This window comes from Fructilactobacillus sp. X2R5C3, from assembly GCF_059901325.1.
Genome location: NZ_JBWXUY010000001.1, coordinates 346,028 through 460,597, shown reverse-complemented (window position 1 = coordinate 460,597; position 114,570 = coordinate 346,028). Strand labels below are relative to the sequence as shown.

Sequence of the window (114,570 nt, the reverse complement as noted above, 5' to 3'; positions counted from 1 at the left end):
CACGCTAATGCTTTTACTCAAAGTGTTAGTGACGTCCACTCCTCAGTTGGTGGTTTTGGAGTTGCCATGTTAGCCACTCTATTTGCCTTTGACGGGTGGATCCTAGTTGCTAACCTTGGTGGAGAAATCAAAAACCCTAAAAAGATGCTACCACGTGCTATCACCTTCGGAATTTTAATTGTCATTGCCATTTATATGCTAGTTTCATACGGTGTTTTAAAAAGCATTGGGCCTCAGAAAATTCATGATCTTGGAACAAATGCCATTCCATACATGGCTAACAAAGATTTTGGAATGATCGGTGGGAAGATTTTAAGTATTGGTATCATTATCTCAATCATCGGTTGCATGAACGGAAAAATCATGACCTTTCCTCGTATCATGTATGCCATGGCGAAAGAAAATCAACTTCCGTTCTCTAAGCAGTTAGCTTACCTCAATCCAAAGACCAGAACGCCAGTGGTATCAATTGCTGCTGTTCTAGTAATCGTAATCATCATGATCTGTTTCTTTGATGCCGACCGACTCTCAGAACTATGTATCTTTACTGTCTATTGTTTTTACGTGATGGCGTTCTTCGGGGTTTTCATCCTTAGAAAACGTCACCCCGACCGAAAGCGAGTCTTCTCAGTTCCACTATATCCATTCACACCAATCGTAGCTATTTTGGCATCCCTTTTCGTAATCTGTTCAGAAATTGGATCAGACTTCATTGGGGTCGTTTGCTCACTGGGAATCGTTGCACTCGGGATTCCAATCTATTACTTTGAAGTTATTCTCAAAAGAAATAAGGTTAAAAAATAAGAGATCTCAAATGAGATCTCTTATTTTTTCTGATATGCAATTTTAATCTGAACCGCATAGTCGTCAGCTCCATCAATTAAGCCGGCTCGACCAGAAGTCTTGTATTTTCCTCCAACCAAAAAAGCTTCAGCTAGATACAACTTGACTTTATTCTTATCGATTTTTTGAATATCTTCAAAACCAGCCTTAACAATGTGGCCAACGGGTTCACAATTAACCTGATTCATTCCGGCATAGACTTCATACTTTCCGTTTTCTTCTCTTAAATCAAAGTAAGGGATTAACACTCCATCACCCAAAGCGTAGACGCGATGCTTAGGATTAGCTTTAATTTCGGAAAGAAGCGCCCGATCGCCTAATCCATTGTAGTCATCACTCGCAACTTTTTTGGTAATCATGGTATCGGCTAACTGATGAACGTTATGGCGCTCACTAATTGTCGATTCCAATTTAGCTGGCATCGTTTTTCTTTCATCAAATAAACCGTTGGCGGGAATATTACGATAACGACGACTTCCACTACGAGCCTCGGTTTGCTGATCAGTTTCCTTGGGCTGAATGTGCAAGACCTTATTAATGACCGGGGTAACATCAAACTTCGCCCGTTTTTTAGTAAAGTAATACATGATGTTTAGGTACAAGAAGTACGCTAAAATCAAGACAACTAAGAAGACCAGAACCCCCCTAATCATAAAGCCATTTACAACAAAACGGTAGGCAACGTACAAAAGGTAAAAGTCGCCTAGAATCCCTAAAATTACGTAAATTCGGCTTTTAGTGTTTGTTTCAATCGTTATATATCCAAGATAATGATTAATAATATCTAGAAAACTAAACATTAATGTTCACCCCCAGGATTAGTCGTATTGGCTTGGGTATTATTCTGAGTATTGTTAGAAGTAGTCCCCGTACCATTATTAGAATTGCCGTTATTTCCGGTATTCTGACTTGATTTTTCGGCATTTCCACCGTTATTATCAGTTGTCTTTTGATTGTTATTACCAGTCTCCGAATTATTTCCATTCGTGCTGGTCGAATTATTTTGCTCCTGTCCACCAGAAGTTGTTTTCCCTTGTTCATTATTTGGTGACTTACTATTACCATCGTTATTGTTATTATTCATATTATCTTGTTTAGCCCCAGAACTATTGGATTCATTTTTACTATTATCGTCATTAGAATTCGAGTTCTGGTTCTTAGTACCCTTATTATTATCATCATTCTTCTTAAAGTCAAAAATAGAACGTTTCTGGCTTTGATGGGTAGTGACTTTAGCACCCTCGTGGGTATTGGTTGCTTTATTGACAACAATATTAGTGGCTCCTAACGCTAAACAAATTGAAATAATGGCAAATGGAGTAAGAAATGGTGGCACTCGATTTGGCATTTAATCATCCTCTCAACGTATATTCTCTTTTGTGAAGCTTAATTATTGCACTTAAAAGTAAAGAATTTATTCCAGTCGATAAAAGATTTCTTTAAAGTTGTCTTTTTAAATTTAGTACAATTTGATCAATCTGATTCTTAGTTTGACTCCACTTCTCATTATCAATCACAATGGACCGATTTTTTAAAGCAGCTGGAAGCTTTAAATCACGCGCGTCTTCTTTACTTTCCATGCGAACTTGAATCTGAGCCAGAGTATCCCCGCGATCAATCATGCGCTTTTTAAGCTCAGCCGGATCTTTAACTTTCAAAAAAATGACAACCGCTTCTACTCCTAATCGATCCTTGTACGTAATGGCACCTTTCGTGTCTAACACAATTGAAACAATGGGAGACTTTAAAAAAGCACGATCTAACCCTTCGTATGATGATCCATAACAGTGCCCCGAATATCTTACTGATTCTAAAAGATGAAGTTTTTTAAAACTTGTCGGTGATTCAAAATAATAATCTACTCCATCTTGCTCTTGATCCCGTGGTGCTCTGGTCGTATGGGTAATCACCTTAGGAATTCCATACTTTTTCATTAAATAATCCGAGATGGTGGTCTTACCGGTGCCAGCGGCTCCAGTAATCACAATTACAAATCGTTTATTTGACATAGTGGTCCTCAATGTATTCATTGGCCTTTTTAAGTGGTGGAAGTAAGTTATCGTATGTGACTAACTTCAAAGCTTCTTCGTAGGTGCACCAACGATCCTCACTAATTTCTTCCTTCTGTCTGGTAACCGAAGTGCCAACCGGAACCTCCGTCACAAAGAAAGTTACTACTTTGTGGTGGCCATTCTTCATGTCATACTCGACCTTTACATCAAAACCATCATCAATCTCACCATGAATTCCCGTTTCTTCTCTTAATTCACGTTTAGCGGCCTGTTGTAATGTCTCGTTTCCCTCGACGTGCCCCTTGGGATATCCCCAAAAATCACTAGTTGCACTTTTTAAAAGTAAATATAGTGGTTGATTTTCCTTAAGTTGAAAAACAATCGTTCCACCGTCAATTTCATTAATCATAAAAATGCCCCATTTATTTGTTTCTTTCATTGTACCAAAAAATCAAAAACTACACTGATTTAATACTGAACTTAAGCATAATTGGTGAAAGAATCGTCGAAAGTACAATTACCATAATAATTTCGGAGTACAGTTCAGAAGCAAGCAGATGACTAGCTAGTCCAATCTGAGCGACAATGAGAGCCATTTCACCTCTTGATACCATTCCGGCACCCACTACGTTGGCATCTTTTAGGGTCAATCCAGTTAATTTCGCTCCAATTCCACACCCAATCCATTTGGTAAGAACCGCTAAGATCGTCATTACTACAACAATCAACCACGTGCTAGAGAGCCCCTTAAAACTCATCTCCATCCCAATTGCGGCAAAAAAGATTGGAATAAAGAAGGAATAACCAATTCGATTAGCACTTTGAATCACCTGATCATGAAGCGGCGTACGTCCAATTGCAATTCCAGCGAAGAAAGCCCCTAACACCGTGCTCAGATTGGCCGCTTCTGCCAGATATGCCATGATCAAACAAATGCTAATCCCCATAATCGACACGGCTGAATTGGCAGGAAGAAGGTCGGCTAACCGCATGAGCCAAGGTGCAATCCATTTGATGACAACAAAAATCAATCCAAAAAACAAGACCTGAAACGTAAACAGAACAAACAGGTTTTTAGATCCTGATCCCGTCCCAAACACACTTGAAAAAACACTCAACAAAATAATTGAAATCACATCGTCAACCACTGCAGCCCCTAAAATGGTTGCTCCCGCGACCGATTTCAGCTTACCAAACTCCTGAAGCACTTCGACACTAATGGATACTGAAGTAGCCGAAAAGATCACTCCCCAAAAGAGCGCTCTTTCAATTCCTTGGCCTAGTAGTTGACCATAAAGGGTAAAAGCAACCACCGGTAAAATGACCCCACAGATAGCAACGCTAACGGCCGGCTTTAAGTACTTCTTGACCAACTCGAAATCACATTCTAATCCCGCAATAAACATCAAAAAGATGACCCCAATTTCGGATCCAACCGAAACCAGGTGATTTAAACTGACTAGGTGCAAAACCGCGGGTCCAATTAATAAGCCGGCCATAATCTCTCCTACCACCGCTGGCATCCCAATCCTTTGACTTAAAACTCCTAAAATCAACGTTGAAAGTAAAATCAATCCAATTGTTGCTAAATATTCCATATAACCTCCGTTATCCCTCAAAAAAAGCAGAGTTTGCCAATTTGACAAACTCCACTAATTTAATAAAACTTATGTTCTTTTATCATTTTCTTTGCATTGGGGTTAGGCTTGGACCTAGCTTCAAACAAGTAATAGGTAGCTCGTCTTTCCTCAAACATTTGGGCATGACTACTACGCAATTTGTAATTCTTAATTAGCGCATCACGTCCGCCCTTTCTAGAGCCACTACTCATGTACTTGTACAACTCAGCATTACTCTTGTTACTTGTATTATCAACCCTAATTACCAACCATTGAACTTGTTTCTTTCGAACCACCTTGTTAGCTGATCTCATCATTTTAGGATAAGCGCGGCTAGGAATATTATTACGTTCGAAGAAGTAATGAGTTGGATATGCACCAGAACTGGTGTAAAAACCATTTTCTAAACGACTGTAAGTTAAAAGGGTCGGTGTTCCCTTACTTTCGTCTCTAATAATCTTTCCAAACGAAACTTGAGCAGGCTGTTGGTACTCACCTTTCTTAGGATTAAGAGTAACGTATAAGTTTTGGGGATGCAACTTCGAGTAAATAAAGTTATTGTTTGATCCAAGGACAAAGGTTAAGGCCATACATAGCGTTACGAAAACAAACGTCCAAGGGAGAGCGAGCTTTCTGTTAGATTCAAAGTGTCTGATAAAAAACACCAGTACAAAGATCGTTGTCACCATGATAAATGGGAAATAAGCTAATTGATAGTACTGATAGATTTTACCAAAGGTGTGACCGTAAACGGCTACAATCGCATTTACAATCATCATGAACAAGAAAAGCGACTTTGAAATTCCATCTTTAAAGATTTCATGGTCAAATAAAACATAGATTAAGCCCAAGAGACCAAAGACCACCGTGATCGGATACTGCGTCAGAAACTTCATAAAGAATCCAGTTGCCATTAGAATCTTAGTTGGTACAATTCCCGATGAACCGTAAACGGTCATGTTAATGGTAAAGTAAACGTGGATAAAGGACTTAAAACTCCCTGTTACTAAGAAATAAATCAACCATGGAATAAGTGCGATTAAGAAGCTGAGTCCACTAAAGAAAATCAATCGCCACATTTCTTTAAAGCGACGATGGTAAACGTAGAAGATAAACATAAAGACATAAAATCCAATCCATGGACCAAGTAAAGTGTACTTCGAAAAGAAGACCACTCCGACCATGAATCCCTGAATCATCCATTCCCACCATTTGATATCAAAATCATTTTGACAAGCCTTTAAAGCAACATAAATCAAATATAAAACGGCCGGGAACACGAAGAATTCAACCGAACCACCATAGTCATAAAATGGCTGAAGCACGGAAAAAACTGGCATGAACAATGAAATTACAAATGACCAATTTTGTGACAAGTATAATCTAGCAATCTTGTAAGCCATGGTCATAATAATAATCATCGCAATAATCTCAAACGGTACCATCCCAACAAGCGATCGTTTTGTAATCAGTGAGGCTAGTCCGTAAAGCAAATAAACAAATGGCCCTTTTTGCTCAAAAACATCCTTATATGGAATGATTCCGTGAAACATTGCTTTACCGACAGTGAAAAAATTATTACTGTCGGGTGAGGTATCAAAATAATAGAACGGTGAAGCAAATGACAAAAGTAGAATTATGATAATACTCATTACTACAAACGTTAAACCAAATAAATAAGGTTTAGTTTTTAGTTTTTTTAACATACATTGTTCTTCCAATCATTAAGAATTTAAGCTCACACTCAATAATAAAAGCAATTATACCACATTCCTCCCCTCAAACGCGGAGACGCCAGACTTCATAACCTTATTTTAAGATTATACTTTTCTTTTTAGTAACCAATATACTGACTTCCGATTATTGGGAGCCTTTTGTTCATGAGTGGATACGACCCGATAATTCTCTAACAGGGTTTTGGATGCTGGCCTAGTAGAATCGTGTCTGCCAAAGTATGTTTTGATTGAATCAGCTTGATTGGTCTTTACGACAATCCATTCAACCGCCTTCTTTTTAACAACTTTATTTTGTGACTCGACCATTTTAGGGTTCTTATCATACGAGATATTGTTGATCTGGAAATAATACTGCGTGGGAAGTGCTCCTGAAACCGTGTACATGCCAAGATCAAGATATCCGTAGTTGAGAAGGGTTGGAGTTCCCTTACTCTCTTTTCTAATAATTTTGCCAAACTTCTTTTGCGCGGTCTGCGGATCACTAGGATCCAGCGTTTCCTGATTGTTATTCGGAAATAATTTTGATTTTTGAAAATTGCCGTTAACCCCCATGGTAAAGAACAGGACTAAAAGCGTCATCAAAACAAATGTCGAAATAAGTCGCTTATTAGGCAATGTAATTTGCTTATAATTTAGTCCTTTAGCAATTAAAACGACCAACGTTACAAGAACATACGGCATAAACGCTAATTGGTAATAGACGTATAGGGTGTCTGGGGTATAGCTGTAAACAGCAAAAAAAGCACTCACAAACATCATACACAAAAAAATATTCTTTTCCGCCCCATGGCTAAAGACGACAAAAAGAATTAACGGAATTGCACCCAAAACAAAGAGTTGCGGTTTATCAATTAAAAATTCACTAAAAATGGCCAGTGAGCCAGCAATCTTCGTGAAAATTCCACCATTAGCTGAGGTGCTATAAACCGTCATGTTGGAAACAAAATAAACATCGTAAAAGGCTTTAAACGAGTTAGTAACGAGAAAATAAATTCCCCAGGGTACTATCGCGGCCAAAAAACCAACGCCACTTGAAAGAATCATCTTAAAAAGACTACTAAACTTTTTATGGTACAAATAAACCAGCGCAAAAATAATGTAAAAAGCAATCCAAGTGCCCAACAGCGTGTATTTAGATAAAAAAACCACCCCAACTAGGAATCCCTGAACTAACCAGTTCACGTTACTAATCGCAAAATGATTGTGGCATGCTTTAAAAGTTAAATAAATGGCCGATAAAATCATCGGAAAGACGAATTCTTCCGCCAGGCCACCATAGGTAAAATACTCTTGAAACATTAAGAAAAAGGGCGTTATAAGTGCCAAAATTGAAGCAGTTGGTTTACTAACGTATAAATGAGCGGTTTTAAAAACCAAAAATAACGAGGTTGCTAACGCAATTATTTCTGCTATGGTAATTCCAATAATCGAATAGTGACTGATTAAATAAGCGAGCCCATAAAGCAGATAAACGTATGGCCCCTTTTGCTCAAAAACATCCTTGTACGGAACTAGTCCGTGCATCATACCCTTGCCTACCGTAAAGAAACAGTTAACGTCGGGCGAATAATCAAAATAATAAAGTGGGGATGCGTAACTAAACATCCCAATAAAGATTAAGGCTACGACCACAAAAGCCAAAAAATAACAAACGTTTACATTTTTAATGAAACGTTTTATACGGAACTCCATTTCCGATCCTACTCCTTTTTAAACCGTTCCCATTATATCCTAGAATAATTGTTATGTACACGTTTGAACGTGTATCACACGGGTACGTTGATTCTTCCACACTTTTTTTACCATTTTAAAGTGTTATCATAATAATTAAACTAATTAGGTAGGTGAATGTTATGAAACAAGGAACTAAAATCATTACATTAGATAATGGTTACCACCTATGGACTAACACTCAAGGGACCGGAGACATTCATCTTCTCGCCCTTCATGGTGGCCCGGGTGGAACACATGAATACTGGGAAAACACTGCGAAACAACTGAAAAAACAAGGACTAAACGTCCAAGTTCACATGTACGATCAATTAGGTTCGTGGTACTCCGACACTCCCGATTTTGATGATCCGAAGGTAGCTAACAAGGTTTTAACCTACGACTACTTCCTTGACGAGGTTGAAGAGGTTAGACAAAAACTCGGAATCGATAAATTTTATTTGATTGGTCAATCTTGGGGTGGTGCTTTAGTTCAGATGTACGCCGCTAAATATGGTGATCACCTGAAAGGTGCCATTATTTCTTCAATGGTTGATCGGATCGGGGACTATACTGACCATTTAGCTCAAATTAGAGAAAAAGCGCTCACCCCCGAACAATTAGCGTACATGAAAAAATGCGAAGCAAATAACGATTACGATAACGATAAGTATCAGGAACTGGTCGAACTCTTAAATCGGGAATATGTGGATCGAAAGCAACCCCCTGCAATTGCCCACGTCATTGATACCATGAGCAAACCTATCTATAACGCCTTTCAGGGTGATAACGAATTTGTCATCACTGGAAAGTTAAAAGACTGGAACTTTACTGATCATTTAAAGGACATCAAAGTTCCAACACTGGTCACTTTTGGTGAACACGAAACCATGCCAATGGAAACCGGAAAACGAATGGCTAAAATGATTCCAAACGCTCAATTCGTTTCAACCCCAAACGGTGGTCATCACCACATGATTGATAATGCCCCCGTCTACTACGACCATTTGGCCAACTTCATTAGACAAGTTGAAAATGGAACTTTCAACCAAAAATAAGCAAACGAAAAGACACTTCAAAATGAAGTGCCTTTTTATTTTTGGTTTAAACTTAATTTTTCAACGTCAATGGTCTTGTCAACCAATCCATCATAAAAACTGGCTTCATGACTAACAATGATAGCATTCCCAGGAAATTTAATAATTGCCCGTTTTAAAGCATTTTTAGTCTCATCGTCCAGGTGATTAGTCGGTTCATCCATGATTAAGAAATTGCTTTTTACAAATTCCATCAAAGCCAATTTGACCTTAGTTTGTTCTCCCCCAGAAAGCTCACCAATTGGTTTCATGGCGTTAGCAGCGTCGAGTCCACAGCGACCCAGCTGGGAACGAATCTCCTTCTGTGTCAACTTGGGATATTTGTCCTGAATGATTTGTAAGGGTGTCATCTTACTATTCGGCCAGATCAAGTCTTGACTGAAATAGTTAACCTTCGCGGATGGAGAAAAGTTAGCCTTTCCCCCCTTTGCCGGAATTTGTCCGAGGATTGATTTAATTAAGGTTGACTTTCCAACCCCATTAAAACCCTGAAGCCCAACTTTCTGATCAGTATTAACGGAAAAGGTAACTGGCTTAAGTAACGGTTGATCGTAACCAACTGACAGTTGGTCAACCACTAGTGCGTTCTGGGATCCAGTATCAGCATACGGAAAGTCAAAAGAAGCCTGGATGTTACTTGAAGGTGGCTCAATCACATCCATTCGTTTTAACATCTTTTCCCGTGATTTAGCCATATTGGAATGACTTCCGGCCTTGTTTTTTTGAATAAAAGTTTTGGCCTTGGAGATCTCTTCTTGTTGTTTCTCGTACTCCCGCTGCTGGGTCATTTCTTTTTCGTCTTTTTGTTTCATGGCGGACTTGAAATCACCACGGTACTTAGTGACCTTCCCAAACGCAACGTTTACGATACAATTCGTTACTTTTTCTAGAAAGTCGTAGTCATGGGAAATGATCATCGCTGCCCCATCAAAACTATTTAAATAATCTTCCAACCAATTAATGTGAGCGGTATCCAGATAGTTAGTCGGTTCATCAAGCAAAATTACATCGGGATGCTCCAGAATTAATTTCGCTAAAATAATCTTAGAGCGTTGTCCCCCGCTCATTTCAGAAATGGTTTGATCTCTTCCAATGTCGTCAAGACCCAATCCATTAATCACCTGCTCAACTTCAGTATCAATATCATAAAAATTACGAGATTCAAGTTGTTCTTGGATTCTTCCCGCTTGTTCAAGTAACTTTTCGTCCATATTGTCGGCATATTTTACGTACAAATCGCTCATATGCTGATTCATGTTGTAGAGGTCTGAAAAGGCAGTATGCAAAAAATCAATCAGTGTCATTCCCTTTGGAATATTAACGTACTGATCTAGGTAACCAACTTTGGTCCCCTTTTGCCATTTGATGTCACCAGATAAGGGTAATTGCTTATTGGTCAAAATCTTAATCAAAGTTGATTTTCCAACCCCATTTTGGCCCACAATTCCCATGTGCTCACCTTTATTTAGCTGAAATGTAGCATCCGAGTACAGGTCTTTGTCGGCAAAACTCATACTTAGATTAGATACACTTAATAACGCCATTATATAATTCCCTCCATTATTTCATAACTTATACCGTAACACCGAATCGCAATCAACGTCAATCAGGTGAATTTGAGTGGTATAATTGTATGTACATTTTTAAAAAAGAGGAGTGCCTATGAAAATCAAAGATATTGATCACATCACCCTATTGGTAAATGACATCGAGAAATCGATGCGGTTTTACCATGAGGTTTTAGATTTACCAGTTGTGATCGAAACTGATTCTAGAATTGAATTTCAGCTGGGTCACCAACGACTCGTTTGTGTCACAAACAAGGAAGATAACGTTAAACCAGAAAATCCAACTCCTGGTTCTACCAGTTTCAGCGTGGTTGCAAGGGATCCACTTGACTCAATCCAGTCACATTTAGCCAACTACTTTATTGAAGTAGTTGCAGGACCGATCGAAAGTCAGGGACATAACGGTAAAATGAATTCACTATTTATCAATGATCCAGATAAAAATTTGATTGAAATTAGAGAGTATCAACGATAGGAATGAAAGGGAATACAACCCGGCTAAAATCCCCATCAAATAGTGTTTTTCAATTTTACAACCATAATCATTTTTGTTATATTCGTCGAATACGCAAAAAGAAGGGATACTTATGAAAAAAGAAAATTCGAAGGACAATTCAAATCAAAATGTTACTAAACCAAAAATGAGCCTTTTCAGTGTCACGATGCTGGCACTAAGCTCAATCATTGGTTCAGGATGGTTATTCGGTGCCTGGGAGGGTGCTAAAACCGCTGGTCCAGCTGCCATTATTTCGTGGATCATCGGTGCCGTTGTGATTGGTGCAATTGCGTTTAATTACATTGAATTAGGAACCATGTTCCCAGAAAGTGGCGGGATGAGTAAGTATGCCCAGTATACCCACGGCCCTCTTCTAGGATTCATCTCATCATGGTCCAACTGGGTCTCACTTGTAACGCTGCTTCCAATTGAAGCGGTCGCTGCCGTTCAATACATGAGTTCATGGCCCTGGTCATGGGCCAACTGGACTCACGGGTTTTACGCCAATGGCACGGTTACTACCGAAGGGTTATTCGTCGTTTTTCTCTTCATCTTAGTGTTCACCTTGTTAAACTACTGGTCAGTCAACTTACTGACTCGTTTCACTACTTTGACTTCAATTTTTAAAATTGTAGTTCCAGTTCTTACCATTATTATGCTACTTGCTTCTGGTTTTCATCCCGGAAACTTTAACAACGTTCAAACTGGTGGATTTTTCCCATACGGAACGGCTCCAATCTTTGCGGCTACCACCGTATCTGGAATCATCTTCTCTTATAATGCTTTTCAAACGGTTATAAACGTTGGTGATGAGATTACCAATCCTAAGAAAAACATCTGGCGGGGAATCGTTATTTCACTTTTAATCAGTATCATCATTTACGTCATGTTACAGTTCACTTTCGTTGGTGTTATTGACCCGTCAACCTTAGCCAAATACGGTTGGCATGGTCTTAATTTCAGTTCACCATTTGCTGATTTAGCCATTATGTTGAACTTGAACTGGCTAGTAATTCTACTCTATTTAGATGCCTTTGTTTCACCCTTTGGGACCGGAGTATCATTTGTTGCTTCAACTAGTCGGACACTAGCAGCAATGACCGAAAATGGTCATATGCCAAAGTTTTTAGGTAAGATTAACCAAAAATGGGGAACTCCTAGAATCGCAATGATCGTGAACTGGATTGTCAGTTGTATCTTGGTATCAGTGTTTAGAAACTGGGCTGTTTTAGCCAGTGTTATCTCAACTTCAACCTTAATTGCATATTTGACTGGTCCAGTTACCCTTGGATCATTACGTCTCCACGCTCCTCACTTCAAACGTCCAGTCAAAATTAGTTTTGCTGGAATCATGGCACCACTTGCCTTTGTTCTTGCTAGTTTGGCAATCTATTGGGCAATGTGGCCTACTACTATTGAAGTCATCCTTGTTATTATGCTGGGGCTGCCGTTTTACTTCTTCTACGAAAACAAGAACGGCTGGAAAAATACCCTGACCAAGTTTCGTGGAGGAGCTTGGATGGTCGCCTATTTAATCTTTATGTCAGCATTTTCGTATATCGGATCCGCACCATTCGGTGGTCAAAACTGGATTCATTACCCATATGATTTTATCGTAATTATTGTAGTTGCACTACTGTTCTTCTACTGGGGTGTCTTTAGTTATCAGCGCACTGGTAACATGCTTAACGCTAAAAGCGTCAATGAACAGGTCGATGATGGTCAGGTCAACCATTAGTTAAGTTAATGCAAAATCATAAGGATTTTGTTATAATACGTATGCATCTTGTTTTTCTTGAAATGGATGGAGGGATTCTTATGAATAGTCAAGATCCAGATTCGAGATACGAACGTTATGACTTTAATGCCGCAAATGGTCCAAAGCACCAAAAGAAAAACTTTAAGGCTTGGCCATGGGTTTTAGGACTAGTAGTAATCGTGATCCTGCTAGTCTTTGGAATTCACTTTCTGACAAGCGGCAGTGGGAATCGGATGAATGGATCCTCCACAAGTCAACAGAGTAGCAGAGCTATTCAATCAGAAAAGAAAGCAAAACACTTTAATAAGGCGGAACAAGCCACGACCAACAAGGAAGCGTCAGTAAACAGGGACCAACAAGCACCAACAAATCAAAGTGGGTCACAATCATCAAACGGAAATAATTCCAATGGAAACAACTCAACGAGTGATTCTAGTTCGATGTTTGCTACACCAAAATCATTTGACTCGGTTCAAGACGCTAAAAACTATGCACATGCTACTCAAAGCAGTTGGTTAGCAGCTGGTTACTCTAACTTTACAATTGAGCGGAATGGTCAGGGCTTTTACACCTTGCAATTTGTTAAATAAGGAACTATTTATAGTTCCTTATTTTTTTATATTCAAATGAATTTGGTATAATGAAGTGTATAGGAGGTACTATTATGAAAATTAATACTCCACTTCAAAATGGACTTTTACCTGATAAGTATACTAAACACGCTGACCCAGATGAAATGTTAGATGGTAATCCAATCATTTCATTCCCGATCAAAATCTCTGATGTCCCAAAAAACGCAAAGTCACTAGTAGTTATCCTACTGGACGACGATTCAATCCCAGTTTGTGGTTTTACTTACATTCATTGGGTGGTTGCTAACATTGATCCAAATATATCTGAAATACCAGAAAATGCTAGCCAAGATCAATCAATTAATATGACTTTGGGGAAAAATAGTTTAGCTGGTGGACTAGTACACGTTACTGATTCAAAATTAAATCAACACTACATTGGTCCTACTCCTCCCGATAAACCACACGATTATCAGTTGCATGTTTACGCCTTGGATCAAAAACTAGATTTAACCAACGGCTTTTGGCTTAATGAACTAAAGAAAAAAATGGCAGGACACGTCCTTGCCAGTGCCGAACAAATTTTACCAGTGAGAAACTAAAACGGAGGCTTTCATAATGCTAAATGGATACAAACACATTCTAGTACCAGTTGATGGATCAAAAGAAGCAGAGGCTGCTTTATACAAGGCGGCAGCGGTAGCACAAAGAAATAAAGGCCGAATTGACGTCTTAAACGTGATTAACACCACTAATTATGGATACAGCCTAGGAGTTGTTGATGGCAGTGTTATCACCCAAATCGTTAATGAAGAACTTAACTATTTAAAGGATTTAGTTAAGAAAGTCAAGGACCAAACTGGCATTGACGATATTCATATCCATGCTCGGTTTGGAAGTCCTAGAGAAGTAATTACTTACGAATTTCCCAAGGACCATCAAACCGATCTAATTATGATGGGAGCGACTGGTAAGGGTCGCTTGTACCGCATGCTTGAGGGTTCAGTTGCCGGATACGTTAACTCACATGCCGCCTGTGATGTGATTATTGTTAGAACCAACATGGAGAATACCCCAATCAAATAGTTAAGACTTATTTAAACAAAATAGCTAAGCCCTTGCGCTTGGCTATTTTTTATTGCCTTTTAAAGATCAATTCATTTCAACCATCTAGCTGAATCACGTTAATTGTTATATGATGTTAGATGTTAGTGTACAAATTTAAAATAATTAAAAGGAATGTTTGCAATGCACATCAAAAAAAGAAAACACACCAAATCATTCATTGCCCTCTTTATCGTCATCGTGATCGCCATCTTCGCCGGTGGCGGTTATTATTATTGGCATAACCATGGTAGTTTTCTCAGTAAATTAGACGTTAATCAAAGCGATACCGCTACTGTGTTCATTCCCGGACTAGGTGGAAATAACATCACGACTGGTTACATGGTTGACACCCTAAATCGTTACCACCTAGCAACCAAAACCTTACAACTGTATGTGAAAAAGGATGGTACCGTTAAAACCACTAAACAGTTCCATAAGTTTGGTGCTGATAATCCGACCGTTCAAATTGTCTTTCAGGACAATCATCATCCTTATTTTCAATCAACCCAAATGCCAAACGTAATGCGCTATCTGTACAAGAAGTACAACATTCGTTCAGTTAACATGATTGGGCATTCGTCTGGTGGAAACATTATTTACTATTACCTAGCTCATTATCCCAATCTTAAAAACGTTCCAAAGGTTAAAAAGTTCATCTCACTTGCAACGAACTATGCTCCAAACGATCCTGATGTAAAAAACCTACCAAAAGACCTTCAGATCCTTAATCTAGTTGGCGATATGAACCATTCTGGAACAGATGGCGAAGTTACAATGAAGAGTGAGATCCCAATGAAGAATCTTGTGACTGGCTACGTCAAAAGTTACAAGCTCTACGTATATCACGGAAACAGTTCTCAAGCTCAGCACACAATGCTTCACGAGAACCCATCCATCGTTAAGATCATCGCAGAATACTTCTTCACCGATAAAATGACCCAATAATTGGAGAATTTAATTAATGGCTTTAACCAATAAAAATCATTTATATCAACTCGTGTACGTGCTGAGTTACGTTATTTTTCTGGCATCATCAGTAATCCTTTTGAACAGTCAATTTAATAACGTATATTCCGCTAAAAGTTTCTTGCAATGGCAAATCGCAGGGGTAATCACGTTAATTGTCATCGGAATCCAAATCGTACTATTACTTACCAGGAGACATAACCCTAAACAGTGGACAATTATCATAATCATGGCAGTCATCTTTATCTTGTCATATCTTTTTCATTTAAATGTGATTACCAGTACCCTATTTTTATTGTTCTTATTCATGGCCAACGCTGACTTATTAAATCAAGATGCGTTTGCGACCATCGACCTTGCAACTAAACTCGTTGTTCTAGTCGTAATTTTGGCCTTTTTGATTTTACACGTCTTTCCACCACAAAATGCCATTTCATTTACAAGAGGCTCATCCACTAGATATGCAATTGGATTCACTCATCCAAACGTCTTAAGTGGTTTCATCTTAAGTATTTGCTGTTCGGCCCTTTTGTTAATACAAAACAGTCGAAAAAAACTGATGTACTTCGTATATGCCTTTATTTTCGTTAGTTACTTAGTCATTGCCTACCTGACTGGTTCACGCGGATTTATGGTTGCTGGAGCTATCCTAGTACTCGGATTCGCTTTGAGCTTTGCTCCCAAAATCACTCACCTACTACCAAAAATCACTTGGATCCTGGTTTCATTGACTTTCGTAGTAGGAATCGGCATGGTCGCTTGGGGTTCATCACTGCCATTATTCAACGTGTTGAATCGTGCCCTTTCTGGTCGTCCCGGACAACAGTTAACCGTCATTCAATATTTCTATTCGCCAAAGCTAATTGGACAAAATATGCCCCTGTTGGGTGCCCGATCAAACTTGTGGGTCGATAACACGTTCTTGTTCATCTTATTAAGTACCGGTTTCATTGGTTTAATGTTGCTACTGGCATTGTTTCTTGCTAGTGCTTACAAGGCTAAACAGGACGATAACTATTTCCTTTGTGTGATTTTAATTGCCCTTGCTGTTCAAGGCATCATTGAAACGCAACTTACTAATGCTTACATGTTTGCACCATTTATTTACGCTTTTGCCCGAGTAATCCAGCCAGATCATCTTCATCAGCAGGCAATTGGGAGACACGTTAAAACCACATAATCAAAACCCATCATTAATGATGGGTTTTTTAATTGATATTAGTTTCACAAAAATATAACATGAAATAGAAAGAATTAATTAATTTCAAAGGAGGTCATAAATTTGCGTTATCTAGCATTTTTAGGCTCACAAAGTAAGGATGGCTTGACTGCTAAGTACCTTAACGCAGTTATTTCAGGTCTTCCAAAGGATGCGCAGGTTGAGACATTATTTCTGCAAGATTATGACATCAAACCAGATAATCTCAAAAACCCCAATCCAACGCTTGACATGATTGAAAAGAAAATGGAAGAAGCGGACGTCTGGATCATCGCATCCCCGACGTACTTTGCTGATTTATCAGGAGTTACCAAAAATCTATTCGATTGCATGCGTCACCGAATGGTTAAAATGAACAGTATTGGTGATACCTTGCCCGGTAAGTTTAAAAACAAACACTACCTAAGTCTGACTACTTGCTTTCTCTCCTCATTTCAAAACTTCTTTACTGGCATTACCGATCAAACCTTTCGGACCATTGATAAGATCATGACCGCAGCTGGTCTAATCAAACTTGGGGAGGTCATCGGAACGCACACCTGGGGAAGTAAGGGAATTCCTAATCCTAAAAAAATTGAACTGTGTAAACGATGGGGACAAAAGATTGCCAACAAGCCACGAAAGGATGATAGTACTTTGAAACGTTATATCGAATTATTTTGTATGATTGCAGTAATGTCACTAGTGACAATGTTAATTGAAGGATTAGCTTTTGGACTGAAATTTAACGGAGAATTTTGGCTCTTCTACGTAGCATTTGTGGTTATTTTCTATGTTCTTCTAGCAATCTTGCTTCACTTCTTTACGTTCTTAAGACATCGTCGTCGTTAAACTTAAAACTAAATAAAAGCGACCAATTGTTAACAATTGGTCGCTTTTATTCTAATCATCGCTTTTTTCAATTTTAATTGTATCGGAAAGATGATGGTCATCCAGTCGGTACAAATTATTGAAGAATTCGACTTCAAATGATGCCGGCTCATCCGGATATTTTTGCTCCGCCAGTTCACCAGCAATGCCAACCATAGCCGTCCCTAGTGCAATTTCATGAACACTTTGATGGTGAGCGGCAACCACACCGATGACACCATCTAACACATCTCCAGATCCAACGTTGATTGCTAGTTCATGACTGCCATTGTGGACCACATATGTTTCCCTTCCATTCGAAATTACGTCGTCAACTCCTGAAATGACAACCGTGGAATGAAATTGTTTAGCAGCCATTTTAGCAACCTGAACGCGATCACCATTACCGTCAGCAGCATCAATTCCACGACTGCCCCAGTCAATCCCTGCAATAAAGGCAATCTCACCAACGTTGCCACGCAAGACATCAATATTAATTTCACTACTAATCTTCTTAAAAACTTCCGTTCTTAATTCTGAGGCACTCACAGCGACCGGATCAACCACCACTGGTAAACGACGATTATTAGCCGCTTGACCAGCAATCACATCTAGTTTAATACTATCGTCGTCCATCGTCCCCAGGTTTAAGACCAAACTGTTAGCAATTGCCACCAAATCATGACCTTCATTTGAAGAGTCACACATAATTGGTGAGCCACCAACATAACTAATTGCATCCGCTACTTTCTGTGGGGTCACCATGTTAGGAATGTCCAAAACAACGGGATTTTCCCTTCTAATTTCTTCTAAAATCGACGTCATACTATCATTTCCTCTCTAGTTTGCTAATTGTCTTTTCAACGTTAGTGCTGTCCATAATTGCTGATATTACCGCAATTCCAGCGTTTGAAACCTGATAAATTGACTGACAGTTACCTGCATTAATTCCACCAATCGCAACTGCCGGTAAATTTACCTGTCTTTGCAGCTGAACTAAACCGGAAACGCCAATTGGTGATTCAGCATCTGCTTTACTAGTAGTCGGAAAAATCGGTCCAATTCCCAAATAATCGATGCCAATGAGGGGGTTACTACGCTCTAATTCTTCTTTGGTACTGATCGACAATCCAACTATCATTTCTGGATTATCATGAATCACCTTTTGCACGCTTTCATCACTTTGACCAACGTGAATTCCGTCCGCATTAATCTGATTAGCCAAATCTACGTCATCGTCCACAATTAATGGAATATGATATTCAGTGGTTAAATGACGAAGTTTCTTTCCCATCTCAATCCTTTTCAAACCCGTAAGTGAACCTAGACCCTTTTCACGGTACTGAAAAGCTGTAACACCAGCATCTAAAGCTTGGTCAATGTGATCCAAAAATTCAGTTTCAGAACCAGCAAAATTTTGGGTACCCGCCACCAGGTATATTTGCAGCATTTTTTTATTAAATTGCATATTTATTACTCCCACATTCCATGATTTAAGGGCCCGTGTCCATGACCAATAACCAGCGGTTTCCTAATAATTTTATCCAGATAATCTTTCCCAAAGCGAATGGCAGTTTCCATACTTTCACCACGCGCTAAAGCCGCGACAATTGCTGAAGAAAGCGTGTCCCCCGTGCCATGAGTCCGAACCGTATTCACTCGCTTCGTAGTCAACCAAAAATCAGATCCATCTTGTAAAAGAACATAGTCTTTTACGATCTTATCGGTACCATGTCCGCCTTTAATCATGACGTTTTTAGCACCAGCAATTTGAATTTTTCGTGCTGCCCTTTTGATTGCTTCATCGGAAGTAATGGATTGATTCGTAATTTTTTCCGCTTCGGGTAAGTTTGGTGTTACTAAATCGGCCAATGGGATCAGTTCGTTAATCAAGGTTTTAATGGCGCCGGCTTCAAGTAGCACTGACCCTCCCTTGGCTACCATAACAGGATCAACAACAATTTGACCTAACTTGTACTTTTTAATGTTATCTGCCACTAAATGAACGTGTTCTTCGTCAAACAAAGCTCCGGTCTTAGTTGCTTTAATATCAAAATCATCGCAAACGGAAGCAAACTGCTCATCAATAATCTTTTTCGGAAGTGGATACGTATCTTGAACACCAATGGTGTTTTGTGCCGTCACTCCCACTACCACGTTGGTGCTAAACACCTGACAGGCCTGCATCGTTTTAATATCAGCTTCCATCCCTGCTCCACCACCAGAATCAGTCCCAGCAATTGTTAGTGCTTCTGGATATTGATTTATTTCACTACTCATAGTTCCCTCCTAAAAAGTTCTAAGCGTTATACATTTTGTTCCAAAAATCCAATTCATAATGACAACTATTCTGAAAAACTTGATTTGCGGTGGCCCTTTCGTTTGGATGAATTTCTGCCTGGAGATCAATAAAAGCAAAAATTTGTTTTACCTCATCTGCCTCAGCATAAAACTTGATCCAATCGCTAAATGGATTGTTAATAAGACTGGTTTCATTTAGTTGAGTAGCAACTACATAGTAAGTCCAAATACACGGTGCGAGCACGCTCAATCCAACTAGAATGGACTTAGTGCTAACGGCTTCACGCATACTTTCAACATAATCCTTGGTAACGTTGAACATGCGGGCGTCTTGAAGCTCATCATCAGTCACTTTTGCAACTTTTAACATGACCTCGTGCGGTGTGCTTTCGTTTTTAATTCCATCAACGCAACCTGCCAAAAATCTTTTCAAATTCATATCACTTGTTTCAGTCTGAATTTGTTGAAACTGTTTAGCGTAACCGTCTAGATACATTTCGTCTTGTTGAACGTAGTTAATTAGCGCCTTTTCTGGCACTTTCCCGTTTTGAATTCCCCTAACATAATCACAATTCATGATTTGATTCATTATTGTTGTCGCATTACTTATCAATTCATCGGTGAATTTATTTGTCATCAACTACTAACATCTCCTACACAAAAAGGCTCCTCATAATAATGAGGAGCCTTCAATTATATTCTTAATTAAAGATCGCACGATTCCTTTCGCAGGTATTAACCAGTTCAAGTTCAATGGGTATAGTCTCAGCCACTTGGCACCCCCTCATACAGCTATTCAATTAATATTATTATATTCCTTAAAATTTGGCATGACAATTCTAATCAACTACTTTGGCACCCAAGACGGTCTTAAAGTGATTCATCGCAAACTTTTGGCCCAAATCAGAAAAGGTTGCCACCCCACTTTTATGAATAACCAAGTTATAAGCAAGGTTATATCCGGCAATTGCGGTGTGCAAGACACAAATGTCGGTGCAGACACCCACGAGATGAAGAGTCTTAACGTTTCTTTCACGAAGTCTAAGATCCAGATCAGTGCCAGCAAACGCACTGTACCTGGTTTTATCCATTTGCCAAACGTTATCTAACTTTTGGTTCTTATCAAACCACTTTCCGACGTTTCCATACAACTGACGACCCCAAGTTCCCCGTACGTTGTGAGTTGGATACAACTTTGTTTCAGGACTATATGGATCATCCTTTTTATGAACATCGGTGGGGAAAATAACAAATTGACCATCATTTTTGAATTTTTCAGCTAAGTCGCTAATTGACTGGTCGAGATCTTGAGCTGGCTTCCCGGCGGTCAAAGACCCCTGATCATCAACAAAGTCATTGGTGTAATCAATGATTAAAAGCGCACTTCTTTCTTTATCAGCCATTTTTAATCTTCTTTCTTAAAAATCTGACGGCTTCTCGGGATATTTAATTTCTTTTTCAGAGCGATCTTCAGCGGCTTTCACGTATACTTTGGCAACATTATCAGGCTGCATCTCTTCACTACTACCAGATAGTCCCTGAATGGTAATCAAACCGACGTAGATATTATCATCTTGAACCGCATCATGAAGTGAAAAGGCGTAATCACTTAAAGCTGCTTTAGTAGCTGCTAAAGTGACATTGCCTTTGGTAGGATGAAAGGCAGCTCCACCACCAGTAATCAGAATGTTCCGGTTTTCCTTTTGATCGTCTGAAAGACCAACGAACTGACGAGTGATGGTAACGGCACCAAAGACGTTGGTATTGTACATTTCTTTAACTTGGTCTAGTGGTAATGAGAATGGTGTATCTAAAGTCTTGTCACCCACGTTATAAACCATGGTTTGAGGAATCCCGTATGCCATTTTAATCTTACTAAACACGTTTGTTACCTGCGCTGGATCGGTAACATCAGCAGCAATAAAATCAGCTTTAATCCCTTCTTGATTCAAATCTTTAACAAATTGCTTTAACTGAGCAGCATCTCTAGCCACCATAATCGGTGTCTTGCCAGCTTCACCAAACTTTTTGGCAATTGAAAAGCCAAATCCTTTTCCAACTCCAAAAATTACTACACTTTCACTCATAAAATTCCCTCCTAAAGTTGATTCAAGAAAAGTTTACCACCATTCTGACAGACGAGCATTTTTTATGTTTTGTTATTTAAGCACAAAAGGAGCCCCACTACCAAAAGTAGTGAGGCTCCTTTGCGACTTAATCTCCGTTAACTAAGTATACCAGTTTTAATAATTTTGTCAGCCCTTACATTTGCTTTCTATAAGTGTTTTGAAAATACCTGATAAGCAATATATGCGCCCCCCGAGAGTCGAACTCGGATCATGAGGACCGAAATCTCATGTGCTATCCATTACACTAAGGGCGCTTAACAAATACTATGCTATCGATAAACACAGTAAATTGCAAGTAAATTATTCATTTGCGACCTTATTTGCGCTTGCTTCAAGGTCCAACTCTAACTTTAGCGAATTATCCTTAAAGTCGTCAATTAAACTTTGTCCTTTAGAAACGTATTTTCCAACCGTTCTCCCAGTGATACTAACAAATTCAATTGTCTTATCATCAACCACTTTTACAGAGTCATAATGGCCTTCTTCCGCTGCGTCCAGATAGGCTTGAGCTAATTCCCCGATGTTATCAAGGATCAGCTCATCCAGTGTAATCGTTTTACCATCTTTTTTTAGTTCGTTTAACAAATTTTTAATTTCATCCATTGTCTCTGGAATTTTTTCACTCATATTAAACACCTCAATTTAAACAAAACCACCGATACGTACTTATCGGTGGTCAATTAATTATTTTTCTTTTTGCACAAACGTCTTATTTGGAACTCTGATTAAAATGAATTGGTTAGCATCCTTACCAGCATGCATCCCCAAACCGTTCCAAAAGTTTCCTTTGTATCTCAGGGTAACCACCTTGGCCCATGCATTTTGAAAATGCTCGTCATTTAACTTGATGCTCTTATGCTTCAACTTGTAACTACGGCCAGTGACTTCAGCGTTTCCACGCGTAGTAACTACCTGAGCATTCGTACTTGGCAGTTGATACTTAATGTTCTTTAGCCAGAACGAATACTGCTGGATCGGTCCTCTATTACCTTCAACCTTTACGTAGTAGGAGCCATTCTTATCACTTTGAATAATTAATGGTTCAACTTGGGACGTCGTAATCACGTTGCGATTATTGGTTTTAGTAATATTTCTGAAGAAAGTCGTATAAACCATTAAGGTAAGCAACAACACAAAAACAACAATTTCGCCAATTGATATCAAAAAATTACGCCATTCAAAAGTTTTTTTATCCTCGATAATCATCTTAATTCGTCGTGACCGAATATTTTTAATCATAAAGATCAACACGATTAACACAACTATCCATGCAACTACACCTATAAGATTCCACCATGAATTCATGAAAGTATCCTCCGCTTCATTTTCCTATCTTCCCTATTCTAATTGAAAATTGATTTTTATGCCATCTTTGATATACTAAGTTTAATTAAACATAGGGGTGCCGAGTGGCTGAGATTATACCCGTTGAACCTGACTTGGACAATGCCAGCGCAGGGAATATAAGATTAAGCTTGTTGATACATCAGCTGGACGTTCTCGCACTCGCGCTTGAAACGTCTTTTTTTATGGAGAATAACCAATGATAACAATTAAAAATCTATCATTTTCATATCCCGAACAGGATAAAATTCTAAATCAAGTCAATTTAAATTTTGAACCAAATAGCATCAATCTCCTGTTTGGTCCAACTGGGAGTGGAAAAACCACCCTCTTAAAACTAATTGCTCAATTGTATCCAAAATATAGCAAAGGCCAACTAACCGGAAAGATTGACATGGATGAAAAACCAGCCATGTTATTTCAGGATCCAAACCATCAGTTTGCGATGAAGACCGTCAAAGAAGAACTCATTTTTGCCCTTGGCAACCTTCACGTTGACCCTGTTAAAATGCCCAACCGGATTGACTCTGCTTTAAAGTTTTGTGGTATTAATGAACTTAAAAATCGGGCCATTACCACTTTGTCGGGTGGCGAAAAGCAAAAAGTTGCCTTAGCCGTGACAGTTGCGATGAAACGTCCAGTCCTTTTATTGGACGAACCATTTAGTAACGTTGATGTTGATAGCAAAAAAGACATCATCGAACGTCTAATCCAGTTAAAGAAAAAAAGTAATCGGACCATCATTATCTCCGATCACAACCTTTCTGACTATCTCGACGTGGCTGATCATTTCTTTAACGTCCAAGCTGGCTCCGTTCATGCGGTTCCAGTTGACCAGATTAAAAATGAACTTGCAAACGACCCTAAAGAAGAGATTCACTACAAGATTATGTCAGACAACGATCCCGTGATTAATTTATTAAATTTTTCCATGACGAACGGTAATCAAAATCTGATTGAACCAGAAAACATTGACCTGTATCCTGGAATCACTTACCTAAATGGGAAGAATGGAAGCGGAAAGTCCACCTTCTTTAAGGCGCTGTCTCGCCTCCATTCGTACAACGGGGTCGTCAAAATTATGAATCATAACATTAAAAAGTCTTCACTTCCCTCTCTCATGAAGTCCGAAAATTTGATTTTCCAAAATTCAGAAGACCAATTTTTAACCATCACGCTTAAAGATGAACTGACTCTAGCCAAGAAAAATGCCATCACCAAACAATGGACTGATGACCGAATTAACGACCTCTTAAAAGCCCTGCACCTTGATCATCTTTTGGATCGGGTTGTCTACTCACTAAGTGGTGGGCAAAAGAAAAAGCTCCAGATTGTGATTATGTTGATTCGGGATGCACCCATCCTCATGCTTGACGAACCATTCGCTGGTCTTGACCAAAAATCAGCCGTCATTATTTCGCGGATCCTTGAGAACGAGGCTAAGAACGGGAAAACCATTATTTTTGCTTCCCATCAACGGACCGACCTCGTCGAAAATGCTGATTTCTTTATTGAACTTGCCAATCATCGATTAACTTACAAGGAGGATGTTCATGAATCCTAGTCTAAAATTCGTTTTGGTATTGATCATTGCCCTAGAAGTTTCTTTCACTACCAGTATCGTTGGTAATAGTGTGCTGATCGTCTGTGGACTCGCCTATCTCATAGTGAAACACGTAAACTTCAAGCATCTTTTGTGGATCCTTCTGATTGCCTTCATTCCTGCGGTCGGGTTACTGATCTCCCAGATTTTATACGCTAAAAGCACGCACGCGGGAATCCTATTATTTACTCGGATCTACGTTTACATCGTCTATGGAGCGGCCTTCACGTTAACCACTAAATTATACGAACTGGTTAATTCGCTAGAGCAAAATCTCCGCCTCCCAAGTAAATTTGTTTATGGGGCAATGGCGGCTTTCAACCTTCTACCAGAAATTCAAACCGAAGTTAACAAGATTAAAACTGCTAGTTTGATGCGGGGAGTTAAATTACACTGGTGGTCACCGACCCTATACTTTAAAGCCATTTTATCAGCAATTCGCTGGTCGGAAAACTTAGCACAAGGAATGGAATCACATGGTTTTGTCGAAGGTCAGCCACGAACTTTTTATCAGACCATTAAAATCACAAAGGTGGACTGGCTCGTCTTTGTTTTTAACGTCATCTTACTTCAAGTAGTTCTGCTTCTGCTCTAGTATTCTTTGTCTCAAATAAATAAATTAATGTATAATAGAGTCAAGTAAGCGAAGTAGAGGAGGAAGCAAAATGAAAATTGGAGAAGAATTTAGTCAGGTAGCAACCGATCTAATTAAATTCCAAGAAAAACATGACATCCCTGACAACCAAATGGCCGTTGACCTACACATGACGGTGGAGAGATTTCATGCCATCAAGAGTATGCAAATTCAGCCTACTCAGGATGAAGTAAAAATAATTAAGCAGTTTATTGTTCATAACAAATAAAAACGATGACTTTTATAAGAGCCATCGTTTTTTTATCCGATTTGTTGCTCAATTAGATATGAGTCAAGGTAACCAAAAGCAATTTCGTCAATATCTCCAAGATTAATGAGTTGATTATTCACAACGAATAATTTCGCTTTGTCAACGATTTGAACTGTTATCTGACCCCGCTCGTACTTCACGGGAAATCCGAGGTAAGATTGGCCGTCATTCATTTTTATTCTAACCACCCGTTGAAATTTGATGGCCATTTGAATCGTGGCTTCAAATAGATTAATCGTCGAATCAAAACTTCGATCATTATTTAACACGGGTTGAACGAAGACCCCGTTAGCCGAGTTGATGGACACGAAGTGATTAATTAGCCGCAAATAATCACTTTTAATCACTAATTTATCAATCTCATCAATCTTAATGAGTTCATATCCACCAAATCGTCCCATCATATCAACCAACGAAAACATAACGGAATCAGAATTAACCGCTTTCACCTGACCAATGAAAAACAAATCAGAATGAATCTTCGGTATCATCACAATTCTTCTCCCTGTTTCCATGGCCGAGTACAAGTTGGCTTCAATGGCTAATTGTCCGTCGATGACTTTCGGGGCAATGTGTTTGGCAAATAAAACTGACTTAGAATCCGTTAATAACTTTAACTCGGTTCCAAGAAACTCAACCGAACGAACCAACGGTTTAATGATGGTCTTATGGGTCACATTTTCGTTGTCAAATTTATCAACAACGGAAAGTGAAAATTCAAAGTCCGACAGTGAATTAATGAACCCTTCAACGGAATTGCCGTCTTGAGTTACCACCATCACCGCTTGTTGGTCGACAAATGAATTGCCCAAAATCTGGGTCAATAGATCATTTTTGGAATTAAGCTTCATTACTTCCTGCTTAGTTCCGTTCAGTTTTAATTGACGAGACATTCGGATACGTCCCTCCATCTTGGTGAGGTCCTCACTTTGAAAGTCAATATCATCGATATCTCCGTAAACAACGTAGACCAGTCCGTTAGCAAGTCCGTAATCATCGTATGTGATCAAAATCGCACCGGCAGCATCAAGGGCAACGACCACTCCAGTATAGAAGACCGTTGTATTTTGCTGGGTCAAATTTACCAATAAATTGTTATTCATTGAATACTTCAAGTCCTTAACAACTTGATTAACTGAATTATCCAAACAATCACCCGCTTCTCTAATAACATCAGTTTAATCTTATCACATGTATGGATTCGACCAAGTTTAGTGCGCTTATCATAACATAAATTTTGCGTTCTTTTTAAGCTTTCACTTTCTATTTTCATTTATTGAGCGAATGCTTTAAACTAATAGTGAGGTGAAAATATGTCGAAGAAGAAAATAGAACGTAAACAACGCCAAAACATCATCATTGATATGAATGATTTTATCATTAAGTATGCCGCAACAATGTTAGGTGAAAACAAAACTAATTTAGCTCAGCAAGTCTATGAAGCCGGTAAAAACGACGTCAAAGGATTAGATAAATTATTTAACGATGCTGGCTACGGACGAAGAGAACAATACGAAGACATTGCTGAAGGATATGTTTGTAATTTCTATCACGTAATGCCAGATCAAACAAAAACTGAGGTTGATCGGCTAACCAAAGAGGCAATGAATTACTTAGGGTCTCATGCAAACGAGTTCAATCGTTGGCGTGAAGAATAAAACAACTTCGTTTGAAGTTGTTTTTTTATTGAAAAAAGGAGGTGGAAATAGTGAACAAAGTTGGAGTCAGAGATCTCGTTGAATTTTTACTTCGAAGCGGAGATCTAAATAGTAGTCTTAGTAGTCTGAACACGGCTCAAGCTGGCACTAAAATCCACCGGAAAATTCAAAAGAAACGTCCTAGTAACTATGAAAAAGAATACTATCTAGAAAAGAAAGTCCAAGTTAATCAGACTGATTTTCTGGTTCACGGTCGTGCCGATGGTGTCATCATGAGTGATAAATCAGCCACCATCGAAGAAATCAAAACCTCCGACATCGAGTTTAATGATATTCCAGAGAACAAGATGATTCTTTACTGGGGGCAAGTAAAGGCGTATGCCTACTTGCTGATGACAAAAGACCCCTCCATTAAATCAGTCACCATGCAGCTGACGTACGTCCAAACTCCCGAAGAAGAAATTACGCAAAAGGAACGTTCAATTACATACGAAGATTCCAAACGTTTCTTTGACAACTTAATTCACGAATTTGGAGAATGGCTCGAACTTAAAGACCAGTTAAATGAACAAAAAAGAACTACCGCCAAAAAAGTTCAATTTCCCTTCCCAGCGTATCGAACGGGTCAACGTGAACTGGCAGCTGCAGTATACAAGACCATCGCTTCCAACCGCCACCTGTTTGCAGAAGCTCCAACTGGAACCGGTAAAACCATTTCAACCCTCTTTCCCACCATCAAAGCCATGGGAAATGATCTCATTTCAAAGGTGTTCTACTTAACGGCTAAACAAAGTACTAGACGAGTTGCTGAAGACGCCATTAATCTCATGAGTAATCATGGATTACGACTTCGAAGCATTACCCTTACCGCTAAGGACAAGATTACGTTTGATGATGAACGTGACAAATCACCAGAGGATAATCCCTATATGCTGGGCTACTATGATCGCTTAAAACCAGCCCTAAAGGATATTTTAAAAAATAATCACCAGATCACGCGTGACGTGGTGGAAAAGTACGCAAAAAAATACACACTTGATCCCTTTGAATTCTCGCTTGATATCAGCCTTTTTTGTGACGTTATCATTGGTGACTACAATTACTTATTTGATCCACAGGTCCACCTTCAACGCTTCTTTGAGGTGCAAGACTATCAGAATTTTTACCTGATTGATGAGGCCCATAACCTAGTCGATCGTTCCCGTGACATGTACTCAACCGAACTATCATCTGAACCATTAGAAAAAGTTATCAAGCTTCTATCAAAGAACAAGGAACAAAACGCAAAGGTCTTAACCAAGTTACGATCACTCAAACGTCAATTTAATATGATTGCCAAACCATTAAGAAAAGACCATAAATTCGAGGTCGCACTCGATGATCCACTGGATAAATTTACAAAAGCAGTCACTAACGTAGTCAAGGTCCTCCGGAAATGGATCGCAAAACAAGACGACGGTGATGACCTGGACTTGGTGCTTGATTTTTTCTTTCAGTGTACGGGATACCTCAAAATCAACGAGTACTATGGTCCAAATTACAAAACGAGAATCCTCATCAATGGTAAGAATACGACTGTTCGTCTCTTCTGTATGGATCCAAGTCACAATCTAGCCGAGACCCTTAATCTTGGTGGCGGAGCAGTGTTGTTTTCGGCCACCCTCTCACCGATGAACTACTATGCCAAGGTTCTCGGTGACGAAGACAATAGTTTGAAGTATCAACTGCCCTCCCCGTTTCCAAAAGCAAACCAGAATATCATCATCACCTCTTACATCAATACTACGTTTCAAAAACGTGACCAAAGCATCTCTAAGATTGTTGATACCATCAACAAAATGATCAGCGGGAAAGCCGGCAACTACCTGATCTTTGTTCCATCAGGAGTGTACCTAGAAAAAATCTACGATGAATTTAACAGACAACACCCCACGGTTAAAACAATCAAGCAAGAAGCCGGCATGAACGAAGCAGCGCGTTCCAGCTTTATCAATCAATTCAATCAACCAAACGACCATCCTGTTGTCGGATTTGCCCTTCTTGGTGGCATCTTTTCGGAGGGAATTGACCTGGTTGGTGATAAATTAATTGGGGTTGGAATTGTTGGGGTTGGACTTCCAGGACTTAACCCAGAAACCAACCTGATTCGGGACTACTTTGATGCAGAAAATGGTCACGGATTTGAATATGCCTATCAGCTACCGGGCTTAAACAACGTTTTTCAGGCTGCCGGACGTCTCATCCGTGGTAAGCATGATCAGGGAATCGTTGTATTAATGGATCAAAGATTTACCCAGAAAAGGTACACAAACCTTTATCCTCAACAATGGAAAAATTATCAGATTACTCACAACCCTCATGAACTCGAGCATGACATCAAACAATTTTGGAATAATATAAAGGAGAAAAACCATGACGAAACTTGAAAGTTACCACCCAATTTTTACCGCTCACCTTGAAATGGATTGGCTGACTACCATGAATCTTGGCGAAATAACCTCACTCTTAAATGGTCGCACAATTGCCAATGTTTGCCTGGATGGTGAGTATAACCCCACTAGAACAGCCGATCTAGTTAATCTTGACATGCGTAAAATCATGAAATCTCAGGCTCTGATTTGGGGAGTGTTGGACAAAAACACTCATACTCTACTCGGAATCTTTGCCATCAGTAATTTAGACAATAACCAACCCCAGTTTTACTTTATCTTTGAGGTCGGAATTGCTCCGGATCTAATTTCCGAATTATTAAATCACATGATCAAGTTTACTTTTCAAGAATTAAAACAGCCAAACATCTCTATTCTATTAAATAATAATCAGCATAATCTTATAGGTATAATAAAAAGATTAGGTTTCTCTCAAGTAGCCCGATCCCCGAAATCCGCTAGATTTCAATTATTTCAGTGATTTCAGTTGAATTGTGTTCCATAAGCTACTAGAATGATTATTGAAATAAAAGAGTAACATTATAATGTATGGGAGTGCATATTTATGAATGAAAAAGAGAAGAAAGAAGCGTATGGGAAAGCCATGAACATTCTTAAAAGTAACAATGTCCGAATTACCCCGCAACGACAAATTATTTTAAAGTACCTTATCGATCACAATAACCATCCTTCGGTTGAGACCATCTTCCATTTTTTGGAAGAAACCTTTCCCAACCTAAGTATGGCAACTGTTTACAATAACTTACGTTTATTTAAAAAGCTTAGAATCGTGATTGAATTGCCAAATCCAGATGGTGGATATCGCTATGACTTTTACAGTCATCCCCATTTTCACGCCATTTGTGATACCTGTGGAAAAATTATTGATATTGATGATCCAAAGTTCAAGCAAATTGATAAAGACTTACAGGACGCAACCAAACAGGTTGGATTTGATCCATCAGTTTCAAACGTTGAAGTTCATGGAATTTGTAAAGAATGTCAAGCAAAGGAAAAGGACCAACAGAGTCAAAACAAGAGCAACAACCAAAAAGTTGTTGAAATGTCTAAAACTTCATCAAAGGACTAATTAAAAAACTAATTTTATTTCAAAAATCGATCACCATGACATTTGTTCATGGTGCTTTTTTTATGCCTAATTTCTCTTTCGTGTTTACTATGTCAAGTTATTGCGGTAAAATAGTAGTTGAGCTAGATTATAATCATTATAAACTGGAGGAGTCAGTTATGTCAAAAATGAAAACATCACTTGCCCAGAAAATCAACGTTTTGCGGGCTAGTGTTATGGGTGCCAATGATGGGATCCTATCGGTTGCTGGAATTGTCCTCGGGGTCGCTGGTGCATCAACTAGTAATTGGGCAATTCTAATTTCAGGTTTAGCGGGAATGCTTGCTGGAACGGTATCCATGACGATGGGAGAATACGTCTCGGTTAACACCCAGAAAGATTCACAACGTCAGGCAATTGATCTTGTTAAACAAGGCCTTAAAAATCATTATGATGACGAGTTTAACTACGTTAAAAATAAGTACCTTAAAACCGGAATGGCAAACGCCCTGGCTGAAAGAGCTACTTCCGAAATGATGCAAAAGGATCCCCTCACTACCGTAGTTCGTGAAAAATATTCATTTGATCGAAATGATTTCACTAATCCTTATGCCGCTGCCATCGCATCAATGATCTCGTTTCCAACTGGATCAATTCTTCCCCTGGTAACCATTTTCGTTGCACCAGCGCAATATCGCGTGCTTGGGACCTACATTGCCATCGTCTTGGCACTTTCAATCACCGGATACGTTGCTGCCATTCTTGGAAACGCTAACCGGACTAAATCACTAATACGAAACGTCATTTCGGGGTTAGTAACCATGACCGTTGCCTATCTTGTTGGTCGTTTAGTCGGATTAGCATTTTAGGAGGTAAGCAGATGCGTCTTCATTTAAAGAAACAACTAAAAGATAATAACGACAATACCATGGATGAGAAATTGAACAATCTCCGTGCTGGCGTTCTCGGATCAAATGATGGAATTCTCACCGTCGTTGGAGTCCTTTTTTCAGTTGCCGTAGCTACTACGAATCCCCTCACCATTTTCATTGCCGGACTATCGGATCTACTTGCCTGTGCCTTTTCAATGGCAGGAGGAGAATATGCTTCGGTAAGTTCACAACGTGACACTGAGGAAGCGGCCGTTAAAACCGAAAGCAAGCTTTTAAAAACCAATTTCGATGATGAAATGGCAAGTGTCGTTCAATTTTACATGAGCCGTGGGGTTAGTAAAGAAACGGCAACTAAAATTGCAAAGGATTTATTATCAAAAAAACCGCTTGAAACGGTAGTGAGCGTCAAATATGACCTTCAGTTAGGGAAATATCTAAGTCCGTGGAGTGCCGCTTTCTCGTCGCTGTGTTCTGCTGCACTTGGTGGAATTCTCCCACTACTTGCCATGACGCTGCTTCCCGTCGGACTTCAGTGGCCTGGAACTATCATCGCTGTCATCATTGCTGTAGCTATCACCGGATTCTTAAGTGCCGAACTTGGGAATGGTCTGGTGAAGATTGCGGTAATTAGAAACGTCATCGTGGGAATCATTACCATGATCATTCACTATGGGATCGGACAATTCTTCTAACACATTTCTCATCTTTTAACATTAATTTTAAAATAAAATTACATTACGAGAACCTACATCAGAGTAAGGACATAGAACCCGTAAAAACCGGTGTGCCGCGCTTTATAAATGGTAGAAAAGTTGACATATACGGTTGTACTTGTTAAGTTGGTTAATGTAGATATTTTTACTTTAATTGTCAGTGTTAATCGAAAGGAGGAGTTCTGTGGCTCAAAATAATAATGAAAAAATCAAAGTTGATCACATCACTAAAATCTTTGGTCCTCATATTAAAAAAGCACAAGAACTTTTATCTAAGGGAGAAGATAAGGCTCAAATTCTTGAAGAAACTGGTAGTACAGTTGGAGTTGATAATGCTAACTTCTCAATTAAAAACAACGAAATTTTCGTTATCATGGGACTATCTGGTTCGGGTAAGTCAACCATGTTAAGAATGTTTAATCGCTTGATTGACCCTACTTCTGGATCCATCTACTTAGATGGAGAAGACATCATGAAGTTTGATAAGAAACAATTACTTAACCTTCGTCGTAAAAAAATGAGTATGGTATTTCAAGGTTTTGGCTTACTTCCTAACCGTACCATCCTTGAAAATGCTGCTTTTGGACTTGAAGTTCAAGACGTTGACAAAGAAGAACGTGAAAAAAAGGCCCACGAATCACTAGAGATGGTGGGTCTTCACGGATACGACGATAGTTATCCAACTGAACTATCTGGTGGAATGCAACAACGAGTTGGTTTAGCACGTGCCATCACTAATGATCCTGATATTCTTTTGATGGACGAAGCTTTCTCAGCTCTTGACCCATTGAATCGGCGGGAAATGCAGAATGAATTATTGGAACTACAACGGAAGTTGCATAAAACCATTATCTTTATCAGTCATGACCTAAATGAAGCACTAAGAGTTGGTGATCGGATCATGATGATGCACGATGGCGACGTCATTCAAGTTGATACACCAGAAGACTTACTTGATCATCCTAAAAATGATTACGTTAAGAAATTCATCGAAAACGTTGATCGTTCTAAGATTCTTACCGCATACAACGTCATGGTTAAGCCAAATACCGTTAATATCGAAAAAGACGGTCCTAAGTTAGCCCTTCGTCGGATGAAGGAAGACCAAATCTCAAGTATCTTTGTTGTTGATTCACAAGACCACTTCGTTGGAATTGTCGACGCTGATGACGTCAACGAAATGATTGATAAACACGAAAAAGATCTTCACATCGCATTAAAAACAAATGTTCCAACTACTGCTCCAAGTACACCAATCGGTGACTTGTTCAATGCCATCTCTAAATCACCAATCCCATACGCGGTGGTTGATGACGAAAAACATCTGAAGGGTATTATTTTAAGAAGTGCCGTTCTTGATGCCATGGCTACGAAGAAAGGAGGAGATAACTAATGAATAGTTTGTTATCTATCGCTAGCATTGGTGCAATTCCCATTGCCAAGTGGGTCAATGACTTTTTTGCTTGGTTAACTGGATTTGCTGGTTTCTTTAATGCAATTACGCTTTTCTTAAATACCGTTATGAACGGAATCCAATGGGTTTTTGACATTATCCCAATTTGGTTGTTTATTGTCATTATCCTACTTGGAACATGGTTCTTATTTCGCAAAACAAAGCACTGGGGCTTCATGCTCTTTGAACTTCTTGGCTTCCTTTTAATCTGGAACCAAGGATACTGGCGTGACATGACTCAAACTTTGGACTTGGTTCTGACAACTTGTCTTTTAATCGTCATCATTGGAGTTCCACTTGGAACCTGGATGGCTAAAAGTAAAATTGTGGAAACCATTGTGAGTCCAATCATGTCATTTCTTCAAACCATGCCAGCCTTTGTTTACTTGATCCCTGCCGTTGCTTTATTCGGAATCGGTCAAGTTCCTGGTGTATTTGCTTCCGTAATCTTCTCAATTCCACCAATCGTCAACATGACCAACCTTGGAATTAGACAAGTCCCAAGTGAATACCTTGAAGTATCAGAATCATTTGGTTGTACCGCATGGCAAAAACTCTTCAAAGTCCAGTTCCCACTAGCAAAACCAACCGTTATGTCGGGGATTAATCAAGGAATCATGCTTGCCCTCTCAATGGTAGTTATTGCTTCAATGATCGGGACAATGGGGCTTGGAGAAGCCGTTTACTTTGCCGTTGGTAGAAATGATGTGGGTACTGGTTTTGCAGCTGGTATCGCAATCGTTATTCTTGCCATTGTTCTTGATAAAATCAGTAAAGGCCTTGGTGGTGCCAATAAAGCTGATGCAAGAGCAAATAAATAATGAATAAAAAATTTACAAAATGGATTCTAGGAATCACTTCCGCGTTACTCTTAGCGGTAACTCTAACCGCATGTAGTGTAAATCCACCAAAGTACAATCCCAACGCTAAAGTTGGACCACAAGTTAACTACACAATAACCGGAATTGATTCCGGAGCCGGAATCATGTCATCAACCACCAAGGCGTTAAACACCTATGGACTTAAGAAGGAAAAATGGCAACTTCAGGCTAGTTCTACTGCTGCCATGCTTTCATCTCTTGATAAAGCGCTCAAGTACAAACAACCAATCGTAATTACTGGTTGGACCCCGCACTGGATGTTTCAAAAGTATCCCATCAAGTTCTTAAAAGATCCAAAGAACGCTTATGGTAAGGGTGAACACATTCAAACTATCATCCACAAGGGATTTGAAAAGAAAAATCCTGGAGCAACAAAACTTCTCAGACAATTCCACTGGAACGACGAATTAATGAGTGAAGTCATGTTTAAGATTGATAAGGGTGAAAATGCTGAAAAAGCATCAAAAGAATTCATCAATAAACACCCCGAACTAGTTAAACAGTGGCTTAACGGTGTTCCTGAGGGACACGGTCAACCCGTTAAACTGGTCCTCGTTTCCTGGGATTCTGAATTGTCATCATCCAACGTGGTTGCTCAACTGCTACGGATGAAGGGTTATAAACCAACCCTTTCAGCAATGGAAGCTCAACCAATGTGGACGGCCCTTTCAACTGGATCGGCCGATGCTTCAACTGCTGGTTGGTTGCCAACAACGATGGCACCGATGTACAAGAAGTACAAAAACAACGTTGAAATCGTTGGTACCAGTATTGACAAGGCTAAAGTTGGCTTAGCTGTTCCGAAGTACATGAAGAACGTTAACTCAATTGAAGACCTAAAAAAATAAATAATCGAAAAAAATGAGTCTCATGAACAACATTCATGGGACTTTTTTGATACCATTTAATTATGAGAAAAAATTCGAAAGGACAATGACTATGACTAACAAAGAATTTCCAATTGATAAGTCGGAACTAAAAACCGACTTCTATGACGCCATTAATGGAGCATGGATTAAACAAGCAACCATCCCGTCTGATCACTCGTCAACCGGTGGTTTCATGGATCTAGTTGATGATATCGACAAGACCTTAATGAAGGATTCAGCCGACCTATCAAGTGGAAAGTTACCTGCTAAAACCCCTGAACTCGAGGAATACAAAAAGTTCTATAACATGACTAATAATTTCAAAAAGCGTGATGAAGATGGTGTTAAGCCTTTAAAGCCAGTCCTTGACCGAATCAGTAATCTGGAAAATTACAATGATTTAAACGATCAGCTCCCCGATTGGATCCTTTCTGGACTCCCAACCCCATTTTCATTGGGACTTGATCCTGACATGAAGAATGCGAAAGTGAACGCCCTCTTTGCGAGTGGACCTTCCCTTTTTATGCCAGATAAAACTTACTACGAAAAAGATAATGAAGCGGCCAAAACCTTAATGCCAATCTTCATTAAAATGACCACCAAGTTATTTGAAATGGCTGGATATAGTGAGAACGACAGTCAAAAGATCGTTGAAAATGCGGTTGAATTTGATCGCTTAATCGCCCCAAACGTCAAGTCAGCTGAAGAAGCTGCTGACTACAGTAAAATGTACAACCCAGAAAGTACCGACGAATTAGCTCGGTCAACCAATGCCTTGAACCTAAAGGAAGCCATTAACCAATTAGTTGGTACCCTTCCTGAAAAGATCATCGTCACCGAACCCCAATTCTTTAGTAATCTTTCCGAACTTTTAACTTCATCTCACTTCCAGCTTATGAAGGACTGGATGCTTGTAAAGACACTTAATGGGTACAGTGGTGCTCTCTCAGACGAATTCCGGGTAGTTGGTGGGACCTATAGTAGATCGCTCTCAGGCAAGAAGGAAGCCACTAATAAAAAGAAGGCCGCTTACTACCTTGCATCAGGAACTTTTGATCAAGTGGTTGGTGACTACTACGGTAAAAAATACTTTGGTGAAAAAGCCAAAGCTGACGTTCATCAAATGGTTGATAGTATGATCGACGTATATAAAAACCGACTTTCAAACAACCAATGGTTAAGCGACGACACTAAGAAGATGGCAACTAAAAAGCTTTCTACCCTTGGAGTTCAAGTCGGATATCCTGATGAACTAGATCCGCTTTACAAGAAATTTCACGTTACCGAGGAAAAAGATGGTGGCACGGTTTTAAGTAACCTACTTAACTTTGAAAAAATTGCCAACCAAGACGAATTCTCAAAGTGGAACAAACCAGTGGAACGAGAACGTTGGGAAATGAGTGCCAACACCGTGAATGCTTACTATCACCCCTTTAAAAACATCATTGTCTTCCCGGCTGCCATCCTACAAGCACCATTTTACAGTTTAGATCAACCCGAAAGCGCTAATTATGGCGGAATCGGAGCGGTTATGGCTCATGAAATTTCACACGCCTTTGACAATAATGGTTCTTTATTCGACCAGTATGGTAACCTGAATAATTGGTGGACCAAGTCCGATCACGAACACTTCTCCAAGTTAGCCCAGAAAATGATTGACGAATTCAATGGCATTCCATTTGCGGGTGGTAAAGTTAACGGTAAATTGACCGTTTCAGAGAATATCGCTGATGCGGGTGGTCTTAGCTGTGCTGAAGAAGCCGCTAAAAATGGTGATAATACTGACTTATACCAGTTCTTTACCAACTGGGGTCGGATTTGGCGGATGAAAGCCACCCCAGAATACCAAAATCTATTACTATCAATTGACGTGCATGCACCTGCCCCACTTCGGGCATCTGTTCAAGTTAAGAATCTTGATGACTTTTACACAACTTTTGACGTAACCGCCAAAGATCAGATGTACTTAAAACCTGATAAACGAGTTCAAATCTGGTAGGATGTAAGTGAAAAATAGAACAGATGGGAGTGCATAATATGAAACTTACTGATTATATCGATAAACAAATTCAATTCTTAGACCAACAATTACAAGATGCTAAAGACAAGAGTGAAGTTAAGGGTCAATACCTCATTGAATCAAAGATTAACGAACTTCAAGCATTAAGCCGTGCCGTTGAAAAAGGTGTCGTTAACCAACTCTAATTAAAACAAAAGCGAGATCACATTAATTTGTGATCTCGCTTTTGTTTGATTATTCAGCGAACAGGAATCTTTCAATAATTCTTGAAGCCATCTGATTGTTTAATAACTTACTGTGTTGACCTGATCTGCCGCTTACTTTAATTTCCTGATAGTCAGAGCCCGGGACAAGCTTTCTTAATTCACGAGCAGACGAAGTAGTAACTCGTCCGTCAGATTTATTTGTCTTGCTCAATTGTCCGTAAACGTTGAGGACACTCACACCTTTCGGAAAACTCTTAGAGGCATCCTTTAATTCACTAACTTTCGGATAGCGATGGTTCATAACATCAGTTACAGGCATGATGCCCTTGTATGGTCCACCAATTGATATGAACTTGGTCAGTCGCATATGATTCGATTCTTGACCATATGCCACGGCGTTCTGATAAATCGTTAGACTCCCAGAACCAAATCCTAAAGCATTATATTGTTGATAATGGTACTTATGATTTAAATGAACGAGAATCTCATTCAGCCACTTCGCCTGAATTACCGTGGAAGCAGTATTGTCGGTAAAGTTGACCTTGATAATCGGATACTTAGCGTGTACATTTCCGTTAGGATGGTAATAAATCTTACCGTCCGGATAAACATTAATCTTCATGGCATACTCGCCGCCCTCACGACTAGAAGTAACCGTCAGGTGGTTAGCAGCCTTGGAAGTTTTATTTAGGTCTGATACAAATAAAATGGGGGTGTGTTCGCCACGCTTTACACCATCAACGTTGATCCCAAATTCAATAAAAAGAAAACCAGCCACAACAATGGCAATTCCAATCGCAAATAAAAAAATGTTTTTCTTTGCTGCTTTTTCCAAAAAATCACTCTTCCTTTGTTCATAAATTAAGAATCCCAGTGACACAAAAATCCCGCACAAAAAATCCGGAACACGCAAGCACCGGTTTCCAAATAATAATACACAATTGTGTATGAAACATAGTCTTATTAGATTTATAGCTCATCTTGTTTTCTTCCGGCAAAAAAGAAATAAAGACAGATACCAATGATACCCAACAACAATATTAACATAACCAACCAGAAGATGCTCTTTGAAACCGCTTTATTTATTGAATGAGTCGCTGAAATTGGGTTATTGACAGTAAACCCACGCGTAAAGTTCCAGACCTTAGTTCCCTTAAATTGAGGATCATTAGAAATAATTTTTAAGTGAAGCAAATAGCGTCCGTTCGGTAATTGGTTAGCGGACTTAGGAACCAGGTAATTAAACGAACTATTAGGCGCGATTACGGCATCAAAAGTTGTATGTGAGTCTAAAGCATTCATACTGTTAATCGGTGTAACGTCAGTCTTAATCTTGGTTTTTCCAAGCACCGCCGCCCTGTCATTTGATAACTTGACTTCCATCAAATTAGGATTACTAGCATTCAGCATCTTAATCCCATTCATTTTGATGTTAGCAGGTTGTTTTCCGTGTTTTAACTGAATTCCAACCGAATATGAATACAGTGAATTGACTGGTGATGACGACTGGTTGCCATTATCTTCGACAACGTAAAGGCCACCAAGAATGGTTCCCTTGAAGTCTTGAAATCGCCTGTCATTCGGAACATTTAGATTTAAAACAACGGTTTGCTTTTGTTGCGGTTGAAGTGAAACCGACTGATCGGAAGTTTTAGCAAAAGTTACCAACTTCTCAATCGGAAATTGACGGTTATTAGTTTTCTCTTTATTAGCGTAACTAATCGTAGGAGCTCCAGAAGTAGTAGCGGGATTAACTCCCAATTTAACCTTTAATGGCATGTTAGTGCTTCGGTTAATCAATTTGATTTTTAGCTGTTGTTTCATCCCAGGAGTTGCCTTAATATCGAAATAATCAGCCCTTTTTTGTTGGCCTTTCACATCTTTAATCTGAGGAAGAACTTCCAGTGGGACCTGATTTTGTGTATCGGCCTGGGTAAAAACACTTCCAAGTAAGAAGAAAAGAACAAAAGCACCGAGTGCAACCATCATCACCATTAATCTTTGAACTACTTTCATTATAACGCCACTCCAATTTCCAAGTTTAATCATTCATTACGCACAAAAGACGACAACAATTCTTAAATTATCATCGTCTTAATCATTAGTCGCCCTCAGAAGGCCCGTGAGACAAGTTCCAAGTCAGCGTTCCACTAGAGTTCTGTGAATTGCCACCAAGGCCCGCTTTATTATCCCTTAAAACTTCTTCATCTAGGTTCAATTTAATGTTATCCAAATTCCAAAATGTCTGATAGGTTGAATTATCTAAACTCACATCATTACTTGAGACAATCGGGGTTTCCTGTCCATTAAAGTTAATGAGGTCGGAAAGATTGTTTCCCGTTTTATTCCACTGCGTAAGTCCCATGCCACTTGGGGTACTTAATTCTTGGAGAAAACCATCACCAAGTGGGGACCCACCCAAAAGTAACGATGCATCATTTAACAGGTTTCCTTGATTATCATTTGCTGTAGCCGTAACCGATAAGTTCCAACCGTCATCATTTATTTCGCTACCAACAGAATTAGTAAACTGGGTAAAGATCCCCGGCTTCGAACTATTTGGATTGTAAGCTAACGAAGTTCCCTGCTCAGAAATTGGAACCGCCAAATGACCATTAATCGGTGACGCATTCCCACCGTTCATGTTAAATTGCATGCTTTGAGGAACTGCGTCGAGTCTTAACATTGCCGGATCATTATTGTCAGCAGGGTTGTTAGCTCCCGCGACTTGGTCACCCGGATCGACATTTTGTGGAAAGCCATTGTCATCCTGTGTTTGCGGTTGATATGGATTAATCACCCCTGGGCTATTAACACCGTCAACTGGTTCTGGGGTCTCCTTCGTGTAAAACCAACTGGAATCATTATATCCAGCGGCAAAAGCCGTAATGGTTTCGTTCGCAGTCAGGTAGGTTTGCTGTCCGTTCTTTTTAGGCAACGTATAATTGAAGTGCCCGTTAGAATCAGTCTTAGCGACGTACTCCCTTTTGGAAATATTATCAGGAGCTTTGGGTTGAAACATTGGATATCCAAAGGCGTAACCATCATTTGGGATACTATCGTTGTTACCAACATTGGGTTGGATATTCGGATCACCAGTTAAACTAACATACGCATCTGCATAGGGAGCACCGTTGTCATCCGTGACGGTTCCGTCAATCTGGTACGAGTACTTCGAATCCCTTGCATCATTTAATGAATGGTCAAACTGCAGGTTACCTTCGGACTGGGAAGTCCCCACCTTTAAACGAGAGTATTGATATGGATCAAACGAAGTGGGTTGAAAGGTATCATTTGGATACGACCAGCCACTAGCCGGTGATTGTTCCCAGCTCCACTGAGGCGAACCGTCATTATCAGAATTAATTAAGTTCCAAGCTGAGAATGGTTGATTAGCACCAAACTCAATTTGTCCGCTCCCGGTTGTACGACCGCGATTAACCGAAATAATTGGTTCATTAACCGGATGACTATAATTACTCATCCGCAGATCGCCATACCCCAGTTTACGTAAATCAACGTTCCCAGTTAGCGACTGAATTGCCATTCTTGAATCATTATTTTGAACATTTTTATCAATGTTTAAGGTTGGCTGTTGATCAGAACCTGGGTCAAGTCCAGCAACCTGATTAGGAGCAAAGGTAATGTCCCCGTTAGCAAATATGCCCGGACGATTAGTTGCTGGACTCCCGTAACCATGATTACTATTGACCGTTAAAGTTGAACTCCCAATGTTAATGCCAGACTGAGCACTATTATTGGACCGATTATAGGAAGTGATGGCCGTATGACCAGGCGTCATATCAATATTAACCTTGGAATAATTGCCAATACTAAAGTCATTTTGATTATTGCCACGTCCCAGATCAAATCCAGAAGTTTGACCTGAGTTACCACTATTACCACCACCAACCGAGTTTTTAGCGGTCGCATCCATATTGACATTGACATTATTACCAATCGCAATTTGTCCCAGACTAAACGGTTGACCAGTATTAGGATTAGTGGGAACATTTTGAATCCGCTGATCCCATCGCTCGTCTCCCCAGTCACCAATTTCAAAATTAGGAAGCGAAGCATTGTTATTACTGGTGGTTTTAACGTTAGTTGGATTGGAACTGTCATTACTATCGGCAATCCACAATGCACATGCTTCCATTAGTTGTTGACCACCAAAGGAAATATTAGTATTAGTTCGCCCCATCGCTGAATACCGATTAACCTGGTTCAACCGGATTTGGCCCTTTAAAACGTCTAATCCACCATAGTTAACAAACGGTTGAGAACCAGTATACGAATAATTGGTGTAAGTTTGTACATCACCATGAATTCCACCGTTGCTATCACAAAACATCCCATAATAATTACCACCATACACGTTCAAGTTGTTAACCTGAACGTCTGAAAACTGGGATGTCCCATTCGAATTGCTTCCATTATTTCCATGCCAATCAAAACTATTACCGCCTAAATCAACCGTTGGACCATTAACGTGTTGATCGTCCGGATTACTATTAGAAGTGGTAACTTGTCCGTCGACCACCAGATTGCCACTTAGACGAGAAGCAGCCTGGACCTGTCGCATTCCGGTATCAGGAGCGGCAAAATCATTTGCAATTAAAATATGATCGACGTTTGAATTCTGGATGGCCGCAACAAAACTACTCCAGTCGCCCACCGAGACAGTCGATAAATTAGCCGTTTTAATTTGCGTAGCCGACAACTTAGTGGCTGGCACGTACTTACCAGCCTTAAAATCACTTTCGTCATTCTGACTTTCTTGCATCAATTGTGTGTACTTAACGCTCTTTTGGTCCATATCATGGTTACTTGAGGTTTTTGTTTTCTGGTCGTTTACAGATGACGCCTGATCTGGATTATTACTAGTTGAACTTGTCTTTTTAAACGAACTACTTTGACTAGCAGAATGAGCATGACTAGCTGATGAACTAGCTGTTTGAGGATTACTTTCGGCCTTTACTGAAGCAGAACGATTTGAACTCGTTGTATATAAGAATAGGATCGTACAAGCCACTATAAATAATATGGTCACTCCACCGAGAATTACTCGTTGGATCCATTTATCCTTTTTCACCGTTCATTCCTCCCTGATTTAAGACTTACACCTTGTGTTTTCGATGATTAAATATTACTAGAGATGCCAAAATTGTGACAATCAGGCCTAACGCAGTTATAATTCCGATCATAATCAAGAGTGTTCGATCTGAAAATGTCCTGATGTAGTCAACCGGACTAACGATAAATTCTCTTTGTAATTTAACGTGACTAGGTGATTCATTAACTGAATTCTTACCACTGAGATTAACGGTGGCAACGTACTTGCCGGGCAATAATTGTTTATTTAGTGATTGTTTGATCGCAAATTCACTGTTGGGGGCTATCTGACCCCTTTTAATCTCGTCGGTACTCGTCATAAGTTGATTGAACGTCACGTTCTTCAACGTTGCATTAGCCTTCACGTCATCTAACATGGCCGATTTTTTATTTACTAGTCCAAAAGTAAACATTGCATGCTTGACGGCATCCTTCTTGAGATCGTTTTTGGTTTCCTCAATCTCACTACCTTGCGGTTTCCCTTTTCTAACTTCAATCGGGATGGTGTAAGAAAATTGATTATTAATCTCACCTTTAACTGCCGGCGCATCTTGTGTAAAAGTCACTGCGCCAAGAATTTCGCCATTAAAGTCGCGAAACTTATCATTATTTAAGTTGAGGGACATCTTCACGATCCGAGTTTGCCTGGGAGCTAACTGAAAATCACGATCACTTAACTCATTAAATGAGACCACTTGGCGCATGTTAACGGGTAATCCACGAAACTGACTTTGATTATTATTAAAAAATAACGCCAACTTAGATGATGTGGACGCAGAATCAACTCGGGTGCTAATCTGACAAGCGTTGGTTTTACTTAAATTAGTTATCGAGATGGCGATGGGATAATCACGTGCTTGGTTAGTTATAATCTGGTAGTATGAATTATCATGTGACACATGATAACTGTCATCAATCTTGACCTGGATTGGGGTCGTACTGCTCATACTAGCAGCCGAAGTCGTCAAAGTGGCCAAGACTACCACCATAAATAAAGCAATCAGCGTGATTAATAGTGATTTAACGAACTTTTTCATAATTAGGGTCCTAACTTTTTAGTGAACCTGAGGAGCATAATTCCAATCAATTGTGCCGTTGTATTCATTATCTTGACTAGGGACTTTATCATAGCCAGTAAAACTATTACTATTAAACGGAACTTCCAGACGGAAATCTCCTAACGTCCACGCTAATTCATACACGCCAAACGAACCAACCGGAGTCATTGACTGATCAGCGGGGCCATTATTAGTATTCGACAACATTACCGGAGCATCTGCATCAGTCGTAATGGTGGTCGTTCCAATGTTGTCTGGTGACGCTGGTTGTGAGAGATTATTGTACACAGCATCCCCAATGTCATATTGAAACAGTTGGGTATTCTTTAATTCAATGTACGCTCCGGGAAGGGCATCTCCATCACCGTTAACAAACCCGTTTCCATTCCCATCGGCTTCAAGCGTGGCCTTTAACTCCATTGGTCCGGTATCACCAAAGTCATGAACTTGGACAAACACAAAGTTATTCTGACTTCCATCTTTAGACGTGCTAGAGCCACTTGAAGTTAACGGACTATCCGCAAAATGTGGGTCACTGAGAGCCTGAAAGGTTAAATCTTTGGGGACATAATCGACGGCATCTTGATCATTATTCTCACCAGCCGCTCCATTAGCACCAATGTTGGAATTTTCACTTGGGGTAAAGGGATTGATGATTGGAACATTAAATCTTCCCTGCACGTTTAGGCCCACGTTGGTATCATTATTTTGGGAGTAATCAACTAACCCATCGGCTCTTACAACTCTGGAAAATAGGCACACTAACAAAACCATGCTGCATAGAAAAAGCCCTACATATTTAACTTTTGCTACCAAACTCGTCGCCTCTTTTATCTTAAAGAATAAAAAGTAATCTTCTTTAACAACAACTTGTTAACTAAACCAGATATCTTGCTTCATATTTTAGAATAATTATTAATTTATCACTTAATTAATTGATATTGTAACACGATCCCCATCAATCTTTAAATTTTATAAAAATAAATGTGATGTTCTTTCACAAAGACGTCGGTTAATTTATGATTAGAAATAATAGGCCCAGTAGTGATATATTAGAGGTGTGAGATTTTAACTAAACTTGGTAATTAAAAATCATTTTTATGCTTTATTTAATTTTAATTATGGAAGAAAAAACAATTTATCCAACTAATAAAAGGAGATATTCACTTGATTACTTTAAAATCGGATCGTGAAATTAAAAAAATGGCCGAGTCTGGTGCAGTGCTAGCCGGTGTCCACAATGGTTTGAAAAAAATCATTAAGCCGGGTGTCGATACTTGGGAAATTGAAGAATTCGCTGACAAGTACATTACCGACCACGGGGCTACTCCATCAGAGAAGGGCTTTGACGGATATAACTACGGGACTTGCATCTCAATCAACAATGAAGTTGCCCATGGAATCCCGCGTCGGGGCTTAAAATTAAAGGAAGGCGACATTGTCAAAGTTGACATGTGTGTCAATAAAGACGGTTTTGAAAGTGACTCCTGCTGGTCATACGCGGTTGGTGAAGTCTCACCTAAGATCAAGAAACTCATGGAAGTTACTAAAAAGGGACTTTACCTTGGCATTGACCAAGCTCAAGTTGGTAATCGAATTGGAGACATTGGTGCTGCCATTCAACACTACGTTGAAGACGAAAACCATATGGGTGATGTCCGAGAATTAATTGGACATGGCATCCAGCCTTCCATTCATGAGGATCCAGCTGTTCCAGCTTATGGGGTTGCCGGTCATGGAATGCGTCTCAGACCGGGCATGACCATTACCATTGAACCAATGGTTAACCTCGGTACTTGGAAAATCAAAGATGACTATGATAAAAAAGACGATTGGACCTATTACGTTAGCCAAGATGGTTCATACTCAGCTCAATACGAACACACCTTAGCAATCACCGAAGATGGTCCTAAAATTCTCACTTCTCAGGATCACGTTGCTGACGCTAAATACATGTTCAAAAAATAAAGGTAATGAAAATGGGTACGAAATCATTAAGAGTTTCGGACCCATTTCTTTTTGTTCTCCATTCTTTTTCACTATGCTAAGATGGATTTGTTTCAGACTAAATCAGGGATGAAAGGTGGACCAAAAATGAAAAAATCAATCAAAATTGTGGGAACCCTAATGGTATTATTAGTTTCAATGATTGCCTTTAGTTCTCTCACGAGCTCGACCACTGAAGCTGATCAGAAAGTTGACCCTAACATTGGTTTTCGTTATGAACACCCCACCGCCAAATATTATATTCGGAGAGAAACTCCCCAATCGTACCAAACTATCATTGAACAAGCTGCCAGAAACTGGAATAAAACGCACGCTTTTACCTGGATTCGTTCCAAAACCAAAGTTCCGACAACCATTGGTACTACCAATAGTAATAATGGCTTCTGGAAGGGCAATCGGTACGCTGGAGTTACTTTGAATCTTACTAAAACCGTCAACGTTAAAAATCACACTTATCAGTCAGGTGCCAAAATCACGCTCAATCCGCGGGTAATGAGCAACATGGAATACACTTACAAGCAGCAATTGCTAACAACCGAACACGAATTTGGTCATGCAATGGGACTTAAGCACAATCACGCTCAAGAAAGTATCATGTTCCCAAATGACACCTACTATAATTCACTTGATCCTAATCAGATTGGTCTTAGTGACATTCATGGTTTAAAAAACCTGTACAATGAAAAATAAAACAATTTTAAAGGGATGCTACTTTATGAAAGTAGCATCCCTTCCTTATTTCCATCCGTATGTTTTTAAATCCATATCACGCTTAGGTATCTTAGACACATAAGGGTTCCCTTTAACGTAGAAACGATACGGCTTGTCCGTCCAAGTTCCTCGGTCACTAACCCCAATTCGTCCCGATTCGACCACTTCTTTTGGGACTTTCACATGATCAATGTCTAAGTCAAGGGCGGTGTTACCAAGCTCAATCAAGTTCATATCCTTGTCATAAATCCCCAAGGCATCCATTAATTTTCCCGGGCCATTAGTCAATTCAAAACCATTTTTCTTACGATTTTGTTTCATCAAGTCAATCCCTTGATAAGGTTCGATTCCACGAATCAAAATTCCCTCTGGTACGTCCTTAGCCTGAGCAGCAACGTCCAAACAAAGTCGACCATGAATGGAGTAGATATAAATCGTGCCAGGAACACCATACAAGGCTTCGTTCGATGGGGTCCTTTTCCCCTGATAGGCATGCGCTGCTGAATCTCTTTGTCCCAGGTAGGCTTCCGCTTCGGTAACGTATCCGCTCATCAACCCCTTTGGAGAATGATAAACCAGTAACGTTCCAAGCATCTTTTTAGTAATCTCATCGGTGGTACCTTCATTAAAAAAATCTCTTAACTTATCTGACAAAACCCTTACCTACCCTACCTATTATTAAAAACTTTAGACTAACGAATGATAATCGTTGAAATTTTAGACTGCTTAACCAGTTTAACACTAATACTACGATTACCGTGTTCACCGGTCGCATCAGCTCCACAAATTAAGAGATCTGCCTTAAACTTGGGAGCAATAGCATCCAAGATTTCATCGTCAATGTTCCCACCAACTGAAATAATGGGAGTTACGTCTTCCACGCCAGCGTCACTTGCTCGATCGGTGTAATTACCAACCACTTCTCGTAAGTGATCCCGTTTTGCTTCGATTTTACTTGGTGTTAAAGAATCATAAATATTAATATCATTATTTTCTAACACCGAGCAAATTCCAAGTGCCGCATGAAACTTAATGGCAATAGTAACTGCGTAACGAAAAGCCCGTTGCGTTGACTTACTATCGTCGGGATCAACTGTCAATAAAATTCTTTCAAATGTCAATGGTTTAAATTTTTCCATTGTCTCCATCCCCTTTCAATAACATCATATCATTAATTTTATGATTTTTAATAAAAAAATAATCAGTAGCAACCCACTGATTATTATTAACTCATTATTCTTTATTAGGATCAGGTAGCGACGCTTCACCAGCACCATTTTGAGCGTCTTCAATACTTTTTACCATTTTTTTAGCATGAATACGACGCATCTTTTCCTTTTTTTGTTTAATTCTTAAATTGTCCATTGCTTTATTTTTAAGCACGATTCCTTCATCATTTTTAACCATGTGGTAAATCGATATCAATATCATGATACATACGAACATTAATGGAAATCCAGCAATCGCACAGAAGGTCTGGATGGTACTAAATCCTCCGACAACTACTAGTCCAAACGAGAATAAGACAAAGACAACAACCCATGTCATTCGGTTAAACTGGGTTGGTTCCTGTCCCTCCTTTAACCCTAAACTTGTAAATGAGGAAACAATGAAAGCTGAGGACGAGATGGTCGTCGCCAGAAAGATAAAACACGAAATACAGTAAACGACAAAAACAATTACCTTAAAGGGCAAACTGGATAATACAGCAGTAATGACAGCAGCCTGACCCTGCGTATTCAAAATATGAACCAAGTTAATCTGGCCGGTCCTTTGTAACCATAACGAATAGCCACCAAGAATTGCATAAAAACTTAAACATCCTACTGAACCGTAACCAAGCATTCCAATCAAAGTGGAACGAATGGTTCGTCCTTTAGAAATACGAGCAATAAAGAGTCCCATGACCGGCATGTATGACAGCCACCAGCCCCAGTAGAAAATCGTTTCCAGTTTGGCAACGTCCGCAGTTCCATTGGGAATGGTATTAGTCGACATGGAAACAAACTTATCAGCCAAGAGTCCCAAACTGTTGGTCTCTGAACTTAAGATATAAATAGTTGGACCAACTAACAGGACAAAGGCTAAGAAAATAATGGCTGTCCAAATATGGGCATCACTCAAACGATCAATTCCACCATTTAATCCCTTATAAACGGTCCAGGCAAAGATCACAAATAGCACCGCAAAGAGCGCAGTTTTAAGTTCCAAATTATCTGGAATCCCTAATAAACGACTTAAAACATTAGAAATAATGGGAATTTCCATTCCAACCGATGATCCAACACCACCCATAATTCCAAAGACAACCAGAAAATCAACTAGCTGTCTGGTGTAATACTTCCACCTAGCCTCACCTTGAATAAAATCAATGGCAGAACTAAGGCGTTGTACCTTGCCGTGTTTAACAAATAGAATATAAGCAATGGCAATCGTAGCCGGGGCAAACATCATCCATGCCATTGGTCCCCAGTTAAACTGACCAAACATGTGCGCATAATTATAAGCACTCTGTGAAAATGGTTTAGCCCCAAAGGGAGGATGCTGCAAGTATCGAAGCGGATCCACCATACTCAACATTAAAATGCTGGCATCAATTGCGGTCGCAAAGACCATGCTGCCCCATTGCAAATCACTATACTCTGGTTTGGAGTGGGGCTCTCCCAAGCGGATAGCACCATACTTTGAAAAGATTAACCACATAAAAAATAAGAAGTTAATTATGTAAACCACCATATAGGCCCATCCCATTTGATTAGTGATCCAATTTAAGGCTACCGCTAGTACTCCTTGCAACTTGGAACCACCAATAATCAGAATGATTGAACCAATTCCAAAAATTAATAAGGTTGGAATAAAGACGAATTTATCAATATTAAATTTTTTAAAAATAAAGAAATCCCTCCAAACGCTTTTTTCACAACAAAAAACGCTATGTATGGTGCTCATAGAGCCACTTGCATAGCGTTGTAAAGGTCACACAAATGATAATTACTTATCTTTCACTATCATTATACACAACTAAGATAATAAGTAAAATTCACTAATTATTGTCAATCTTTTTTAATACTTGAGCTGGATTTCCGACTAAAACTACATCGTCTCCAAACGATTTGGTAACAACAGCTCCAGCACCAACCACCACATTGTTTCCAAGGGTCACGCCGGGAACAATGGTGACATGACCACCAAACCAGGCATTATCACCAATTGTAATTGGGGCCGCCATTTCAACATCTGCAACCCGTTCCTTAGCATTCAAAGGATGGACGTTTGTATAAAGTCCACAATTAGGACCTATGTAACAATTTTTACCAAATGTGATTGGAGCCGTATCAAGCAGCGTTAATCCGTAGTTAGCGTAAAAGTTGTCCCCGATGTAAATATTAAAGCCATAATCAAACTCCATCCCAGTCTCAACAAAGAATCTTGGTCCGCTCTTTTTTAACAATGATTGAATCAGTTGGTTCCGCCTCTCATTATTAGGGGTATTATTAGCCTCCTGCAACTGCTTTCGACAAAGGATCCTTCGACTAATCAGTTCTTTATCAAATTGATTATAAGATTCTCCCTTAGTCATTTTTTCTCTTTCACTCGTCATTGAATCACTCCTTTTAGGTCTTAACCTTATTATTAGGAAAATTTACATTTTGTCCATAGTCTGATTCAATTTCTCGTCCACGAAGACGTTCCCTTTATTTGTGGCGTGACCCTTCGTCCAACCAAATTGGATGTTAGGAAACTGATTCAATAAATCATCCAATTGTTGCCAGAGTTCCTTATTTTTAAGTTCTCCGCCACTACGTTTCCATCCACGCTTTTTCCACCCGTAAATCCAGTGTTTAGTAATGGCGTTTAAAACGTATCTTGAATCGCTGACAACCCCAACACTCTGGTCGTTAAGCTGATGATCAAACAACCATTTCAAAGCTTTCACGAGTGCCATGATCTCCATTCTATTATTAGTCACCCCATACTCACCGCCTGAATCAACGTGCTGACCGGTCGGAGCGTCAATTAGGTATGCCCACGCCGCCTTATCGTTTGATTTGACGTGACCACCAGCAACATTACCGTGATTTCTGGAACCACCATCGGTAAATACAATGATGGTTGGGCGTTTACCTACTTTACTTTCCACCGGATGGTTTTCAAATTGAACCCCATATAAGTACGCACCAGCTTCTCTTTTAGTTGCAAAACTTTTATACTCAGCTCCCGAAAATCCATCAACTTGCTTTTTAGTGAGTTCCCACGTTGGATAAATTCCAGGGTGTCTCCCCTGCTTTACCGCGTAATACTTCTTATTCTTTGCCATTTTAGCTCCATTTGAATTAAAATCTTAATTAATTATTACATTTAATCATATCGTTTTGCATTTTGTAATATTTATGCGAAAATAACATACAGGAGGGGATTCATACAATGGCTGACATAGCTGCAAAATTAATTACAGTTGATCAAGCGTTAGCAATGCTCAAGGACCGTCATGCTCAAAAAAATGAACGTTTTCCCAAGTTAATGACTCCCGGTAAGTACATTCTACCAGATTACTTCTTAACTAGAAAAAGGGAAGCGTTTAAGATTAGAAAGCATACTTTCTTAAAGCGGCGCTCCCGCTCATATGTTGCTTTCGATTCAGAGAATGGTCAGACGCTTTGGTTGCACAATTTCCCTAGTCTATCAGAAGCATTATTCTGGTTAGATACCGGCCTTAAACCAGCCGATTCTGATTCAGGATCTTCATTCAAAGAATGGAAACAAGAGCATGCAAAAGAAATTGAAGGCATGAAAGACCAGCTTAGACAAATGCCAAAACCTAAAAAAAGTAAACCAAAAAAAGCTAAAAAGGGTAAAAAGCATTAATATCAAGAGTCCCGAGTTGAATTTGGGTTTTGATTAACTAATTTCACAAAAAAGCACCGCTCAATCAAATGAGGGGTGCTTTTTTGTAGCTGCTGTGGCTGGGCTCGAACCAGCGACATCTTCATTAACAGTGAAGCGTTTCTACCAACTGAACTACACAGCAATAATGAATTACTTAATTTGTTGTTCACAAGTATACACAGTTATTAATTAGCTGTCTACTGTTTTATCAAATTATTTTAAATAAAAAAAGTTCTGCGCTAAAGAAACGCAGAACTCAAGTTTAATCTATTTTCGCAGCTGCTCGTTTGGGTAAATGATAACCTTTAAAGAGTTCGATTTATCCGTTCTTGATTTTTCAAGAGCCGCTTTCGTTTCATCTAGTGGATAAAAGTTAGTTAATAGATTATCAACCTTATCAGTGTTTTTAGCTAAAATCTTTAATCCAGTCTTGTAGTTGTTACAGTATCTAAAGATCCCCATAATGGTGGTTTCATGGTCAGTCATGAACGGAACATCCAGTGGCGTTTGGTCGGTTGTTGGGACACCAATGTAGGCGACTTTACCACCCCGCTTCAGTGCGTGGAGTGAAGTTTGTTCACCTGGAACTGATCCTGAAGCGTCAATGGCGTAATCAACGCCCTTGCCATTCGTGATGGTCTTAACTTCGTCTAAAACATCTGCATTTTTAATGTTAATTGCATGAGTAGCTCCCAGCTTCTTGGCGGTATCAAGTCGGAGTTGCTCGGTATCACTGACAATGATGGTGTCAGCACCATGGGCCTTTGCGGCTAAGATCGCAAGCAATCCAACGGGACCCATGCCAGAAATGAGAATTGTTGAACCAACGTCAACTCCCAATTTTTGAGTGGCATGAACGCCAACTGATAGTGGCTCATTTAGAGTCGCCTCTTCATAAGAAACGTTTTCAGGAATGTGATAAACAAAGTCTTGTGGATAAACGATGAATTGAGTTAAATCACCATCAACTGGCGGGGTCGCCATGAATTTCATGTTAGGACAGAGGTTATAATGACCCGTTCGACAAGCCTCACAATGACCACAGGGAACGCCCGGTTCCATTGCGACTCGATCACCACGTTTAAAGTCGGTTACTTGATCACCCACTGCTACAATCACACCAGAACTTTCATGTCCTAAGATTAAGGGTTTTTTAACCACAAAATCACCAATGTGTCCCTGGTCATAGTAGTGAACATCTGAACCACAGATTCCAACTGCCACAACTTTAATCAAAACATCAGTTGGACCCATTTTCTTTAACTTAGTGTCCTTCATATCAATATCAAACATTTTTTCTAAGACCGCACTTTTAGTGGTCTTAGGCATATTATTTTTGTCATAGTCGGGAATTTTTACATCAGTCATGATTTTCAGTCTCCTTTATTAAGAACTCATTTACAAAAATCATTTTAGGTTAGAAACCTACAACTCCCATTTTTATCATCCCATTCCCATAATTTTCACCATCATTATCACACCTTGCTCAATGGTTATCAATAAAAAAGCACAAAAAAATAGACCACTAATTATCAAAATAAATCAATAATCAGACGTCTAGTAAAAGTTAATTAGTTCAATTATTTAGCAGGTTTTTGCTTCAAAAACTTTTGTAAGTCTGCTACTTCTTTTTGTTTTGCTTTACGTTTTTTAGTGTCGATCGGACGACGACCTTGGACACCATTTGGATGACAAATTCTCATGATGAAAAACTCCTTCCAATTAAGTCTAATTCCTTAAATACATCAGCTCTTAGTATTATAATACATGGAACAGGTAAAAATCAAATCAAACTAGAATGGAGACGCAAAAAATGGCTAAAGATTATCCACAAGCAGTAACGATTGCTGGAAGCGATAGCGACGGTAGTGCTGGCGTCCAAGCTGATTTAAACACTTTCTTTGCCCGTCGGGTCTATGGGGCATCGATTATCACAGCATGTGTATCGGGTAATTCATATGGGATTCACGATAGCGTTAACATGCCGACTAGTTTTATTGACCAGGAATTTAAAGACCTCGGTGATGATTTTCACATCTTGGCTGCTAAAACTGGCATGTTATCAGACGCTAACATCATTAATACAGTCGTAAAAGATTATCAGCTCTATGACTTTGGCCCCCTCGTGGTTGATCCAGTAATCACCACCAAATTTGGTACCATGCTTTTAGAAGCGGATGCTTTTGACGCCATGAAAAACCAACTGGTTCCCATGGCAACCGTCCTCACGCCGAACTTTTTTGAAGCGCAAAAGTTGACTGGTTTAGACGTTGACGATCCCAACTTTATGGCAAAATCAGCTCAAGTCATGCAGGACATGGGGGCTAGTAACGTAATTGTCAAAGGACGCCATGATGACCCTAGTCAGACCAAGGTTTCTGACTACGTTTTACTTGAAGACGGCAAACATTTTAATATCGACGGCCCTTATTTTACTACCGACCGTAAAAACGGAACTGGTGATACTCTTTCAGCTGGCATTACCGCTGAACTGGCAAAGGGACACACTGTTGCCGATTCCATTAAGATTGCCAAACAATACGTTGATGGCGCAATCGAAGACGAGATCCAAGTTGGTCATAAATATGGTCCAATCAATCATTGGGCAAGATAATTTAGGAATTAATATTTGTAAGACGCAAATTCATTACGTAAGGGATGAGTTTGCGTCTTTTTTGGATTGATCTCAATTTTCATTTGAGGCAAATTAATCATAATGTGGTATGTTCTAATTATCCAAGCTTAAATAATTTTGATTATTAATTTATTGATCAAAAAAGGAAAGGAATCTTATGTTTCATGAAAGCAAACAAACCAATAAAATTATTTTTAGACATGGATAACGTGTTAGTTAATACCATCCCTGTTCTAAACCAACGGGCGAAATCATTACCAACCGGAGCTCGTCCTGATCGGATCCCCGGCATCTTTAAGGATCTTGATCCGACCGAAAATGCGATTGAAAGTGTTAATCAATTAAAAAAATATTATGATTTGTACATCCTCACTACTGCTCCGTGGAGCAATCCAAGTGCTTGGCAGGATAAGGTAGCGTGGATTCAACGCTACTTTGGTCAAGAAAAAGGAAGCCCCTTTTACAAAAAAATCACAATGACTCACGATAAGAGTCTCGTTCACTACGTTGGTGGAATTCTGATCGATGATCGTCCGTATCATGGTGCCAGTGCTTGGAACGACACCAAAACCAACAGTGTGTGGATCCAATACGGATTTGATAAACGATTAACTTGGAAAGATGATCTAGTTCCATTCTTGATTAAAATTGCCCAATATGGCAATCAAACTAACCAGTTGATTGATGCCGTCAATCAGGCTAATGATCAAAATCCAAAATACGTCGTCCACGGAAATGTAAGTACGTTTCAAAAAGAAAATTGGGAATAAGGGAGAAAATAAAATGATTACAAACAGTACTGAAATGTTAGATAAAGCTCGAAAAGAACACTATGCCGTTCCGGCATTCAACGTTAATAATCTAGAATGGGCGAAAGCCATCTTAGAAGCATGTGAAGAAGCCAAGTCACCGGTCATTATGCAGGTTACTTCTGGTGCGGCCAACTACATGGGCAGTTTTAGATTAGCCTATGATTTGATCGTGGATATGCACAATGCACTAAACATCACCGTACCGGTCTCAATCCATCTCGATCACGGAAACTACTACGACTCCATTAAAACCCTTGGAATCAAGTTCACTTCAATCATGTTTGACGGGTCTGCCCTCCCGTTAGACGAAAACCTTGAAAAAACCAAGACCCTAATTAAGTTAGCACACGCAGAAGACGTTAGTGTCGAAGCTGAAGTCGGAACCATTGGTGGTGAAGAGGACGGAGTAATTGCTGATGGTGAAATTGCACCAGTTGATTCAGCCGTCAAAATGGCCGAGACTGGCGTAGACATGCTGGCAGTTGGTATTGGTAATATTCACGGTAAGTATCCAAAGGACTGGAAGGGTCTCAACTTTGCTCATCTAAAAAAGATCGACCAAGCCCTTTATGATAATACGGGAAAGCAAATCCCATTGGTTCTCCATGGCGGCTCTGGAATTCCTGATGACCAAATCAAAAAGGCCATTCAATTAGGAATCTCTAAGATCAACGTCAATACTGAGGGACAATTAGCTTTCCACCAAGCAATGCGTGACTACGTCCACTCTGATAAAGACCTCGAAGGAAAAAATTATGACCCCCGAATCTTCTTAAAGGCTGGAACCAACGCGCTTAAAAACATGTGCCTAGACCGGATTAGAGTCTTTGGATCAGAAAACAAAGCCTAATTCATACCCGTTATCAAAATAATTAATTCATCTGGATTCACATTTATCCAAAAATGTGAATCTTTTTTTATTCCATCAGTTCATTTATCAACTACATATAATAAAATGAATAAAGTTTAACGAACGTTAACCCACGTGATTACTCATTTTCTTACTCAAAGCCGGATATTATCCAGGATGTTTTTATTGTGAAATTTGATATTGGTAGTATACTAACCGTTAAAGAAAACGTTTTCTTTAGTTTATGAATGCTGCCATCAAGCGAATCCTAGGAAAATGGCACATTTAATAATTATGTGAAATATGGTTTATTTGTGAAAGTAAGAAGTGATAGACAAAATGAAAAAATATATTTTAGTAATTGACGAAGGAACCACCAGTGTTCGCGCTATCATTTACGATAAAAACGCAAACGTGGTATCTAGCGATCAAAAAGAATTAACCATGTATTTCCCGGAACCCGGTTGGGTAGAACAGGATGCCAACGAAATTTGGTTAACTGCCCAAGCCGTAATGGCAACTGCCATTATCAAGGGCCGGATTAATCCGAATGAGATCGCTAGTATCGGGATTACTAACCAACGAGAAACCACCGTGATCTGGGATAAAGAAAGTGGATTGCCCATTTCTAAGGCCATTGTGTGGCAATCACGTCAAACTGCCCCACTAGCCAAAACGATGATTGATGCCGGTTATAAGAGCATGGTGCAAAAGAAAACCGGCTTAATTATCGATGCGTATTTTTCTGCCACTAAAATAAGATACATTTTGGATCAAGTCTCCGGTGCCCAGCAACGAGCCGAAAATGGTGAACTTCTATTTGGCACGATTGACAGTTGGTTGCTTTGGAAACTAACTGGCGGCGAAGTCCACGCGACCGATTATTCGAACGTTTCTCGAACCATGTTATATAACATCGAAAATCTCGACTGGGATCCAGAACTATTGAACATTCTCAATATTCCTAAAGTTATGCTTCCAGAAGTTAAGGACTCATCAGGGGTCTTTGGTAAAAGTCTTCCGGAAAACTTTTTTGGTGCTGCGGTTCCCATCTCTGGAATCGCAGGTGATCAACAGGCCGCTCTGTTTGGTCACTTAGCGGTTAATTCCGGTGATGTTAAAAACACTTATGGCACCGGTTCCTTTATTGTGATGAATACGGGAAAAAAGCCCAAATACTCACACAACGGCTTATTAACCACGATTGGTTATGGAATTGGTGGTCAAATTACCTACGCTTTGGAGGGATCCGTGTTTATTGCTGGTTCCGCCATCCAGTGGCTAAGGGATCGCATGCAGTTAGTTAAAACGGCTCCCGATACCGAAAATCTAGCCAACAAGTCTAATAATCACAACGAGGTTTATGTCGTCCCAGCATTCACTGGATTAGGTGCTCCGTACTGGAATCCAGACGCGCGTGGTGCGGTCTTCGGTTTATCACGTGGAACCACCAAAAATGACTTTGTTAAGGCAACGTTACAGTCCATTGCCTATCAAAGTCGGGACGTTGTTGGTGCCATGGTAAATGATACTAATATGCCAGTCACCAACCTCCATGTTGATGGGGGAGCCTCGTTAAATAACTATTTAATGCAGTTTCAATCCGATCTCTTAGAGACCTCAGTCGTGAGATCAAAAGACATTGAAATGACAGGACGTGGTGCCGCCTATTTAGCCGGACTAGCCATTGGATTCTGGAAGAGTATTGACGAACTTAAAAAACTTCAGCCTGAGCCAACCATTTTCAATCCCAACATGGAAAAAGATGAAGCAGAAAGCTTATATTCGGGCTGGAAACAAGCAGTTAAGGCAACTGAATCATTTAAGCTTCAGGAGAATGAAAATGAATAACTTTTCGTATAAAAACCGAAATCAAGATATTGATCAACTTAAAAATGATGACTTTGACGTCACAATCATTGGCGGTGGCATCACTGGAGCAGGCATTGCCGTTCAGGCCGCTGCTTCAGGTCTCAAAACCGCTTTAATTGATATGCAGGATTTTGCTGAAGGAACCAGTAGTCGTTCGACCAAACTCGTTCATGGGGGAATTCGATACCTCAAGACTTTTGATATTGACGTCGTAAACGACACCGTCAAGGAACGGGCCATTGTGCAACATATTGCTCCACACATCCCTCGTCCTTCTAAAATGCTACTGCCACTTTACGATAATAAAGATGACACCTTCACCCCGTTAAGCGCAGAAGTCGCCATGGCCATTTACGATCGTTTAGCCAACGTTTCAAAAGACAGTCCCTTTGCACACCAAACACTGTCAAAAGCGGATGCAGAGAAAAAATTACCCAACCTAAACCACAATCATTTAGTTGGGATGGGAGTCTATCTTGATTACAAAAATAACGATGCGCGCCTCACAATCGAAAACATTAAACAAGCAGTCAGTGATGGTGCCGTTGCAGTTAGTCATGTTAAAGCAGTCAACATCGAAAACGATCACAATCAAAAGATTGTAAACGTGATTGATAGAGAAGATAACACCGAATTTCCAATTAAATCCAAAATCGTCATCAATGCGGCAGGCCCTTGGTACGATGGTATTGTTAAAATGTTTGATTACGATCATAAGCAAAAAATCAGACCTACCAAGGGAGTTCACTTAGTAGTTGATCAAAGCAAACTTAAGGTGCCCCTCCCCGTTTACTTAGACTCTGGGTTAGACGACGGTCGGATGATTTTTATCATCCCAAGATTTGGAAAAACTTACTTTGGAACGACGGACACGGATTACGATGGTGATTACAGCAACCCAACCGTTAATCAAAAAGATGTTGACTATCTCTTAAAGGCCGTTAACCAACACTTCCCAAACGCTAACTTAACGACTAACGATATAGAAGCAAGCTGGGCTGGCATTCGTCCTTTGATTGAATCCGGTGATTATAACGGGAATACCACGCACAAAAACTTAAATGACGACGATCTGCACCACTTAGACACTAAAATCAATCAATACTTTAACCAACAGATTGACCACAACGACGTTAACAATTACGTTCATTCGGTAGTTTCAAACGACCAAAGTGCTTCAAGTGTTTCACGTGGATTTGAAATCAAACTGGTCGACGGTGTCATCAACGTCTCTGGCGGTAAATTAACTGATTACCGGCTAATGGGCGAAGACACGATGAAACTCGTCAAAAAAGAACTGGAACAAAAATTTGATCAACCTGTTTCATTAATTGACTCTAAAAATTACCAAATCTCTGGTGGCCACTTCGATTCAAACGACGTTAACGGCAACATTAAAAGTTATGCTGCCACCTTAGTCAACCGCGGCTTAGGCACCAAGGAAGCCATGGCGATTGCCAACCTGTTTGGATCAAACACTCCCTTAATCGCTAACTACGTTGCCAGTGGCGTCACTGCGCCAGGTTTAACTTTGGCAGAAACAAGTGTTCTTCACTACTCAATTGATCACGAAATGATCAGTCGTCCAATCGACTTCTTACTTAGAAGAACGAACTACCTCCTATTTGATTCTGAGAAAACCGATCAAATCGAGAGGCCGGTCATCGATGAAATGAGCCGCCAATTAGGCTGGGATCGAGCAACTAAAGAAAACATGACCAGGGAATACTTTAAGATCCGCCATCAGTCTCAATTAAAGAACCTAAAGGAGACTAGTCTCAATGAGTAATCGAATTCCACTTATTTTAGCAAATTGGAAAATGAACAAAACCAGCAAAGATATTGAGGACTTCTTAAAATCATTAGAAGGTAAGTTGCCTGATAAAAACCTCGTTCAAGTTGGCATTGCGGCTCAAAACGTCTACCTTTATAAAATGGTTCAGTTCATTCAATCCCAAAAAGAGCCCATCGAAGTTTTTGCCGAAAATTTGCACTGGGCCGACGAAGGTCCGTACACCGGAGAAACGTCCCCGGTTGCATTATCAGACCTTGGAATCAATGGTTCTATAATTGGTCACTATGAACGCCGCAAGATGTTTAAAGAAACGAACGGTACAATTGGATTAAAAATCATGGGCAGCTTTCGCAATCACCTCACTCCGGTAGTGGCAATCTCAGAAGATACCTCAACCTATAATCCTGATGATCTGGAGATGTCACCCTTAACCGAAATTGCCGTTTCATTTGCTGGCATCAACAAAAAGGATGCTGAACATTTAGTCATTGCATACGAACCATCGTGGTCCATCGGTGCTGCTAAAACAGCCTCATTAGCGGAGATTGAACATGCAGCACGGGTGATTCGCACCTCCCTTAAGATTATTTTCGGAAATGACACTGCCGAAAAGATCAGGATTCAATACGGTGGAGCAGTCACCCCAGAAAATGCCAAAGCCATTTTTTCATTACCAAATATCGACGGACTGCTGATTGGAAGAGCCTCATTATCTTCAGATACCTTTCTTAAAATCATCAATGACGTGGCCGAAGTTCAAAGAGGAACCTAATAATGAAATTAAAAATCTTTGGTGAACTGGTTGGGACTGCCTTATTAATCTATTTAGGAACAGGCCTCATCATTTTCAGCGGACCGTACGCTGACCAGTTAGGTCCGTCGGTTGGGTGGGGTCTCACCTTATCCATTCTGGTTTATGCCACTGGACCACTTTCAGGAGCTCATCTAAATCCAGCCGTAACCCTTACCATGTATTTAACTAAAAGAATGCCCGGAAAAGAGGCGATTATTTATGTAATTAGTCAACTAGTCGGCGGTCTCTTAGGTGAAATTTGTGTCGTTTTAACCTACGTCTCACTGCTTAACAAGACTGGTGAAAGTTGGAACAAGGAAGTTAGCACTAATTATTTAGGTGGAACGGTCTTCCCCCACATCTCCGCTCCAATTGCTTTCTTCACCGAAGTTCTACTGACCACCACTTTGTTAATTGTGATCCTAGTCTTAAACCATTCTAAAACAAATATGTATGCCATTCAGTCACCAATTGCCGTCGGCTTTACCATCTTTGTTTTGGTAATTGTTGGTGGTAAGTTAACCGGCGCTTCAATGAATCCCGTCCGATCATTGTTCCCCGCTATTTTTGCTGGTGGATTAGCATTAAAATCACTATGGCTTTATCTAACAGCACCACTTGTCGGTTCGATTCTGGCAGCCTTAATAAACCAATACATTATTTCAGACCGAAGCGAACGAATTTAGTATTATAAATAAAAAAGCTCCCAAACCGGAGCTTTTAAATCAAACCTTACCCACAGGGGCTCGTCTTTAACGACGGGTCCCTTTTGTTGTCAATACCATCAACGTAAAGAGTCCTTACCATTTTTCGGGACTCCAACTTCTCCCATCAATTTCATTTTCAGCCTGCTCATTTCTTTTGGCCTGTTCTTTAACTAACTGTTTACATCCATATAACAGTGAACGATTAATAAATGACGTCTGGGTCTTAATTAATTCATTAATCTTATTAGTCGTCCATTCTTCGTTATCATCCATATTAGTCTTCCTCCTGATTCCGAATTAGGTTAATTTGTTCCTTTAAGTCATTTAAATTATCTTGACTGGTTTCCACTTCTTTAATAATTAAATCCAAATCCTGCTTATGTGATTTCATACTTCCAGTTGCCAATTTCTTTAGTTGAAAAGCCATCCACGTCTCACGTTCGTTAAAGTTAAAGGGATACTTAGCTGTCAAATACATCTGATAGTCAACAAGCAACTTTTTTTTCTCATCATCCGACATGTACCCGAATTGCGAAATCACAAGTGGTTTCATAAACTTCATACCCGCTTGTCTAGCAAGGGCTTCGTATGGTGTCATAATTTGAGAAATACTAAAGGATTGACTAGCACCCACCGCAAACGATGATTTAGGGTAGCCCACACTCGTCACGATTCCGAGTTTCTTGCCCTTTAAACGGCCATCTTCATTAGCGTACGTGTAGGCCCGACTTAAGACCTCATCCTCCCAAACTTTAAGCGATGAGGGGGCACTATACCAATAAAGTGGAAACTGAAAAATGATCCGATCAGCCTTATTTAAGAGGTCACGCTCAGCTTGCACATCAATTGGATTACTTCCATATATTTCATCTAAACAGTGCCATGTAACATCGGCTAAATCAGCTTGACTGGTTCTTAGAAATTCCTGGGTAATTGAGTCCTGAAATTTGGGGTGCGAAACGATTATTAATGTTTTCATGCCTTCATCTTCTTTTAATTGATTAATATAAGTCTATCATATTGACATCAGTAGAATTTATGTTATATTTAAATAGATGTGTGAATGGTTTCGAGTTTCTAAGGTTTCTTGTTTTGTATTATTATGAAATGACTTCCTTTTAAGATTCAAACTAAGCAACACTGAAAAATTTATTGCGCTATGCGCTAGGAGGTTTCATATTATGAAACAAGGTACTGTTAAATGGTTTAACGCTGACAAGGGTTATGGTTTTATTACTACTGATGATGGTGATGTATTCGTACATTACTCAGCTATCAACAAGGATGGCTTCAAGACCCTTGACGAAGGCGAAAAGGTTACTTTGGACGTTGAAGAAGGAGACCGTGGTCCCCAAGCTGCTAACGTTACTCCAATGGACTAATTTTAGCCAAACAAAAAGAGTTCTGCAATCGCAGAGCTCTTTTTTTATACATATTTTTAAATTAAAAAATTAGTTAACCTTAAAGTTCATGTACTTCGATGCAAAGATGACCAATTCTTCAACGGGCTCTTCCATCCCGTCTTCTGTCCACGTTAGTAAAACTTCAGTTAAACCACCTGAAATCAACGCAATTAGCATTTTCGATGAATTGGCGCGCAACTCTAATATATCGTCGTCAACCAAATTCGTAATGTATTTTTTTAAGATTTTAAGTAACAAATAAGACAGATCATTATCAACGATTACATCCATCATCCGCTTATTCTCTTTAATAATCGTAAAGAAAGTCGTTGCCAGGCCGTTAAAATTAGAGACCTTTTGCGCTAATAAACGATTAATAAAGGTTGAAAAGGTCTCCTGAAATTGACCAACGATGACGTCTTCCTTGGTATGGAAGTTACGATAAAACGTCATCCGGGAAACCCCAACATGTTTGGAAATGTCTTTCACCGTAATTTCTTGATAAGACTTAGTTTGGAGCATCTCAAACGTTCCTTCAATTATTCTCTTTTTGGCTGTTTCTTTTTTTGCCATATTTTCACCATTCGACCATAAACATGAGAGATTAACTTGGCAAATAAATAAGCGTGAAGAATGTTCTCCTCACACTTATTTATTTTTTAACGAGTCAAGTTGCGTTTGCAATTCATGATACTGATTTGATAATTCCATGTATTCAGTACTCATTTTATTATATTTATTTTCATACTGAGTAGCTCGATCGAGAGCATTTTTTAATTCGTCTTGAAACTGGACCACCTGTGACTTCAAATCACTAGTGCTCTTATCTGAAATGTCAGTACCACTTGTCAAAGCTTGAATTTTACTTTTAAGCTCTTTATTACGAGCCAATAAATCTTTGACCTGTTGTTTCAAATCTGAATCAACCATTATACTCACTTCCTAGACAATTGCATTTTAGTTGAAACCGCAGCACCTTGCAATTAAATTACTAAAATTTACTAAGTTAACGGTTTCAAGATGGGTGCAATCATTGCTCTGGCTGATTTACTCAATTGAAGTTTCTTATTGTGCATTAGCTGATGAACTCGAAAAAGGTTATTTTCACGCTGTTGCCAGTCTTTGACTGGTAGAGCGCCTTGCTTGTTTAATACTTTAATATTCATAAGCAATCCCTCCAAATACAAAATCAACTTAAATGATTAGTTCAAGTTAACAAGAATTATAATACATATTTCAAAATTAGTCATCTCTTGTAATTTATTGCTCGTATCAATACGTTTGTGCCGCCCAGCCCTTACAATCCTGTATGCAATAAGTTATAATACAAATATCAAATTAAGAAGGAAGTCTATTCAATGAGTAATTCTACCCAATCAGGCAATACTGCCGCACCACAAATGACTTGGTACGGTAAAACATTTAATATATTACTTAAAGTTTTAATGTCGTTTGTTGGTATCACCATGTTATCACTTGGTGCCACGTTACTTCGATCAAGCAAGATTTTAGGTCTTGATCCTTTTACTGCCGTTAATATTGGTATGTCAAACCATCTGCACATGTCACTTGGTTTGTACCAGTTACTGGCTAACCTGGTAATCTTCGTGTTTGTCTTGTTCCTTGACCGTCACATGATCGGAATTGGAACCATCATGAACATGGTGTTAGTTGGATTTGAGATTCAAATTTTCACTCAATTTTACCAACAAATCTTTCCGTCGGGGATTAACTTCTTCGTAATCGTTGCTAATGCCTTCTTGGGACTAATCCTATTTACGGCTGGTAGTTCAATCTACATGGCTCCTAATCTTGGTGTTGCCCCCTATGATGCCATTGCTCCAATTGTATCATCACGACTACACATCAAGTACAAGACGGCTCGTGTGATCCAAGATATCCTCTTCTTGATTGCCGCTGTCCTTGCTGGTGGCCCCGTTGGATTTGCATCAATCATCGTCGCCTTCTTTGCCGGTCCACTAATTTCCTACTGGAACAAACACATTAGTGACCCCATTGTTAACGGAATTGACGACTTCAGTGAACAGCCAACGGTTAAACACGCCGCTAGTACGATTTCTAAGGCGACGTTATCTGGGTACCATTATCTAACCCATGCTTATAACGCCACTTTAAACGTTCAGATGAACTTATCAGGGTACACTAATCAACAGTTAGGGACTCGTCTTCACGACGCCCAAACGAACATGGAAGACTCACAGAAGGCTTACAATGCTTACCGGACCCAGTACAGAATGTTGATGGCAGAAATGATGAAACGAAGCAAAAACGGTAACGTTAATCCACAATCAACTGGTAGTACTGCTGATAGTGCTCCTCAAAATTCAAAAAATTCTGATGCCAACAATAATAATCTCAATGATTCCAAAAAGTAATTAAATACCCAAAAGGTCCAGCAATAACGGAGACGTTAGTTGCTGGACCTTTTTTATTTACAATCTTGATCATTGTTCGCGCTTATAATTAGTCATTTTTAATGGCTCAACCCATTTATCAAAGTTATCACCAGTAACGTACCCAGAATCAATAGCCGCTTGCCTAAGATTCGTCTTTCCCTTTAAAGCGGCATTGGCAATCTCAGCTGCTCGATGATAGCCAATGTGTGGCGACAATGCCGTCACCGTCATCAAAGAATTATGGACCAACTCCTCCATGCGATCTTGGTTGACTTCAATCCCTTTGACCATCAAGTCCGTAAAATGGCTTAAGATGCCTGTCAGTGACTGAACGGAATCAAGAAAACAGGATATGATAATTGGCTTATAGACGTTCATTTCAAAATTTCCTTGAGTGTTAGCAACTTCGATGGTCGTATCATTTCCCATGATGCGCGCTACTACCATATCCATGGCTTCACCCTGAGTCGGGTTCACCTTGCCAGGCATAATCGATGACCCAGGTTCATTAGCGGGAATTTTAATCTCACCGTAACCAGCTCTAGGACCACTCGCTAGAAATTTAATGTCATTGGCAATTTTCATCAGATCAGTTGCAAGCGTCCGCACAGCCCCATGCGTCATGGTAATGGCCGAATGGGAAGCTAATCCATAAAATTTATTTTCAACTTCAAACGGCTCATGATACTTATTACCCAGGGTTTGAACCATTTCCTTATCAAAGTCTTCCGTCGTATTAAGGCCGGTTCCGACAGCGGTTCCACCAATTGGTAGACCCAGGAGTGACTTCGAATTGTCCCTCACAAAATCAAGGTCGTGTTGAATGGTGCTAGCCCATCCCGACACTTCCTGTCCAAATGTCATTGGAGTGGCGTCCTGTAAATGAGTGCGCCCAATCTTAACCACATCCCAATACTTTTTCTGTAAGTGATGCATAACATCAATTAAGTGCCCCAACTCTGGTAACAGCTGATTGATGGCAACCAGACTTGCAATGTTCATTGCCGTTGGAAACGTATCATTTGAACTCTGGGAATGATTAACATCATCATTTGGTAAAACATTAATCTTTGGATTAATCTGATTAGCAACGTGGGCAATCACCTCGTTCACGTTCATGTTAGTCTGAGTTCCCGATCCAGTTTGGTAAATGTGTAACGGGAAGTTTTGCATTAATTGATTATCGGAAAGACTCAATAGTTTTTGGGCACCCTGCTCAATCAACTCACCCTTTTTTCGATCGATGGTGTCTTGTTTGATGCTCACCTCGGCGGCACTGGCTTTAATGTTTATGAGAGCGCGAATTACCAATACTGGTAACTTGGGACCGACAGGAAAATTATGCCGGCTCCGCTCGGTTTGAGCACCCCACAAAGCATCCTTTGGCACCTTGACGTCTCCAAGCGTGTCACTTTCAATTCGATAATCAGACATTTTGTCATCCCCTAATTAAATATTGGGTACGACTTATCTGCTTAAGACCTGACTTTTTTCTAGTAAACGACTGATGAAATAAGTCAGCACTCCACTGAATAAGAAGACCGATACAAGCCGGGTTAGAAACAGTAGGAGTAAAAATCCAAAATGATAATTTGCGTATCCACTTTTGATCATATCCCAAGCAAACGTAATTACCGTGGTGGTAATCGTCGTACTTATGATTCCTAACCAATCATAATGCTTATATCCCAATACGGCAAATCCTAACTCAGACGATAGTCCTTGAATTAAGCCGGATAACAAATCAGCAATTCCCCACTGACTGCCAAGGATCATCTCGACGAAGGCTCCCAGTAACTCACCAAGGGTAGCGGAAAATGGGATGCGAATGATAAACGCTGCTAACGGTCCAGCAAGCGTCCATAATCCAAAGGTGGCTTCGTTTGCCAACGGCTGCAATCCAAAGGGTGTAAGTGCCGCAGCTAAGATATTATAGAGAAATGAAGTTCCCCAAAAAATCACTCCACAAAAAGCACCAATCAATGTAACTAAAATAATGTCCTTTAAATGCCATTCTCTCAAAATTTTCATGTGATCTCCTCCAATAAAAAAAAGTTCCTGGATCTACCCCGGGAACTTCAACACATGATTAAAAATGACACTTGTAGTGTAGTCGGATCCCTTCGCAGGTCTTAACCTGATCAGGTTCAATGGGTATTATCTCAGCCTTTCGGCACCCCAGAATTATATAATTCAATTTAATAATATACTGACTGAATGGTAAAAGCAATCAAAATGGAGATGCATTAATGCAACTCCATTTAACCTATTCTAATCCGACCCGTTTGAAAATATCATCAACGTGTCTAAGGTGATAATGATAATCAAACGCATCGTTAATTTCTTGGTTAGACAATCGTTCATTAATCTGATCGTTAGCTTTAACTAACTTTTCAAATGACTCACGGTTTTCCCATGACTGAGCCGTTAGTGGTTGAACTAAGTCGTAAGCCGCTTCCCGGCTCATCCCTTTATCAATTAGTTTTAGCATTACTCGTTGACTGTAAATTAGGCCATAAGTTAAATTCATATTTTCCTTCATCCGCTTTGGGAACACGTCTAGATTTGAAAGAATGTTGTTGAAACGATGGAGCATGTAATCTAAGAGCGTGGTACTCTCTGGTAGAATAATTCGCTCAGCCGAAGAATGGGAAATATCACGTTCATGCCACAAAGAAACGTTCTCGTAGGCAGTGGTGATTAGTCCACGCATGGTTCTGGCCAATCCACAAATGTTTTCTGATCCAATTGGGTTCCGTTTATGTGGCATTGCCGAAGAACCCTTTTGACCAGGATTAAAATGCTCTTCTACTTCATGAATCTCAGAACGTTGCAAACCACGGATCTCCGTTGCAAAATTTTCAAGACTAGTGGCAATCAACGCCAAAGTGGCGATATATTCGGCATGCAAATCACGAGGTAAGACTTGACTAGTGATTTCTTGGGCACGTAGTCCTAATTTATTACACACGTAAGCCTCTACCTGAGGATCGATGTTAGCAAATGTCCCAACGGCTCCAGAAATTTTCCCGGCTTCCACTCCGGCAGCTGCTTCGTTAAATCGTTTTAGGTTTCGTTTCATTTCTGAATACCAACGTGCCATCTTTAAGCCAAAGGTCATTGGTTCCGCCTGAACCCCATGGGTTCTTCCAATTTCAACCGTATCCTTATATTTTAAGGCTTTCTGCTTAATGGTATCCATTAAAGTTAAAATATCCTGACGAAGAATCTCGTCAGCCTGCTTTAGTCTAAGTCCCTGAGCGGTATCGACAACATCAGTACTAGTAACGCCGTAATGGATCCACTTTTTTTCGGGGCCAAGCGACTCCGAAACATCGCGGGTAAAAGCCACCACATCATGGTGAGTTTCCGATTCAATCTGTGCAATGCGGTCCACGTCAAAGGTCGCGTTTCTTTTAATGGCAATAATGTCAGCATCTGGAATCTTACCTAACTTATTCCATGCTTCATCAATCGCAATCTCAACTTCAAGCCATGTCTGATACTGATTCTGCTTACTCCAAATTCGCTTCATTGGTGCTCTTGTATAACGCTCAATCATTTCATTCACCTCATTATAATTACAGGATAATCTTACATAATGTTTTCTTTTCAGTCAAATCAACGCCACTACTACTTTATTATAATTCTAATATTCAATAAAACACGAACATTATTTTTAACAATATTTTGAACGTTCTTGATTTTTCCATATGTGATTGGTAAACTGTTCTTGGTCAAAAAATTCATTTACGAGGTGCTATTTATGTCTGTAACAGTTGTTGTTGGTAGTCAATGGGGCGATGAGGGCAAAGGAAAGATTGTCGATACCCTAAGTGCTGACGCAGATATCATTGCTAGATATCAGGGCGGTGACAATGCTGGTCACACCATTGTGTATCACAATCAAAATTTTCACGTTCAACTTGTTCCGTCCGGAATTTTCTATTCTGACAAGTTGGCAGTAATTGGAAACGGCGTTGTTTTGAACCCCAAGTCACTATTTAAAGAAGTCGACTATCTAAACGAACATGGTGTTTCTACCGACAACCTCCGTGTATCATCTCGTGCTCAAGTCATCATGCCATACCATCCTCTTTTTGATAAGCTTCAAGAGGAACACAAACATCATAAGATCGGGACGACCCAAAAGGGAATTGGCCCTGCTTACATGGACAAGGTTGCTAGGGTTGGAATTCGGGTGGCTGATTTAATTGATCCGGCAACTTTCAAGAAGCGTTTGAAAGACGTCTTGGCTGAAAAGAACGAAATTTTGGTTAAACTATACAACCATGAGCCCCTTAATTTTGAAGAAATCTATAATGAATACGTCCAGTTAGGGAAACGATTAAAACCATACGTAACCGAAACCTCCGTTCTTTTAAACGATGAAATCGATCATAACCAAAACGTCCTGTTTGAAGGTGCTCAGGGAATTATGTTAGACGTTGACCATGGGACATATCCCTACGTCACTTCTTCGAACCCCGTTGCCGGAGGCGCTGCCGTTGGTGCTGGGATTGGACCCAGCAAGATTGATCGGGTCATTGGAACTTGTAAAGCCTATACTTCACGTGTCGGTGAGGGACCATTTCCAACGGAACTACTAGACGAGACCGGTAACTACATCAGAGAAACCGCCCATGAGTACGGGGTTGTGACCAAGCGTCCCAGACGAATCGGTTGGTTTGACAGCGTTGCCTTAAGACACGCTCGTCGTGTTTCTGGTCTAACCCACCTAGCCTTAAACTGTCTGGATGTTTTAGACGGATTAAAAGAAATTAAGATTTGTACCGCATATGAACTAGACGGTAAGAAAATCACTTATTACCCCGCTAACTTGGATATCTTGGACAAGTGCAAACCGGTCTACGAAACGCTCCAAGGATGGAACGAGGATATCACTAATTGTGATACCTACGACAAGCTTCCTAAAAACGCCCAAAAGTTTCTTGACCGGGTTTCAGAACTTGTAGGTATCCCGTTAATCACTTTCTCAACTGGTCCCAAGCGAGAACAGACCCATCAAATGTAAAAAATAAGACCCTGGATAAAATCCAGGGTCTTTTTATGTCAACTCTTATACATAACGTAATTCTTTGGACGTGTGAGTAAATGGTTCATTTCCATCCTTGGTTAAGTGGATGCAATCTTCAATTCGAACCCCAGCTACGCCAGGAATGTAGATACCAGGTTCAATTGAAAAGCACATGCCTTCCTTTAAAATCATCTTATTGCCCTCCATGATTGAAGGGAATTCATGCTCACCCATCCCCATGCCGTGGCCTAAACGGTGGATGAAGTATTTACCATAACCAGCCTTGTCAATGATATCTCTTGCAACCGCATCCAGGTCTTCGGCCCGAATACCTGGTTTAGCGGCAGATTGGGCAGCTAACTGAGCTTCCAAACAAACATCATAAATCTCTTTTTGTTTGGCCGGAATTTTATCACCAACAGCGACCGTCCGGGAAGCATCAGAGATGTAGCCATTATGAACCGTTCCTAAATCAAATAATAACAGGTTATCGTTCTTAATCTTGTTCATATCAGTAGCACCATGTGGTTCCGCCGCGTGAGGTCCAGTCTGAACCAGAGTATCAAAACTCATGTTCATAACCCCTCTGACTTTTTCTTGGTACTCAATCTCAGCAGCCACTTCTGCTTCCGTTTTACCGGCTTTAGCGGTCTCAAAACCAACTTGAAAAGCAAAGTCGGCTTCTTTTCCAGCAGCGTCTAACTGTTCAATCTCATACGGCGTCTTAATTACCCGCAGTTCACTAACTTCTGGAGCCACGTTAGTGCTAAAGTCAGCCTTCGGAAATTCGGCTTGAAGTTGTTGATAGCGACTAATGACCAAGTTGTCGTCTTCAATCCCAAATCGCTTGGGATCAGGATTTACATCACGAATGTGCTTTGCGATCAGTTTAAAGGGATCTTCATGGTCTAAGTAACCATAAACGGGATACTTCCAACCTGACTCCTTTATGGCCTCCACTTCGAGTTCTGGTGCAAACAGAAATGGTTCCGCATCAGGAAAAATAAAAAGTGCCAACACCCGTTCAACGGGATCACTACCAAAACCAGTAAAGTACTTAATATCCTCAAAATTACTGATGTAAGCAACATCAAGCTTCTTTTGGTTAACGTAGTCTCTCATTTCATTTAATTTAACCATAATAAGACCTCCTGAATTTGTTGCTAATTTTAGCATACAATTAAATTTAATCAACACAAAAAGAAAAACCTAACATTAATCGTCAGCTTTCATCTTCCTAATATGTCTGGTCACATTCGGATCCAGGTTTAACGTTTGCTGGTCTCGTGTCTTTAACAAAAGGTGCCCACGTTCGTCGATTCCCGCTAATTTCCCAGTGATTTCATTATCATGATTGATCAGGGAAACTTGTTCGTTAAACCACAACAGCCGCTTAGTATATTGATTAATAATCCGATCATCGTCCCACTCGCGATAGACCTTATACAAATGGTCATAAACCGAAGCAATTAACTGGTTCCTTTTAAGTGGTGGTACCACGTTTAAACTCCCCACCATTTGGTCACCATTACGTGAAAACGGCATGATCCCAATATCGAGGCCAATGCCCATGATAAAGTTCTCGGGCTCGTTATCTTCGTTACTCTGAATTTCAGTTAAAATCCCACAGACCTTACTGTCATCGTGATACACGTCATTCACCCATTTTAATTGAGTATCGATGTTGTAGACCAGTTTAATAGCGTCCGTAACGGCAATGCCAATTCCAAGCGTTAAGATACCTGGATTATCAAGATACCTTGGTTGGGCCTGAAACACCACCGTAAAATAAACGCCGTTGTTTGCAGGAGAATAAAAATGATGGCCATTTTGGCCTTTCCCCTTCGTCTGTTCGTTAGCAATGATCATGCCAGGACGATGCCAAACCTCCACTTGAGCCTCTTCGTTAGTCGACGGCAATTGGTCATAAACCTCGATTTGATCAATGGGATTACTAATTAAGCTATGAATTACGCGTGCATTTAAAATATCGTTCATGATTTATTCACTCACCTGGGTAGCAAGTGTCCCAATGTACTTCCATCCCACGTCCAAAAAGTTAATCTGGTACAAATCATCGTTTCTTCTAGCACTTTCCATGTGAGGTAATGAAACCTCAACGGACTTGGGTTTTCCGATCAATCCGACTCCTTGAAGTTTTAAGACCGCTTCCTTGATGGTCCATAATCTTAAGGCTTGTTCACCTTGCCGTTCGCCCTTTAAATTCTTTAAGTAATCAAGTTCCGCTGGGGTGAAAGCCTTGGTAATCCTGGTGTAGTCATAAGGACGAATCTGTTCTAAGTCAACTCCAATTGGTTGATCAGAAATTACCACCAAAACCGCGTCATGAGAGTGAGCAATGTTAAAATGATAGCCATTTGGCACAAAATAGGGTTTCCCGTAATGTCCAAAATCAATGTCAACGTTTTTAATGGCGTCTTGTACTGGCATTCCCACCAATTTAGCTAACAAAACCCTTCCCACAAGCGTCTGTTGCTTTTTGGGCTTATCGGTGATTCCTAGGTCTTGGTAGTATGGTTGAAATGCTTTTGTGGTGATCGAATCACTTAAAAATTTAATCATGCTAATTCCTCATTTTCATTTTATTAGACCTGATTGGGTCCGAGAGATAAAAAATAAGAGTCTCACTATTTCAACAGATACAATAGTAACACTCTCATACGTCTTGGTCATTGACTAAAAATTACGGTACCTAGCAAACCGCTTCTTAAGCATCTCATCCTTTGGCATCGCATTTAGTTCTTTAATTTTTTTAACCAAATCACCACGAAACCGTTCAAAACCATCGGCGGTATTTACTTCAGGAATAATCCGATCAATGATTCCTTCTTTTAGTAAGTCATCTGGAGTCAACTTCATGACTGAAGCAGCTTCTTTCATCCGACTAGCATCTTTCCACAAAATGGTGGCATATCCTTCTGGGGAAAGAACCGAATAGATACTATCCTCAAAAGCCCAGACGCAGTCACCAACAGCTAATGCCAGGGCACCACCACTGCCACCTTCACCAACAATCACACTTACGTAAGGAACTTTCAGTTGCATTCCCTGTAAGATTAATTGCGCAATCGTATAGCCAATCCCGTGGTACTCGGCTTCTACACCAGGATAAGCTCCAGGAGTATTAATCAAGGTAACAATTGGACGATTGAATTTTTCGGCCTGCTTCATCAATCGCAGCGCTTTGCGGTATCCGTCAGGCTCAGCCGAACCAAAGTGCCTTTCGATGTTGGAATTTAGATCCGAGCCCTTTCTAATCCCAATCAACGTCATCGGAATTTCATCAAGGGTTCCAATCCCAGCGTATACGGCGGGATCATCACCATATGCACGATCACCATGCAATTCCATGAAATCTTCCGTAATTCCGTTGATGAGATCATCAACCCCAATCTTACTGGCAGCTCTAGCGTTTACAACTTTATCCCATGCAGTTGGTTTACTCATTATTATCACCTACCCGATGCCACTTTAGGATTTTATTAAGTGTCTCCTTTAGATCACGTCGTCTCACGACTCCATCCAAAAACCCATTTTTAAGTAATGTCTCTGACCTTTGAAAGTCTTTTGGTGGACGCTGTTGAATCGTTTTTTCAATCACACGACGTCCCGCAAAACCAATCAAAGCGTGGGGCTCTGACAAAATAATGTCGCCCTGCATTGCAAAACTGGCAGTTACACCACCAGTAGTGGGATCACAGGGAACACTGACGTACAGTAAGCCCGCTTTACTGTGTTGCGCAACCGCTTCAGACACTTTGGCCATCTGCATCAGGGAATGAATCCCCTCTTGCATCCGGGCTCCTCCAGAAGCAGTAAACACAATCACAGGAAGCTTCTTTTTCGTTGCCGTTTCAAACAGTCGTGCCAGAATCTCACCCGTTGCCGTCCCAAGGCTTGCCATTACAAAGCGCCAGTCCATCGCAGCCATCGCTACCTGATTTCCATCAATGGTACCAATCCCAGACAAAACACTTTCATTTAGACCAGTCACCGCGCGTGCCTTCTTCAATTTAGCTACGTACTTTTCGTCGTTAAACTTTTTGGAAGCCTTTAAATCAGTATTAATGGGTGTGAAGTCGTCACACATTAACTCAATTCGCTCTTTAGCACCAATCCGAAAGGCATAGTAACAATTAGGGCACTCTTTATACCTGCCAAGATCTTTCTTGTAAAAACTCTTCTGACAAATCGGACACTTAACCCAGATGTGATCGGGGATTTGGTCCATCCGCTGACTTAACTCTTTTTGACTAATACTTTCAAACCGTTTGCTTGTCATACTGCTTCATCCATTCTTTTAAGAACGTACTCTCAATGTAATTATTGTTAAAATCACCAGTCAAAAAATGCTGATCAGAAATCAAACCAATCAAGAAATCGCGATTGGTGGTGGCCCCCTTCACAACAAATTCGTTCAAAATTTGCTTCATTTCGGACACGGCTTCCCGTTTTGTCGGTTTATGCACGATAACTTTAGCAATCATCGAATCATAGTAAGGTGAAATCATGTCGCCAGCTTCCACCCCAGAATCAATTCGAATGGAATCAGATTCATGGGTAAATTTCACCTGCTGAAGTTTACCAGGTGATGGAGCAAAATTATTGCTAGGATCCTCGGCATCGATCCGACATTCAAGTGAGTAACCCTTGACCGCACAATCTTGCTGATTAAATGGCAGATTTTGACCCTCCGCCACTAAAATCTGAGCCTTAATAATCTCTACTCCAGTAACCTCTTCGGTAACGGTATATTCAACTTGAAGCCTCGTATTCATTTCCATAAAATAAAAATGTTTTTCTTTATCCATCAAAAATTCGAAGGTTCCGGTATTAGTGTAGCCAATTCCCCTAGCGGCTTTAGCCACGGTCTGTCCAAGTTCTTGGCGTTTTTCAGGCGTAATTTTTAAACACGGACTTTCTTCGATTATTTTTTGATGATTTCGTTGCATTGAGCAATCTCGCTCCGGAAAATAGACCACGTGGCCGTGTTCATCAGCAATGACCTGCATTTCAATGTGTTTGGCATCATTTAAATCTTTTTCCATGTAAAGCCGGTCATCCCCAAATGAAAGTTTAGCTTCACGCTTAGTATCACTAAAGGCTTTTTTTAATTCAGATTCACTAGTAACTTTTCGAATTCCCTTACCGCCACCACCGGCAGCAGCCTTTAACATCACGGGATAACCAGTTTTTTGGGCCACTTCTTTAGCCTGGTCGTAAGTATCAACAAACCCATCGCTACCAGGGATAGTTGGAACGCCATTCTTTTTCATTGCTTCTTTGGCATTACCCTTATTCCCCATCAGATTAATTACTGAAGCGGTGGGACCAATAAATTTAATTCCGCACTGTTCACATAATTCAGCAAAATCAGCATTTTCAGACAAAAAGCCATACCCAGGATGGAGCGCATCACATCCGCAAAGAACCGCGGAATCAATAATTGCTGCCATGTTTAGGTATGACTCATCTGGAAACGGTCCACCAATACATACGGATTCGTCAGCTAATTTTACGAATAAACTATCAGCATCAGCGGTTGAATAAACCGCCACCGCCTTGATATTCATTTCGTGAAGTGCACGGATGATCTGAACTGCGATTTCACCGCGGTTTGCAACCAGCACTTTTTTAAACATTAAATCACCTTTTTAAAATAATATGAATTGAGCTTTCTAGTCTTCCTTAATTTCAAAAATTGGTTCATTGTATTCCACCATCGAACCACTTTCAGGCATTCGTTTAACGATGGTCCCACTCACTGGACTTTTAACCTCATTAACCAACTTCATGGCTTCAATTACACAAACGGTCTCACCTTTTTTAACGTGATCACCATCTTGCTTAAAGTCGGCCTTTTCTGGGCTTGGAGCGTAATAAAGAATTCCAACCATTGGAGCTTTCAATTGATAATTATCGGAGTCGTCAGTTGCATCAATTGACGCAGATTCAAGTTGAGCCGGCTTTCTGGATTCATTAACTGACTCACTTGCATGCAAGCTGTCGTGATCAGGAATTTTGGATAAGTAAACGGCCCCTTCATTCTGATTAATCTTAATTTCTTGTAAACTCGATTGCTCAAATTTATCAATTAATTTTTCAATATCTTGTTCATTCACTAATCTTCATTCCACTTCTTCATTGCAATTACCGCATTGTGACCACCAAAGCCAAAGGCATTACTAATTGCAGTATTAACGGGTGCCTTTTTGTTATCTTCATTAACCAAATCAACGTGAATCTCAGGATCCTTATGCTTCATCCCCACGTTAACTGGCATCTGATCATTTTGAAGGGCAGCAACTAAAGCAACCGCTTCAAGTCCACCAGCAGCTCCCAATGAGTGTCCTACCATTCCTTTAATGGAACTAACCTTGACGTGATCGTTATCTTTAAACAACTTTTCAATCGCACCAGCTTCAGCCACGTCATTAGCGTGCGTACTGGTACCGTGCGCATTAACATAATCAAGTTCACTAGTTTTAATGTGACCTTCGTCAATGGCTTCCTTCATTGCTCTAATGGCACCTTTCCCAGAGGGGTTCGGAGCAGTCATGTGGTACGCATCACTAGTAGCACCGTATCCAACCACTTCGGCCAAAATATTAGCACCACGCGCTTTAGCATGGTCATAATCCTCAAGTATAAGAGTACCAGCCCCTTCTCCCATGACAAAGCCATTGCGGTCTTTATCAAATGGCATTGAGGCATCTTCTACTTTTTCAGCGGTTGAAAGAGCGGTCAATTTAGCAAATCCAGCAATTCCAATCTCGGTGATGGCAGCTTCAGTTCCACCAGCAATCATCATCTTGGCTTTCCCTTGTTTAATTAGTTCAAAGGCGTTTCCAATGGCATTATTAGCTGAAGCACAAGCCGTCACAATGGTCTGAGACGTGTTTTCCGCATCAAAGTACATGGAAACATTTCCAGCTGCCATGTTAGCAATGGCTTTCGGAACAAAAAGTGGTGAAACTCGCTTTGGTCCCTTTTCGTGCATCTTGATGATGTCACTCTCAATGGTAGTAAGACCACCAATTCCATTTCCGTACATGACACCAAGGTCCTCAGGTTCGTAATCACCCTGTTTCAGGCCAGCTTGATCCATGGCCTCTTTAGCACTGTACAAAGCGTACTGTGAAAAAAGATCAATTCGTTTGTAGGCACGTTTATCTAAACGCTTGCTTGGATCAAAGTCTTTAACTTCAGCAGCTACCGTTACACCCGTGTTACTAGCATCAAATTTGGTAATTGGTGCAATGCCCACTTTAGAGTTAAACAAATTGTTGGAAAAGGTTTCGGCATCATTTCCGATGGGGGTGACAGCTCCCATCCCTGTTACAACTACTCGATTACTCAAATGATTTCCTCCTGTTCAAATAAATAATTTTACTGATTATTTATCGTTCTCCGCAATCTTCTTTTGAATGTAGTCAACTAATTGTTGGACGGTGTTGATGTCTTCATCACTTTCAATTTCGATGTCATATTCATTTTCAAGTCCGTCAACCACTTCAAAAAAGTCAAGACTATCAATATCAACGTCTTCCTTAAGATTAGTGTCCATCTTGATGTCTGATGCTGGTACATCAGTTTGTTTTGCGATTAAGTCCTTGATTTTGTTAAAAATTTCGTTTTGATCTGCCATAATTTATCACTCCATAATATTTTTTGTATTTAGTATCTAATTACTACGGTTCCAATGGTTAATCCCCCACCAAAACCGGTTAAAACAAGGTTGTCACCACGGTTAATCTGATGCTCCTCTACTATTTCACTTAATAGCAGTGGTTCGCTTGCCGCAGCGGTATTGCCATACTTATTGATATTAACGGGAAACTTTTCCATCGATAAACCTAATTTGTTAGCAATACTTTTAATAATTCGTTCATTTGCTTGATGAACGATAAAGTACTTCACATCACTTAAGCCAATGTTTGCCTTTGAAAGCGCCAGTTTGATGGACTTGGGAACTCTTTGAGTAGCAAAACGATATACTTCATGACCATCCATCTTGAAATACGGCTGGTGTGTATCATCAGCGAAGTGCCCAGCCGTTAGCGAATTACCAAGTTCTCCAACTGTTTCTAAGTCACTAGCAAGTACTTTTGACTCACTTCCATCGTTGGTAGCTAGAATTCCCGCAGCACCATCCCCAAACAGGACCGCCGTCGAACGGTCTGACCAATCAATGTACTTGCTTAGCTTCTCACCGCCAATTAAAATTCCCTTTGCATGTGGCTTATTTGCAAGCAACGCATTCAAGACGTAAATTCCGTAAGCAAATCCGGAACAAGCGGCGTTTAGATCAAAGGCAATTGCATTGTCGGCATAAAGATTTCCTTGAACCGCTGCTGCAGTTGAGGGAGTTTGAAAGTCTGATGACATGGTGGCTACGATGATGAAATCAACGTCACTTGCAGAAATATTGGCCTTATTAATGAGCTTAGTTGCAACATCAGTACACATGGAAGTATTAGTCTCTGACTTAGAAATGTGACGGGCGTGAATACCGGTCCGTCGTTTGATCCACTCATCAGAGGTATCCATGATTTTAGTTAAATCATGATTAGTAACAACATTATTGGGCGTTGACCTTGCCGTTTCTAAGATTGAAAAACTACCCATTTGCGACTCCTATTACCTATTTTATTGTTCTCTTTCCTTGTTACTTACGATAAAGGTCAACTGAGCGTCACAAGCCTTTTTATCGCCAACGTATGCCACACACGAAACTGATCCGGCACTTCCTCTAACCTTATCAATCTTAACCTCAAAGCGTAGAACATCACCGGGCTCCACCATCTTTCTGAACTTCGCGTTGCGAATGCTACCCATATAAACCGTTTTGTTCTTAAACTGGGGCGACTTCAAAATCAAAATTGAAGCCACCTGAGCCATTGATTCAATAATCAAAACACCGGGCATAACCGGATTACCAGGAAAATGTCCTTGGAAATAATTTTCGTTAATTGTAACATTCTTGGTAGCCGTAATTGACTTACCTGGGTCCATCGCATCGACCCGATCAATAAATAAAATCGGATAACGATTAGGAATCAGATCCATAATTTCTTTTGCGTTCATTAAACTCAAATTATTCACCTCTATTAATCTAATTTGATTCAAGCATGGTATTTCGAGTAATTACCATGTGTTCATATTCAACAAGTTTTCGTTATTTAGCAATCAAAAACCATTCTAGTTAGAATGATTCTGACATAAAAGCCTATCATATCAGCATTTTAAAGCAAGTATGTATCTGGTTACACTTGTTTTAATGTGTAATCATGTTTCAAATCACGCTCTTAAGCAAAAAAAATATCCCATAGCCATTTTTAGGCCATGGGATATTTAGATTTATTTAATTGGTTTTAGGCAAGTAAGTGGACGCCTTTGTCAACGTAGATAATGTCACCAGTAACTCCGGTTGATAAATCGCTAACTAAGAAAGCAGCAACGTTACCAATCTGATCAGTTGTTACATTCTCACCATCAACGGTGAATGATTGTGACATTTTAAGAAGATCACGATGACCCTTAATCCCAGTAACAGCCAAAGTTTTAACGGCTCCAGCAGAAATTGCGTTTACTCGAATCTGGTCTTTACCAAGTTCAGAAGCAAGGTAACGCATAGCTGATTCAAGGGATGCCTTAGCAATTCCCATCATGTTGTAATCAGGAATGGCACGAGTTGAACCCATATAAGTTAACGTTAAAATGCTACCAGGTTTGTTCATAATCTTGCTGGCATAACGAGTAACTGAGATAAATGAGTACGCACTAATGTCTTCGGCTAAGTTGTAACCATCTTTTTTGGTGTTAATCACACCATTTTGAAGGGTTTCTTTGTCAGCAAAAGCAATGGCATGAATAACCCCATCGATGTTTCCAAAACGGTCATGAATTTCGGAAAAAGCCTTTTGGACGTTAGCATCTTCGGCCACGTCACATTCAACCAGTGGGAACTCTTCATCACCAATGGTCTTCTCAATACTCTTCTTTAAACGATCATTTTGGTATGTCAAAATAACTTGAGCTCCAAGTGACTTAATTGCTTGTGCACATCCCCAAGCAATACTTTTTCTATTCGCCACACCCATCACAACAACTTTTTTTCCTTTTAATAAATCAGCCATCTTCAAAATCCTCCTAGAACCAAATATCTAATTTACATCATTATATCAAAAAATTAATTCATTCATTAAAAATTTCGGTAACGGGAAAGTCGCTTAGCAACCAAATCATCCTTAGATAATGCATTTAATTCCCTAATTTTTTTAACCAGATCACCTCTGAAACGTTCGAAACCATCAACCGTATCAGCTTCGGGAATAATCCGATCGATGATTCCCTCGGACAACAAATCATCCGGCGTTAATTTCATCACTGAAGCAGCTTCTTTCATCCGACTGGGGTCTTTCCACAAAATCGTGGCGTAACCTTCGGGTGAGAGCACCGAATAAATACTATCCTCAAAGGCCCAGACACAATCACCGACAGCCAGTGCTAAAGCACCACCACTGCCACCTTCGCCAACGATCACACTAATATAAGGAACGGTTAGTTGCATTCCTTGTAAGATTAATTGAGCAATCGTATAACCAATTCCATGATACTCAGCATCAACGCCAGGATAGGCTCCCGGTGTATTGATCAAGGTGACAATCGGTCGGTTAAACTTTTCGGCTTGTTTCATCAGACGGAGCGCCTTCCGATACCCGTCTGGTTCAGCTGAACCAAAGTGCCGTTCAATGTTAGAGTTCAGGTCTGATCCCTTTCTAATCCCCACAAACGTAGTGGCAATGTTGTCCATGGTGCCAATCCCACCATAAACAGCCGGATCATCACCATAGGCCCGGTCACCATGAAGTTCCATAAAATCATCGGTAATGCCGTTGATTAAATCATCAACCCCAATTTTTTTGGCAGCTCTAGCGGCCAGCACCTTATCCCATGCCGTTTTTTTAGCCATTAAGATCACCTACCTGATGCCATTTTAGTAACTTCCCTAACGTTTCTTTCAATTCAGAACGTTTAATGACATCGTCCAAGAAGCCATTTTTAAGCAACGTTTCAGCCCGCTGAAAGTCCTTTGGCGGACGCTGTTGGATCGTTTTTTCAATCACCCGACGACCAGCAAAACCAATCAAAGCATGGGGTTCTGACAACAAAATATCACCCTGCATGGCAAAGCTGGCGGTCACACCACCAGTGGTAGGATCGCCAAGCACACTGATGTAAAGCAACCCAGCCTTACTGTGTTCAGCCACAGCCTCAGAGACCTTGGCCATCTGCATTAAGGAATGAATTCCCTCCTGCATTCGCGCACCCCCAGAAGCAGTGAAGACAATCACCGGCAGGCCCTTTTTAGTAGCCGTTTCAAATAAACGAGCCAAGATCTCTCCAGTAGCTGTCCCTAGACTGGCCATAATAAAACGCCAGTCCATCGCTGCAACCGCAACTTTGACACCGTTGATCGTTCCGATTCCCGATAGGACACTTTCGTTTATCCCAGTAATCTCTCTGGCCTTCTTTAGTTTTGCCACGTACTTATCGTCTTTAAATTTTTTGGAAGCCTTTAAATCAGTATTAATGGGTGCAAAGTCGTCGCACATCATTTGGATGCGTTCTTTGGCTCCAATCCGAAAAGCATAGCCACAATTTGGGCATTCTTTGTACTTACCAAGTTTCTTTTTGTAAAAAGTAGTCCCACAATAAGGACATTTCACCCAAATATCATCAGGAATCTGATCCATTCTTTTGGTCAGCTCATCAGAATTCAAATTCTCAAAATCACTTTTTGCCATGTTTCTTCATCCATTCTTTTAAGAACGTACTTTCAATGTAATTATTGTTAAAATCCCCAGCCAAGAAATGCTTGTCATTTAGTAAAGCAATCAAGAAATCTCGGTTGGTTTTGACCCCTTCAATGTGAAACTCATTAAGAACCCGACGCATCTTATGGACAGCCTGTTTCTTAGTGGACAAGTGAACAATGATTTTGGCAATCATTGAATCGTAGTAGGGCGAAATGACGTCGTTTTGTCCAATGCCAGAGTCCACTCGAACTCCCTTTGTACCATAAGTCTGGTGCAAACTCGTAATCTTACCCGGCGATGGGGCAAAATTATTGCTGGGATCTTCTGCATCAATTCGACACTCCAAAGCGTAGCCTTTTACGTCACAATCAGCCTGCGTGAAGGGTAATTTTTCACCTTCTGCAACTAAGATCTGAGCTTTAATGATTTCCACATCGGCAACTTCTTCGGTAATGGTGTACTCAACCTGCAATCTGGTGTTCATTTCCATAAAGTAGAAGTTGTGATCCTGATCCATTAAGAACTCGTATGTACCTGTATTTGTATACTGGATTCCCTTGGTGGCGTTAACGACGATCTGACCAAGTTCTTGGCGCTTTGCGGAAGTGATTTCAGAACATGGACTTTCTTCAATGATCTTCTGGTGATTACGTTGAAGTGAACAATCACGTTCGGGGAAATAAACAACGTTACCATGCTCATCGGCAATGACTTGCATCTCAATGTGCTTGGCGTCGTTTAGATCTTTTTCCATGTATAATCGGTCATCGCCAAAGGAAAGTTTAGCCTCCCGTTTCGTATCCTGAAAAGCCTTAGCTAGTTCATCGTCATCAGCAACTTTTCGGATGCCCTTACCACCACCGCCGGCAGCAGCCTTCAGCATTACTGGATAACCAATTTGATGAGCGACTTCTTTGGCTTGTTCCACGGAGTCAATAAAACCATCACTGCCAGGAATCGTTGGCACACCACTTTTTTTCATGGCTTCCTTGGCGTTTCCCTTGTTACCCATCAAATTTATGACCTTAGCACTTGGACCGATAAACTTAATGCCACACTGATTGCAAAGTTCCGCAAAATCAGCGTTTTCAGACAAAAAGCCATATCCCGGGTGCAAAGCATCGCAACCAGTAAGTACCGCTGCATCAACAATTGCTGCCATATTGAGATATGACTCGTCTGGAAATGGTCCACCGATACAGACTGACTCATCGGCCAATTTTACGAATAAACTATCAGCGTCAGCAGTTGAATACACTGCCACTGCCTTAATATTCATATCATGAAGCGCACGGATAATCTGGACTGCAATCTCGCCCCGATTAGCCACCAGTACCTTTTTAAACATTAAATCACCTTTCACTCACTATGATTCAACCGCAAACATCAACGTTGCATTAGCGATTTCTTGTCCGTCCCTAGTGACAACACCTTTTCCAATTCCAATATTATGTTTAACCTTTAATAAATCAACCTTTAAATGTAAAACATCGCCCGGTCGAAAATCATCTTTAAACTCAGCTTGTTTGATTCCACCAAAAAAGGCGTTTTTACCCTTGTATTCTGGCATTGATAAGAGAGCAACCACTCCAGTCTGAGCCATTGACTCAAGCACCAACGGACGTGGCAGTGTCGGATGATTACCTTGATTTGCAAAGTACCATTCGTTTCCTGCCAACATCTTAGTGGCCTCGGCTCCCGCTCCCGGGGTAATGGTGTCAATCTTATCGATCATCTGAATTGGTGGACGTTGAGGGATATAATCATTAACATTCAATGCCATAACTAATCCTCCTTAATCTCATAAACTGGTTCGTTATACTCAACCATGGAGCCATTATCCACTAGGCGTTTCACGATGGTTCCGCTCACCGGACTTTTAACTTCATTGACCATCTTCATGGCCTCAATGATACAAACCGTTTCACCCTTTTGAACGCGATCACCATCTTTTTTGAAGTCGGGCTTTTCAGGACTAGGAGCAAAATACAATATTCCCACCATCGGTGCCTTTAGTTGATAATTACCACTAGTAGGTGCATTCAACTGAAGCTTTTCCTGATTTTCATCCGATTTATCATCACTCGTTTTTTCAACGTGGGTGACTGGTTTAGAATGACTGTCAATCTTTGAGAAATAAAGTTGTTGACCGTTTTCGTCAATTTTTAATTCTTGTAAGTTGGACTTATCAAATTTAGTTATTAATTTTTCAATGTCTTTTTCATTCATTATTGATTCCACTTCTTTATCGCAATGACCGCGTTATGACCACCAAATCCAAATGAATTACTAATGGCGGTATTGACCGGTCTTTTAGCATTCTCTTTATCCACTAGCTTGATATGACTTTCTGGATCCTGGGTACTGACACCAACGTTCACTGGCATTTGACTGTGCTTCATGGCTCCAAGAATTGCCACGGCCTCAATGGCCCCGGCAGCTCCAAGGGCATGACCAGTCATCCCTTTGGTTGAACTAACCAAGACGTGGTCATTATCTTTAAACAACTTGCTAATGGCCTTTGACTCAGAAACATCATTAGATTGAGTTGCTGTGCCATGGGCATTAATGTAATCAAGATCGGAAGTCTTGATGTGAGCTTCATCCAATGCTTGTTGCATGGCCCCAATCGCCCCTTCCCCATCTGGATCCGGAGCAGTAAGGTTGTAAGCGTCACTCGTTTGGCCGTAGCCAACGATTTCACCCAAAATATGTGCATCACGCGCTTTGGCGTGATCGTAATCTTCAAGCACTAAGGTTCCAGCACCAGCGCCCATTACAAAACCGTCCCGATCTTTATCAAATGGCATGGAAGCGTGAGCTGGATCTTCACTTGAAGAAAGAGCTGTTAGGGCCGCGAAGGCTGAAATTCCAACCGGAGTAATTGCTGCCTCTGATCCACCAGCGATCATCATTTTAGCCTTGCCAGCTTTAAGGTATTCATAAGCATCGCCAATCGCGTTGGTTCCAGTTGCACAAGCTGTAACCACGGCTTTACTGGTGTTTTTAGCGCCAAAGTAGATCGAAATATTGCCAGCAGCCATATTAATAATGGTTTCTGGGATAAATAACGGGGAAAGACGTCTGGGACCCTTTTTGTACATTTTTAGAACCTGCGTCTCGATGGTACTAATACCACCAATCCCAGATCCGTAGATGACGCCAAGATCCTTTCCATCATATTCTCCTCGTTTCAACCCAGCTTGGTCCATTGCTTCTACGGCACTGTAAAGTGCGTATTGCGCAAATGGATCTACTCGATGATAGTCTCGTTTAGCTAAGCGTTTGCTTGGATCAAAGTCCTTTACGCCGGCTGCCACGTGAGCTTTAATCTCAGAGGTGTCAAAACTAGTGATTTTTTCGATTCCAACCTTTGAAGCCAACAAATTATCAATAAAAGTCTCAGCATCGTTCCCGATTGGGGTTACTGCACCCATGCCCGTAACAACAACTCTATTACCCAATTGAATCCTCCCTTAAATAAACGGAACTACATTGTGAGTCCGCCATCAACAGTGATTACCTGTCCGGTAATGTATTGATTATTAATCAAAAACTCGATTGTTTCGGCTACTTCTTCAGCACTTCCAAAACGATGAAGGGGAATGGTATCTTCCCACCTCGAAATAATTTTGTCACTCAATTTGGCCGTCATGTCGGTCTTGATCATACCAGGAGCAACGGCGTTACAACGAACCCCTCTAAGTGATCCCTCTTGTGCCGTCGTCTTTGTTAAACCAACAATCCCTGATTTGCTTGCCGAATAATTAGCCTGTCCCATATTTCCGTGAAGTCCCGAAATACTGGAAGTGTTGATGATAACACCAGCTCGTTTCTTTTGCATTGTCTTTAAGGCATACTTAGTCATATTAAACGTTCCAACGAGGTTGGTGTCTAACACAGCTTTAAAATCCTCTTCGCTCATCCGCGTTAAGAGTTTGTCCCTGGTAATCCCAGCATTATTAACCAATACATCGAGATGATCATGTTCATCTAAGATCTGGTTCACCATTGACTCAGCGTCTTCTTCTTTTGAAACGTCGCCAATCAAGATCTCAATCTCAGTGTCAAACTGTGACTTTAAATCTTTTACTTCGTCATCACTTAATTCTCGATGAGAATTCACAATCACAAAATTATGTGGATCTTTTGCTAATCGTTTGGCAGTTGCCAGACCAATTCCCTTAGTAGCACCGGTAATTAAAACCGTGCTTTTGTCATTTTTCGTTGTCATGAATTAGTCCTCCAAACCAAGTTTTGCTTGTAAATCATTTAATTTCTTTAAACTGTCAACGCTATAAGAATCGACATCTTTAAGTGTCTTTTTGGCAAATTTAGTCAGTGTGTTCCCTGGCCCGATTTCAATCAGCGTATCTACTCCGTAGTTTTTGACCATGAATTCTAGATCCGCTTTAAAGTGGGTTGGATTGACCAACTGTCGGGTTAACGTATCGGAGAGGTTATCCTTGTTAAACAGGTCAACGTCAGTATTACTAATAACTGGAACCTCCGGGGTTTTAAAGGCAACATTCTCCATTCGTTTTGAAAGCAAATCACTAGCTAGTTGCATCAGCGGAGTATGTGAAGAAACGGCAACTTTTAAGGGAACGACTCGCTTTGCTCCCCGGTTCTTAAGTTCTGCACTAGCTGTTTTGACCCCAGACTCAGTCCCACCAATCACAGTTTGTTCGCTGGTATTGAAATTAGCTGGGTATGCTCCATCAACTTCGTTAGTTACGTCAACCACCACTTGGGGCTCAACCTTTAACACAGCAGCCATTGAACCGGGATTTTGCTTTCCGGCTTCATCCATGTAGTGGCTTCGGTCACGCACTAATTTTAATCCTGATTGAAAAGATAGTGCTTTAGCAGATACTAAAGCACTATACTCGCCTAAACTAAGACCCATCATTGCCTGCGCTTTAGGAAGCTTGCCAGCTAAAATCTGGTAAATCCCATAACTCAAAGTCAAAATGGCAATCTGAGTATTTTCAGGATCGTCAAAAACCTTCGGATCGGATAGATCAAGATTTAAAGTATGCGACGCGGTATCGACCACGTTTTTATAGGTATCGTTATTTTGATACAAGTCAGATCCCATGTTAGCAAACTGTTGTCCCTGGCCACTGAATAAATAACCGATTTTCAAAATTTAAAACACTCCTAAAATAAAAAACACTTTATTATTTATCGTTCTTTTCGTCAATTTGCTTTGCAACATAATCAACTAGGTCAGAAACCGTCTCCATGCCCTCATCACTATCAATTTCGATGTCATAGGCATCTTCTAGGGCATCCACAATTTCAAAGATATCTAATGAATCTAAATCCAAGTTATCTTTGAAGTTGGCGTCCATTTTAATGTCATCGGGGTTGATATCGGTTTGGTCGGTAACAACCGCCTTAATCTTGTCAAAAATCTGATTCTTATCTGCTTTTTCAGCCATAAATAATCACTCCATTTAATAAAATTTGTTTGTCCTCAATAATTAATTATAACAGTTCCAGTAGTTAATCCGCCACCAAAACCGACAAGGGCAACTTTGTTTCCTCTTTGAATTTTACCGCTTGTAAGCAAATCTGCCAATAGCAGTGGTTCACTAGCTGCCGCTGTATTCCCATATTCATCAATATCAATTGGGAACCGACTTTTCGGCAAATCAAGCCTTCTAACAACGCTAGTAATAATTCTGGCATTAGCTTGATGCATGACAAAAACATCAATATCATCTAAAGCTAAATGAGCATCTGTTAGTGCTATTTTAATTGAACTGGGAACCCTCTTTAACGCAAAGTTAAACACTTTATGACCATCCATCTTAAAGAACCGATTTTCCTGATTGGTACTTTTCCCAAATGGTGTAACGCAGGGAAAGTGTCCAGCTGTTAAAGCTGACCCCAAATCACCATAAGTTTGAAGGGACTCTCCTAAGATCTTCGAATCAGAACTAGGATCATTTTTAACCAAGATTCCAGCGGCTCCATCACCAAAAAGCACGGCAGTTGATCGATCTGACCAGTCCAAAAACTTACTTAATACTTCCGCACCAATCAAAATCCCACAACTACCGTTCTTTTTTGCTAACAACGAATTAAGAATTGACGTTCCAAACGCAAAACCCGTACATGCGGCATCAATATCAAACGCCACCGCATTGGTAGCGTTAATCGCACCCTGAACGCTAGCAGCCGTCGATGGAGTCTGATAATCAGATGACATGGTGGCCACAATTACATAATCCAAGTCTTTAGGATCAGTCCCAGAACTTTTCAAAAGCTTTTTAGCCACTTCCACACTCATTGACGTTGTAGATTCATTAACCGCAATGTGCCGACTTGAAATGCCCGTTCGTCTCTTGATCCATTCATCAGAGGTGTCCATAATCTTAGCCAGGTCGTCATTAGTGACGACCTCTTCAGGAACACTTTTGGCGCTTGAAATAATTTTAAAAGCACTCACTACTTATCACCTACTTAATCGACCCGGTCAGCTAACGAGAATTCAAGCGTGGCCGAACAAGCTTTATCGCCATTAACTTCACTATCAGCCACCATCGTGTAGGTTCCATCGTTAACTTCTTTTAAATCAACGTGAACTTTCAAAGTGTCGCCGGGTCGAACCATGTGTCTAAACTTCACATTTTTAGTTTTGTTAAGTTTAGTAACCTTACTTTTAGGATCAACATCAAGCGATTTCAAAATGAGGATTGACGCCACCTGCGATAAGGTCTCAACAATTAAAACTCCTGGCATTAGTGGAAATCCGGGAAAATGACCCTGAAAATAATTTTCATTAGCGGTGACGTTCTTTACGGCATCAATTGACTCGCCCGGAGTTAGCTGATCCACTCGGTCCACAAATAAAGTTGGGTTACGGTTTGGAAGAATTTCCATTATTTTATCAATGCTTAACTGTTCCATATTTTCATCTCACAAAATTTAGTTTTACGTTACAAATGTGACGTTTGGTAACATCTTAACGTTTATTCAAACTGAGTGCCTCGCTACTTACTAACAGGATTTTATCCTTTGAATTATACCCAATCGCCCATCGATTTCCGTATCGATCTCCGGGAATTCCTGGGAATTTATCGGCCTCATCATTATCCATATCCTGTAGATAATCATAGGATTCTGGGATGGGAGCCGAGTAACGATCGATTCCAACACCATCAACATAATACATCCGCCAGTGATTAGTGTCATTTATGAAATGATGCTCTTGATCATAGGAACCGGGCATAACCTCAACGCTGTACTCAAGGTAATCTGGGTTGACCAGAACAGTATGCCCATTATCCATGATTGCGGAATAATAGGTGCCATAGTCCACCAAATCTGGATAACGATGACGTTCAATCTTTTGCCGTGGCGCCAGCTCAATATCTGTCCCATCAATCACTCTCTGTTTATTAGGATGTCGTTTTTCATCGATTTCAGTTTGAAATTTTTTCAAGAATTCATTGGCCGAACCGTGCAATTTGGAAATACCATCCGAAATCCGATTTTTTCTAACCATGATACTGTCCCTCCTTAATTTTTTTACACTTGATTTTACCACATTGAAGACTAAATTCTAACGTTTGGGCACCAAGGTATCGTATACTTGCTTATAGTATAAGAGATCAAATAATCAATGAAGGTAGGTAAGAAAAATGGAATTGAAGCTTGAACGAATCTATACCAAGCCCGTCGATAAGGATGGATACCGAATCCTAGTTGATCGTCTCTGGCCTCGTGGAATCTCGAAGGTTAACGCCGATCTAGATATTTGGTTCAAATCAATCGCTCCAAGTACCGAACTAAGAAAATGGTTCGGACACGACCCCGCCAAGTTTGAGGAATTCAAACAAAAGTATTTGGATGAACTAAAAAATAATCCACAAATGCCCGGATTTATATCATTAATTTCCACCCATTTAAAATCTGGTAATGTAATTTTATTGTACGGAGCAAAGGATACAAAGCATAATCAAGCGATCATTATCTATCACTATTTGCTTGCCCAACCTGAGATTAAAGCAGAACTCAATCAGTAATGGAGGAATTTAACATGAAAACAGTAGAAATTGGTAAATCAGACGTAACGACCGTCCCACTAGGTTTAGGCACTAATGCCGTTGGTGGTCACAACTTATTTCCAAACTTAAGTGACCAAACCGGAATCGAAATCGTTAAAACAGCTTTAGACTCTGGCATTACCCTGCTAGATACTGCCTTTGCGTATGGCATGGGCGAATCAGAAAAACTAATCGGTGAAGCCATCAAGGGATACGATCGTTCTAAGATTCAGATCGCTACTAAGGGTTGTCAAAAGGTTCAAAGCGATGGAAGCGTTGTTATTGATGACTCTCCGGAATACTTAAAACAATGCGTCGAAGATAGTTTGAAACGACTTCAAACCGACTACGTTGATATCTTCTACATCCATTTTCCAGATGATCACACCCCATTAAACGAATCAGTGGCTGCTTTAAACGAAATGAAAAAAGCCGGTAAGATTCGTGCCATCGGAGTTTCAAACATGTCAATGAAACAATTAAAGCAGGCCAACCTTGACGGACTGGTTGATATTGATGAAGAAGAATACAACTTGATTGATCGCTCAGCCGAAAGAGAAAGATTCCCATATCTAAAGGAACACGATATTTCATTTGTTCCATTCTTCCCACTTGCATCTGGACTCTTGACCGGCAAGTACAGCAAAGAAACTAAGTTCCCAAAGGATGATATCAGACATGACAATCCCGACTTTAAAGGCAAAGAGTTCAAAAAGATTGTTGAAAAAGTTGACCAACTAAAGCCAATTGCCGACAAGCATGACGCTACCGTTGCTCAAATCGTCATTGCTTGGTACATCAAGAATCCTGACATCACGGTTGTTATTCCGGGTGCCAAAAAGCCAGAGCAAGTCAAAAGCAATGCTAAAGCGTTAGACATTGAACTTAGCCACGCCGAGTATGATCAAATTAACACCCTATTTAAATAGAAATTAAGAAATGAAAAGCGTTCATCAAATGATGAACGCTTTTTTGACACTTATTTATTTTTAATTTCACGGTAGAAAATGATTTGAGCCGCTGAATTCCAGAAACTAATGAAAATCATTGGAACATATACAATTACAGAAACCACCGCGGCTAAAATAGAATTACCCTTCACAACGGTTGTAACGGCTGTCATCAAAATGGTTAATACGAAATACATACAGAAAAATAACAGCTGCAGATAAAAAAAGTTCCACTTGTAACCCTTCGTTGTTTGCCAAGCATCGGTAAATGCTTGAGTAATCCCAACTTCTTTTCCGGTCTCAATTTCATCTTGATACGAATACATCCAAAGACCCCATCCAACCGACAAGATGACGCCGGGAACAATCAATAGGAGGGTTGCAAAGGCCTCTGCAAGTGTCATTAATAGTCCTACCAGAATGATGACAGGCCAATTATACTTACGATTAAAAGCCACAAAAGCATTCTTAAACTTAAAACTATCATTTTGAATACTCTTGGCGTATCCCATGGCCAGAGAGGCAGAAAATAAGATCCCCACCAGACCAACGATTAATTCAAAGATTGAGAAAAGGGCTCTTTGCATGCCTTGAAGCTTGAACAACATCATTGGATCCGAAAAAGCTCCCACGACCCCAGCTGGGATGCCCATTAAAAACATCATCCACCAGTTCTTCTTAACGATTCCCCACGACTTTGTCATTGCATTTGCAATCATATGTATTCCTCCATTTTTCGTTACTAGAATTATTACACGCCGAGTTCTTTTTGACAACGTAAAAAAAGAGAAGCAACTTGCTTCTCTTTTTGTAACTAATGATTAACTATTTAATTTCTTCGTAGAATTTAATGTTAGCCATTGAGAACCACACCATGTAAAAGATTGAAATTGCGATGGCGAGCACCGTCAAAATGACTTCAAGCACAATTGCAAAGACGGTCCATGTCAACATTGAGGCAAAGATCCACCAGAGAAGTGCACCTACCAGGACAATTACCGCGTAGGTTACGATGGCAATGATTAGGTTCAAAACTTTCAAACCAATCAGCCCCCAACGATTGCCAGTCATGAGTTTCCATGAAGCTGAAAAGCCATCCATCAAGTGAACCTTTTTACCATCTCGTTGAGCATCAAAGTAGGTTAAGTAAATGAACGCTAACCCAGTGGCAACAAAGATCCAAGCAATTCCAACTAATGCTAGAATCACAATTCCAACAATGATCAAAGCGACCACTTGAGCGGTGGTGGTGTTAAAACCAAAGACTCGAGGAACAAATGAAGCACTAATAACGCCAGCGGAGGCAACAAATAATGCACCAAAAATGAAACTAATCAAATCCATAAAAGCGGCATACAGTGCTGCCACTAACCATGTATTTCCTTGTTTAAATGCCACAAAGGCATCTTCAAATTTAAACGTATTGGTCTCGTCACCAGTCAGGTACCCCATCGCTGCTGACTCAAATAATACAATCCCAATAATTCCAACGATGATCGAGATTAACCAGATACTAAAACTGGCACCCAAACTATAACTTAAACTCAAAGCCTCAGAATTTTGCAGGCTGCTAACCAATCCACCCAGAACAGCGGATATTAAGATCGCAGGAACAACCATTGCTAACAAAATCCAAAAATGCTTTTTGGTTACGTTAAGGGCACTTTTAATTGCTTTAATAATCATAATAATTCTCCCTTTGTTAATTTATTTACAATTTCATTATAACGAAATCTTAATAAAAAGGCTATCAGTCACAATCACAACCAATAAAAAAAAGAAGCACACGCTTCTCTTTTGACTAAATTAGTCATCCCATTGGTCAACAGTGTCAACTGGAGCATCAGGATTCCCATTCCAACGGAAGTCACCGTACCAAATTGAACGCTTATCAACGTTAAGGCTATTAATTAGGCGAATGTCATCATCGTCAAGTTCAAAGTCAAAGATGTCAGCATTGGCTTTAATGTATTTTTCGTGAGCTGACTTTGGAATTGAGATAATGCCTCGTTGCATGTCCCAACGAATGATGATTTGTGCGGTTGATTTACCGTACTTTTCAGCAACCTTCTTAACAAGTGGATTGTTTAAAGCGGCTCCACCACCAAGTGGTGACCATGCTTCAAGTTTAATGTCATTTAAGTCACAGTATTCTTTAATGTCAGCTTCTTGTTCTAAGGGATGAAATTCCATTTGGTTGACAGCTGGCTTTACGGAAGCATGCTTCATCAAATCTCTTAGACGACGAATATTGAAGTTTGAAACTCCAATGGCACGTGCTTTACCTTCATGGTAAATCTTTTCAAGAGCGCGCCAAGTTTCCTTGTACTTGCCATTAACTGGCCAGTGAATTAGTAACAAGTCAACGTATGGGGTTTGAAGACGCTTTAGTTGGCCTTCAAAAGCTTCAAGAGTTGAATCGTATCCTTGATCACCATTAAATACTTTAGTCGTTAGAAAAACATCTTCACGTTTTAATCCGTTGTCAGTCAGACCCTTTTTCAGACCTTCACCAACACCGGCTTCATTTCCATATTGTTTAGCGGTATCGATTGCTCGATAACCATCATTTAGTGCCCATTCAACGGATTGAGCGGCGGTTTTATTATCACTCTTCCAAACACCCATTCCTAATTGGGGCATTTCAACGCCATTATTTAAACGTACTTTTGATTCTAAATCTCTACTCATACTTAACACCTCCATGAACTAATTGTAGGATATCACGTTATTTATTTCATGAATTTTGTTTGTTATTTTTAGCGAGCGTCACGGTAAAATCAAGCGTTCCCTTGTTCACGACGTCTAAGATGTACTGAAATAACATCATAATCCAAGAAAAGGCCAACGTGAACGAAGTAATCTCAAAGGCTGTTAGTGAGAAGTAGTGCACAACTTGAAAGAGGATACTGGCCAGCACTAGTAGTAGTCCAATCAAATACGACGTTTTCAGGAAGTTTTTAGAAATTCCAGGCCAAAGCCAACGAATTCCAGCAATCAGAATAATAATAATCCAAACTAACGACCAGCCAAACTGAGTGTGCCAAAAATGCATCCACGGAATCTGAATGTCATTGGGAATAATCCCGATAGCGGCCACGTTAAACGCCATTAACGTCAAAAGGGTTCGTAAAATCCAAGTTTGAATGGTTGGTCTTTGAACTGATTTTAACGAAACAAACAAGAAATCAATCACGGCCCACATCAATAAAGCGGAAAAGATAATGGTCAAGTTAAACTGCCAACTGTCGGTTGCTCGACTCGTCCCCAAAAAGCTCAGATTATGGCGCCACCAGTAGCGATGACTGTTTGACGACATGGAGATCAGAACACCAGAAACAATGATTAGGTTCAAAAGATCGACTAATAAAGTTGGCGTTAGAGCCACTGCCACACTAATCATGACGTAGTTCACGATTCCCTCTAAAATGGCAATGATGATGGTCGCCGTATACACATCGAAAGTGGCGCCTTTAAAAGCAATTCCCAGAATCCAAAATACCCCAAGCAGTCCAACCAATAAACTGGCAGTAAAGGATAGAACAATCGTTGGAAAGTTTCGCCAGTAAATATTGCGATAAATGGTATTTTGTGGATTCTTGCGACTTTTAATGAGAAAAATCGTAAACAGTAAAGCACCAAAAAACAGTCCCAATATAATGGTGCCACTGGCAATCGAATATTTACCACTGATGGGGACGATCTGAAAGTGCCGATACTTAAAAAAGATCAGTGCGATTAACGCGGACATCATCGCCGGAATCAGCGACCACCAGATCGAAACGTTCCACGAATTCGGCGTGCCATCGTTAACTTTCTCTACCGTCATGCCCTGTCTTCGCAGTGTCAAGTTCAATTTGGCTCCCGGCTTAATATGGAGACGTTCAACGACCTGATTTGGGATTGCAATTTTATACTTTGGTTCCGTCATTATGATTCCTCGTTCGTTATGAATTTGAAAATAGTTTTATTCTTCTATTATAACGGACCCAGGACTAATTATTAAAAAAAGAAGCAGAATTCTATGAATTCTACTTCTTAAGTTAGTTGATAATTTTAATTTATTTGTCATCACCAGTGAAATCGAAAACAACACGGCCAACAATCTTACCAGCCTTCATGTCATCAATTACGTTGTTGATATTTTCTAACTTGTCAGTTCTAACGATTGGTTTAACCTTACCTTCAGCACCGAACTGGAAGGTTTCTCTAAGATCTTGTCTAGTTCCAACTAGTGAACCAGCAACTTTAATACCGTCAAGAACGGTCTTGTCGATGTTAAGTGCCATATCACCCTTTGGTAGAGCAACCGCAACTAAGGTTCCGTCAGGACGTAAAGCGTTAACTGATTGAGTGAAAGCATCCTTGTTAACGGCAGTAACGATTGAATCGTAAACCCCACCAACTTTATCTTGAACTTGTTCGGCAACGTTACCGTCATGTCTGTTAATCAAAACATCGGCACCATTTTCTTTAGCAGCTTCTAACTTCTTAGGATCTCCATCCACAACTACAACTGGAGCACCAAAGACGTTTTTGGCAAGTTGAACACCCAGGTTACCTAATCCACCGGCACCAACGATTTCAACCCACTTGCCGGGTCTCGTGTCACCAATCTTTAAAGCTTTGTAAGTGGTAACACCGGCACAGGTTAGTGAAGTTGCTTCAACGGGGTCCAAGCCTTCAGGAACCTTAACGGCGTACTTAGCATCAACGATACATTCTTCTGCCATGGCACCGTTAACGGTGAAACCAGAGTTTTTAACGTTACGACATAAGGTCTCATTACCAGTAACACAGTACTCACAAGTACCGTCAGCTGAGTAGAACCAAGCGATTGAAACTCGGTCACCAACTTTTAAGTCGGTAACGTCGTCAGCAACTTGAGTTACACGTCCGACTCCTTCATGACCAATGATCCGGCCCGGAACTTCACCGAAGTCACCCGATGCAACGTGGAGGTCGGTATGACAGAGTCCACAATACTCAACTTTAACTAAAGCTTCACCCTCGTGAATTGGACGAAGTTTGACATCTTTAACATCAACGTATCCATCTGAATTATCTCTAACAACTGCTGCTTTTACCATATTAATTCTCCTATTCCCATGATTTATAGTCGTCTATCTATCAACAATTCCTATCATATAGTTAAAATTTTCACGTGTCAACAGGGAATTGTAAGCGATAACAGATTGTAATATATCCTTAAAAAACGAAGAATTAAAAAAGTGATTTATTTCCATGCCCAGGGGTCTTGATGCCATTTATTAAGTCGCTCGTACTGATCATTTTCGATTTGACCGTTGTTAAGCATTTGCTTAATTAGTTCAGGATAAGTTAACAGCGGAACAAATCTTAAATCAGCCTTGTCAAAATTATCGTCGGCATCACTAAAACCATAGGAGAAGATGGAAACCACCCCATCAACTTGATGGCCGTCATTTTGAACTGCCTGAGCCGCTTTAATCACACTGCCGCCAGTTGAAATTAAATCATCAATGAGCACAATGTGATCATCTGGGCCTACTTTTCCTTCAATCTGTTTACTGGTTCCATGATCCTTTGGTTTGGATCTAACGTAGATCATCGGTAACTTCATTGCTTCAGCTACCCAGGCTGCATGCGGGATCCCAGCCGTTGCCACTCCGCCAATGACCGTGACGTTCGGAAAATTAGTCTGAATTAACTGATCAAGGGCCTGATAAATCTTTTTTCTTAGTTCTGGATACGAAATCGTTAAACGCAGATCGGTGTAAATTGGCGACTTAATCCCACTGGCAAACGTAAAGGGGCGTCTTGGATTCAGTTGAACGATTTGGTCGTTAACCAGGTCTTTTAAAATCTCAGTTGTACTATTCATAACTAATCTGTCCTCTTTCTTAAATTCCATTCATCATTGTATTTTTGATAAGCCCGATAGGGATGTTCATTCTGCGTAATGGGACGTCCCACCACAATGGCAGACGCACCATCACGTCTTGCTTGTTCTGGTGTTGCCACCCGTTTTTGATCTTCACTGGCGTCGTCTTTACTTCTGATTCCCGGCACAACGTAATCAAAATCAACCCCAACCTGCTTCACTAAATCGGGCAACTCCTTAGCGGAGGTAATAACTCCCTCACAACCAGAACTTTTAGCTAACTTAGCTAGAGAAACCACCTGCTCATTCATGCTCAAAGAACAATTTTGTTCGTTAGCGAGTCCTTTTTGCGAAATAGAAGTTAGTTCGGTCACCCCTAATAACTCGGGAACCTGATTATGAGACTTATTACTGCCATCCACTAAGCCGCGCTTAGCAGCCCTCATCATTTCACTTCCGCCAAGTGTGTGCACGGTCACGTAGTCAACCCCAAGTTGAGCAAGCTGAAACATGCCCGCGTATACAGTATTAGGAATGTCCATTAACTTCAGGTCTAAAAAGATTGAACACCCTTTATTTTTGATTTCTTTGACCGTCTCAGGACCGTATCGATAGAAAAGTTCCATGCCAATCTTGACCGTCAACTGACTTGGGTACGCAAATTGATCCAAAAACGTATTTACGTCCATCTGCGTCGGAAAATCCAGCGCAATCATCATTGTCTTCTTCATTTTCTTACCTCGCAAAAAAGGACCAATCACAGACGGGTGTCAGAGAATGGTCCTTTACAATTAAATTTATATTAGTTAATAAACATAATCCTGGTTTCTCTGAACCAACTTAATTAATTATTACTCTAAATATAGGGAATATCGGTGGGGCCGTCAAGGTAAAAGTTCATCTTGTCAAAACAATTTTACTATGTAATAATCACTAACAGCGTCAAATAAACAAGACCAGCGAGTCTTAATTTGGAGGAAATTATGGATAAAATAAGCAATAATACTGAGCACAGCCATGCATCAATGAGCAAGAACCAGAAACTAGTCTTACTATCGTCTAGTTCTGGCTTTGGCCTTGAAAACATGGATGTGCTTTTTCTGTCTTTTACAATGAGTTCGATCATCGCATCCTTACACATCTCAGCCGGAGCGGCCGGGTTAATTGGAACCATCACCAACTGGGGAATGTTGCTTGGTGGCGTGATCTTTGGATTTCTTGGTGACCGTTTTGGTCGAGTCAAAACGTTTACCTACACCATCTTCATCTTTGCGTTTGCGACCGCTTTGATGGGATTTGCCAACAACATCTACCTCATCTACTTTCTAAGACTGTTGACCGGGATTGGAGCTGGTGGTGAATACGGACTCGGGATTACTTTACTAGCTGAAGCATTTCCAAAGAATAAGTTAGGAAAAATGTCATCAATTGCATCTGTCGGTGGGCAAGTTGGTGCTCTACTTGCAGCCATCCTGGCCGCCTTTGTTATTCCACACCTTGGCTGGCATGCGTTGTACTTGTTCGGGCTCATTCCGATTGTCCTAATCTTCTTCGTTAGACGCCACCTACATGAGTCGGATGAGTTTCTTGAATCAAAGCAGGAACAGACCATTTCAACTGGCGAAGCCATTAAAAAATACATGTTTTCAGACTTTAAGACCGCCTATCAAAGTGTCGGTTTGATGATTATGACGACCGTTCAGATCGCTGGATACTTCGGTTTAATGAACTGGCTTCCAACCATCGTTCAAAAGCAAAGTGGCTTAAACGTCGCGGGATCCTCACTGTGGATGATTTCCACCATTATTGGGATGAGCGTTGGCATGATGGTATTTGGCACGATTCTTGATCACATCGGACCCCGGCTCTCATTTGGGATCTTCCTGATTGCCTCATCAATCATGGTTTATTTATTGGCCCTAGCGCACACCACGATTGCTCTACTAGTGATTGGTGCGGTCGTTGGTTTCTTCTCAAACGGGATGTACGGCGGCTATGGTGCGGTTGTGAGTCAACTCTATCCTACTGAAGTGAGAAGTAGCGCCAACAATATCATCGTGGGAGTTGGGCGAGCTGTTGGTGGAATGTCATCGGTCATTATCGGAATTCTAATGGACAGATATAATCTAATGATAGTAATGATTTTCCTATCCGTATTATATTTAATCAGTTTTTTAACAATGATAAGTATCCCTGGCATTAAAAAGTTAAGTAAAAACACTAAATTAAGTGCAAATAACTAACATTTTTAACCCAAAAGAACTAAAATAGACATGAATAAATGAAAAAGGGGATATATAACATGGCTGATGATTTTGAAACACCACGCGTATTAGACGAAAAGATGTCAGAAGTATTTGATTGGAGCGACGACTCTACTCCAGTACGTGATGCATTATGGGATCACTACATGGAAGATAACAGTCATGATACCATGAAGACTGAATCTGATATGGAAAAGTACTTAAACATGAGCGATGACGACGTTAAAGCTGATGCTGAAAAGTTACTTAAGAAATAGTTTTTGATTCTTAGAACTCATCATTATTGATGGGTTCTTTTTTTATACAAAAAGAGATGACTGAATTGTCATCTCTTTTATTTAGAATTAATTGTTAACGATTCGTTGATAAACATGAGTTGTTAACAGATAAATTACTATATAGAAAATAATTAAAACTAGTGTCGCACAGACACTGACGCTTAGCATAACTTTTGAATCATATACCCCGATCATTTTTAGTACACTTGATAGAGCTGGATATGCAAAGCCTAAGTTTATAACTGTTCCAACAATTGGCAACATAAAGACCATGAGCATTTGACTGTGAATTGCATGTTTACTTTCCTTAGTACTTAACCCAACTTTTTTCATTGTTTTAAAGCTATCTTTATCAGAAACTCCTTCAGAAATTTGCTTGTAATAGATAATTAGTGCAGTCATAATTACCATAATAAAAGCAATTAGAATTCCAACAAATAACAGACTACCAAAAACAGATTGAATTAAATCTTTCATCATTGGCTTAGAAGTATACTCATATTCTGGGATTTTTAATTGTTTCTGGATTTGTCTAGAAGTGGCCACCTTAGCTTTATCATTTCCATAAATATTAAAAGCAGTTACATTTTGAAAGGGAACATCTTTCTCTTCTTTCACCAATGGATTGATTTTCAAGACACTCTCTTTGTTTGGAGCAATAACATACGTCCTACGCTGCCCTAAGTTAGGTGAATCTGATGTGACAGAGAAATGATTAATTCTTTTAACATGATACTCACCACCATTTGTCTTAATCTCTTTTGGAACGATCTTAGACCTAGGTGAGAAAAATAATACCTGGTTCGGTTTCAATTTAACGTTTTGATGCTGCCAATCATTGTAATCTTTCAACGATACGGTTGATAATTCAGTTTTACCAGTTAAACTTGGGACAAATTTACCTTCCTCAGTAAAGTTTCCTGATTGTGGTTGAGTTTGTTTTAATTGTTTAAAATCAGTGATATTAGTGTGGTTCCGTCTAGCAATATTACTAATACTTTCCTTATTAGTCTGAGTAAACTTAGTACTACTCGTAACCATAACATCATATGGACTAAAATTTTTGACTAATGCTTGGGTGTTAATAAATAAAGTTACAGTAGCCACAATTACTACCAAAGTTGCTGTACATAATAAGCAAATGGAAGCTAGCCCTGCACCATTCTGTTTCATTCGATACAACATTCCCGAAATAGAAATAAAGTGATTGGGTTGGTAATAAAATCGTTTGTTTTTTTGCAGCATTTTTAAAATTAAAATGCTGCCGGTAATAAAAACTAAGTACGTTCCTATTACAACTAAAACTACCGCAATTATAAATACATATAACACGCTGTTATTGGGCTTAGTCGTTGCTGAGATGAAATAACCACTTGCTAAACAAATTAATCCCATCACTCCCCAGAGGTAATGAGACTTCGGCTCATTAGGAGTCTTGCTTGCCGCCCTAAGCAACATAATTGGATTAGTCTTGATAATGCGACATACATCAAATAAAAATATTAAGAGAAAAATACCAGCAAATATCAGTAACACCAATCCGATAGCAATAATCGAAATAGTACTCTTAATTTGGTTGTCATTTAGTAATCGTTTAAGAATTAAAAACGCTAATTTTACAAAAGTGATCCCAAATATTATCCCAATTACGCTACTAACTAAGTATAAAATGATATTTTCAATCAAAAGAATCAGATCTAAATTTGCTTTAGTCAGTCCCAAAATATTATACAGACCAAGCTCTTGATCCCGCTGTCGCATCAAAAAACTATTCGCATAGAAAATAAAAATCACAGAAATAAGTAATACAAATACTAGTCCGAGTATCATCAGAGCCTCAATCAACTTCCAATATTCACTGTTATGAAGACTACTATTATTTAATAAACTAAATAAAATGTAGTTAATTCCAATTAATAGTGACGTTGAAAGGATAAATAGGGCATATCGCGAAAGATTATGTCTCAGACTATGGAAGGATAATTTAGCTTCAATCATTATCAGAGCCTCCCCTAATAATGGAATTAACACTGTTGGAAATTTCATCAAGGTACTGGTTCTGGCTCATGTCTCCTTTTCTCAAATCATGATAAATGATCCCATCTTTGATAAAAAGAGTTCGTTTTGAATAACTTGCCGATAAGGCACTGTGAGTCACCATCACAATCGTTTGCCCGGCAACATTTACTGAATTAAGTAGTTTCATTAACCTAGCCGAATTATGAGAATCAAGTGCTCCCGTTGGTTCATCTGCTAAAACTAATTCTGGACGAGTCACTAACGCTCTAGCAGATGCAATTCTTTGTTTCTGACCACCAGAAATTTCGTATGGATATTTTTCCAAAATACTACTAATTCCTAATTCATCAGCAATTTTATTTAATTGCTTGGTCATAAATACCATACTGGTCTTAGCTAAAACTAAGGGGAGTAATATATTGTCTTTATTATTAAATGTATCTAATAAATCAAAATCTTGGAAAATAAAACCTAGATGATCACGTCGAAATCTGGCTGCTTGTTCCTCAGATAGCTCATCAATGTTTGTCACATTCAAATTGATTACACCACTTGTTGGCTTATCGAGGGTTGCCATGATGTTTAAAAGTGTGGTCTTTCCAGCACCAGATTCGCCCATGATGGCAACAAAGTCACCTTTGTTCACATTAAAAGAAATATCCTTTAGCGCAATTTTCTTTTCTAATCCTTCTCGATACACTTTCTTAACGTGTTCTAATCTTAATAAAGTCATCTAAAATTCCCCTTGTTTAAGTTATGAATCCATTATAAAAGGTTACTTAAAAAATCGATCTTACGGTTTTGAAAGTAACCTTACAGTTTGTTATTTTTCAATTGTTAAGTCAGAAAAAGTTAATTTAACGGTAGTGACGCGTTCATTAGAAGTCACCATAATTTTAATATTCAATTCATCACAGATTGTTTTAGTTAAATATAAACCCATCCCTGTCGAAGACTGCCGTGTTCTCCCGTTAGTTCCCGTAAAACCAGGTTCAAAAATTCGTGACAACTCACTTTGACGGATTGGAACTCCACTATCTTGAACACTAAGGGTAGTTCCCTTCCAATTCACATGAATTACAGTTTTTTTCGAAGCATACTTTAATCCATTATAAATTACCTGCTTTAACACAAAAGAAAGCCATTTCTTATCAGTTAAAACTTTAATGTTATCAACTTCAATTTTTGGAGTGATTTGTTTTTCGATGAAAAAGATCGAATACTCTTTTACAACCTGCTGAATCATTAAATTTAAATCATACGACTCAAACTTTAAGTCATGATTAAAACTATTTAATCGTTCATAAGTTAATAGGTTATCGAGTTCATTTTGCATTAACGACACTTGTTTGACGATGTCGTCACTATCAATCTTAGCGGATTGTTCTGCCAAAATACTAAGCCTGGCAATTGGAAGCTTCATTTCGTGACTCCACATCATCAGATAATCCTGATTATTCTTCTCACGCTGTCTAATTTTCTTTTCTAACCTAGTGACATTATCAATTTGTTTATTAAAATTCATCTGTGTCAACCTAAGTAGTGGATCAGATTTGGAGAACTCGTTAATTTTTCTACTAGAAAAATCCTTTTGGGTCTTAGAAATTTTGTGATTCATCTTAACGATTTGATACAAAATAATAAAAACGACGGGTATCCACGTAAACCTGATCAAATCTTTACAAACTTCCATTGGAAACTTGTAAAGCAAACATAACGCTAACATGAAACTAAGCGTGATCAAGTAAACTAATACAATTGGAGTTTGTTGTAAGAATAATTGAATCCAATATTTAATCTTATTCATCAGAAATTAACCTATATCCGCGTTTTCGTTCGGTTACAATTCGATCATTCAGACCAACCTTATTTAGTTTGCCTCTTAAACGACTAATATTTACTCCAAGAACGTCCAAATCAATGAACGACCCACCTTCCCACAATAAACGCATTAATTTCTTTTTCGAGACTAGACTATTGACATTTAATATAAGGATGCGTAAAACGTAGGCTTCAGTTGGGGTTAACTTAACCGCATCATTACCGTCACTGAATTCATTTGTTAGAAAGTTCAGTTTAAAGTTTTCGTATTCTAAATAGTTTTCGTTGGGTTGGTTATTCTTAGTACGACGCAACATCGCACTAATTTTAGAACTCAATACGTTAGTGGAAAACGGTTTAGTAATGTAATCATCAGCACCAGCGGAAATGGCACGAACTGCGTTTGGGTCCATTTCTGCAGACGAAAGAAAAATAATGGGGACATTTGATTTTTTGCGGATCTTTTCAGTCCAATAAAATCCATCATAAATTGGCAAGGTAATATCCATTAGAACTAAATCAGCCTTTACCGCATTGAATTCATCTAGTATGTATTCCCAATCTTTTGCCACCGTTACTATGTATTTCCATTTCTTAAGTTCACTAACAACTGCTTTCGCAATTGTCTGATCATCTTCAACTAAAAATATTCGTGTCATTTCTACCCTCCTACTATATTTTCTTAATCTTATCTTAGTTTACACTATCAATAATTAGTTTTCATCCACAAAAAAGAAGCCAGCATGACTGACTTCTCTAAAAAGTTTAGATTATTAACGATCGGCAACCAACTTATACCCCCGCATTGGCACCGTCTTAATCTTTTCTTTTAATCCAACTTGGTCTAACTTGCGTCGAAGTAAACTAATGTCATCTTCAATGGCATCCTCGTCAATAAAACTTCCATTCGCCCACAGAAACGTCATCAATTCCTTTTTGGATACTAACTTATTCTTATGTTCAATGAAAAGGACCATTAGTGAGGTCTCCGTGGGAGTTAGCTTAATCGATTGTGTATTACTACTTAGTTCTCCCACTGCCGGATTTAAAGTGAACCCATCAAAACTAAATCCATTACTTTTATCTACCAAATTCTCATCTCCGATTTTATTTATTAAAATTGTCACAAAAAAAGGAAGCTACCGAGTAGCCTCCTTTTAGAGCTTATTAATCGTTGTCGTCCAAATCGTCGACAACCTTTTTATAATCTTTCATAAATTTATCGTAAGCAGCAGAATCGAACTTGTCGAACTTACCAACTTCATGAAGGGTGCGTTTAATTTCATGAATGGCACGGTGTTCTTCTAACCAACGATGAACTTTGTGGCCCTCTTGTGATTCAGTGCCTTCCTTGTCCAAAGTTTTTTGGAGTTCGTTCATAATTTCTGAAATCTTATCTAATGCTTTTGTTTCTTTACTTTCGTCTGACATAACAATCTCTCCCCTTTATTTAAGTATGACATCATTATATCTTGAAACATCAGGGGTTCAAACCAATATGCTCAAGGGTTTAAGAAAGTTATAAGAGTTCTTCTTGATTCTTGTGTCGCTGGACGTACTGCAGGATGTAAACGGCCAAAATAACCAGAACGGCACCAAGAACTTCAATCCAACTGATGTGGGTGTGTAAAAAGATCACACTCAAGATAAAGGTTGCTACGGGTTGAATGGCGTCTAGTAAACTGATAACTTCTGAAGAAGTAAAGCGGGAAGCGTAGATCAGTGATGAGAATGTGAGTAGGGTCCCAAAGAGGATGATCCCACAAACCCCAAGGACTCCACCCATTCCTAAGTGGGGCACGTTGGTCCAAACGGGATGATTAATGTTAAAGGCTAAACTGGCAATCAGAGTTCCCCAGCCAAGAACCACGATTGGTGAGTTGTCGTGAGCCAGTGGCCTTGGAAGCACAACGTACAAAGCAGCAGTGATTCCAGAAATGATCCCCCAGAAAAACGAGTCAAAGGGAATGGATAATTGAGAAAGGTCCCCCTTAGTAATTGAAAGGAAAACTCCAGCTAGCGCCAAAATAAAGACCACGATGTCCATCTTCATAGGCTTTTTGTGCATGAACAGAAAACCACCCAGTAGGATGAATAACGGTGACAGATACTGCAAAATCGTGGTGGCAGCGGCGTTTCCAGTCTGGATACTAACGTAGAAACTTCCCATGTTGGCAGCCAAACCGAACAAACCGTATAAAACTAGCCACATGATTGATTTCCATGAACGGAAAACACTAAAAATGCCTTTTCCGTAAATAATGGCACTGACTAGTAATAATACAATGGCAGCCCCGGTAGTTCGTGCTGACAAGAACCACGCAGCTGGAATCCCAACGTTTTGTGAAACGTACTGCGTAATAACGCCAGCAACACCCCATGAAGTTGAAGCAAACGCCGCTAAACTAATTCCTTTAACGGTGTTGCTCATCTTACCCGTTTTACTTTTCATATTCTCTCCTCACAGTCTACTCTTGATCTAAATGTGACTTTGCCTCATCAATCAACTTCAAATCAACGTAATCATTTAAAAAACGTTCCATCGGTGTGTACAAATGTCGTTTTTTAAAAGATACACTAAAATCCGCCACAATGGCAACCCTTAATTTATTTTCCGTCAAAAAAACCTGACCAATGCGCTGAAAATGTCCCTTAGTATGTTTCCCGATCCGCCAAGTACGAAGTTTAAAATTACCCTGCTCATCCCTCTTAATTACGTAATTACCAGAGTCATCCAGTTTAACTGGAACCCCGGTAAAACGAATTACTTTATATTTATCTGCCATGATCTCGGCTAAAGCTTCTGTTGTTTAATATTGCGACGCTTGGAATCCTGCAAGATGTAGATGGCAAGAATTACCAAGGCGGATCCGACAATTTCCATTAAACTAATCTTGGTGTGCAAGAAGATAACACTCAAAATGAAAGTCACTACTGGCTGAACGGCGTCAACTAAACTAACGTCTTCAGAGGAAGCAAAGTGTAAACTGTGAAGCAAACATGCAAATGGGATTACGGTTCCAATGATAACAATGGCACCAATTCCAATGATCGCACCCATCGTTAAGTGAGGTACACCAACCCAAACTGGTTGATGAATGTTAAAAACTAATCCGGCAATCAAGGTTCCCCATCCAAGGACGACAATTGGTGAATTTTCTTCCATTAATGGCCGAGGGATGACAACGTAGCATGCGGCCGTAATTCCTGAAACAATTCCCCAAAGTAACGCTGGCAGCGGAATGGCTAACTGATTAATGTCACCCTTGGTAATTGCCAAAAACACCCCGACAAGTGCCAACAGGAACACGATTAAATCAATCTTATAGGGACGTTTATGAAAGAACAAAAAGCCCCCTAAAAGGATGAACAGTGGTGATAAATACTGCAAGATGGTTGCTGATGCTGCGTTTCCGTCCTGAACACTAAGGTAAAACGACATCAGGTTGGCACCTAAGCCAATGATTCCATATGCCACAATACAAATAATCGATTTCCAGTCCTTAAAAACATGGAAGATTTTTTTCCCATACATAATCGAACCAATTGCTAAAAGTAGAATCCCGGAAAAAATAGTTCTGACGGACAAGAACCATGAAGCTGGAATAGCGGCATTTTGTGAGACAAACTGCAAAACAACCCCAGAAATACCCCAAAAAGTGGATGCAAGGGTTGCCCAAGCAATGCCTTTTAATACTTTACTTTTTCCAATGCTAGTCTTTTCTTCACTCATATTTTCACCCTAACTCGGCATAAACCGATTTATTTTTTTACATATCAATTTAATAGTTTAATTTTAGGCGTAAAGAACAGGGCGGTCAATAGTCCATGTCATTTTATCTAACATAAAAAAGCGAAACCAGTTTTACCTGGTTTCGCTTTTAAATTAAAAACTAATCTTCGTTTTTATCTCGTTTAAATCTCATTGGTTGATACGTTAACCGAATGGCAGCTGGTAACAGGATTGGCAAGATGATTACTAAGATAATCAAACCAATGATTACCCCGATGGCAACCTGAATCAGTGTCAAAATTCCTGATGGAATCAGTGCGGCAAACGTACCACCTAAAATCACAGCAGCAGATAATACCACTACTCCAATATAGTTGGCCGAATTAACGATTCGTTTCGCAGGCGTTCCGTCTTTGGTTTCTCGGTACCTCATCATCAAGAAGATACTGTAATCAACCCCCAGCGCAATCAACATGATAAAGGTGAAGAACGGCGTGTTCCAGGTCAACATGCTCTGTCCGAGGAAAATATCCGAGAAGATCCGTGTCAACGTCAATGAAGTGAAGTACGTCAAAATTAATGTTCCTTCAATATAAAGTGGTTGTAGAATTGAACGGGTTACAAACATCAGTGCAATCAGGATTCCGACTAACATGATGACAGCCGTTCTGAAGAAGTCTTGTGAGGCAATATCATGGGTGTCAGACATGGTTGCTGTCTCTCCCCCAATTGCAACGGTTGCATCATTTAAACTAGTTCCCTTCAGTGACTGTTTAACTTGATTTTGAACGTCCTTAACCAAGTTCATCGACTTAGCGTTTGATGGGTTATCTTTTAAGACAAAGGTGATGCTTGTAATCTTATCATTAGAAGAAACGTAGTTGTTTAAGGCTTGCTTGAAAGTATCACTTTGAAGCACCTGATTAGGAATGTAGAACGTGTTCGCAGCCGCAGCTGAGTTCTGTAAACCGGTCAAGTATTCATTTGACTGTTGCATGCCTTTATTAATCTTACTTAGGCCATCATTTGCTTGCGACAATTGGGCTTGAACACCCTGGAGTTCTTGCCCCATCGCCTGAGCATTTGCACCAATGTTTTGAGTATCTGAGGCAATCCCGGCCAATTCATTTTGAAGACCTGACATAGAAGCGGCCTGTTGCATTTGTACCTTGGAACTAACACTTTGAAGGCCACTAGCAACAATTTGTAACTGCTGGGGACTCATTGGTGACCCCATAGCGGTGGCTTGTTGTTGCATCTGGGCGATGACTTGCTGACCCGAAGTTTGACCAGGAGCGGTACTTGCTCCACTAGCGCCTTGAATGGTCTTTAAATGATCTCCAATTGATTGTGCCGAAGCCCCAATTGCCTTTAGTTGATCGGCATTAAATGAACCACTGTTAGCCCCACTCTGAAGTTGGGTTAGACCAGCATTAGCCTGTTGCATCTTACTGTTCAAAGTCCCCAGCTGATCGTTTAAGTAGAGTTGGTTAATTGGTTCGCCACTTGGCTGGGTGACCGAAGCAACCGTCTTAATTTCCTTATTTTTCTCCAATTGACGAGTAATCCGATCAATTTCCATCATTGACTTCTCGTTATTGACCTTGTGTTTGGATTGAATATAAATCGTTGACGGTTCAGCAGTTCCCTTTGAGAAATGCTTGGATACCGTATTTAATCCTTGTTTTGAAGGCAATGAATTACTTAATTCAACCGAATTATCGTAGTTCAAGCTGCTCTTTCCTGCAAAGAAAATCAACGGCAAAGTCAAAACTAAAACCAAGGCAATCGCCATCACCGGATGTGCAACTGAATGACTGGACAAGAAGTACCAGATTCGACTACCCCGTTTCTTTGGTGACAGATTTTTAGCGGGCCAATACATGGTCTTACCAAGGAGTGCCATAAAGAACGGATTTAATGAGAGAAGTACCAGTAATAGTACCACCACTCCGATGGCAACTGCCACTCCAGATTGGTAAATTGAGAACTTGGCTAGTCCAAGGGCAAAGAAACCGATTAGGACAGAACCACCACTGTAGAGAATGGTCTTACCGGCTCGTCTTCTGGCATCGACCGTCGCCTCAACTTTGTCCATTCCTTGTCCCAGATTATCCTTAAACCGGTCGTACAGCAGGATATTGTAGTCAGTCCCGATTCCAAACAGCACTACCACCATGAAGACCTGGGTAAAGTTTGAGAGTGGAAAGCCCATATACTTCGCCAAATTCATGACGACACTCAAAGAGACAATGAAAGAAACTCCCACGGTCAAAAGTGAAATCAACGGAACGATTGGAGATTTAAAGACAATGATCAACACAATCAAAATAAAGACTGCCGCAATGATTTCGGTTTGCTTGATGCCGTCGATCATTGACTGCCGCATGTCGTCATCTAAGACATCAGATCCTGTCACGTACGACTTCAAGTTCGCCGTTTTCGCACCCTTTTTGAGTTTGTTGTTCATCGTTTCAACCGAGTCCTTTTTAGAAACATTCAGTTGAACTAATTCAGTCGTACCGTCCTTTGAAATCAGTTGTTTCTTGGCGGCGGCATTCTCGTTTGCTGAGGTAACACCCTTAATTCCATAGTAATCGGCATCATTTTTTAGCTTCGAAACGGTTCGATCAATGTTAGCCTGTTTACTAGCATTAATGCGTTTATTGCCGTTGTTATATACCAGTACAACTTGTCTGGTATCGCTAATGTGATGGCCCCAATGCTTTTGAATATTTTCAGCAACCTGACTCTGCATGTTAGCTGGAATCTTAGTCTGTCCATGTTGTGCAGTTACCTGTGAAATGCTGGGCAAAAAGAAAATGGCAGCTAAAACAGCAAGAACCCAAAATATCGCAAAAAATATGTATTTTTTGACGAACCTATTCATCAAACTCCTCCTCAATGTTTAATATTTTACTTAAAACATTAATTCATTCATAACGCTTCCAATTATACAAAATTGATCACAAACACGCAATCCGCCAAAAGCAGTTCAATCAAAAAAGCACCAACCAATTAGTCAGTGCTGAAGTGATGCTTTTCTGGGTCTGATTGCCAGGATAAAAACGGTACTCAAGACCAAAATGCCACCAATGATTTCATAGATATTGAAACTGGTATGTAAGAAAACCACGGTTCCAATCGTTGCCGACAAAGGTTCAAAAGTATCGAGTAGTCCGGCAGTCGTAGCGGACACGTACCTTAAACTCGATGTGAAGCATAAAAATGACAACATTGTGCCAAAAAGCACAATGAAGGCCACTCCCAAAATGCCACCAAGAGAAAGCTTGGGAACATCCACCCAAAAGGGATGAACGCAGGTGAAGATCACTCCACCAACGATCATTGCCCATCCAATGATGACAAACGTGCTGAACTTTTCCTGGAGTTTGACCGGCAGCATGGTCTGAAGCGCGCCAGCAAAAGCCAGGCAAAGGCCAAGCGTAAACGCTTTAGGACTCATTGCAAGATGGGTCAAATCTCCCTTTGTTACCAGTAACCACGTTCCAAGTAGGGCTACCACGACAGCGACACCCTGCTGAATCGTTGGTGCTTTTTTGTACACAATCACCGTCAAAATCATAATGATGACCGTTCCAAGGCTCTGCATGATAGTTGAAGTTGCCGCATTACTGGCTCTCGTTGTCAGTAAGTATAGGTACTGAACGGCCGATAAACCAAAAATCGCATAACAGAGCAGGATGACCCAGCTATATCCGGTGTGCCAAATCTTTAAAATCCTATTTCTTTGAACAAACTTTGTAAATAAAAGAATTAAGATGCCGGCAACCGACATCTTAACTCCCATTAGCCATTCCGTTGAAAAATTCTTATCTTGAAACAAGAACTGCGAAACAGGTCCTTGAATTCCCCACATGATGGCTCCAGCAATTGCTAGGATGACACCAATGTAAGTTTTACTTTTCTTCAATATTTGTGCCCCATTTACTTGTCTTCGTAACCATTTGGATGCTTAGTCTTCCAGGTCCAAGCGGTTTTAATGATTTCTTCAACGTTATCAAACTGTGGTTTCCAACCAAGAACTTCTCTCGCCTTGTCAGAGTTAGCAATCAAGGTATCAGGATCGCCACCACGTCTTGCGTCAATTTCAACCGGAATCTTCTTACCAGTAACCTTTCGAGCGGCATCAACGATCTGTTTATTAGAAAAACCAGTTGATGAGCCGAGGTTAAAGATGTTACTTGGATTACCCCTTTCCAGATACTTCATGGCTAAAATATGAGCGTCCGCTAAATCAAGGACGTGCACGTAATCACGAACGTTGGTCCCGTCTGGAGTGTCATAGTCATCCCCAAAAATCTTCATGGTATCCTGCTGACCTGCGGCCACCTTTAAGACGATGGGAATTAAATGGGTTTCTGGATGATGATCCTCCCCAATGGAACCGTCTTCCTTTGCACCAGCGGCGTTGAAGTATCTAAGAGCAACAAACTTAATGCCGTAAGCTTCATCAACCCACTTCATAATGTGCTCCATGATTAACTTGCTTTCACCATAAGGGTTGATGGGGTCTTTTCGATCCTTTTCATAGATTGGAATTCGCTCTGGATTACCATAGGTAGCAGCGGTGGAAGAAAAAACCAAGTACTTAATTCCGGCTTTCTTCATTGACTCCAACAGCTTAATCATCCCAATCACGTTGTTATCAAAATACTTCAAAGGATCCTTCATTGATTCGGGAACCAGTGAGAAAGCATCCATGTGGATTACAGCATCGATATTTTCCTTAGCGAAAACGTCATCCAAAAAGTCAGAATCACGAGTATCCCCCTCATAAAACTTGGCCTTTGGATTAACGGCCTTGCGGTGTCCCGTTGACAAATTATCAACCACTACAACATCGTAACCTTTATTAATTAATTGATCGACCATGTGTGAGCCAATGTATCCAGCTCCTCCAGCAACTAATACAGCCATCTTAATTACCTCCTATTTATCTAATAAATCATCATATTGAGTATTTTTTTCGAAAAATTTAACGGCAAAGGAACAAACTGGTTTGATTAAATCATGGTTTTCTTTGGCGTAATCAATCATTACCATAATTAACTTCCCAGCTAGACCCTGGCCACGATAACTTGGGTTCACAAATGTTTCGTTAATGGAGACTACTCCATTATCTTCAGTAAAAGTAACTTCAGCAATTAAATCACCATGGACATCGTTAGCATAGAAACGGCCTGGTTCATAATCAAATTTCATTTGTCTCACCACCTTAGCGTAAGTATATCACAGTCTTGACATCAATATAAAGGCGCTTACATTGACGGAGTGTCGGACTTTAATTATAATCCATATTAGAAGTTACAATTCAAACTATTCGACGTGGAAAAATTATTTCCAGGAGGAAAATTATGAGTGCAACAGATACTAAACAGGAATATGATAACTGGGTTTCTCAAGAAGATATGCCGGCAGAATTAAAAATCGATTTGGCCAAAATGAGAAATGATTCGGAACAAATTGAAGACGCTTTTGGGTCATCACTTTCATTTGGAACGGCCGGAATGCGTGGAACGCTCGGTGCTGGAACGAACCGGATGAACGTTTATACCGTTAGACAAGCCACTGAGGGTCTCGCCCAACTGATGGACACCCTTGATCCTGAGGTAAAAAAGCGTGGGGTTGTTATTAGTTTTGATCCCCGATACAACTCGCAACTTTTTGCTCATGAAGCGGCTCGGGTACTTGGTGCTCACGGCATCAAGACGTTTGTTTTTGATGACATTCGCCCAACTCCGGAACTTTCATTTGCTGTGCGTCACTTACACACTTACGCCGGAATCATGATTACCGCTAGTCACAATCCAAAACAATACAATGGTTACAAAATTTACGGTGAAGATGGTGGCCAAATGCCACCCAAAGAATCCGATCTAATAACTACTTACATCCGCAAGGTCAACGACCTCTTTAAAATTCCAGTTTCAGAGGAAAAGGACCTTAGAAAGGATGGGCTCATGAGTATCGTTGGTGAAAACGTCGACGTTCCTTATCTAGAAGCAGTTCAAACGGTCAACGTGAACCATGACCTGATTAATAAGGTAGGAAAAGACCTGAAGTTTGTCTACACCCCCCTTCATGGAACTGGTAAAATTGTTGCTAGACGGGCACTCTCAGACGCTGGGTTCAAGAACTATGACGCGGTTGTTGAACAAACCATCGCCGACCCTGAATTTCCTACTACACCATTTCCTAATCCAGAATTCCCGCAAACCTTCGATCTTGCCATTAAATTGGGTAAAAAAGAAGATGCGGACGTTCTGATTGCGACCGACCCTGACGCTGACCGTTTGGGAGCCGCCGTTAGACAACCCGATGGTGAGTACAAACTCATGACTGGAAACCAAATTGCCAGTGTTCTTTTAAATTATATTCTTCAAGCCAAAAAAGACGCTGGTACCCTTCCAAAGAATGGAGTAGTGGTCAAATCAATCGTTTCAACTGAACTCGCCACCGATATTGCCAAGAATTACGGGATCGAGATGAAGAACGTCCTAACCGGGTTCAAGTTTATTGCGGAACAAATCAAAAACTTTGAACAAAATCACGATCATACCTTCCTCTTTGGATTTGAAGAAAGCTACGGTTATCTTATCAAACCGTTTGTAAGGGATAAGGACGCCATTCAGTCGACCCTACTGCTTGCTGAAGTTGCTGCTTACTACCGGGAAAAGGGGATGACCCTGTACGACGGTCTTCAGGATATCTACAAGAAGTACGGTTACTTTAGAGAAAAGACCATCTCCAAGGAATTCGATGGTCTAGAGGGTAAATCCAAGATGGCCGCAATCATGAAAGACTTTAGAGACCATCCCATGACAACATTCAATGGCGCCAAGGTGATTAAGCTTGAAGACTTCCAGACTTCCACCACGACGATGGCTGACGGTTCAACCCAAAAGATTGAGTTACCACAATCGAACGTTTTAAAGTATTGGCTTGATGATGGGACTTGGCTTGCAATTCGTCCGTCTGGAACTGAACCCAAGATCAAGTTTTACATCGGTGTTAAAGCTGATACAGCAAAGGCAGCTGATCAAAAACTTAAAAGCTACACTCAAGCCGTTGACGATGAACTATTAAATAAATAATTTTAAGCAAACAAAAAACTGGACTCGTTTGAGTCCAGTTTTTTGATACTTTCATTTAGTTACTGGTTCATCAGCATTAACAAGTGCGACCGTGTACACTTTTTCAACCTTAAATTCCTTAATGGCCTTCTCACTACGCCAGAACATCTGGATCGCAGCATGACCAGTTGTCCCCTGGCGCATATCACGCCGCATTCCCGTAACATAATCAGAAACATACGTAATCATCTTAATCAACTGCGCAATTAAGGAGGCCAACTTTGATTTTTTGGGTGCGTCCATTCTTTTTAACAATTTAATCGAATAAGCACATTTTTCAAGCAAGTTATCGTCATTGACTAGGTCACCAATCGCAAACGCAAATGAATTCTCAACGGTGTAACCATCACCACGATAATGAACTAACCCGGAGTTATCTTTAAAACTATTAACAACCGTTTCAAGGTATTTTCCTTCGTTATCAATGAATTGAACGTTATCCGCTAGTTTCGAATC

124 protein-coding genes, 2 tRNA genes and 3 riboswitches (2 of these 129 only partly in view) are annotated in these 114,570 nt (G+C 40.1%); of the genes, 42 read left to right on the top strand and 84 right to left on the bottom strand.

The features are described 5' to 3' along the window. Positions 1–804 carry the 3' portion of an APC family permease gene (locus tag AC6UDE_RS02265; RefSeq protein WP_500696511.1) on the top strand. It extends 543 nt beyond the left edge of the window, so 804 of the gene's 1,347 nt are visible here — the last part of the coding sequence; its start codon lies beyond the left edge, outside the window; it ends in the stop codon at positions 802–804. A gap of 20 nt (positions 805–824) precedes the next feature. Here the strand turns inward: AC6UDE_RS02265 and AC6UDE_RS02260 are convergent, their stop codons facing one another. The 7 genes from AC6UDE_RS02260 to AC6UDE_RS02230 all read right to left on the bottom strand — a co-directional run bounded on the left by AC6UDE_RS02260 (position 825) and on the right by AC6UDE_RS02230 (position 7,902). After that, positions 825–1,643: a DUF6681 family protein gene (locus AC6UDE_RS02260; RefSeq protein WP_500696510.1), complete on the bottom strand. Its 819-nt coding sequence runs from the start codon at positions 1,641–1,643 to the stop codon at positions 825–827. Further along, the gene (locus AC6UDE_RS02255) at positions 1,643–2,191 is read right to left on the bottom strand and encodes a hypothetical protein (protein ID WP_500696509.1); all 549 of its coding nucleotides are present in this window, start codon (positions 2,189–2,191) and stop codon (positions 1,643–1,645) included. Before AC6UDE_RS02255 ends, AC6UDE_RS02260 begins: the two co-directional genes overlap by 1 nt. Before the next feature lie 91 nt (positions 2,192–2,282). Continuing rightward, positions 2,283–2,852: a guanylate kinase gene (locus AC6UDE_RS02250; protein WP_500693500.1), complete on the bottom strand. Its 570-nt coding sequence runs from the start codon at positions 2,850–2,852 to the stop codon at positions 2,283–2,285. Next, positions 2,842–3,264 carry a bis(5'-nucleosyl)-tetraphosphatase gene (locus tag AC6UDE_RS02245; RefSeq protein ID WP_500693499.1) on the bottom strand — a complete coding sequence of 141 codons (423 nt, stop codon included), beginning with the start codon at positions 3,262–3,264 and terminating at the stop codon, positions 2,842–2,844. The genes AC6UDE_RS02250 and AC6UDE_RS02245 overlap by 11 nt, the downstream gene beginning before the upstream one ends. A gap of 49 nt (positions 3,265–3,313) precedes the next feature. Further along, complete coding sequence (locus AC6UDE_RS02240) at positions 3,314–4,453, bottom strand: cation:proton antiporter (RefSeq protein ID WP_500696508.1); 1,140 nt, start codon at positions 4,451–4,453, stop codon at positions 3,314–3,316. Between the two features lie 59 nt (positions 4,454–4,512). Next, the gene (locus AC6UDE_RS02235) at positions 4,513–6,180 is read right to left on the bottom strand and encodes a glycosyltransferase family 39 protein (RefSeq protein WP_500696507.1); all 1,668 of its coding nucleotides are present in this window, start codon (positions 6,178–6,180) and stop codon (positions 4,513–4,515) included. A gap of 114 nt (positions 6,181–6,294) precedes the next feature. Then, positions 6,295–7,902 carry an ArnT family glycosyltransferase gene (locus AC6UDE_RS02230; RefSeq protein ID WP_500696506.1) on the bottom strand — a complete coding sequence of 536 codons (1,608 nt, stop codon included), beginning with the start codon at positions 7,900–7,902 and terminating at the stop codon, positions 6,295–6,297. Positions 7,903–8,063: 161 nt separating this feature from the next. Here AC6UDE_RS02230 and AC6UDE_RS02225 point away from each other — a divergent pair, with 161 nt between their 5' ends. Then, positions 8,064–8,978: a proline-specific peptidase family protein gene (locus tag AC6UDE_RS02225; protein WP_500695260.1), complete on the top strand. Its 915-nt coding sequence runs from the start codon at positions 8,064–8,066 to the stop codon at positions 8,976–8,978. 35 nt (positions 8,979–9,013) lie between these two features. Here the strand turns inward: AC6UDE_RS02225 and AC6UDE_RS02220 are convergent, their stop codons facing one another. Next, complete coding sequence (locus tag AC6UDE_RS02220) at positions 9,014–10,561, bottom strand: ABC-F family ATP-binding cassette domain-containing protein (RefSeq protein WP_500696505.1); 1,548 nt, start codon at positions 10,559–10,561, stop codon at positions 9,014–9,016. 118 nt (positions 10,562–10,679) lie between these two features. Here AC6UDE_RS02220 and AC6UDE_RS02215 point away from each other — a divergent pair, with 118 nt between their 5' ends. The 8 genes from AC6UDE_RS02215 (at position 10,680) to AC6UDE_RS02180 (ending at position 17,535) form a co-directional block, all read left to right on the top strand. Further along, complete coding sequence (locus tag AC6UDE_RS02215) at positions 10,680–11,060, top strand: VOC family protein (RefSeq protein WP_500693493.1); 381 nt, start codon at positions 10,680–10,682, stop codon at positions 11,058–11,060. Between the two features lie 112 nt (positions 11,061–11,172). Then, positions 11,173–12,819 carry an APC family permease gene (locus AC6UDE_RS02210; protein WP_500696504.1) on the top strand — a complete coding sequence of 549 codons (1,647 nt, stop codon included), beginning with the start codon at positions 11,173–11,175 and terminating at the stop codon, positions 12,817–12,819. Positions 12,820–12,899: 80 nt separating this feature from the next. Continuing rightward, the gene (locus tag AC6UDE_RS02205; protein WP_500696503.1) at positions 12,900–13,430 is read left to right on the top strand and encodes a hypothetical protein; all 531 of its coding nucleotides are present in this window, start codon (positions 12,900–12,902) and stop codon (positions 13,428–13,430) included. A 74-nt stretch (positions 13,431–13,504) separates the two neighbouring features. Beyond that, the gene (locus AC6UDE_RS02200; protein ID WP_500696502.1) at positions 13,505–14,014 is read left to right on the top strand and encodes a YbhB/YbcL family Raf kinase inhibitor-like protein; all 510 of its coding nucleotides are present in this window, start codon (positions 13,505–13,507) and stop codon (positions 14,012–14,014) included. Positions 14,015–14,030: 16 nt separating this feature from the next. Continuing rightward, positions 14,031–14,498 (top strand): universal stress protein, encoded by a 468-nt coding sequence (locus AC6UDE_RS02195; protein ID WP_500693489.1) that lies wholly within the window; start codon positions 14,031–14,033, stop codon positions 14,496–14,498. Between the two features lie 162 nt (positions 14,499–14,660). Further along, on the top strand, positions 14,661–15,464 hold the full coding sequence (locus tag AC6UDE_RS02190) for an alpha/beta fold hydrolase (protein WP_500696501.1): 804 nt from the start codon (positions 14,661–14,663) through the stop codon (positions 15,462–15,464). A gap of 16 nt (positions 15,465–15,480) precedes the next feature. Next, complete coding sequence (locus AC6UDE_RS02185; protein WP_500696500.1) at positions 15,481–16,665, top strand: O-antigen ligase family protein; 1,185 nt, start codon at positions 15,481–15,483, stop codon at positions 16,663–16,665. 102 nt (positions 16,666–16,767) lie between these two features. Further along, entirely contained in the window at positions 16,768–17,535 is a 768-nt protein-coding gene (locus tag AC6UDE_RS02180; protein ID WP_500696499.1) for a flavodoxin family protein, read from the top strand. Between the two features lie 51 nt (positions 17,536–17,586). Here AC6UDE_RS02180 and thiM read toward each other — a convergent pair whose 3' ends face one another. The 9 genes from thiM to AC6UDE_RS02135 form a co-directional block, all read right to left on the bottom strand. Beyond that, the gene (thiM, locus tag AC6UDE_RS02175) at positions 17,587–18,378 is read right to left on the bottom strand and encodes a hydroxyethylthiazole kinase (RefSeq protein WP_500696498.1); all 792 of its coding nucleotides are present in this window, start codon (positions 18,376–18,378) and stop codon (positions 17,587–17,589) included. 4 nt (positions 18,379–18,382) lie between these two features. Beyond that, entirely contained in the window at positions 18,383–19,021 is a 639-nt protein-coding gene (thiE, locus tag AC6UDE_RS02170) for a thiamine phosphate synthase (protein WP_500696497.1), read from the bottom strand. 5 nt (positions 19,022–19,026) lie between these two features. Continuing rightward, complete coding sequence (gene thiD, locus AC6UDE_RS02165; RefSeq protein WP_500696496.1) at positions 19,027–19,833, bottom strand: bifunctional hydroxymethylpyrimidine kinase/phosphomethylpyrimidine kinase; 807 nt, start codon at positions 19,831–19,833, stop codon at positions 19,027–19,029. A 19-nt stretch (positions 19,834–19,852) separates the two neighbouring features. Continuing rightward, a complete protein-coding gene (locus tag AC6UDE_RS02160; RefSeq protein ID WP_500696572.1) occupies positions 19,853–20,491 on the bottom strand; it encodes a TenA family protein in 639 nt (212 codons plus the stop codon). A 66-nt stretch (positions 20,492–20,557) separates the two neighbouring features. Beyond that, a riboswitch (TPP riboswitch) is annotated at positions 20,558–20,648 on the bottom strand. Positions 20,649–20,693: 45 nt separating this feature from the next. Further along, positions 20,694–21,257 carry a cysteine hydrolase family protein gene (locus AC6UDE_RS02155; RefSeq protein ID WP_500695275.1) on the bottom strand — a complete coding sequence of 188 codons (564 nt, stop codon included), beginning with the start codon at positions 21,255–21,257 and terminating at the stop codon, positions 20,694–20,696. 15 nt (positions 21,258–21,272) lie between these two features. Continuing rightward, positions 21,273–21,941, bottom strand: a complete 669-nt coding sequence (locus AC6UDE_RS02150; protein WP_500696495.1) for an SDR family NAD(P)-dependent oxidoreductase — start codon at positions 21,939–21,941, stop codon at positions 21,273–21,275. 224 nt (positions 21,942–22,165) lie between these two features. Beyond that, positions 22,166–22,237: transfer RNA gene (locus AC6UDE_RS02145), tRNA-Arg, on the bottom strand. 46 nt (positions 22,238–22,283) lie between these two features. Then, the gene (locus AC6UDE_RS02140) at positions 22,284–22,610 is read right to left on the bottom strand and encodes a hypothetical protein (RefSeq protein WP_500696494.1); all 327 of its coding nucleotides are present in this window, start codon (positions 22,608–22,610) and stop codon (positions 22,284–22,286) included. Between the two features lie 57 nt (positions 22,611–22,667). Then, the gene (locus AC6UDE_RS02135; RefSeq protein ID WP_500696493.1) at positions 22,668–23,288 is read right to left on the bottom strand and encodes an LVIS_2131 family protein; all 621 of its coding nucleotides are present in this window, start codon (positions 23,286–23,288) and stop codon (positions 22,668–22,670) included. 83 nt (positions 23,289–23,371) lie between these two features. Beyond that, positions 23,372–23,461, top strand: a riboswitch (TPP riboswitch). A gap of 65 nt (positions 23,462–23,526) precedes the next feature. Between AC6UDE_RS02135 and AC6UDE_RS02130 the strand changes: the two genes are divergently transcribed. The 3 genes from AC6UDE_RS02130 (at position 23,527) to AC6UDE_RS02120 (ending at position 25,793) form a co-directional block, all read left to right on the top strand. Further along, positions 23,527–24,891: an ATP-binding cassette domain-containing protein gene (locus AC6UDE_RS02130; RefSeq protein WP_500696492.1), complete on the top strand. Its 1,365-nt coding sequence runs from the start codon at positions 23,527–23,529 to the stop codon at positions 24,889–24,891. Then, on the top strand, positions 24,881–25,525 hold the full coding sequence (locus AC6UDE_RS02125) for an energy-coupling factor transporter transmembrane component T family protein (RefSeq protein WP_500693477.1): 645 nt from the start codon (positions 24,881–24,883) through the stop codon (positions 25,523–25,525). Before AC6UDE_RS02130 ends, AC6UDE_RS02125 begins: the two co-directional genes overlap by 11 nt. Before the next feature lie 70 nt (positions 25,526–25,595). Next, positions 25,596–25,793, top strand: a complete 198-nt coding sequence (locus AC6UDE_RS02120) for an LBP_cg2779 family protein (RefSeq protein WP_500693476.1) — start codon at positions 25,596–25,598, stop codon at positions 25,791–25,793. A 32-nt stretch (positions 25,794–25,825) separates the two neighbouring features. On the opposite strand, the gene AC6UDE_RS02115 is transcribed toward AC6UDE_RS02120, so the two are convergent. After that, entirely contained in the window at positions 25,826–26,983 is a 1,158-nt protein-coding gene (locus AC6UDE_RS02115) for a hypothetical protein (protein ID WP_500693475.1), read from the bottom strand. A gap of 165 nt (positions 26,984–27,148) precedes the next feature. Between AC6UDE_RS02115 and AC6UDE_RS02110 the strand changes: the two genes are divergently transcribed. From AC6UDE_RS02110 to AC6UDE_RS02060, 11 genes are all read left to right on the top strand, one after another. After that, positions 27,149–27,493: a hypothetical protein gene (locus AC6UDE_RS02110; RefSeq protein ID WP_500693474.1), complete on the top strand. Its 345-nt coding sequence runs from the start codon at positions 27,149–27,151 to the stop codon at positions 27,491–27,493. Between the two features lie 47 nt (positions 27,494–27,540). Continuing rightward, positions 27,541–29,919 (top strand): ATP-dependent DNA helicase, encoded by a 2,379-nt coding sequence (locus AC6UDE_RS02105; RefSeq protein WP_500696571.1) that lies wholly within the window; start codon positions 27,541–27,543, stop codon positions 29,917–29,919. Then, positions 29,906–30,403 (top strand): GNAT family N-acetyltransferase, encoded by a 498-nt coding sequence (locus AC6UDE_RS02100; RefSeq protein WP_500696491.1) that lies wholly within the window; start codon positions 29,906–29,908, stop codon positions 30,401–30,403. The genes AC6UDE_RS02105 and AC6UDE_RS02100 overlap by 14 nt, the downstream gene beginning before the upstream one ends. A gap of 84 nt (positions 30,404–30,487) precedes the next feature. Further along, entirely contained in the window at positions 30,488–31,012 is a 525-nt protein-coding gene (locus AC6UDE_RS02095) for a Fur family transcriptional regulator (protein ID WP_500696490.1), read from the top strand. 158 nt (positions 31,013–31,170) lie between these two features. Beyond that, entirely contained in the window at positions 31,171–31,860 is a 690-nt protein-coding gene (locus tag AC6UDE_RS02090) for a VIT1/CCC1 transporter family protein (protein ID WP_500696489.1), read from the top strand. Between the two features lie 11 nt (positions 31,861–31,871). Continuing rightward, a complete protein-coding gene (locus AC6UDE_RS02085) occupies positions 31,872–32,576 on the top strand; it encodes a VIT1/CCC1 transporter family protein (RefSeq protein ID WP_500693470.1) in 705 nt (234 codons plus the stop codon). A 205-nt stretch (positions 32,577–32,781) separates the two neighbouring features. After that, complete coding sequence (locus AC6UDE_RS02080) at positions 32,782–33,990, top strand: quaternary amine ABC transporter ATP-binding protein (RefSeq protein WP_500696488.1); 1,209 nt, start codon at positions 32,782–32,784, stop codon at positions 33,988–33,990. After that, complete coding sequence (locus AC6UDE_RS02075) at positions 33,990–34,871, top strand: ABC transporter permease (RefSeq protein ID WP_500693468.1); 882 nt, start codon at positions 33,990–33,992, stop codon at positions 34,869–34,871. Before AC6UDE_RS02080 ends, AC6UDE_RS02075 begins: the two co-directional genes overlap by 1 nt. Then, complete coding sequence (locus AC6UDE_RS02070) at positions 34,871–35,779, top strand: glycine betaine ABC transporter substrate-binding protein (RefSeq protein WP_500693467.1); 909 nt, start codon at positions 34,871–34,873, stop codon at positions 35,777–35,779. Before AC6UDE_RS02075 ends, AC6UDE_RS02070 begins: the two co-directional genes overlap by 1 nt. Before the next feature lie 91 nt (positions 35,780–35,870). After that, positions 35,871–37,799 (top strand): M13 family metallopeptidase, encoded by a 1,929-nt coding sequence (locus tag AC6UDE_RS02065; protein ID WP_500696487.1) that lies wholly within the window; start codon positions 35,871–35,873, stop codon positions 37,797–37,799. 38 nt (positions 37,800–37,837) lie between these two features. Further along, complete coding sequence (locus tag AC6UDE_RS02060) at positions 37,838–38,005, top strand: hypothetical protein (protein ID WP_010022596.1); 168 nt, start codon at positions 37,838–37,840, stop codon at positions 38,003–38,005. Between the two features lie 49 nt (positions 38,006–38,054). Here the strand turns inward: AC6UDE_RS02060 and AC6UDE_RS02055 are convergent, their stop codons facing one another. The 5 genes from AC6UDE_RS02055 to AC6UDE_RS02035 form a co-directional block, all read right to left on the bottom strand. Beyond that, complete coding sequence (locus tag AC6UDE_RS02055; protein WP_500693465.1) at positions 38,055–38,861, bottom strand: alpha/beta hydrolase; 807 nt, start codon at positions 38,859–38,861, stop codon at positions 38,055–38,057. Positions 38,862–38,995: 134 nt separating this feature from the next. Beyond that, positions 38,996–40,042, bottom strand: coding sequence for a WxL protein host-binding domain-containing protein (locus AC6UDE_RS02050; RefSeq protein ID WP_500696486.1), 1,047 nt, complete (start codon positions 40,040–40,042; stop codon positions 38,996–38,998). An 85-nt stretch (positions 40,043–40,127) separates the two neighbouring features. Continuing rightward, the gene (locus AC6UDE_RS02045; protein WP_500696485.1) at positions 40,128–43,121 is read right to left on the bottom strand and encodes a pectate lyase-like adhesive domain-containing protein; all 2,994 of its coding nucleotides are present in this window, start codon (positions 43,119–43,121) and stop codon (positions 40,128–40,130) included. A gap of 25 nt (positions 43,122–43,146) precedes the next feature. Next, complete coding sequence (locus AC6UDE_RS02040) at positions 43,147–44,178, bottom strand: WxL protein host-binding domain-containing protein (protein WP_500696484.1); 1,032 nt, start codon at positions 44,176–44,178, stop codon at positions 43,147–43,149. Between the two features lie 18 nt (positions 44,179–44,196). Then, on the bottom strand, positions 44,197–45,015 hold the full coding sequence (locus AC6UDE_RS02035; RefSeq protein WP_500693461.1) for a hypothetical protein: 819 nt from the start codon (positions 45,013–45,015) through the stop codon (positions 44,197–44,199). 351 nt (positions 45,016–45,366) lie between these two features. Between AC6UDE_RS02035 and map the strand changes: the two genes are divergently transcribed. Further along, a complete protein-coding gene (gene map, locus AC6UDE_RS02030; protein ID WP_500695297.1) occupies positions 45,367–46,167 on the top strand; it encodes a type I methionyl aminopeptidase in 801 nt (266 codons plus the stop codon). A 126-nt stretch (positions 46,168–46,293) separates the two neighbouring features. After that, positions 46,294–46,896: a matrixin family metalloprotease gene (locus AC6UDE_RS02025; RefSeq protein WP_500696483.1), complete on the top strand. Its 603-nt coding sequence runs from the start codon at positions 46,294–46,296 to the stop codon at positions 46,894–46,896. 45 nt (positions 46,897–46,941) lie between these two features. Here the strand turns inward: AC6UDE_RS02025 and AC6UDE_RS02020 are convergent, their stop codons facing one another. The 5 genes from AC6UDE_RS02020 to AC6UDE_RS02000 all read right to left on the bottom strand — a co-directional run bounded on the left by AC6UDE_RS02020 (position 46,942) and on the right by AC6UDE_RS02000 (position 51,235). After that, positions 46,942–47,571: a DNA-3-methyladenine glycosylase gene (locus tag AC6UDE_RS02020; RefSeq protein WP_500693458.1), complete on the bottom strand. Its 630-nt coding sequence runs from the start codon at positions 47,569–47,571 to the stop codon at positions 46,942–46,944. A 38-nt stretch (positions 47,572–47,609) separates the two neighbouring features. Next, the gene (locus AC6UDE_RS02015) at positions 47,610–48,056 is read right to left on the bottom strand and encodes a universal stress protein (protein WP_500693457.1); all 447 of its coding nucleotides are present in this window, start codon (positions 48,054–48,056) and stop codon (positions 47,610–47,612) included. Between the two features lie 94 nt (positions 48,057–48,150). Continuing rightward, positions 48,151–49,866 (bottom strand): BCCT family transporter, encoded by a 1,716-nt coding sequence (locus AC6UDE_RS02010; protein ID WP_500693456.1) that lies wholly within the window; start codon positions 49,864–49,866, stop codon positions 48,151–48,153. Between the two features lie 94 nt (positions 49,867–49,960). Next, positions 49,961–50,518 (bottom strand): sugar O-acetyltransferase, encoded by a 558-nt coding sequence (locus AC6UDE_RS02005; protein WP_500696482.1) that lies wholly within the window; start codon positions 50,516–50,518, stop codon positions 49,961–49,963. Between the two features lie 42 nt (positions 50,519–50,560). Beyond that, positions 50,561–51,235 (bottom strand): ribonuclease H family protein, encoded by a 675-nt coding sequence (locus AC6UDE_RS02000; protein WP_500696481.1) that lies wholly within the window; start codon positions 51,233–51,235, stop codon positions 50,561–50,563. A gap of 107 nt (positions 51,236–51,342) precedes the next feature. Here AC6UDE_RS02000 and AC6UDE_RS01995 point away from each other — a divergent pair, with 107 nt between their 5' ends. After that, positions 51,343–51,783, top strand: coding sequence for a hypothetical protein (locus AC6UDE_RS01995; RefSeq protein ID WP_500693453.1), 441 nt, complete (start codon positions 51,343–51,345; stop codon positions 51,781–51,783). 89 nt (positions 51,784–51,872) lie between these two features. Here AC6UDE_RS01995 and AC6UDE_RS01990 read toward each other — a convergent pair. From AC6UDE_RS01990 to AC6UDE_RS01980, 3 genes are all read right to left on the bottom strand, one after another. After that, positions 51,873–51,946, bottom strand: a tRNA-Asn gene (locus AC6UDE_RS01990). Between the two features lie 125 nt (positions 51,947–52,071). Continuing rightward, a complete protein-coding gene (locus AC6UDE_RS01985) occupies positions 52,072–53,172 on the bottom strand; it encodes an NAD(P)-dependent alcohol dehydrogenase (protein WP_500696480.1) in 1,101 nt (366 codons plus the stop codon). A gap of 212 nt (positions 53,173–53,384) precedes the next feature. After that, positions 53,385–53,507, bottom strand: a complete 123-nt coding sequence (locus AC6UDE_RS01980) for a hypothetical protein (protein ID WP_010022570.1) — start codon at positions 53,505–53,507, stop codon at positions 53,385–53,387. Between the two features lie 110 nt (positions 53,508–53,617). Here AC6UDE_RS01980 and thiD (AC6UDE_RS01975) point away from each other — a divergent pair, with 110 nt between their 5' ends. From thiD (AC6UDE_RS01975) to AC6UDE_RS01945, 7 genes are all read left to right on the top strand, one after another. Continuing rightward, the gene (gene thiD / locus AC6UDE_RS01975) at positions 53,618–54,418 is read left to right on the top strand and encodes a bifunctional hydroxymethylpyrimidine kinase/phosphomethylpyrimidine kinase (protein WP_500696479.1); all 801 of its coding nucleotides are present in this window, start codon (positions 53,618–53,620) and stop codon (positions 54,416–54,418) included. Positions 54,419–54,603: 185 nt separating this feature from the next. Continuing rightward, positions 54,604–55,209 carry a 5' nucleotidase, NT5C type gene (locus tag AC6UDE_RS01970; protein WP_500695304.1) on the top strand — a complete coding sequence of 202 codons (606 nt, stop codon included), beginning with the start codon at positions 54,604–54,606 and terminating at the stop codon, positions 55,207–55,209. Between the two features lie 13 nt (positions 55,210–55,222). Further along, positions 55,223–56,101: a class II fructose-1,6-bisphosphate aldolase gene (gene fba, locus AC6UDE_RS01965; RefSeq protein ID WP_500696478.1), complete on the top strand. Its 879-nt coding sequence runs from the start codon at positions 55,223–55,225 to the stop codon at positions 56,099–56,101. Positions 56,102–56,440: 339 nt separating this feature from the next. Beyond that, complete coding sequence (gene glpK / locus AC6UDE_RS01960) at positions 56,441–57,952, top strand: glycerol kinase GlpK (protein ID WP_500696477.1); 1,512 nt, start codon at positions 56,441–56,443, stop codon at positions 57,950–57,952. Next, positions 57,945–59,762: an FAD-dependent oxidoreductase gene (locus tag AC6UDE_RS01955; RefSeq protein WP_500696476.1), complete on the top strand. Its 1,818-nt coding sequence runs from the start codon at positions 57,945–57,947 to the stop codon at positions 59,760–59,762. Before glpK ends, AC6UDE_RS01955 begins: the two co-directional genes overlap by 8 nt. Next, complete coding sequence (tpiA, locus tag AC6UDE_RS01950) at positions 59,755–60,540, top strand: triose-phosphate isomerase (RefSeq protein ID WP_500696475.1); 786 nt, start codon at positions 59,755–59,757, stop codon at positions 60,538–60,540. The genes AC6UDE_RS01955 and tpiA overlap by 8 nt, the downstream gene beginning before the upstream one ends. 2 nt (positions 60,541–60,542) lie before the next feature. After that, positions 60,543–61,247, top strand: a complete 705-nt coding sequence (locus AC6UDE_RS01945; protein WP_500693445.1) for an MIP/aquaporin family protein — start codon at positions 60,543–60,545, stop codon at positions 61,245–61,247. Positions 61,248–61,361: 114 nt separating this feature from the next. On the opposite strand, the gene AC6UDE_RS01940 is transcribed toward AC6UDE_RS01945, so the two are convergent. Continuing rightward, complete coding sequence (locus AC6UDE_RS01940; protein WP_500696474.1) at positions 61,362–61,541, bottom strand: hypothetical protein; 180 nt, start codon at positions 61,539–61,541, stop codon at positions 61,362–61,364. Position 61,542: 1 nt separating this feature from the next. Further along, positions 61,543–62,247, bottom strand: coding sequence for an NAD(P)H-dependent oxidoreductase (locus AC6UDE_RS01935; RefSeq protein ID WP_500696473.1), 705 nt, complete (start codon positions 62,245–62,247; stop codon positions 61,543–61,545). Positions 62,248–62,449: 202 nt separating this feature from the next. Here AC6UDE_RS01935 and AC6UDE_RS01930 point away from each other — a divergent pair, with 202 nt between their 5' ends. Next, positions 62,450–62,650 (top strand): cold-shock protein, encoded by a 201-nt coding sequence (locus AC6UDE_RS01930; RefSeq protein WP_010022560.1) that lies wholly within the window; start codon positions 62,450–62,452, stop codon positions 62,648–62,650. A gap of 69 nt (positions 62,651–62,719) precedes the next feature. Here AC6UDE_RS01930 and AC6UDE_RS01925 read toward each other — a convergent pair whose 3' ends face one another. The 3 genes from AC6UDE_RS01925 to AC6UDE_RS01915 all read right to left on the bottom strand — a co-directional run bounded on the left by AC6UDE_RS01925 (position 62,720) and on the right by AC6UDE_RS01915 (position 63,837). After that, positions 62,720–63,244 (bottom strand): TetR/AcrR family transcriptional regulator, encoded by a 525-nt coding sequence (locus AC6UDE_RS01925; protein WP_500695318.1) that lies wholly within the window; start codon positions 63,242–63,244, stop codon positions 62,720–62,722. 75 nt (positions 63,245–63,319) lie between these two features. Beyond that, the gene (locus AC6UDE_RS01920) at positions 63,320–63,601 is read right to left on the bottom strand and encodes a hypothetical protein (protein WP_500693441.1); all 282 of its coding nucleotides are present in this window, start codon (positions 63,599–63,601) and stop codon (positions 63,320–63,322) included. 71 nt (positions 63,602–63,672) lie between these two features. Next, positions 63,673–63,837, bottom strand: coding sequence for a hypothetical protein (locus AC6UDE_RS01915; RefSeq protein ID WP_500693440.1), 165 nt, complete (start codon positions 63,835–63,837; stop codon positions 63,673–63,675). A 192-nt stretch (positions 63,838–64,029) separates the two neighbouring features. On the opposite strand from AC6UDE_RS01915, the gene AC6UDE_RS01910 reads away from it, so the two are divergent. Beyond that, on the top strand, positions 64,030–65,067 hold the full coding sequence (locus tag AC6UDE_RS01910; RefSeq protein WP_500696472.1) for a YczE/YyaS/YitT family protein: 1,038 nt from the start codon (positions 64,030–64,032) through the stop codon (positions 65,065–65,067). A 69-nt stretch (positions 65,068–65,136) separates the two neighbouring features. Here AC6UDE_RS01910 and AC6UDE_RS01905 read toward each other — a convergent pair whose 3' ends face one another. The 3 genes from AC6UDE_RS01905 to purB all read right to left on the bottom strand — a co-directional run bounded on the left by AC6UDE_RS01905 (position 65,137) and on the right by purB (position 68,650). Next, a complete protein-coding gene (locus AC6UDE_RS01905) occupies positions 65,137–66,522 on the bottom strand; it encodes a class II fumarate hydratase (protein WP_500696471.1) in 1,386 nt (461 codons plus the stop codon). 33 nt (positions 66,523–66,555) lie between these two features. Beyond that, the gene (locus AC6UDE_RS01900) at positions 66,556–67,119 is read right to left on the bottom strand and encodes an ECF transporter S component (RefSeq protein WP_500696470.1); all 564 of its coding nucleotides are present in this window, start codon (positions 67,117–67,119) and stop codon (positions 66,556–66,558) included. A 68-nt stretch (positions 67,120–67,187) separates the two neighbouring features. Beyond that, a riboswitch (TPP riboswitch) is annotated at positions 67,188–67,279 on the bottom strand. A gap of 75 nt (positions 67,280–67,354) precedes the next feature. Beyond that, positions 67,355–68,650 carry an adenylosuccinate lyase gene (purB, locus tag AC6UDE_RS01895; protein WP_500696469.1) on the bottom strand — a complete coding sequence of 432 codons (1,296 nt, stop codon included), beginning with the start codon at positions 68,648–68,650 and terminating at the stop codon, positions 67,355–67,357. Between the two features lie 204 nt (positions 68,651–68,854). Between purB and AC6UDE_RS01890 the strand changes: the two genes are divergently transcribed. Beyond that, positions 68,855–70,123 (top strand): adenylosuccinate synthase, encoded by a 1,269-nt coding sequence (locus AC6UDE_RS01890; RefSeq protein WP_500696468.1) that lies wholly within the window; start codon positions 68,855–68,857, stop codon positions 70,121–70,123. A gap of 45 nt (positions 70,124–70,168) precedes the next feature. Here the strand turns inward: AC6UDE_RS01890 and AC6UDE_RS01885 are convergent, their stop codons facing one another. The 24 genes from AC6UDE_RS01885 to AC6UDE_RS01770 all read right to left on the bottom strand — a co-directional run bounded on the left by AC6UDE_RS01885 (position 70,169) and on the right by AC6UDE_RS01770 (position 89,488). Beyond that, a complete protein-coding gene (locus AC6UDE_RS01885; RefSeq protein ID WP_500696467.1) occupies positions 70,169–71,266 on the bottom strand; it encodes a M24 family metallopeptidase in 1,098 nt (365 codons plus the stop codon). Between the two features lie 75 nt (positions 71,267–71,341). Further along, positions 71,342–72,124, bottom strand: coding sequence for a biotin--[acetyl-CoA-carboxylase] ligase (locus AC6UDE_RS01880; protein WP_500696466.1), 783 nt, complete (start codon positions 72,122–72,124; stop codon positions 71,342–71,344). 3 nt (positions 72,125–72,127) lie between these two features. Beyond that, entirely contained in the window at positions 72,128–72,709 is a 582-nt protein-coding gene (locus AC6UDE_RS01875; protein WP_500696465.1) for a 4'-phosphopantetheinyl transferase family protein, read from the bottom strand. 114 nt (positions 72,710–72,823) lie between these two features. Beyond that, positions 72,824–73,594, bottom strand: coding sequence for a carboxyltransferase subunit alpha (gene accA / locus AC6UDE_RS01870; RefSeq protein WP_500696464.1), 771 nt, complete (start codon positions 73,592–73,594; stop codon positions 72,824–72,826). Beyond that, on the bottom strand, positions 73,587–74,429 hold the full coding sequence (locus tag AC6UDE_RS01865) for an acetyl-CoA carboxylase carboxyltransferase subunit beta (RefSeq protein ID WP_500696463.1): 843 nt from the start codon (positions 74,427–74,429) through the stop codon (positions 73,587–73,589). The genes accA (AC6UDE_RS01870) and AC6UDE_RS01865 overlap by 8 nt, the downstream gene beginning before the upstream one ends. Then, entirely contained in the window at positions 74,410–75,789 is a 1,380-nt protein-coding gene (locus tag AC6UDE_RS01860) for an acetyl-CoA carboxylase biotin carboxylase subunit (RefSeq protein ID WP_500696462.1), read from the bottom strand. Before AC6UDE_RS01860 ends, AC6UDE_RS01865 begins: the two co-directional genes overlap by 20 nt. A 36-nt stretch (positions 75,790–75,825) precedes the next feature. Next, on the bottom strand, positions 75,826–76,269 hold the full coding sequence (locus tag AC6UDE_RS01855) for an acetyl-CoA carboxylase biotin carboxyl carrier protein (RefSeq protein WP_500693428.1): 444 nt from the start codon (positions 76,267–76,269) through the stop codon (positions 75,826–75,828). Beyond that, the gene (fabF, locus tag AC6UDE_RS01850; protein WP_500696461.1) at positions 76,269–77,507 is read right to left on the bottom strand and encodes a beta-ketoacyl-ACP synthase II; all 1,239 of its coding nucleotides are present in this window, start codon (positions 77,505–77,507) and stop codon (positions 76,269–76,271) included. The genes AC6UDE_RS01855 and fabF (AC6UDE_RS01850) overlap by 1 nt, the downstream gene beginning before the upstream one ends. Positions 77,508–77,543: 36 nt before the next feature. After that, positions 77,544–77,795, bottom strand: coding sequence for an acyl carrier protein (locus tag AC6UDE_RS01845; protein ID WP_500693426.1), 252 nt, complete (start codon positions 77,793–77,795; stop codon positions 77,544–77,546). A gap of 29 nt (positions 77,796–77,824) precedes the next feature. Beyond that, positions 77,825–78,775: a beta-ketoacyl-ACP synthase III gene (locus AC6UDE_RS01840; RefSeq protein WP_500696460.1), complete on the bottom strand. Its 951-nt coding sequence runs from the start codon at positions 78,773–78,775 to the stop codon at positions 77,825–77,827. A gap of 21 nt (positions 78,776–78,796) precedes the next feature. After that, positions 78,797–79,243: a 3-hydroxyacyl-ACP dehydratase FabZ gene (gene fabZ, locus AC6UDE_RS01835; protein ID WP_500693424.1), complete on the bottom strand. Its 447-nt coding sequence runs from the start codon at positions 79,241–79,243 to the stop codon at positions 78,797–78,799. Positions 79,244–79,521: 278 nt separating this feature from the next. Then, entirely contained in the window at positions 79,522–80,286 is a 765-nt protein-coding gene (fabI, locus tag AC6UDE_RS01830) for an enoyl-ACP reductase FabI (RefSeq protein ID WP_500693423.1), read from the bottom strand. 65 nt (positions 80,287–80,351) lie between these two features. Continuing rightward, positions 80,352–81,122 carry a carboxyltransferase subunit alpha gene (gene accA / locus AC6UDE_RS01825; protein WP_500696459.1) on the bottom strand — a complete coding sequence of 257 codons (771 nt, stop codon included), beginning with the start codon at positions 81,120–81,122 and terminating at the stop codon, positions 80,352–80,354. Beyond that, entirely contained in the window at positions 81,115–81,957 is an 843-nt protein-coding gene (locus AC6UDE_RS01820) for an acetyl-CoA carboxylase carboxyltransferase subunit beta (protein ID WP_500696458.1), read from the bottom strand. Before AC6UDE_RS01820 ends, accA (AC6UDE_RS01825) begins: the two co-directional genes overlap by 8 nt. Beyond that, positions 81,944–83,317, bottom strand: coding sequence for an acetyl-CoA carboxylase biotin carboxylase subunit (gene accC, locus AC6UDE_RS01815; protein ID WP_500696457.1), 1,374 nt, complete (start codon positions 83,315–83,317; stop codon positions 81,944–81,946). The genes AC6UDE_RS01820 and accC overlap by 14 nt, the downstream gene beginning before the upstream one ends. An 18-nt stretch (positions 83,318–83,335) precedes the next feature. Continuing rightward, positions 83,336–83,752, bottom strand: a complete 417-nt coding sequence (locus AC6UDE_RS01810; protein ID WP_500696456.1) for a 3-hydroxyacyl-ACP dehydratase FabZ family protein — start codon at positions 83,750–83,752, stop codon at positions 83,336–83,338. Positions 83,753–83,754: 2 nt separating this feature from the next. Continuing rightward, positions 83,755–84,198, bottom strand: coding sequence for an acetyl-CoA carboxylase biotin carboxyl carrier protein (locus AC6UDE_RS01805; protein WP_500696455.1), 444 nt, complete (start codon positions 84,196–84,198; stop codon positions 83,755–83,757). Next, the gene (fabF, locus tag AC6UDE_RS01800) at positions 84,198–85,433 is read right to left on the bottom strand and encodes a beta-ketoacyl-ACP synthase II (protein WP_500696454.1); all 1,236 of its coding nucleotides are present in this window, start codon (positions 85,431–85,433) and stop codon (positions 84,198–84,200) included. Before fabF (AC6UDE_RS01800) ends, AC6UDE_RS01805 begins: the two co-directional genes overlap by 1 nt. A 26-nt stretch (positions 85,434–85,459) precedes the next feature. Then, entirely contained in the window at positions 85,460–86,203 is a 744-nt protein-coding gene (gene fabG, locus AC6UDE_RS01795) for a 3-oxoacyl-ACP reductase FabG (protein ID WP_500696453.1), read from the bottom strand. Between the two features lie 3 nt (positions 86,204–86,206). Further along, positions 86,207–87,118, bottom strand: coding sequence for an ACP S-malonyltransferase (locus tag AC6UDE_RS01790; RefSeq protein ID WP_500696452.1), 912 nt, complete (start codon positions 87,116–87,118; stop codon positions 86,207–86,209). A gap of 34 nt (positions 87,119–87,152) precedes the next feature. Next, positions 87,153–87,416 (bottom strand): acyl carrier protein, encoded by a 264-nt coding sequence (locus AC6UDE_RS01785; RefSeq protein ID WP_500693414.1) that lies wholly within the window; start codon positions 87,414–87,416, stop codon positions 87,153–87,155. A 35-nt stretch (positions 87,417–87,451) separates the two neighbouring features. Then, on the bottom strand, positions 87,452–88,429 hold the full coding sequence (locus AC6UDE_RS01780) for a beta-ketoacyl-ACP synthase III (RefSeq protein WP_500693413.1): 978 nt from the start codon (positions 88,427–88,429) through the stop codon (positions 87,452–87,454). Positions 88,430–88,443: 14 nt separating this feature from the next. Next, a complete protein-coding gene (gene fabZ / locus AC6UDE_RS01775; protein WP_500693412.1) occupies positions 88,444–88,890 on the bottom strand; it encodes a 3-hydroxyacyl-ACP dehydratase FabZ in 447 nt (148 codons plus the stop codon). Positions 88,891–88,945: 55 nt separating this feature from the next. After that, positions 88,946–89,488, bottom strand: coding sequence for a hypothetical protein (locus AC6UDE_RS01770; RefSeq protein WP_500693411.1), 543 nt, complete (start codon positions 89,486–89,488; stop codon positions 88,946–88,948). 136 nt (positions 89,489–89,624) lie between these two features. Here AC6UDE_RS01770 and AC6UDE_RS01765 point away from each other — a divergent pair, with 136 nt between their 5' ends. Both AC6UDE_RS01765 and AC6UDE_RS01760 read left to right on the top strand, forming a co-directional pair. Then, on the top strand, positions 89,625–90,008 hold the full coding sequence (locus AC6UDE_RS01765; protein WP_500696451.1) for a DUF488 domain-containing protein: 384 nt from the start codon (positions 89,625–89,627) through the stop codon (positions 90,006–90,008). 14 nt (positions 90,009–90,022) lie between these two features. Continuing rightward, positions 90,023–90,958, top strand: a complete 936-nt coding sequence (locus tag AC6UDE_RS01760; RefSeq protein WP_500696450.1) for an aldo/keto reductase — start codon at positions 90,023–90,025, stop codon at positions 90,956–90,958. Positions 90,959–91,008: 50 nt separating this feature from the next. Here AC6UDE_RS01760 and AC6UDE_RS01755 read toward each other — a convergent pair whose 3' ends face one another. From AC6UDE_RS01755 to pyrF, 7 genes are all read right to left on the bottom strand, one after another. Then, positions 91,009–91,698 carry a hypothetical protein gene (locus tag AC6UDE_RS01755; protein WP_500696449.1) on the bottom strand — a complete coding sequence of 230 codons (690 nt, stop codon included), beginning with the start codon at positions 91,696–91,698 and terminating at the stop codon, positions 91,009–91,011. Positions 91,699–91,804: 106 nt separating this feature from the next. After that, positions 91,805–92,665 carry a hypothetical protein gene (locus tag AC6UDE_RS01750; RefSeq protein WP_500696448.1) on the bottom strand — a complete coding sequence of 287 codons (861 nt, stop codon included), beginning with the start codon at positions 92,663–92,665 and terminating at the stop codon, positions 91,805–91,807. Between the two features lie 120 nt (positions 92,666–92,785). Then, a complete protein-coding gene (locus tag AC6UDE_RS01745) occupies positions 92,786–93,670 on the bottom strand; it encodes an aldo/keto reductase (protein ID WP_500696447.1) in 885 nt (294 codons plus the stop codon). Between the two features lie 46 nt (positions 93,671–93,716). Beyond that, positions 93,717–94,910: an AbrB/MazE/SpoVT family DNA-binding domain-containing protein gene (locus AC6UDE_RS01740; protein WP_500696446.1), complete on the bottom strand. Its 1,194-nt coding sequence runs from the start codon at positions 94,908–94,910 to the stop codon at positions 93,717–93,719. Between the two features lie 130 nt (positions 94,911–95,040). Continuing rightward, complete coding sequence (gene adhP, locus AC6UDE_RS01735; RefSeq protein WP_500696445.1) at positions 95,041–96,069, bottom strand: alcohol dehydrogenase AdhP; 1,029 nt, start codon at positions 96,067–96,069, stop codon at positions 95,041–95,043. A gap of 146 nt (positions 96,070–96,215) precedes the next feature. After that, entirely contained in the window at positions 96,216–96,842 is a 627-nt protein-coding gene (pyrE, locus tag AC6UDE_RS01730) for an orotate phosphoribosyltransferase (protein WP_500696444.1), read from the bottom strand. Between the two features lie 2 nt (positions 96,843–96,844). Beyond that, the gene (gene pyrF / locus AC6UDE_RS01725; RefSeq protein WP_500696443.1) at positions 96,845–97,573 is read right to left on the bottom strand and encodes an orotidine-5'-phosphate decarboxylase; all 729 of its coding nucleotides are present in this window, start codon (positions 97,571–97,573) and stop codon (positions 96,845–96,847) included. A 252-nt stretch (positions 97,574–97,825) separates the two neighbouring features. Here pyrF and AC6UDE_RS01720 point away from each other — a divergent pair, with 252 nt between their 5' ends. Together AC6UDE_RS01720 and AC6UDE_RS01715 are read left to right on the top strand one after the other, a co-directional pair. Then, positions 97,826–99,085, top strand: coding sequence for an MFS transporter (locus tag AC6UDE_RS01720; protein ID WP_500696442.1), 1,260 nt, complete (start codon positions 97,826–97,828; stop codon positions 99,083–99,085). 59 nt (positions 99,086–99,144) lie between these two features. Further along, positions 99,145–99,363: a P8 family protein gene (locus AC6UDE_RS01715; RefSeq protein WP_500693400.1), complete on the top strand. Its 219-nt coding sequence runs from the start codon at positions 99,145–99,147 to the stop codon at positions 99,361–99,363. A gap of 87 nt (positions 99,364–99,450) precedes the next feature. On the opposite strand, the gene AC6UDE_RS01710 is transcribed toward AC6UDE_RS01715, so the two are convergent. The 13 genes from AC6UDE_RS01710 to AC6UDE_RS01650 all read right to left on the bottom strand — a co-directional run bounded on the left by AC6UDE_RS01710 (position 99,451) and on the right by AC6UDE_RS01650 (position 112,183). Beyond that, the gene (locus AC6UDE_RS01710) at positions 99,451–101,382 is read right to left on the bottom strand and encodes an ABC transporter permease (RefSeq protein WP_500696441.1); all 1,932 of its coding nucleotides are present in this window, start codon (positions 101,380–101,382) and stop codon (positions 99,451–99,453) included. Beyond that, positions 101,375–102,136 carry an ABC transporter ATP-binding protein gene (locus tag AC6UDE_RS01705; RefSeq protein WP_500696440.1) on the bottom strand — a complete coding sequence of 254 codons (762 nt, stop codon included), beginning with the start codon at positions 102,134–102,136 and terminating at the stop codon, positions 101,375–101,377. The genes AC6UDE_RS01710 and AC6UDE_RS01705 overlap by 8 nt, the downstream gene beginning before the upstream one ends. Positions 102,137–102,226: 90 nt before the next feature. After that, entirely contained in the window at positions 102,227–103,210 is a 984-nt protein-coding gene (locus tag AC6UDE_RS01700; protein ID WP_500696439.1) for a sensor histidine kinase, read from the bottom strand. Next, the gene (locus tag AC6UDE_RS01695) at positions 103,203–103,883 is read right to left on the bottom strand and encodes a response regulator transcription factor (protein WP_500696438.1); all 681 of its coding nucleotides are present in this window, start codon (positions 103,881–103,883) and stop codon (positions 103,203–103,205) included. Before AC6UDE_RS01695 ends, AC6UDE_RS01700 begins: the two co-directional genes overlap by 8 nt. 114 nt (positions 103,884–103,997) lie before the next feature. Continuing rightward, on the bottom strand, positions 103,998–104,315 hold the full coding sequence (locus AC6UDE_RS01690; RefSeq protein ID WP_500696437.1) for a winged helix-turn-helix domain-containing protein: 318 nt from the start codon (positions 104,313–104,315) through the stop codon (positions 103,998–104,000). 76 nt (positions 104,316–104,391) lie between these two features. Next, positions 104,392–104,655 carry a hypothetical protein gene (locus AC6UDE_RS01685; protein ID WP_500693395.1) on the bottom strand — a complete coding sequence of 88 codons (264 nt, stop codon included), beginning with the start codon at positions 104,653–104,655 and terminating at the stop codon, positions 104,392–104,394. Between the two features lie 88 nt (positions 104,656–104,743). Continuing rightward, on the bottom strand, positions 104,744–105,676 hold the full coding sequence (locus tag AC6UDE_RS01680; RefSeq protein ID WP_500693394.1) for a DMT family transporter: 933 nt from the start codon (positions 105,674–105,676) through the stop codon (positions 104,744–104,746). Positions 105,677–105,692: 16 nt separating this feature from the next. Continuing rightward, positions 105,693–106,010 carry a DUF7671 family protein gene (locus tag AC6UDE_RS01675; protein ID WP_500696436.1) on the bottom strand — a complete coding sequence of 106 codons (318 nt, stop codon included), beginning with the start codon at positions 106,008–106,010 and terminating at the stop codon, positions 105,693–105,695. Positions 106,011–106,018: 8 nt separating this feature from the next. Beyond that, positions 106,019–106,957: a DMT family transporter gene (locus tag AC6UDE_RS01670; RefSeq protein ID WP_500693392.1), complete on the bottom strand. Its 939-nt coding sequence runs from the start codon at positions 106,955–106,957 to the stop codon at positions 106,019–106,021. A 160-nt stretch (positions 106,958–107,117) separates the two neighbouring features. Next, on the bottom strand, positions 107,118–109,847 hold the full coding sequence (locus AC6UDE_RS01665) for an MMPL family transporter (RefSeq protein ID WP_500696435.1): 2,730 nt from the start codon (positions 109,845–109,847) through the stop codon (positions 107,118–107,120). 132 nt (positions 109,848–109,979) lie between these two features. Continuing rightward, positions 109,980–110,891 carry a DMT family transporter gene (locus AC6UDE_RS01660; RefSeq protein WP_500693390.1) on the bottom strand — a complete coding sequence of 304 codons (912 nt, stop codon included), beginning with the start codon at positions 110,889–110,891 and terminating at the stop codon, positions 109,980–109,982. Positions 110,892–110,905: 14 nt separating this feature from the next. Further along, complete coding sequence (galE, locus tag AC6UDE_RS01655) at positions 110,906–111,898, bottom strand: UDP-glucose 4-epimerase GalE (protein ID WP_500696434.1); 993 nt, start codon at positions 111,896–111,898, stop codon at positions 110,906–110,908. A gap of 12 nt (positions 111,899–111,910) precedes the next feature. Next, on the bottom strand, positions 111,911–112,183 hold the full coding sequence (locus AC6UDE_RS01650; protein ID WP_500696433.1) for a GNAT family N-acetyltransferase: 273 nt from the start codon (positions 112,181–112,183) through the stop codon (positions 111,911–111,913). Positions 112,184–112,335: 152 nt separating this feature from the next. Between AC6UDE_RS01650 and AC6UDE_RS01645 the strand changes: the two genes are divergently transcribed. Continuing rightward, on the top strand, positions 112,336–114,075 hold the full coding sequence (locus tag AC6UDE_RS01645) for a phospho-sugar mutase (RefSeq protein WP_500696432.1): 1,740 nt from the start codon (positions 112,336–112,338) through the stop codon (positions 114,073–114,075). A 51-nt stretch (positions 114,076–114,126) separates the two neighbouring features. Here AC6UDE_RS01645 and AC6UDE_RS01640 read toward each other — a convergent pair whose 3' ends face one another. After that, positions 114,127–114,570, bottom strand: partial view of a hypothetical protein gene (locus AC6UDE_RS01640; protein WP_500693386.1) — the 3' portion only. It continues 57 nt past the right edge of the window; 444 of the gene's 501 nt are visible here — the last part of the coding sequence; its start codon lies off the right edge, out of view; its stop codon occupies positions 114,127–114,129.

What these genes read in the sequence shown, in the direction of transcription:
- AC6UDE_RS02260 (WP_500696510.1), bottom strand. Translation starts at nt 1,643, where the DNA reads ATGTTTAGTTTTCTAGATATTATTAATCATTATCTTGGATATATAACG.
- AC6UDE_RS02255 (WP_500696509.1), bottom strand. Translation starts at nt 2,191, where the DNA reads ATGCCAAATCGAGTGCCACCATTTCTTACTCCATTTGCCATTATTTCA.
- AC6UDE_RS02250 (WP_500693500.1), bottom strand. Translation starts at nt 2,852, where the DNA reads ATGTCAAATAAACGATTTGTAATTGTGATTACTGGAGCCGCTGGCACC.
- AC6UDE_RS02245 (WP_500693499.1), bottom strand. Translation starts at nt 3,264, where the DNA reads ATGATTAATGAAATTGACGGTGGAACGATTGTTTTTCAACTTAAGGAA.
- AC6UDE_RS02240 (WP_500696508.1), bottom strand. Translation starts at nt 4,453, where the DNA reads ATGGAATATTTAGCAACAATTGGATTGATTTTACTTTCAACGTTGATT.
- AC6UDE_RS02235 (WP_500696507.1), bottom strand. Translation starts at nt 6,180, where the DNA reads ATGTTAAAAAAACTAAAAACTAAACCTTATTTATTTGGTTTAACGTTT.
- AC6UDE_RS02230 (WP_500696506.1), bottom strand. Translation starts at nt 7,902, where the DNA reads ATGGAGTTCCGTATAAAACGTTTCATTAAAAATGTAAACGTTTGTTAT.
- AC6UDE_RS02225 (WP_500695260.1), top strand. Translation starts at nt 8,064, where the DNA reads ATGAAACAAGGAACTAAAATCATTACATTAGATAATGGTTACCACCTA.
- AC6UDE_RS02220 (WP_500696505.1), bottom strand. Translation starts at nt 10,561, where the DNA reads ATGGCGTTATTAAGTGTATCTAATCTAAGTATGAGTTTTGCCGACAAA.
- AC6UDE_RS02215 (WP_500693493.1), top strand. Translation starts at nt 10,680, where the DNA reads ATGAAAATCAAAGATATTGATCACATCACCCTATTGGTAAATGACATC.
- AC6UDE_RS02210 (WP_500696504.1), top strand. Translation starts at nt 11,173, where the DNA reads ATGAAAAAAGAAAATTCGAAGGACAATTCAAATCAAAATGTTACTAAA.
- AC6UDE_RS02205 (WP_500696503.1), top strand. Translation starts at nt 12,900, where the DNA reads ATGAATAGTCAAGATCCAGATTCGAGATACGAACGTTATGACTTTAAT.
- AC6UDE_RS02200 (WP_500696502.1), top strand. Translation starts at nt 13,505, where the DNA reads ATGAAAATTAATACTCCACTTCAAAATGGACTTTTACCTGATAAGTAT.
- AC6UDE_RS02195 (WP_500693489.1), top strand. Translation starts at nt 14,031, where the DNA reads ATGCTAAATGGATACAAACACATTCTAGTACCAGTTGATGGATCAAAA.
- AC6UDE_RS02190 (WP_500696501.1), top strand. Translation starts at nt 14,661, where the DNA reads ATGCACATCAAAAAAAGAAAACACACCAAATCATTCATTGCCCTCTTT.
- AC6UDE_RS02185 (WP_500696500.1), top strand. Translation starts at nt 15,481, where the DNA reads ATGGCTTTAACCAATAAAAATCATTTATATCAACTCGTGTACGTGCTG.
- thiM (WP_500696498.1), bottom strand. Translation starts at nt 18,378, where the DNA reads ATGACGTCGATTTTAGAAGAAATTAGAAGGGAAAATCCCGTTGTTTTG.
- thiE (WP_500696497.1), bottom strand. Translation starts at nt 19,021, where the DNA reads ATGCAATTTAATAAAAAAATGCTGCAAATATACCTGGTGGCGGGTACC.
- thiD (WP_500696496.1), bottom strand. Translation starts at nt 19,833, where the DNA reads ATGAGTAGTGAAATAAATCAATATCCAGAAGCACTAACAATTGCTGGG.
- AC6UDE_RS02160 (WP_500696572.1), bottom strand. Translation starts at nt 20,491, where the DNA reads ATGACAAATAAATTCACCGATGAATTGATAAGTAATGCGACAACAATA.
- AC6UDE_RS02155 (WP_500695275.1), bottom strand. Translation starts at nt 21,257, where the DNA reads ATGGCTGATAAAGAAAGAAGTGCGCTTTTAATCATTGATTACACCAAT.
- AC6UDE_RS02150 (WP_500696495.1), bottom strand. Translation starts at nt 21,941, where the DNA reads ATGAGTGAAAGTGTAGTAATTTTTGGAGTTGGAAAAGGATTTGGCTTT.
- AC6UDE_RS02140 (WP_500696494.1), bottom strand. Translation starts at nt 22,610, where the DNA reads ATGAGTGAAAAAATTCCAGAGACAATGGATGAAATTAAAAATTTGTTA.
- AC6UDE_RS02135 (WP_500696493.1), bottom strand. Translation starts at nt 23,288, where the DNA reads ATGAATTCATGGTGGAATCTTATAGGTGTAGTTGCATGGATAGTTGTG.
- AC6UDE_RS02130 (WP_500696492.1), top strand. Translation starts at nt 23,527, where the DNA reads ATGATAACAATTAAAAATCTATCATTTTCATATCCCGAACAGGATAAA.
- AC6UDE_RS02125 (WP_500693477.1), top strand. Translation starts at nt 24,881, where the DNA reads ATGAATCCTAGTCTAAAATTCGTTTTGGTATTGATCATTGCCCTAGAA.
- AC6UDE_RS02120 (WP_500693476.1), top strand. Translation starts at nt 25,596, where the DNA reads ATGAAAATTGGAGAAGAATTTAGTCAGGTAGCAACCGATCTAATTAAA.
- AC6UDE_RS02110 (WP_500693474.1), top strand. Translation starts at nt 27,149, where the DNA reads ATGTCGAAGAAGAAAATAGAACGTAAACAACGCCAAAACATCATCATT.
- AC6UDE_RS02100 (WP_500696491.1), top strand. Translation starts at nt 29,906, where the DNA reads ATGACGAAACTTGAAAGTTACCACCCAATTTTTACCGCTCACCTTGAA.
- AC6UDE_RS02095 (WP_500696490.1), top strand. Translation starts at nt 30,488, where the DNA reads ATGAATGAAAAAGAGAAGAAAGAAGCGTATGGGAAAGCCATGAACATT.
- AC6UDE_RS02090 (WP_500696489.1), top strand. Translation starts at nt 31,171, where the DNA reads ATGTCAAAAATGAAAACATCACTTGCCCAGAAAATCAACGTTTTGCGG.
- AC6UDE_RS02085 (WP_500693470.1), top strand. Translation starts at nt 31,872, where the DNA reads ATGCGTCTTCATTTAAAGAAACAACTAAAAGATAATAACGACAATACC.
- AC6UDE_RS02075 (WP_500693468.1), top strand. Translation starts at nt 33,990, where the DNA reads ATGAATAGTTTGTTATCTATCGCTAGCATTGGTGCAATTCCCATTGCC.
- AC6UDE_RS02070 (WP_500693467.1), top strand. Translation starts at nt 34,871, where the DNA reads ATGAATAAAAAATTTACAAAATGGATTCTAGGAATCACTTCCGCGTTA.
- AC6UDE_RS02065 (WP_500696487.1), top strand. Translation starts at nt 35,871, where the DNA reads ATGACTAACAAAGAATTTCCAATTGATAAGTCGGAACTAAAAACCGAC.
- AC6UDE_RS02060 (WP_010022596.1), top strand. Translation starts at nt 37,838, where the DNA reads ATGAAACTTACTGATTATATCGATAAACAAATTCAATTCTTAGACCAA.
- AC6UDE_RS02050 (WP_500696486.1), bottom strand. Translation starts at nt 40,042, where the DNA reads ATGAAAGTAGTTCAAAGATTAATGGTGATGATGGTTGCACTCGGTGCT.
- AC6UDE_RS02040 (WP_500696484.1), bottom strand. Translation starts at nt 44,178, where the DNA reads ATGAAAAAGTTCGTTAAATCACTATTAATCACGCTGATTGCTTTATTT.
- AC6UDE_RS02025 (WP_500696483.1), top strand. Translation starts at nt 46,294, where the DNA reads ATGAAAAAATCAATCAAAATTGTGGGAACCCTAATGGTATTATTAGTT.
- AC6UDE_RS02015 (WP_500693457.1), bottom strand. Translation starts at nt 48,056, where the DNA reads ATGGAAAAATTTAAACCATTGACATTTGAAAGAATTTTATTGACAGTT.
- AC6UDE_RS02010 (WP_500693456.1), bottom strand. Translation starts at nt 49,866, where the DNA reads ATGAGCACCATACATAGCGTTTTTTGTTGTGAAAAAAGCGTTTGGAGG.
- AC6UDE_RS02005 (WP_500696482.1), bottom strand. Translation starts at nt 50,518, where the DNA reads ATGACGAGTGAAAGAGAAAAAATGACTAAGGGAGAATCTTATAATCAA.
- AC6UDE_RS02000 (WP_500696481.1), bottom strand. Translation starts at nt 51,235, where the DNA reads ATGGCAAAGAATAAGAAGTATTACGCGGTAAAGCAGGGGAGACACCCT.
- AC6UDE_RS01995 (WP_500693453.1), top strand. Translation starts at nt 51,343, where the DNA reads ATGGCTGACATAGCTGCAAAATTAATTACAGTTGATCAAGCGTTAGCA.
- AC6UDE_RS01985 (WP_500696480.1), bottom strand. Translation starts at nt 53,172, where the DNA reads ATGACTGATGTAAAAATTCCCGACTATGACAAAAATAATATGCCTAAG.
- AC6UDE_RS01980 (WP_010022570.1), bottom strand. Translation starts at nt 53,507, where the DNA reads ATGAGAATTTGTCATCCAAATGGTGTCCAAGGTCGTCGTCCGATCGAC.
- thiD (WP_500696479.1), top strand. Translation starts at nt 53,618, where the DNA reads ATGGCTAAAGATTATCCACAAGCAGTAACGATTGCTGGAAGCGATAGC.
- AC6UDE_RS01970 (WP_500695304.1), top strand. Translation starts at nt 54,604, where the DNA reads ATGAAAGCAAACAAACCAATAAAATTATTTTTAGACATGGATAACGTG.
- fba (WP_500696478.1), top strand. Translation starts at nt 55,223, where the DNA reads ATGATTACAAACAGTACTGAAATGTTAGATAAAGCTCGAAAAGAACAC.
- glpK (WP_500696477.1), top strand. Translation starts at nt 56,441, where the DNA reads ATGAAAAAATATATTTTAGTAATTGACGAAGGAACCACCAGTGTTCGC.
- AC6UDE_RS01955 (WP_500696476.1), top strand. Translation starts at nt 57,945, where the DNA reads ATGAATAACTTTTCGTATAAAAACCGAAATCAAGATATTGATCAACTT.
- tpiA (WP_500696475.1), top strand. Translation starts at nt 59,755, where the DNA reads ATGAGTAATCGAATTCCACTTATTTTAGCAAATTGGAAAATGAACAAA.
- AC6UDE_RS01945 (WP_500693445.1), top strand. Translation starts at nt 60,543, where the DNA reads ATGAAATTAAAAATCTTTGGTGAACTGGTTGGGACTGCCTTATTAATC.
- AC6UDE_RS01940 (WP_500696474.1), bottom strand. Translation starts at nt 61,541, where the DNA reads ATGGATGATAACGAAGAATGGACGACTAATAAGATTAATGAATTAATT.
- AC6UDE_RS01935 (WP_500696473.1), bottom strand. Translation starts at nt 62,247, where the DNA reads ATGAAAACATTAATAATCGTTTCGCACCCCAAATTTCAGGACTCAATT.
- AC6UDE_RS01930 (WP_010022560.1), top strand. Translation starts at nt 62,450, where the DNA reads ATGAAACAAGGTACTGTTAAATGGTTTAACGCTGACAAGGGTTATGGT.
- AC6UDE_RS01925 (WP_500695318.1), bottom strand. Translation starts at nt 63,244, where the DNA reads ATGGCAAAAAAAGAAACAGCCAAAAAGAGAATAATTGAAGGAACGTTT.
- AC6UDE_RS01920 (WP_500693441.1), bottom strand. Translation starts at nt 63,601, where the DNA reads ATGGTTGATTCAGATTTGAAACAACAGGTCAAAGATTTATTGGCTCGT.
- AC6UDE_RS01915 (WP_500693440.1), bottom strand. Translation starts at nt 63,837, where the DNA reads ATGAATATTAAAGTATTAAACAAGCAAGGCGCTCTACCAGTCAAAGAC.
- AC6UDE_RS01910 (WP_500696472.1), top strand. Translation starts at nt 64,030, where the DNA reads ATGAGTAATTCTACCCAATCAGGCAATACTGCCGCACCACAAATGACT.
- AC6UDE_RS01905 (WP_500696471.1), bottom strand. Translation starts at nt 66,522, where the DNA reads ATGTCTGATTATCGAATTGAAAGTGACACGCTTGGAGACGTCAAGGTG.
- AC6UDE_RS01900 (WP_500696470.1), bottom strand. Translation starts at nt 67,119, where the DNA reads ATGAAAATTTTGAGAGAATGGCATTTAAAGGACATTATTTTAGTTACA.
- purB (WP_500696469.1), bottom strand. Translation starts at nt 68,650, where the DNA reads ATGATTGAGCGTTATACAAGAGCACCAATGAAGCGAATTTGGAGTAAG.
- AC6UDE_RS01890 (WP_500696468.1), top strand. Translation starts at nt 68,855, where the DNA reads ATGTCTGTAACAGTTGTTGTTGGTAGTCAATGGGGCGATGAGGGCAAA.
- AC6UDE_RS01885 (WP_500696467.1), bottom strand. Translation starts at nt 71,266, where the DNA reads ATGGTTAAATTAAATGAAATGAGAGACTACGTTAACCAAAAGAAGCTT.
- AC6UDE_RS01880 (WP_500696466.1), bottom strand. Translation starts at nt 72,124, where the DNA reads ATGAACGATATTTTAAATGCACGCGTAATTCATAGCTTAATTAGTAAT.
- AC6UDE_RS01875 (WP_500696465.1), bottom strand. Translation starts at nt 72,709, where the DNA reads ATGATTAAATTTTTAAGTGATTCGATCACCACAAAAGCATTTCAACCA.
- accA (WP_500696464.1), bottom strand. Translation starts at nt 73,594, where the DNA reads ATGAGTAAACCAACTGCATGGGATAAAGTTGTAAACGCTAGAGCTGCC.
- AC6UDE_RS01865 (WP_500696463.1), bottom strand. Translation starts at nt 74,429, where the DNA reads ATGACAAGCAAACGGTTTGAAAGTATTAGTCAAAAAGAGTTAAGTCAG.
- AC6UDE_RS01860 (WP_500696462.1), bottom strand. Translation starts at nt 75,789, where the DNA reads ATGTTTAAAAAAGTGCTGGTTGCAAACCGCGGTGAAATCGCAGTTCAG.
- AC6UDE_RS01845 (WP_500693426.1), bottom strand. Translation starts at nt 77,795, where the DNA reads ATGGCAGATCAAAACGAAATTTTTAACAAAATCAAGGACTTAATCGCA.
- AC6UDE_RS01840 (WP_500696460.1), bottom strand. Translation starts at nt 78,775, where the DNA reads ATGGGTAGTTTTTCAATCTTAGAAACGGCAAGGTCAACGCCCAATAAT.
- fabI (WP_500693423.1), bottom strand. Translation starts at nt 80,286, where the DNA reads ATGGCTGATTTATTAAAAGGAAAAAAAGTTGTTGTGATGGGTGTGGCG.
- accA (WP_500696459.1), bottom strand. Translation starts at nt 81,122, where the DNA reads ATGGCTAAAAAAACGGCATGGGATAAGGTGCTGGCCGCTAGAGCTGCC.
- AC6UDE_RS01820 (WP_500696458.1), bottom strand. Translation starts at nt 81,957, where the DNA reads ATGGCAAAAAGTGATTTTGAGAATTTGAATTCTGATGAGCTGACCAAA.
- accC (WP_500696457.1), bottom strand. Translation starts at nt 83,317, where the DNA reads ATGTTTAAAAAGGTACTGGTGGCTAATCGGGGCGAGATTGCAGTCCAG.
- AC6UDE_RS01810 (WP_500696456.1), bottom strand. Translation starts at nt 83,752, where the DNA reads ATGGCATTGAATGTTAATGATTATATCCCTCAACGTCCACCAATTCAG.
- AC6UDE_RS01805 (WP_500696455.1), bottom strand. Translation starts at nt 84,198, where the DNA reads ATGAATGAAAAAGACATTGAAAAATTAATAACTAAATTTGATAAGTCC.
- fabG (WP_500696453.1), bottom strand. Translation starts at nt 86,203, where the DNA reads ATGACAACGAAAAATGACAAAAGCACGGTTTTAATTACCGGTGCTACT.
- AC6UDE_RS01785 (WP_500693414.1), bottom strand. Translation starts at nt 87,416, where the DNA reads ATGGCTGAAAAAGCAGATAAGAATCAGATTTTTGACAAGATTAAGGCG.
- fabZ (WP_500693412.1), bottom strand. Translation starts at nt 88,890, where the DNA reads ATGGAACAGTTAAGCATTGATAAAATAATGGAAATTCTTCCAAACCGT.
- AC6UDE_RS01770 (WP_500693411.1), bottom strand. Translation starts at nt 89,488, where the DNA reads ATGGTTAGAAAAAATCGGATTTCGGATGGTATTTCCAAATTGCACGGT.
- AC6UDE_RS01765 (WP_500696451.1), top strand. Translation starts at nt 89,625, where the DNA reads ATGGAATTGAAGCTTGAACGAATCTATACCAAGCCCGTCGATAAGGAT.
- AC6UDE_RS01760 (WP_500696450.1), top strand. Translation starts at nt 90,023, where the DNA reads ATGAAAACAGTAGAAATTGGTAAATCAGACGTAACGACCGTCCCACTA.
- AC6UDE_RS01755 (WP_500696449.1), bottom strand. Translation starts at nt 91,698, where the DNA reads ATGATTGCAAATGCAATGACAAAGTCGTGGGGAATCGTTAAGAAGAAC.
- AC6UDE_RS01750 (WP_500696448.1), bottom strand. Translation starts at nt 92,665, where the DNA reads ATGATTATTAAAGCAATTAAAAGTGCCCTTAACGTAACCAAAAAGCAT.
- AC6UDE_RS01745 (WP_500696447.1), bottom strand. Translation starts at nt 93,670, where the DNA reads ATGAGTAGAGATTTAGAATCAAAAGTACGTTTAAATAATGGCGTTGAA.
- AC6UDE_RS01740 (WP_500696446.1), bottom strand. Translation starts at nt 94,910, where the DNA reads ATGACGGAACCAAAGTATAAAATTGCAATCCCAAATCAGGTCGTTGAA.
- adhP (WP_500696445.1), bottom strand. Translation starts at nt 96,069, where the DNA reads ATGGTAAAAGCAGCAGTTGTTAGAGATAATTCAGATGGATACGTTGAT.
- pyrE (WP_500696444.1), bottom strand. Translation starts at nt 96,842, where the DNA reads ATGAATAGTACAACTGAGATTTTAAAAGACCTGGTTAACGACCAAATC.
- pyrF (WP_500696443.1), bottom strand. Translation starts at nt 97,573, where the DNA reads ATGAAGAAGACAATGATGATTGCGCTGGATTTTCCGACGCAGATGGAC.
- AC6UDE_RS01720 (WP_500696442.1), top strand. Translation starts at nt 97,826, where the DNA reads ATGGATAAAATAAGCAATAATACTGAGCACAGCCATGCATCAATGAGC.
- AC6UDE_RS01715 (WP_500693400.1), top strand. Translation starts at nt 99,145, where the DNA reads ATGGCTGATGATTTTGAAACACCACGCGTATTAGACGAAAAGATGTCA.
- AC6UDE_RS01710 (WP_500696441.1), bottom strand. Translation starts at nt 101,382, where the DNA reads ATGATTGAAGCTAAATTATCCTTCCATAGTCTGAGACATAATCTTTCG.
- AC6UDE_RS01705 (WP_500696440.1), bottom strand. Translation starts at nt 102,136, where the DNA reads ATGACTTTATTAAGATTAGAACACGTTAAGAAAGTGTATCGAGAAGGA.
- AC6UDE_RS01700 (WP_500696439.1), bottom strand. Translation starts at nt 103,210, where the DNA reads ATGAATAAGATTAAATATTGGATTCAATTATTCTTACAACAAACTCCA.
- AC6UDE_RS01695 (WP_500696438.1), bottom strand. Translation starts at nt 103,883, where the DNA reads ATGACACGAATATTTTTAGTTGAAGATGATCAGACAATTGCGAAAGCA.
- AC6UDE_RS01685 (WP_500693395.1), bottom strand. Translation starts at nt 104,655, where the DNA reads ATGTCAGACGAAAGTAAAGAAACAAAAGCATTAGATAAGATTTCAGAA.
- AC6UDE_RS01680 (WP_500693394.1), bottom strand. Translation starts at nt 105,676, where the DNA reads ATGAAAAGTAAAACGGGTAAGATGAGCAACACCGTTAAAGGAATTAGT.
- AC6UDE_RS01675 (WP_500696436.1), bottom strand. Translation starts at nt 106,010, where the DNA reads ATGGCAGATAAATATAAAGTAATTCGTTTTACCGGGGTTCCAGTTAAA.
- AC6UDE_RS01670 (WP_500693392.1), bottom strand. Translation starts at nt 106,957, where the DNA reads ATGAGTGAAGAAAAGACTAGCATTGGAAAAAGTAAAGTATTAAAAGGC.
- AC6UDE_RS01665 (WP_500696435.1), bottom strand. Translation starts at nt 109,847, where the DNA reads ATGAATAGGTTCGTCAAAAAATACATATTTTTTGCGATATTTTGGGTT.
- galE (WP_500696434.1), bottom strand. Translation starts at nt 111,898, where the DNA reads ATGGCTGTATTAGTTGCTGGAGGAGCTGGATACATTGGCTCACACATG.
- AC6UDE_RS01650 (WP_500696433.1), bottom strand. Translation starts at nt 112,183, where the DNA reads ATGAAATTTGATTATGAACCAGGCCGTTTCTATGCTAACGATGTCCAT.
- AC6UDE_RS01645 (WP_500696432.1), top strand. Translation starts at nt 112,336, where the DNA reads ATGAGTGCAACAGATACTAAACAGGAATATGATAACTGGGTTTCTCAA.